Here is an 82,432-nt window from a genome sequence, read left to right on the forward strand (position 1 = left end):
AAAAAACGCCTGGATGGACAGTGCCATCATCCTGCAGCAAAATAGTCTGAAGCGGCAAATCAAGATGAAACGTGTCGGTTTTAGTGCTGTTAAAACCCAAGTATTCAAAAAATGTCGATCTCGTAACTGGTAATTTCACATTTCCTGCCCTTTCCTATTGATTAAAGGCTTCAACCAGGATTGCCATTCCTTGGCCGCCGCCAACACAAAGAGTGGCAATTCCGTATTTTTCACCACGGCGTTTCAATTCATAAATCAGAGTCGTCATAATCTTCGCACCCGTGGCACCAAGCGGATGGCCCAAAGCAATTGCACCGCCATTGACATTCACTCGGGACGAATCTAAGTTTAACTCACGAATAACAGCAAGTGATTGCGAAGCGAACGCTTCATTCAGTTCGATTAAACTAATTTCGCCAAGCGTTAAGCCTGTACGTTCAAGGAGTTTTTTCACTGCTGGAACCGGACCGATGCCCATAACTTCAGGTGATACACCAACAGCTGTCCAATCGACAATTCGCGCTATCGGTTTTAAGCCTAATTTCTCGGCATGGCTGCCTGATGTTAGTACAAGCGCAGCTGCCCCGTCATTCCGCCCGCAGGCATTACCAGCCGTAACCGTGCCATTTTGTTTAAACGCCGGCTTTAGACGGCTTAATGCCTCGATGGTTGTATCAGGTCTTGGATGTTCGTCCTCCGTAAACCAAACGGACCCTTTTTTCCCTTTAACTTCTACAGGGACAATTTCGTCCGCAAAGCGTTTCTCACTGATGGCAGCTGCTGCTCTACGCTGACTTTCTAGCGCAAATGTATCCTGGTCCTCGCGAGAAATCGAAAATCTTTCAGCGACATTTTCCGCCGTTATTCCCATTCCAAGCCCGCTGCCGTATGTTTCCTGAGGCTGTTGGCCAGCCTCGGCATTGGAATCAACCAGCTTTGGATTGTCACCGCCAAAGCGGGAGTTTCTTAGGTAAATAGGAGCATTACTGAGGCTTTCAGTTCCCCCAGCGACTACAATATCTGCTTGACCAAATGCGATTTGCTGCGCCCCTGAAGCAACTGCCTGCATTCCTGAGGCACACAAACGGTTAATCGTAAATGCCGGAGCTGTTTCCGGAACCCCAGCCCGAAGCGCAGCGACTCTTGCTACATTGGAGGATTCTGTCGTTTGTCTAACCTCTCCTAAAATCACTTCATCGACTTGCTCAGGCTTAATACCGGCGCGATCAATAGCCTCTTTAATCGCAACCGCTGCCAACTGCCCGGAATTAAGACTTTTTAATGTGCCGCCATATCTCCCTACTGGTGTTCTTACTGCACTTAAAATGACAATATCATTTTGCATATTAAATCACCTGTCCCTAGAATAATAGTTTAGCTGTATTCCTTCTCTAACTGCGCAGCAATAATGTTTTTCTGAATCTCTGAAGTTCCTTCATAGATTCTTGTGATCCGCGCATCACGATAAAAGCGTTCAATCGGATAGTCTGCAATATACCCAATTCCTCCATGGATCTGAACTGCCTTATCAGCAACACGATTGTATACCTCGGAACCGTATAGCTTCAGCATCGCTGCTTCTTTGATGACCTTCATTCCCTGATCAACCATCCAGGCAACGCGATACGTAAACGAACGCAGTGCTTCGATATCTACGGCCATCTCGGAAAGCATATGACTGACAGCCTGGTTCCTGATGATTGGTTTGCCAAATTGGATTCTCTCAAGCGCATATCGCGTTGACATGTCGAGAAGCTTTTGGCAGGAGCCCAAATTCCGGGAGGCCAAACCAGCACGTCCGTTGGCAAGAATTTTCAAGGCATTCATATAGCCCTGCCCTTCTTCACCAAGCACATTTTCCACTGGAACCTCGCAATCTTCAAAAATTAATTCTGCTGAATGAGAACCTCTTAAGCCCATTTTTTTCTCAACGGCCCCCACCCTGAAGCCGGGGAAATCCTTTTCAACAATGAACGAGGTGATGCCCTTGGCCCCTTTAGACGGGTCGGTCACAGCCATCACAGTGAAAACGCTGGCCTCAGTAGCATTGGTAATATAATGCTTCAATCCATTTAGGATATATTTATCACCCTTACGAACAGCCGTTGTTTTTAAGTTAGCAGCATTGGACCCCGCTTCAGGTTCGGTTAAGGCAAATGCGCCAATTTTTTCACCGCTTGCCATTTCCGGCAAATACTTACGCTTTTGCTGCTCATTTCCCATTTCAACAATCCCGACCGAACCAATGCCAGTATGAGCGCCAATTAACGTGGTATAGCCATTGTGTGTCTGGCCGATTTCCTCATATAGGGCACATTTGCCGACCATCCCAATTCCAAGCCCGCCATATTCCTCAGGAATACTTAAACCGAAAAGCCCCATCTCTTTTGACATATTGATAATTCTTTCCGGAATTTGGTTCTCCTCTTCAATTTGCATCGCAACCGCTTCGACTTCGGTTTGAATAAATTCTCTTACATTCTTTTTTAAAAAAAGAATATCCTCATCCAGTTCAAAGTTCATGACTAAATCCCTCCGTTATGCTTTAAGCCTTTTTTGCTTCTTCTTCTACAAGGATTCTTTTTAAGAGCTTTCCTACTGTGTTTCGAGGCAGGGATTCTCTTATTTCAAATTGTTTCGGTACTTTGTAGCGGGTCAGGTTTTGGTAGCAATGTTCCTTTAATTCTTGAATATCGATATCTTTGCCGGCTTTCGGAACAATATAGGCCTTGACGATTTCGCCGGCTTCCTTATCCGGAATCCCGACAACAGCTGCTTCTAATACAGCAGGATGTTCATATAAAACTCCTTCAACCTCCTGGGGATAAACATTAAAGCCACCGACAATCACCATTTCTTTTTTTCGTCCGACAATATAAAAGTAGCCCTCATCATCCATCGTTGCTAAGTCACCGGTATAGAGCCAGCCATCCTTTAGTGCTTGGGCGGTTTCTTCTGGTTTATTCCAGTATCCAAGCATGACCTGCGGCCCCTTAATTAAGATCTCGCCGACTGTCTTTTCCGGTACATCCACACCATTTTCGTCAACAATCCGGCAGTCTGTAGCTGGCAATGGAATCCCGATGCTGCCTATTTTGCTAACGCCATCAGGAGGATTGCGATGGGTAGTAGGAGAAGTTTCCGATAGTCCATAACCTTCCCCAATCGGCACTCCCGTCAGGTCCTTTAATTTTTTCATAATTTCAATCGGCAATGGAGCCGACCCGCTTGTACAGACCTTAAAGCAGGTTAAATCATATTGATCAATTTCCGGGTAATTGGCAAAAGCATTATACATTTTTGGAACACCCGGGAAGAACGTAGGCCTGTAAGTTTGAATGAGTCTTAGAACCTTCTCAAGCTCAAAACGGTTTACTAATAGAATGGCTGCCCCGAGATAAATCGGCAGATTCATGCCGCTCGTCATTCCGTAAACATGGTAAAGCGGGGTTGCGGTCAAAATGATTTCCTGTCCGTAAACCATTTTACTTCCATAAAGAACCTTGCTCTGCAACACATTCGCACTCAAGTTAAAATGCGTCAGCATGGCACCTTTCTTTTTACCGGTTGTTCCTCCGGTATATTGAATTACTGCAATATCCTTCTTTGCTGAAATTGAACATGTTTCCTTTAGAGGAACGGCACTTTCAATCAATTCCGAAATAGTTGGAATGTCATTGGTTTGCGAATCACCTGCAGAAAATATCTTCTTAAATGAATAAATTTCACAAATTTTCACAATTTTCTCGAGACCATCCGGCTCAGCTACCAAATAAGCGGTTTCAGAATCATTGAATATTTCAAGCAGTTCCCTTGGTGTATAATGCGGATTGATTTGCACGACAATCATCCCAAGCTTCAGGGCAGCATAATAGGATACAACATATATAGGGTGATTTCCGACCATCAACCCCAGACGATCTCCTTTTGCTGCGCCAAGCTCTTTCCAAGCCGCTGCCAGCCGGTCAACCTTATCCTTCAAGTCATGGTAGGTCAGCTTTTCATTTTCATAAATAATGGCCGTATTCTCAGGGTATTTTTCAGCTGTGTGATCCAAAAATGTGTAAAGGCTCATTTCCGGAAATTCAATGGAAGATACCGCAGTTTCAGGATAGTGGCCGAGCCAAGGACGTTTGTGTTGTATTTGCAATTCGAACACCTCTCTTAGCACATTGATTACTCAAACGTTCCTCGTTTGAAAGTTTAAAAGATGATAAATAGTATTGAGGACTGGGGTTTCTACCCCTAATTCTTTTCCTTTTTTCACAATATAACCGGCAATAGATTCCAGTTCCAGCGGTTTCCCTTTAAGCTTATCCTGCAGCATCGAGGTTTGGTGATCTTGGGCAAACTGCCCTTGCATCATCACTGTTTCATACTGTTCTTCCTCGATCTCAACCCCTGCTGCTCTTGCAACAGCAATAGCTTCCTGACAGATTTTTATCGCCGTTTCTTTTAATCCCTTGTCCTCATAAATAGCCCTAACCTTTGCTTCTATTAAGGCTGTCAAAGGGTTAAAGGTGACATTCCAAAGCAATTTTTTCCACTTGATTTTTAAAATGTCACGAGTTGAATAGGCTTCAATATTAGCAATGTTAAATAGCTCTTGAATGACACTGAGTCTTTCCCGTAAATCTTCCTCTAAAGCTCCAAATACCAGCTTTGGCGGGACACCGATTTGTTTTACAGTTCCTGATTCCGTCACACCTGCCTGAATATAAGCAGCAGCAGATAAGATCCGGCCGCTGCCAAATACGGAAGCGAGAAATTCTTCATTATCTACCCCATTTTGGAGAGTCATAATCATGCATGATTCCTTTAATACACGGGTAAACTTCTCAGCCATTTCCATTGTGCTTGTTGACTTAACACAAAACAACAGCAGGTCTACATCCATAAAGTCCTCATAACAATCGGTAAACGTTGCCTCCACTGTGAATGATTCGGAATCGCTTTCAATAGTCAGCCCATTTTCCCTCATTCTTTCGAGATTGTTTCCCCTCGCTAAAAAAATGACCTCATTACCCGCCCTTTTTAAAAGGCCGCCAAAATAACCACCGACCGCACCTGTACCGGCCACGCCAATTTTCATGCTGCTTCCCCCTGCTTATTCCATATGTATGGCTCTGAAAGGAATCGCTCCCTTCAGAGAACATGATTAATCTAGTAAATCCGGCTGTTCCTTGACAATCCGATTCCATAATGGCTGGAACTGGAACCATCCCGCACTGGAAGTACCGACAGTATTATAGGTATTGCTAGCACTTTCATTTTCAATAATTACCGGTTTACCAACTGCCTCAGCAAGAAGCTGTGCCTGACAGGAGCGCTCCATCGTAATAAACCACCAGGCTGCCTCATCAACGGACCTTCCGACCGTTAAAAGACCATGGTTTCTTAGGATACAGGCTTTCTTATCACCAAGCGCTTGGCCAATCCGTCTGCCTTCTTCAATTTCATGAACAACTCCAGTGAAATCATCAAACAAGGAATGATCCTGATAAAATGCACATGCATCCTGTGTGATTGGATCTAGAAGGCGTCCTAGCGAAGACCATGACTTCCCATAGACTGAATGGGCATGGGCAGCTGCGATAATGTCCGGCCTTGCAGCATGGACCTGCGAGTGAATAGCGAATGCGGCCCGGTTTACCGGATAATTTCCTTCGACAACTTCACCTTGATGATTGCAGAGAATTAAGTCAGAAGCGCTGATTTGGCTGAAATGCATGCCGAACGGGTTTACCCAGAAGTGATCCTTCAGTTCGGGGTCGCGTGCGGTAATATGTCCTGCGACACCTTCATCAAATCCAAATTTTGAAAATAAGCGGAAGGCAGCAGCCAGTTTTTGTTTTAAATGCTGGCGTTCCTCTTCGACTGAGGAAAATACCGGCGGCTTATAACTTAATTTTAATTTGACCGTCATATAATCATCCCTTTTTAAATTTAACTTTGATGTGATTTAAGCTCCAATCAACAACCGATAACAATAAACCCAGCATTCAGAGGGGAGTCCATCTTTCGTGCCGGGTTTATTCCTTCAATCTGCAATTCTGTCTCTTATGTTAGTAAAGCTGGTATACAACTTCTCCTTTTATTACATCCTTCCCTTGCTGGTTCACAGCCTGGACATCGAAGCGAAGCTGATTATCTTCCTTATCCTTTAAAGAAGCCTTTAATGTAATCACGTCATTTAAGAAAACCATGCCTTTAAAACGGATTGAGTAATCCTTGACAAAGCCCTCTTCATAATATTCCGTAAACAACTTGGCCAGATTTCCCATCGTCCACATTCCATGGGCAATGATTCCCGGCAGACTGGCTTTTGTTGCTTCTTCGTCAATTGTATGGATCGGATTAAAATCTCCGGAAGCACCTGCATATTTAATCAGGTCGATCCTGGAAACAGGTGATAACTGGATTTCCTTTAAGGAATCACCGGTTTGCAATTGAGTTAGTGAACTCATTTCGCCAACACCTTCCTTACAGCTTCAGATATGACTACAGTGGAACTAGAAGTGAAAATGACATTTCCTTCTGAATCCTCACCACAGTTTTCCATTACCAGGAAGCCCATTTCTCCAAAGTTCCCTTTTTTCTCAAAGTAATTTTTCACCTGAGAATAACAATAAATTTCCTCACCTACATATAATGGGCGCTCATAATGGAAAGACTGCTCCCCATGTATCAAGCCTTTATTAGGCAGGTACAGGTCTTCTATCACCCCATAATCAAATACCCTTGGGAAGGTTGGCGGGGCAATGTTCTTTTGATAACGTGAGAGTCTGCCGGCATCCTCATCAAAATAGATAGGATGCAAATCGCCAATGGCTTCAGCAAATTTTTTAACGGCTCCTCTTTCTACGGCATTTTTCACTTTATTAGATCGCTTGCCAATTTGATTTTTGAACAATTTAGCTCACCCCTAAATTAACATTTTGGTCCGCCGGCAACATAGATAACCTGGCCGTTAACAAACCCTGATTTCTCATCTGCAAAGAATGCAACAGCATTTGCGATATCAGCAGGTTTTCCGCTTCTGCCGACAGGAATATTGGCTACACTAGCCTGAATCATCTGGTCAAAGGAGATTCCAATTCTTTCAGCCGTTGCTTTTGTCATATCGGTTTCGATAAATCCAGGAGCAACCGAGTTCGCTGTGATTCCATAACGTCCTAGTTCAAGTGCAAGGGTTTTCGTAAAGCCCTGAAGTCCGGCTTTTGCTGCTGCATAGTTTGCCTGACCGCGGTTACCTAATGCAGAAGTTGAAGAGATATTGATGATCCGGCCATATTTTTGCTCAACCATGTATTTTTGAGCAGCACGGGCAGCATTAAAGGAACCTTTTAGGTGCACATCCATGACAGTTTGCCAGTCGGCATCAGTCATTTTGAACAATAAATTATCGCGGATTACCCCAGCATTGTTTACAAGAATATCAATGCGGCCAAAAGCATCATGAACCTCTTTAACTGCAGCCTCTACCTGCTCAGGGTCGACGACATTGGCTACCTTTGCATAGACTTGATATCCTTTTTCTTTCAGTTCGCTAGCTGTTTCGCTTAATGCCTCTTCATTTAAGTCGATAAGAGCAACACTAGCTCCTTCTTCTGCAAAATACTCGACAATCCCTTTGCCGATTCCACGGCTTCCGCCAGTGATAAACGCAACTCTTCCTTCAAATCTTCCTGCCATTATTGTTCCTCCTTACATCTGTATGTTTATTTTTTTAGACAACGCTTACAATAAGCTTATTAAATACCAAGTTTCACATGGCCCTTAAGCAGGTTACGAGAAATAATCAGGCGCTGAATTTCATCAGTTCCATCGTAAATTCTCCAAAGTCTGGCTTCACGGTACCAGCGCTCAATTGGCAATTCTCTTGTGTAACCCATACCGCCATGAATCTGCATAACTTTGTCAACTACACGGTTGCCCATATTGGCACCATAAAGTTTTGCCATGGATGCATAATGACGATTATCTTCGCCTTGGTCAAGTGTCCATGCTGCGTTTAACACAAGCCATCTTGCTGCTTCAATATCAACAGCACTATCGGCAATCATCCATTGAATTGCTTGTCTTTCTGCAATCGGTTTGCCGAAAGTCTCGCGTTCTTTTGCATAATCAATTGCCATTTGCAATAAGCGTTCTGCTGTACCAACAGCTCTAGCGCCAACAACCCATCTTGCAAAGCCAATCCACTCAAGTCCAAGATTGTAACCTTTATGCAGTTCGCCAAGAATATTTTCTTCCGGAACGCGGACATTATCAAATACCAAACCGGCTGGACCCCATTCTCCCATGGTATGTATAAATTCTGATTTCCAGCCCATATCGCGGTCAACGATGAAGCATGTTACACCTTCACGGCCTCTAGTTTTTTGGTGCAATTCTTTATCAGTAATCGCAATGGCCATAACGAAATCTGCTTCATTTCCGCCTGTAATGAATGTTTTTTCGCCATTTAGGACCCATTCATTGCCATCTTTAACAGCGGTCATTTTAATATTTGTTGTATCAGATCCAGCACCTGGCTCTGTCATAGCGAAACATGATTTCTTTTCACCGTTAATAGTTGGAATTAGGTATTTTTTCTTTTGTTCTTCATTACCATAGTAGAGGATGTTATCAGCAGAGCCGCCGAATGAGAATGGTACAAATGTTTTGGAAACCTCCATGTAAACAAGCGCCATCATCATTTGTCCAAGATCAGCACCGCCGTATTCTTCTGGAGTGTTAATTCCCCAGAATCCGGCTTCCTTAGCTTTTAGCCGCAATTCCTGCAGTTTGCCCTCCGGTAGGCTTGGCTTACCTTCCCGCTCTCTTCTTAGGACTTCATTTTCAAGCGGCATTAGTTCTTTTTCAACAAATTTTCGAATCGTTTGCTGAACCATTTTTTGTTCATCTGTTAGACGTAAATGCATGTCTTTCACTCCAATCTAGGATTCTAGTATTTTTTACTGCTATTAGTATTATGCCGGTTTAGTTTATCACATACCTACCGGTTGGTATGTTTAAGATTATTTTATTTCGAAATTTCAGAAAAAACAAGTTTAAAATTAAATTTATATTTAAAATTTTTTCAGATAGACTATTTTTCATTATCTTTACAAATGATAAAGATGATATTCCATTCGAATATCATCGTTTCAAAATCCTATTTTGAGGTGATTTGATGAGCTACAGAGAGCGTATGGATGCACACTCGGATATGTTTGTAAAAAATTCGACAAGGCATAAGCGTCAGAAATCTCAGGTGAATGGCGAAACGCAAATGTCGCAAAACAACATCATCTTAAGGAGTAATGCCAAAGCCCACCGTTGGTAGGGATTTGCCAATGAAACGAATCAGGGAAAACCTTTTTCCAGGATTGCATTCCCGGGAAAAGGTTTTTCTTTTTAATACTCGACCGGATATTGATTTTGCTTGATAGAAGGTTTACCATAAAATCTAGTTATTTATTCAAGTTATTGGGGTGTTAGGTCATGTTTGAAGAATTCATAATTAGAGATGCAGAAATAAAAGATTTAGAAGATATTGTTCACATATATAATACAACCATTCCAAGCAGAATGGTGACTGCTGATATAGAGCCTATCAATGTTGAAAACCGGACGCAATGGTTTCACGATCATTCACCTGAATTTCGGCCATTATGGGTAGTAGAACATGATGGGAATATTTGCGCATGGGTAAGCTTTCAATCCTTTTATGGGAGACCTGCCTATAATGGCACTGCTGAAATCAGCATTTACATTCATCCTGATTATCGAGGCAAGAAGCTTGGTAAATATCTGATCCAAAAAGCGATCGACTTCTGTCCAAATATCGGCATCAAGACCTTACTTGGCTTTATATTTGCCCATAATGAGCCAAGCGTTAAACTCTTTAACAGCTTTGGTTTTGAAAAATGGGCCCATCTTCCAAATGTAGCCGAATTAGACGGAATTGAAAGAGACTTGCTGATCCTCGGCAAAAGAATTTACTAGATAATTGCACTTTGCCTGTTTTTCCATGAATATGATGTTTCTAAATCATCCATTATCAAGTAATATAGATAAAAGATAAATATATAACCCAGTAGAGGGAATTGGAGATTTTCATGCAGAAAAAAAAGCTGATTATCATCTACTTTTTTACTAGTTTAATATGGATTTATGGTTCCAACTATTTAGTTGAACATTTTGTGCCAGCTTCTTATATGGAAATATTAGCAAGAATCAAAGAAATTTTTTATTTAATGGTCACAGGGGCATTCATTTATTTCTTTATGAATAAAGCAAATGAATTGAATGAGTCCAAGGAGGACCAGCAGCGCCTTTCTACCCTGATTAATTCGATGGTGGATTTTGTCAATTTTAAAGATGGGCAAGGCCGATGGATTGAGGCCAATGATTTCGGGTTACAATTATTCCAGCTTGAAAATGTTGATTACCGAGGTAAAAAAGATTCCGAGTTAGCCGAGCATACAGACTTTTATGCCGATGCTCTTAGAAATTGTGAGATTTCAGATGAAGAAACTTGGAAAAATAAAAAAATTACCCGTGTTGAAGAGGCCCTCCCCCTTCCAAATGGGTCAACAAAATTTTTTGACACGATAAAGGTCCCTCTATTTAATCCTGATGGTTCTAGACAAGGACTGGTTGTTATAGGTCGCGATATAACAGAAAAAAGGGACATGGTAAATAAACTTGAAGAACGGGAAGAGCGCCTGAGAAGGACCGAAAAGCTGTCAGTTGTAGGAGAACTGTCGGCGAGCGTTGCCCATGAAATACGTAATCCGCTTACCTCCCTTAAAGGCTTCGTACAGCTCCTTAAAGTCGAGGATGAAAGACACCAGTTTTATTATCAAATCATGCTTGATGAGCTAGACCGAATTAATCACATTGTAGGTGAACTTCTATTACTGGCGAAGCCTCAAGCCGTAAAATTCACAAAGGCGGATGTTAAAAAACTCTTAAAAGATGTCATTTCATTACTAAGTTCTGAAGCCAGTTACCATAATGTCCAGATTGAATCTCGTTTTCCAAACGTCGAAATGACGATTGAATGTGAGCCAAACCAATTGAAACAGTTGTTCATAAATATCATAAAAAATGCGATTGAAGCATCTGGGAATGGCGGCATGGTTACCATTTCTTTTAAAAAGATGGAGCCTGAAACGATTTCAATTGTTATCGAAGACAATGGCTGTGGTATTTCTGAGGAAAGGCTTGCCAAAATTGGCGAACCTTTTTATTCATCCAAAGAAAAAGGAACTGGTTTAGGATTAACTGTTAGCTTTAAAATTGTTGAATCACATCATGGCACCATTCATTTTGAGAGCAGGGAAAATCAAGGTACATCTGTTCATATTGTCCTCCCTATCCTACAGGCAAGCAGTGTCCCACCCCATCAAGATAACAAAAAACAGCCTTCACTGAGTTAAGGAAGGCTGTTTTTTTGCATTCTATGCTAAAAGAAATTATTACTGACTAGATTGTTGATTAGGCTGTTGGGTCGATTGCTGTTTCGGTTGCTTCTTTCTATTTCTAAAAAAAGCGATGACTAGTAAAAATAATGGAATAATAATTTGGAAGGGCCAATGTAAGTAGATGGTAACAACGTTTATCCCTTCCTCGATATGTTCTGCAAAATTTGAGGCAATCATTACTGATGACAGTAATATTAAAAAACCGATTGGAAAATTCAGCTTTTGATGGCTTTTAAACTTGAATAAATCGGCAGCTCCAATCACTGCTGCATAATAATAGATGGTTATTTTAAAAAAGCCGCCAATCACCAAATAAAGCATAAAAAACACATCCAGCCGTTCAATAAAATTTGCTAATTGAATTTTCCCAATTGTGGTTAATAACGGGAAATTGGATCGTACAAAAAGATCTGGTCCCAATACTGCTACGTTAACTAAAGCGGTAATAGCGATATTGATACCTGCTAAACTCATTCCCCCAATACAGGCGATTTTGACCTTTTTTGGATTGTTTAAATAAGGCAGAAGCATGGTAAAAACAATCATCTCCCCAAATGGGAAAACGAGGGTTTCTTTAATAAATGTGCGAAGTACAGGTTTAAATCCATTCTCCAGCATTGGTCTAAGATTTTCAAAGTGGATAAGTCCAGAACCTGTAACAAGGATCATTCCGATAATTGCCATGATGTAAATTAGGGCGAAGTACAACTCACCAATTCTGGCAATTACCTCAAAACCTTTATGAATCCCATAAATGATGGTCAAAATCATTAAAGAGTTGATGACAACTAGAGGGGTAGCTGTGTAAATAGTCGTTGTTAACAGCTCTCCGAAGTCCCGTAATACTCTTGTCGCAATATAAATAAAATAGACAATGTACAACAAGGCAAGTATTCTGCCAATCCATTTTCCCATTATTTTTTCCAGATAGCCTGTCAATGGAAGTTCCTGGTAATATATAAAAAGCCGGTAATAAACAAAAAAGATTAAAATTCCTCCCGCCAGCCCTAATAAAATGCTAATCCAAGCATCTTGCCTTGCACTTGCTCCAAGCCCAACAAGTAATGAGCTTCCCATTTCAAATAGGACCACGAGGACAAACATCTGCGATGCTTTTATTTTTGCGTTTTCCATCCCTATCCCCTCACTAAGGGTTTATTGATTGATATCAAACCAAAATGGCTTCGTCCGGATTCCTTCACGACGTGTATAGGAATCTACCTTAACATTTACTTCAAGGTCCGCAAATCGTTCGTTCCAATTCCCTTTTAATTCTTTCCAAAGCTTTGGATTTTCCCGGTGAATTCTTTCACCGAATCCAAAAATATCACTTTTCTTCTTTTGAACTTCAGTTATAGTCGACTTAATTTGTTTTTCTATTTCTTTTGCTACGGACTTATCAATTTTTTCGATTTCCTTCGGGTCTGTTAAATCCACCGTCGTATTTGCTTCACTTATCCACCCTTCAAATTCGATCGCTACATTTACAACAGGCTTCCCCTGTTTAATATTTACGCTAACTTTTGTTTTAGATCGGATCGGGGCCATCGTGATAGCATTTTTTTTTCCATTCCAATCAACATTAATAGAAGTGCTTTTAACTTTATTCATAAGCCATACCACGCCGCGGGCCTTTTCTCGGTCGATCCACCCTGAAAGCTTACCATTCTTAAAAATCGCCAATCCTGAAGAAGCAAGAACGGCCTCTGATTTTGTCTTCTTTAGATCATCTGATGATCCAGACATATTTTGGTTGCCGGAAATTTTATAACCATTTACGAACGGCTCTCTCCCATGACTTATAAGGGCGTTTATGAACTCATCAATATCTACGCTCATATTTTCACCTAACTGCATTTCGGTAGATTCTATTTCTTTTGTAACCTTATTGACAGGCAATTTATCAAGATTAGCCAGTGCTGAGACCAATTTTTCTGCACTGGTTTTTCTTGCTACGACTATCTCTGTTGTCGTTCTAAATTCCGGATCACGATCCAAGGCATCAAGAATATCAAGGAGTCCATCTTTCGCCACTTCCTCACTTACGGCAATTAAATTGGTATGGGCATAATAAAGACGCCGAGAAACTTTTTGGGTCGCTCTTCTGGCAGCTTCAGTAAGTGTATCGCCTGAACTTGTATAGACCGCAATGGGAAGGCCCTGTCCCCCGCCTCCGCCTCCTTGCCCGGAAGTTACATTTCCCGGATTAACAATTTGAAATGAAACTTGAAACCGCCGATTTTCTCCTTTATCAACACCGATAGCCATTACAAATGCTAAATCTGTCAGCTCCTTTTGATTCCAGCAGGCGCTGAGAATCGGCAGGAACAAACCGATGAGTAAAAAAATCACCATGGTTTTTTTCATCATGATTCACCTTTCGAATCTTGACTATCCTCCTGTTTAGGAGGCATTGGTTTCTGATTATCTCCAGCTCTTACCGTATTTCCCTTACTTATAAATTTAGGGCGGTATTTCATAGCCCAAATAGGATAACGGATAAATATATCCTGCTGATTTTGAACATTGAAAGGTGCAATCGGCATCATATAAGGAATCCCAAAAGAACGTAATGCACATAAATGGATGGACATAAACATTAGCCCTAATACAATTCCATATAAGCCAAGGAAAGTAGCCAATGCCATCATTGCAAAGCGAATTAATCGTGCAGCAATGGCCATCATAAAGGTTGGTGTCGAAAAATTGGCAATAGCTGTAATTGACACAACAATAACCATTATAGGGGAGACAATTCCCGCCTGAACAGCTGCCTGCCCAATAACTAATGCTCCTACAATGGAAACCGCCTGACCCACCGCCCTCGGCAGCCTTAAGCCTGCTTCCCGTAATATTTCAAACGTCACTTCCATGATTAAAGCCTCTACAAATGCAGGGAAAGGGACATTCTCTCTTTGAGCAGCAATGGCAATGGCCAATGTGGTAGGAATCATTTCCTGATGAAAGGTTGTCGCTGCAATATATAAAGCCGGACCCATCAGAGCAATTAAAAAGGCTAAAATTCGTAGTATGCGAAGACTTGTCGAAATATCAAAGCGGGCATAATAATCGTCAGGCGCTTGAAAAAATTGAGCAAAAATAGCCGGCACTGTAATAACAAAGGGTGTTCCATCCACTAAAATGGCAATTCTCCCCTCCAATAAATGAGACGATATCACATCCGGTCTTTCGGAATGATGGGTCGTCGGAAAGGGTGTCCAAGTTTGGTCCTCAAATAATTGCTCAATATAACCTTCCGCCATCACAGCATCAATGTTAATTTGATTAAGCCGTTCTTTCACTTCCCCAATAATTTTTTCATTAGCGATTCCCTTGATATACATAATGGCAATATCGGTTTGTGCAACGGTACCCAGCTTCATCGATTCCAGCCATAAATTTGGGCTTTTTATCCGCCGACGTATTAATGCGGTATTAGTTCGAATTGTTTCCGTAAAGGAATCCTTTGGACCACCGATAGATAATTGAGTACTTGGTTCGGAAATGGAACGTTTATCCCAGCCCTTTGTTTCCACATTGATTGCTTGATTATAGCCGTCTAAAAAAAAGAGTGTGTTTCCCGAAAGAAACGAATCAAAAACTTGATTCCAGTCAGTGGCAAACTGAAAATTTCCTAAACCCGCTGCTTTCTCAATTAAAAACTGAAACGGATCTTGAGTACCATTGAAACTTGAATTTAAAAGGGTCTCATTAAAAAAATCATTGATTAGTTGACCATTTGCCAGTCCATCCACATATACAATGGTTCCTTTAAGACCACCAATTTGATACTCACGGAACAACAAGTCCGTGCTGTTACCTAATTCTCCTTTAATTCGTGAAACATTGTCTTCAAAATTCCTATGGATAGGTTGTTCTTCAGGTTTTTGCGGATCATTGTGTTGTCTTACATTATCATTCTTTCGTCTTTTTTGTTTATTTTTCAACATGGTAGACCAAATCGACACAATTTCCCCCACCCTTTCAGAACAAAATGGATATATTAGGTAGATTGCCCAAAAATAAATGGGTTATCCTATATTTACATAGTATTAATTGGTTAAGCATAACTAACTGATAATAATAAAAGAATCATGATAATATTATTAGAAGGTGACCTATTTGAAAATATTACTCGCATCCGTTCTTATAACGCTAACCCTAGCAATGTTAATTATTTCAATAGATATGATAATGGGCACTAAATTTTCTGGAATTGTCACGAAAGAACTAAATCCTTTTAGGGTTATGGAACCTGCGGAAAATATAATCATCTTCTTGTTTATACTCTATTTTTTCATTAAATCGGTTGTATATTTTTTTAAGAAAAGAAAAGAAAATACAAAAAGCTCGCCTTAAAGCGAGCTTTTTTCATGATTATTTGGTTCTGTAGTTTCAGTATTTTTATGCTTCCGTCTAATCAGCATTACTAAAATGGGAAACCGATTCTTCCATATTTCTATTCTCTGAACATTTGGTCCGTAAACATATCGATTCCAAAAATAATAAGTCGTTTCCTCAATCACGAAAATCGACAAAATTACCATCACCATCCAGAACATTTACAGGACCCCTTTTTAAAAGGATTAATTAATCCTATTCAAAAAAAGTTTTTTCTTTCCTATTATTTATCAAATTTTACCTAACGGGAGATTTTTCGGCAATCAAAATCTGTTAAAATGATTCAGCTTTCACAGTCTTTGACTCCATAAACGTTTTGTTTCCTGCTGTGAAGAAAATAATGCTGGCTAGGGTTACTAACGAAATTATCAAAAACATGAACTGTCCTTGAAGGTGGCTTAGTAGATATCCACCGAGGATTGGACCGAAGAAATGACCAATCTTTCGAAACTGTCCGGCTCCGAAGTAGGTGCCGCGTAAATGTTCTGGGGCAAGTTTGTCCATCATCATGCTGTTGGCCGGGAAAATCAATATTTCACCAACCGTTAAAAGCACCATGGCAATAATTGCTGTTACCCAACCATTAATGAAGCTAAATCCGATTAATCCGGCTGTCATAAAGATAGCACCGAAAACCATTCCCTGCATCAAGCTCAGCTTCTCCGCGATATGGCTGATTGGCATTTGCAAAAACACCACCATGACAGCATTGATGGTAAGAAGCACAGAGAAAATCAGCACGCCATTCTCCAGCGAATTTTCCAGGTACTGCGGCAGGTTCGAGTCTATTTGGGAATATCCCATGTTTATCAAGATAATCCCAACTAATAAATATCTTAATGCCTTATCCGTCTTTATGATTTTAAATGCATCTGCCGCAGAAACTACTTTCTTCGCAGCAGCTTCATTTGAGATAACTAGTTTTTTCATTAGCCATAACAAGACTATGGCATACAATAGATAGGTACTGCCTGTAATGGCAAAGGAAACTTTTGCAGATGTATTGGCAAAATAGGCCCCAAGAAGCGGACCAACAGATGCCCCGATATTGATGGCTGTGTACCGTAACGAATAAACCTTCATGCGTTTCGTCTTGTCAGTTAAATCTGCCATAAGAGCTTGAGAGGTTGGTTCGAAAAAGGATGTACAAAGTCCATTAATAGCATTTAATAGAATGAACCAAATTTGCTCGTTAGCAATAGTAAAGCCGAAGTAAACAAGTGTCAGCGTAAATAAAGCAGTCAGCATGATTGGCTTACGGCCAAAACGGTCCGACAGATGCCCCCCGATAAATCCCCCCACCGTTCCCATTAACGGGCTCATCCCAACTGTAATCCCGATTACAATTGGAGAAAGCTCCAAATGTCTTGATAAATAGATAGACAAAAATGGCAGAGTCATAAAAGCGGAACCCCTGGTTAAAACGGTTCCTAATAACAAGACCCAAACGATAGGATGAAACTGTCCAATATACTGTTTTATTCTGGTCATATATGTTTCCTCGCAAATTTTCAGATACATATTAGTAAACTATTTTATTAGAAAAATGTAAAGAATTTTCTTGAAGATATTGGAATGTGTTTCATTATACGAATACTTGGCAATAAAAGAATGTAGTATGGGTTTTGATTGGAGCATTGGATTATGAAACTGGCTTACATAACAGCTGACCTGATTGTTGGCTTTATCCTTCTCGTTCTTTGGATAAAAATCATTGGTAGAAAAATTATTAAAAGGGCAACTCCCTTTACTTTTATTTCCTCCATTGTTCTAGGCGAAATAATTGGTAACGCCATCTATGATGATAAAATCAGTTTTTACTATATTATGTATTCCATGGTACTATGGGGGGCTCTTCTTATAACTGTCGAATATCTTGGACAGAAGTTTCTAGTCTTTCGCGGCATGGTCGAAGGAAAGCCCTCAGCACTGATTAGAAACGGTGTGGTGGACCGGCATGAATTGAAGAAAAACCGTATGAATATCAATCAGCTGCAAAGCCTGCTCCGGCAAAGTGAAACCTTTTCAATCCGTGAAGTCGCTTATTGCTATCTTGAGCCAAACGGGTCATTAAGTATTTTAAAAAAGACAAAATATCAAAAAACCACTCAAGAGGACTTTAATATGCCTCCCAAGCCGGTCTGTGTACCCGTAACAATTATACGGGATGGGGAGGTTTTATGGGATGAAATTACCGATTTAGGGTATGACGAAGCATGGCTGACAACTCAGCTAAATTCCCATAATATCACGGACTACAAGAATATTTTTATTGCTGAATGGCTGGAGGGGGAAGGTTTATTTGTACAAACCATTTCATAACACAGCGAAAAAGAGGCTGTCTTGCTTGACAGCCTCTTTTATGGTTAATTTGGATCTTTATAATTTAAGGCTCGGGTACTGTCGCCATACCCTTTGGTCGTCGGGTCTTGAACAATTCCAAGCAATGAAAGCAATACAAAAACAGCATTTGCCAAGGTAATTACCCAATCCTGAAGTGCATCCGAAAGCTGGAAATTAGTTATGCCCATGGAATTTAATCCGCCTAGAATCATTTGCGCGACAATAAATAGCTGCGAGATAAATGCAATCACCCAGTTCCGGTTCTTGAACCGAACTTTCCAGTTAATCATGACACCATCCCTTTCCATAAAAATGTTTTATCTTTCTACTAACATATGCTTACATTGGAATTGGTTGTCCACGATTGTCTTGGTATTAAAAGATTTCTATTCAAAGGTCTTTGTTGGTCTTTTTTAACTTGAATATTTATAATAGGAAGAAGCAAAAAATCACACGAAGGTTAGGAGATAATTATGGACAAGCTGCGCCCAATCTGGGAATTAGTCGTCCGTTTCTGGAAAAAGAAACATTTAACTCAAATTCTATTGTTGATTTGTCTAGTAGTCGTGCTTTCAACTATTTCATATTTTGGCTGGCTCGCCTCGAGAGCGAATGTACAGTCATTAAAGGAAGGCCTTAGCCAACCGACAGTTGTTTATGATAAAAATGGCAATGTTGCTTCAAATGTTGCAACAAACCGGACAAAAGGTGTCAAAATTGAAGAGCTGCCCAAATATGTTCCGAATGCAGTGGTAGCAATAGAGGACGAGCGATTTTATGAGCATAGCGGTTTCGATATTCAAGGGATCGCCCGTGCCTTCTTCGGTAACTTATTCGCCGGAAGGATTACTGGAGGAGGAAGCACCCTTACGCAGCAGCTCACCAAAAACGCGCTGCTTTCGCCAGAACGAACCTATAAACGGAAGGCTGAGGAATTATTTTTAGCGGTAAAAATTGAACAAGTTTATACTAAAGACGAAATTCTGCAAATGTATCTGAACCAAGTTTATTTCGGCAGCGGTGCCTGGGGAATTGGCAATGCCTCAAAGAAATATTTTAATAAGGATGCCAAGGACATGACCATTAGCGAGGCGGCAATGATTGCCGGTCTTCTGCATGCGCCGAATTATCTTGATCCTTATAGAAATTATAAGGGAGCAATGGACCGAAGAGATGTCGTGTTGGGTAAAATGAAAGAACTCGGGATGATAACCACAGCCCAGTACAGCCAGGCTAAAAAAGAAAAAATCCGCCTGCATGACGGTGGTGGCAGCTTCGTAGAGCGGAAATACCCTTATTATGTTGATGCTGTTTTAAACGAAGCCATTTCCCGATACGGCCTGACACAGGATGAAATTTTAACAAGAGGCTACAGAATTTATACGGAAATGGATCAAAATTTACAGGCGGGCCTAGAAAAGGTTTATGCTAATAAATCCTTGTTTCCTAGAGGGATGGGGGGAGAAACCGTCCAAAGCGGCTCTGTCTTGATGGACCCAGCATCAGGCGGTGTGCTTGCCCTCGTTGGCGGACGCGGTGAACAAGTGTTTCGCGGCTTTAACCGGGCGACGCAATTAAAGGCGCAGCCAGGTTCTTCAATCAAACCGTTGGCCGTCTATACAGCAGCTCTTGAGGAAGGTTATACTTATTCGTCTGAGCTGGTCGATGAGCCGCTTACATTTGGCAATTACAAGCCGGAAAATTTCACAAAAACATATCAGGGCAAGGTTCCTTTGTATAAGGCTTTGGAAGACTCCTTAAATGTTCCGGCCGTATGGCTGTTGGATCAGGTTGGTTTAAACAAGGGGCTTGATACCTTGAAACGTTTCGGAATTCCTGTAGAAAAAGAAGATAGAAACCTAGCAGTTGCACTTGGTGGGATGAGTAAAGGCGTTTCCCCTCTGCAGATGGCCAATGCTTACACTGTTTTTCCAAATGGCGGGAAGCGTCAGGACAGCCATTTGATTACAAAAATTGTCGGCCCAACAGATAATATTATTGCTGAGCGGGAAGCTAAAACAACCAAAGTGACCTCCAAAAAGGTGGCAAATGAAATGACCTCCATTCTTCTAAATGTGGTTGAATCTGGAACAGGTCAAAAAGCCCGCATCCCGGGAGTACAAATTGCCGGGAAAACCGGTTCAACTCAGCTTCCGTTTGCTGATATAAACGGCACGAAGGATCAGTGGATGGTCGGCTATACGCCAAATCTGGTAGGGGCCATTTGGATTGGTTTTGACCAAACGGACCGCCAGCACTACCTGCCGAGCTCAAGTTCTTCAAATGTCGTGCCTATTTTTAGAGAAATCATGAGAACATCAACAACCTCTCTTCCAAAAGAAAATTTTGATGTTGTGTCCATAAATGCTAAGCTAGCCGGGGAAACAAACCCTGCTGCAAACATACAAGACCAGGCAGAAGAAATTGGTAAAGAATTAAATGATAGTGCCAAAAAGATTGGGAACACGATAAAAGAACAAGCACCTGAATGGAAAAAGGGTTTGGAGGAAGTACTCTATAATGTTGGCGAAAAGGTCGACTCGTTGATTCAAAAACTGCAGAGTATGCAAAAATAGCACGCCGCTTGGCGTGCTATTTATCATCTGTTAACTCGATTGGGTTTTGATGAAATGTTTTTTCCTTATGCCTTTGTAAAAGCTTTAGCAGGACTGGACCAAGGGTTAAATAAAACAAAAAGTTGCCGGCCGCATGATATAAATCAAACGGGATCCCTCTTAGGTAGTAAACCCAAAAAGCAGCCGGGCCGCCAATGATGAAAACGTTTAAGGATACCATGAATCCAAAAAACAGCCCGGTAAAACCGGCGTATACCGATAAAAGCAGATGGGGAATTTTCTCATAAAACCTTCCAATTACGCCCGATACAACGGCAACTGCTCCCCATGCTATCAGCTGCATCACAACAAAAGGACCAAAGCCCAACACCAGGTTTGAACCCAAAACCGTCAGAACTGCAATAATCAGACCAAACCTTACTCCATAAATCAAGGCAGAGCAAATTATTATAACCGTTGATGGCTGGACGTTTGGAATCATCCCCATATAAATCCTGCCAACAATACTCAAGGTTGCTAAGCACGCCATCAAGGTCATGTTTCTTAACGTTAAAAGGTTCCGCACCCTGGGCCTAAATATGGAAAGAACGCTCTCCATCACTTGTCCTCCCTATAATCGACAACATAATTCCACTCTAATGTGTCGCCAGGATTAACATCCTTTACGCCGGATGAGCGGTCTCCTTTGACTCCATTTATTCTGTAGCTCCATCCGCTGTATGGCCCTTTGTCAAACTCACGCCAGCCGCCAATACCTTTTGTATATAGCGTGGCACCTGAACCAGTAGTTTCCAGCTTTATGCCGGCCTCCTGACAGACTAGTTTTAAAACATCGGCTGCTTTCGTTTGATCGTTTATTTCAACTGACCGCGGTGCAATTAAATAGCCATCAGGCGTCTTTACTGAAACAGTTACTGTGTCTTGCTTTTTTTCTTGGACCGGTGCAGATGCTGGTGCCGTACTGCCCGCTGGCTGCTGAGTTACCGTTGAAGTTTGTTTTACAGGCTGAGTAGTTATTACTTTTACGGCTGAATTCTTTCCAGCGGTATCAGATGACGTTGCTTCCGCATTGGAAACAATCCCTTCCACATTCTTTACAGTTTCCGCAGCAGTTTGCTGATCCTGCTGAACTTGTTTAACCTGAGGGGTGGTTGTTGTCGTTGTAATCGTTTTGCCCGGAGTATAGCCATATAAAGCATAGCCAATCCCGCCGATAACCAAAAGCCATGATGCAATATCACCGATGATTTTCTGCCAGCCTTTCATGGTTACACCCCCAAGAACTTTCTTCTAAGAATTAAAGCCAGTGCCCCAATAAATGCGGTAGTGCCTCCTACCTTAAGGTTATTGGAATTGATAGTACCACTTTCTTTTTCAACTTTTACCTCAACTTTGGGTTCACCAGCTGCTGTTTGAACCGCGGCAGGCTGCTGGACGACTATCACTTGCGGCTGTGAAGATGTATTTCCTGCAGCTCCAGCTGTCCCAGCATTATTGTTTGTAATGATTTCTCTAATTACCTCTTTCGTGGACTCTGAGACAGGCAATTTTGAAACGTCTGTTGTCGGCGTAACAGTCACATAATTATTGTTGTTTACTACTGTTGGTGTTGGAGCAGGTGTAGATGGTTGGGCTGGTGTTGATTCAACTGGCAGTGGTGCAGCGAAGTGAAAAAGTCTATCACCATTCTTAAATAGGTCATATGCTACTAGCGCTTGAAATGCCTGTTCAGTTGCCATTGAGTTTTCGGCTGTTTCACTTTTCAGCCATTTAAAACCATCTTCCCATGGCTGTGTCTTATATGACAGCAATGCTTTAACTGGATTAGTTGACCCCTTAACAAAATCACCTGCGGTCGGGTCAACTCCTACTGATGATAAACCAATAATTGCTTGAGAGGTAGAGTTGGCGTTATCACCACTGTAAGAATCTCCGAATTCCGCATTAGCACCTTCTGAAGTCTTTAAGAAATTTACAGCATTATCAATATCAGCCTTTACAACAGGATCTTCTTTGTGGGCAGATAACGCGGTAAGCGCCATACCTGTAGAATCAACGCTAGCCGTACCATCCCAGCCTGCCCATCCGCCTGTTGGCAGGTCAGAGGCTGTAATCTTATCAATCAGCTTCTGCTTAGTCCATAGTGCATCAGCTGGAATATTGTACACACCTGAATCTAAAGCGATTAAAGCGTAGATATAAGCTGTTGTAGAGGTTAATGTTGTATCACTATAAGCCTTCTTAATTAGGTTCTGACCTTTATAATTTTGCGGGTTTTCCCCTAGTGCACGAAGTGCTAATATAATCTTATGCAATTCAGTACCCTTCACATCTCCTGTTAAACGAACATCTAACTTATCAAGATAAGCTGTCTTATTAGATGCTGTCAGCTTACCTGCTCTACCGAGAGTTATTATATGCCAATCTGAGTCTAATACTGACGATTGAACATGCAGTGCTGTCTTGTGAATCTGGTCTGAAACATTCTCTTCGGCGTACACATTAATTGGCAGTGAAAGTGCCAGTGCACCAATTAACATGATTGATTTAATCTTGGTTAGTTTCAATTTCTTCTCTCCCTTTCTATCTTTACCCCAAAATTGGCATAAAAAAATCCTCCTATCAGTTAGGAGGAGGTGTTATATATGCTAAGTAACAAACGAGTGACGTTTCCTGCTTAACACTCTCCTATCCACGTAGGCATTTGTGTTTAAAAACAGGCAGGTTTCCTGGCTCATGGTCATTGCTTCCTATGTCTTCCCATCTATTAAGACAGTGACATCGTATAGGTTGCTCCCATTTACAGTGGCGGGACCGCGTTGGCTTTTAACCAACTTCCCTATTAAGCTAAGAGTCTTGTTTTAAGACTTTAGCACCTGTTTTTTAAAGATTATTTTTTTATGCTGTTTTTATTATAGTAAAAGTCTGGTTCATTTGTACATGTTTTTGTTTTTGCTTTCATTTTTTTACTGAATCAAACAAGCAGGGAGCAACCTTAAAAAAGGTGCCCCCTAGGCTTTCTATTATTCAAAATTTCTTGTTAGGTTTGCCATTTCGATGGCGCCAGAAGCAGCATCCCAGCCTTTGTTGCCTGCTTTTGTACCAGCCCGCTCGATTGCCTGCTCGATTGAATCTGTGGTTAATACCCCAAAAATAACCGGAATGCCAGTATCAAGCGTGATGCGGGATACTCCTTTAGCGACTTCATTACACACGAAATCAAAATGTGGTGTGGAACCGCGGATAACTGTACCTAGTGTGATAACTGCATCATATTTTTTGCTGTCAGCCATTTTTTTAGCGATTAATGGAATCTCAAATGCGCCTGGAACCCACGCGACATCCACATCAGATTCATTCACTCCATGGCGCTTTAAAGCATCCTGTGCCCCAGACAATAATTTGCTTGTAATAAATTCATTAAAACGTCCTACTACGATTCCGACTTTCAGTCCTGTACCAACTAAATTTCCTTCAAAAATATGTCCCATTTCTATTCCTCCGTATTTTTAATAATGAAGCAGATGGCCTAATTTATCATGTTTGGTTTTCAAATAGCTTTCATTTTCGGGTCTCATTTCCATTTGCAGCGGTACCCGCTCGACGACTTCCAGGTCGTAGCCCTTTAGGCCCTTAATTTTACGCGGATTATTCGTTAATAGCATCATTTTTCTGATACCAAGATCTCTTAAAATTTGTGCACCAATTCCATAATCCCTTAAATCAGGCTTAAAGCCGAGTTTTTCATTTGCCTCTACCGTATCATAGCCTTGTTCCTGAAGCTGATAGGCCTTCATTTTATTAAGGAGACCGATGCCTCTGCCTTCCTGGCGCATATACAACAGTACACCATTTCCGGCTTGTTCAATCTGCATCAGGGCGGCGTGGAGCTGCGGACCACAGTCACAGCGGTAAGACCCAAAAACATCACCCGTTAAGCATTCCGAATGAACCCTGACCAGAATTGGCTTCTCCGGGTCAATTTCACCTTTAATGAGAGCAACATGCTCTTTGTCGTCTACCATATTTGAATACCCGATTGCTTTAAAATCGCCATATTCAGTCGGCAACTTGATTTCCACTTCCCGCTTAACCAATTTATCCTTTTGATTTCGGTATTCAATTAGATCTTTGATCGTAATCATTTTCAGGCCTAGCTTATCGGCGATTTTTCTTAGCTGCGGTACCCGGGCCATCGTCCCGTCTTCATTCATGATTTCACAAATGACGCCAGCAGGCTTGGCTCCAGATAGGTTTGCAAGATCTACTGCTGCTTCTGTGTGACCTGTTCTTCTAAGGACGCCGCCTTTTTTAGCGATAAGCGGAAAAACATGGCCAGGACGTTTAAAATCGGCAGCTTTTGACTGAGGATCAATCAAATTCATGATTGTCGCAGACCGTTCAAAGGCCGAAATACCTGTTGTAGAATTTTTATGATCAATGCTGACTGTAAAAGCAGTCCCATGCGGGTCGGTATTGTTCGCTACCATCGGCATTAAATCCAGTTTTTTTGCTAATTCTTCCTCAATCGGAACACAGACAAGGCCTCTCCCATGCGTTACCATCAAATTGATAACCTCAGGAGTCGTTTTTTCGGCAAGCGCTATGAAATCTCCTTCATTTTCCCTGTCCTCATCGTCGCAAACAATGATAACCTTCCCTTGTTTCAATTCTTCGATTGCTTCTTCAATCCTGTCAAACATACCGTATCACTCCTTTGTTCAGTTTTTTCATGCAATTTTATAAAAATCCATTCGCTTCTAAAAATTGAGCCGTAATACCTGATTGGCCTTTAGGCTTCTGATTGTTCGAAAAATTATTCATAAAATGAGCGACATACTTTCCAATCATATCGCATTCCAAATTTACAATCTCACCCGGTCCTTTGTTACCGACCACAGTTTCCGACATCGTATGGGGAATTAACGATAAGGTAAACGAGTTTTCGGTTACTCCAAATACCGTTAAGCTTGTCCCATCCACTGTTATGGAGCCTTTATAAATGATGTATTTCAATATTTCCGGCTCGGTCTCAATTTCATAATAGACAGCATTTTCAAGCGCACTTTTACTTTTAATAACCCCGGTGCCATCGATATGCCCCGACACAATATGACCGCCAAACCTTCCTCCGGCCGCCATTGCTCTCTCAAGATTTACTTTTGAGCCGCGCTTTAACGAATTTAAACTAGAGGCTTTAACCGTTTCCGGCATGACGTCGACCGTAAATCGGTTTCCCGTAAAGGAGGTAACAGTTAAGCAAACCCCATTGACAGCAATACTGTCTCCAAGATGAACATCGGCGAGAATTTTTTTCGCTTCAATCGTCATCACAAATGAATTACCAGTCCGCTGTATAGCCGAAATAGTACCAATCTCTTCAATAATTCCGGTAAACATCCTTCTTTCTCCCTTCATTAGGGTTTCCAGGGATTAAAGATTCTTCTAAAAAGCAAAAAGACCCTGAGGTAAAAACCTTCAGGGCCTGTTTAAAGACAATAGAAAATTAAGGCTTAAAAAAGGCTAAATTTCGCCAATTTTAATCCTGCTTATTTCCCTTCTCCCATCCAGACTTTAACTGTCGGCTCCGGAATTTCACCAGATCCACCGTTTAACAAAATTGTTAACCGGGTCACGGACTAAGAAGCATGTGCTTCATCACCGCCGGTAAGGATTTTCACCTTGCCCCGAAGGAATTACTGTTAAATTATTTTAATATTATTATACAGAAGTGCATCTGTAAAGGAAACCGAACTGATTAATGAAAATAAACTTTATTTATACACCATTACTGGCAAATAAATTTCAAAATGAAGATCACCGCTGGCATTTTGCGCTTTGTGCTCTTCCTTATAAATCTCTAAACTTAATGCTTGATGATCTTGCTCATAGCCATATTCTTTCATCCAGGTAAATAAAAGGTTATATGTATTTTCTACCTCATCAGGTTTTCCTTTATGGGTTGTCACCACATAATTTTTACTTGGAATCGTAAAGCCAACCATTCCTTCCGGGATTTCTGTAATTTTTTCAACAGGTGCAGTGACGTAATAGGTAAACTCCGTCTCCCGGCTATGAAAAGGGGCAATAAGAAAAGGTTCCTCTGTCTTAAAGGAAATTTCCTCTAGGCGTTGTTCAAATTTTGTAAACAACTTGGGTATCTTGTTAGTTTCAGTATAACTTCCATTCCATGAAATTCCAACTACTCTCAATTCATTTTTTTCTACTACTTGGATATCCATGTTAAAACCCCCTTTTTTTCTATCTTATTTCTAATATTCTCACAATATCCTTAAATTCCTGCCAAAAAAATTCGACTTTTTCAAAAATTTATTATTTTAAAAAAATCAAAAATGCAGCCAAAATGGTGGCTGCACTTTATTTCTAAATGTTGGAATTAATTTCAAAAATATTCCACAAGAACTTCTTGAAATTTATCTCTTAGGTAGTTTGTTTAATAGAATCCTCTCCCATCGGCTCCATGGGATCAGATTTTTAATGAGGATGGCCATTTGTACACCCTTACCAATAGGAAAACGTAATGCTGGTTTTTGCATTTTGGCTATTACTGCGATTTTTTGGGCTACCTCCCGTGGATCGCCAAACTTTTCTTCTCCGGATAGAATGTAATTTTCCATACCTTCCATTAGTCGGTAGTACGGTGAGTCGGGTTGGGAGCGGGTAATTTGTTTTCCTGAAGACCAAATACTGGTCCTGTACGATCCAGGCTCTACCAGTACTACATCCACGCCAAATGGCTTCATTTCCAGGCGGAGGCATTCACTCCAGCCTTCTAGGGCGTGCTTTGATGCCACATATGGTGACATTCCTGGAAAGGCGACAACGCCGCTGATGCTGCTAAGATTAATGATTTTTCCATGACGCTGCTGTCGCATATATGGCAAGATGGCTTTGGTAACTGCCATCACACCAAAAACGTTTGTTTCAAATTGTTTGCGGTATTCCTCCATCGGGAGCTCCTCGACAAACCCGGCAGCGGCGTAGCCCGCGTTGTTGACGAGTACATCGATATGGCCTAGAGATTCCGTTAGTTTGGCGAGTTGGTTGATTGAGTCTTGCGAGGTAACGTCTAGTTGGTGGATGGTGAGTTTATCTTCGATGTTTTCTTTCTTGGCTTCTGAAAGGAGTCCGCCGCTTTTTTCAAGATTTCTCATCGTTGCTATAACATGAAAACCCGACCGAGCAAGCTCCAGAGTTGTTAAAAGGCCGAATCCGCTTGAGGATCCTGTTACAATGGCAATCGGTTCGTTTATGGTAATCTCCCCCTTTAATAAAATGTAACAAATTTTTGAGAAATTTCTACAAAATCCAGCAGGAAAGTTACCTTTTTTAAAAAAACCAACCAAAAAAGGCCGTTCGCACACCAAAACGCGAACGGCCCAATTTATTTTTACGAAAAAAACAGACCCTATAAAAGAGTCTGTTTAATTTTTAACAATTATTAAGCTTTACGGACATTAACCGCTTGCGGCCCACGCTGGCCGTTTTCGATATCAAACGTAACTTCTTGTCCTTCGTCTAAGGTTTTGAAACCCTCGATTTGAATTGCAGAGTAATGAACGAAAACGTCTTCTCCGCCATCTCTTTCGATAAATCCAAAACCTTTTTCACTGTTAAACCATTTTACCTTGCCATGTTCCATTTCTTTCGGTGCCTCCTAGCATAATCCCATAACTAAATTTTGCAAAATAATGCTTGCACATATATTTTTACCCGTATGCATTCCTCATATACCAATACCAAACAAAAAAATTTTATTTATCCAAAACCCATTTGCGAATAGCCTTCGCCACGCCATCTTCTTCATTGGAAGCTGTCACCCAGTCAGCCGTTTCCTTTACAATCTCCTGTGCATTTCCCATGGCTACGCCCATGCCAGCTTCTTTAATCATGGCCAAATCATTACGGGAGTCTCCAACAGCCATTACATTTTTCATCTCAATTCCGAGCCGCTCGCACACAAGCTTTAATCCTTGCGCTTTGTTAATACCTGAAGCGTTAACCTCTATGTTGAATGGTGTGGAATTTGATAGTTCAAATTCACCTCTAGTTTCTAGCTCTTTAATCACAATTTCGCGAACGGCATCATCATGAATATTGAAGCCAAATTTCATCCACTCGACCGAATGCAAATCCTCTGGCATTTCATTGTGCCAGTTTCGTTCCGTACTGATTGCCCAAAATGTCGCTTTGTGCTCATTGGCAAGCTTCAGCATCCATTCAATTTGTTCAGATTTTACAAGCGATCTTCTCACAAGTTCGCGTTTTTCATCCCAAATCTCACTCCCATTTACAGTCACCAAAAAGGACGAAAGATTTAGAGAATCGGCATGATTATGACTATTTAAAAAAGATCGTCCTGTACTTAGAACAACAAATACGCCCTTATCCTGGGCTTCTTTGATTGCCTCACGGTTTGCCACAGAAATTTCATGCTGATTATTTAATAAGGTCCCATCCATATCAAGGGCAATTAATTTAATATCTATATGATTATTCAATTCCTCTTGCTCCCTTCTGTTCTGCTCATTACATTAGATTACCATTTTTGAATACGTCTTTTCAAAGAAGGAGACTTTTTAATTTACATAATATTTTTATGGTAACTACAAAAAACTCCCTGCGATATTCCGCAGGGAGGGAGATGAAAATAAGAAACTGATAGTTGCTCCTGATGATTAATGATGATGGTGATGGCCGCCTCTGGATGGGTTGGTAATTACCCACTCTTCATTAGGTACTTGGAAAAATTGAATCCAAACACCATCCAACCATTCATTATCCTTTTCCAGAATAAAATCAATATCCTTATCGGATTTTACCACTTCATCCTTGTCGGTTGGTGTATCAAGCATCAGGTCATAATGGGCATGATCGCCGTGGATGTTGGAAACATAAACACGAAACAATTTACCCTCCGCTTCCTCTTGTCCAAGCATTTTTTTCAATTCCTTTGCAGCACTACGATTTACTTTTACCTTCATTTCTTCTAAGCCCTCTTTCTAAATTAATTAACGAGTATTTCGTTTTCTTTTCTCTCTAACCAGCTGGAACCAAATAAACGCGATGTATAACGGGATGGCTACATAGAGAAAGTACGGAAAACGATATTGTTCTTTTTTGAAAAATAAATAAATGGCGCAGCCTAAAAAAGCAGTGACAATAATTCCGTATTTGGGCAGGGGAACGTCCTTCAGGCTCGGGATTTTAACGGTGCTTACCATTAAGAAACAAATCACAAAAAAGGCGATAGGGAGAACAATTGATGGCATTTTGCCGTGAAACAGCGTTAACAGCGTTAACACCCCGCCCCCAGCCGTGATGGGTACACCTGTAAAATACTTTAATGAAGATTTCACCGCATTTATGTTGAAGCGGGCTAATCGATAAGCTCCGAATAATGGAAACAAACCTGAAATCGCCATGCCCACGATGCCATATGTAGAAAAGTAGGAGTAATAAGCCATCATCGCAGGCGCAACACCAAAGGTAACGATGTCAGCGAGTGAATCAAGCTCTTTCCCCAGCTCACTCTCCACACGCAGTATTCTGGCAATCCGTCCGTCCATGCTATCGAGCATCATCCCGATTAAGATCAGAATGGCCGCATTCTTATAATCACCCTGGGCCGAATACATGACCGACAAAAAGCCAAAAAATAAATTAAATAGCGTAAACAAATTTGGAATACTGTTTCTAATAATATGTATCACTCCAATTTAAACAATAAAAAGGATTAAATTAGTACCCTTTTATTCAAAATCATTCCTCTCTTAATAATATCTGTTAGGTTACGTTACTATGTCAATATTATATCATAACATATTTTAACAAAATTAATTTCAAAAACCTAGAAGAGGCTGTTTCGTAATGAAACAGCCCCCCTTTTATGATTTCATTATGATGCTTCTTTTTCTGACGTTTTTAATACTTTATCCTTTGAGAAGAGCCATCCGACTGTTGCAATTCCAACTAATACAACATAAAAACTTACCTTCCACTCGGTTGAGTGGGCAAAATCTTCATTTAATATTGCTAGTTCAGGATGGGAAAGTGTATAGACAGCCAGTTTTACCCCCACCCAGCCAACAATCGCAAACGCGGCAATCTCAAGGCCTGGGCGTCTTTCGAGAAGCTTAACAAACATATTAGCTGCAAAACGCATAATCACTAGACCAATAATTCCGCCGGCGAAGATGACCAAGAACTTTCCGCCATCTAATCCGCCTATATTCGGAAGCGACGTATTGGGAAGAACGACAGCCATGGCAACAGCTGCAAGAATAGAATCAACAGCAAAAGCAATATCCGCCAATTCCACCTTAAACACGGTGGTCCAAAATCCACTTTTTTTACTTATTTCCTTTTTCTCTTTTCCTTCAGCGTTTCTTTTCACTACTTTACGGAAAATGTGATTGCCGGCCATAAATAATAAATAAAGGGCACCAATGGCTTGAACCTGCCATACATCCACCAGGAAGGAAATGGCGAAAAGAGAAGCAAAACGGAAGATAAATGCACCAGCCAACCCGTAAAATAATGCCTTTTTTCGTTCTTCCTCTGGGAGATGTTTTACCATGATCGCCAATACCAAAGCATTATCCGCCGCTAGTAAACCTTCTAATGCCACCAAAATAATTAAAACCCAGCCGTACTCCAACAATAGAGATAAATCCACTATACAATTCCTCCTTTAAAAGGTTTTGGTTCATAAAATACCCTTTTGCCAAATAAAAAGGCCTTTACCGAATACAGTAAAGGCCTAAAAAAGCATATAAAAAGACCTTTACAGTAAAGTAAAGGTCTTGCTAACAACATCCAGGTTGCCAATAAAGCCGGAGAATAAATTCTCGGAATGACGACTTTATTGTAGCAGCTACTCCCCTTTAAAAAGGAAATATTCTATTACTTATACTATATTAAACTTTTAAAAAGATGTCAATGTAAGTTTCTAAGAATGCAAATATTTTACAGTTCATAAACTGCGGAGTATTTTTTCTCGAGGTATTGCACCAGGTAGTCAGCATTCAATTCTTCACCTGTTACCTTGACAATTAATTCATTCGGTGTATAAAGCTTCCCATATTGATGAATATTTTCCTTTAACCAGTCCTGAATCGCATCAAACCTGCCATTTTCAATAAGCTGATGAAATTCCGGCAAATCCTTTTGAATTTTCCTTAGAATTTGCGCCGAATAGAGGTTTCCTAACGAATAAGATGGGAAATAACCAATGCCGCCAAACGACCAGTGAACATCCTGCAACACTCCCACCGTATCAGAAGTCGGAGTAATTCCTAGGTAATCCTCGATCTTTTGATTCCAAATGCTTGGCAAATCCTTTGCTTCGATTTCACCAGCGATTAGGGCCTTTTCGATTTCATAGCGGACCATAATATGCAAATTATAGGTCAGTTCATCTGCTTCAACTCGGATGAACGATGGCTCAACTGTGTTAACCGCTCGATAAAACTCATCGACAGACACATTTGCAAGCTGCCCTGGGAATGTTTCCTTAAGCTTGGGATAAAAATAATTCCAAAATTCCTTGCTGCGGCCGACCATGTTTTCTAAAAATCTTGATTGAGATTCATGAATCCCAAACGAGGCACCGCTTTGAAGGACAGATTCCTCATATTCCGGATTAATATGCTGTTCGTAAATGCCATGACCCGCTTCGTGGATCGTGCCAAATAAGGCAGAGCGCACATTTTGTTTTAAATAACGCGTCGTCAAGCGGACATCCCCAATATTCACTGTTTGAGCAAACGGGTGAACAGTCTCATCCAATCTTCCAGCCTCCATATCAAAACCAATGATTGGCAGGATATAGCGATTAAATTGTTTCTGCTTTTCAACTTCAAAAGCCTGGTTGAAAATTTCCGACCTTGTTCCTTTACCATTCTTTTGAATCCGATTCAATAACCGTACACTGGATTCTCTTAGCTTTGCAAATAGCGGATCCAGTATTTTTACGGTTAAACCAGGTTCAAATTCATCTAGCAAAGCATCATATGGATGGTCCTCATAGCCATAGATTTCAGCGAACTTTCGCTTGTACTCTACAATCTTTTCCAGATACGGAAGGAAACGCCCAAAATCGTTATTTGCTCTTGCCTCCTCCCAGGCATCATTTGCCTGTCCTGTCAGCACCGAATAGTCCTGGAACATGTCAGCGGGAATGCTTTTGGATTTTTCATAAAAAGTCTTATATTCTCTTACCTTCGCTTTTGTTGCTTCATCTAAAACTGCAGAATTCGCAGAAAGTGTTAAAGTAGTAAGCAGTTCACCCATTTCCGGCGAAACCGATAATTTAAAGACCTCTGTCCTTAATGTGCCGGCTGCCTTTGCAAAAACGTGTCTCCCTTTTTTCGGTGCCATCACCTTCTGATCCCAGTCAGCCAAACCGATAATACTTGAGTAATGCGTTATTTTTTCATCTAATGCCTTAAATTTCTCCAATGCCTGTTGTAATTTCGGCTCCAATACCTTCTGTTCCATATTAGCCCCCTCCTGTTCTATTTTCCAATTGATGAAAAAACTGTTAGTTCATCCCCATTTATTATAAAGGAAAACTGGTCATTATGGAAAAAATTTGAAAGCCTTTTCAAAATGATTTTTATTTCTTTTCTCCCTCATTTTTATGTCTGTATAAATTTTACAAATGGGCGGAAAATACAAACATTGTTCAAAAGATTTCCGAATTTATTAATGGAATTTTATTTCCTTACTCCAAGGAGGGCAATAATATGCAGGAAAACATTTGGATGTCGGTCGGAAAGCCTGAGCATCGAATAGATGCTTTGGAAAAGGCTTCAGGCAACATCAAATACCTGGCCGATTATTCCGCGCCCGGACTTGCCCATGCGAAATTAGTTACAAGTACTCATGCCCATGCCAAAATTAACGCAGTAGATGTTACAGAAGCCTGGAAGGTATCTGGAGTTCGAGCGATTGTGACCGGCGACATGTTCCCATTTCATATTGGCCCGATACTCGCAGATCGCCCACCGCTTGCTTATGAAAAAGTACGCTATTATGGCGAACCTATCGCCATTGTAGTGGCTGATCATGAATATCAGGCAAAAAAAGCGGCAGGCCTTGTTAAGGTCGACTATGAACCACTGCCGATTGTTAATTCCGTTAAGGAAGCATTTCAGAGCGGCGCACCCCTAATCCATGAAAATTCAGGACAGTATATGAAAATTATCAGTAATGTTTATCCTGTTCAAGGAACAAATATCGGAAGCCATATCAAAATCCGCAAAGGTGATTTCATTACCGCTTGGGAAAACTGTGAAGTGAAAATAAAAGAAACCTATTCTTTTAACCTTTCAGACCATGCCGCTCTAGAACCACGCTGTACAAGAGTGGAAATTAGCCCAAACGGGAAGGTTATTGTCCATTCCACCACCCAGTCGCCCTATACGATAAAAAAGGTGTTAAATCAGTTTTTTAATATTGAGGTGGGTAATGTTGTCGTTCACGTCCCAATGCTTGGCGGTGCTTTTGGCGGTAAAGGAACCGTTCAATTAGAACCGCTTGCTTATCTGGCCTCAAAGGCGGTAGGCGGGAAAATGGTTAAACTTGAGTATGACCGGGAAGAAGATTTAATAACAGCCCCCTGCCATATTGGCTTAGAGGCTACGATTTCTCTTGGAGCTGATAAAGACGGCAGACTTATTGCAGGGCAATATAACTTTTTAATTGATTCAGGTGCCTATACTGATCAGGCTGCCGGGATTACTAGAGCCATGGCTCTTGATTGTACAGGTCCATACAACATACCAAACGTTTGGTGTGACTCCTATTGTATGTATACAAACCATCCTTTTGCGACATCCTTCAGAGGTTACGCACATCCAGAGCTGACTTTTGCTGTGGAGCGGACGATGGACCAGCTTGCCAAAAATTTAAATATCGATCCGATTGAGCTACGAAAAAGAAATATCATCAAGCCGGGCGATACGAGCCCTACACAGACTGTCATTACTGCGAGTAATATTGGCGATGCGGAAAAATGTATGGAAAGGGCGAAGGAACTCATTCAATGGGATCAAGGTCAGCGGCTTGAAACCAACAATGGCAAGGTGGTAACAAAGGGCATCAGTACCTTTTGGAAAACTTCGACAACCGCAACAAATGCGCAGTCAGGTGCCATCCTGACTTTTGAATCGGATGGCAGCGTTAATTTAAATTGTGCTGCGATTGAATTGGGACAGGGCACTAAAACAATCCTGGCACAAATGGCAGCGGAACGTTTAAAGATGGAACTAAATAAAGTCCACGTTACAATGGAGGTCAATACCCAAAATGATCCGCATCAGTGGCGAACAGTTGCTAGCAGTACCACATTTTTAGCAGGCCGGGCAGTTATAGCAGCTTGTGATGATGCTATTTCACAGCTCAAAAAAACAGCTTCAATCGCAATGGAATGTTCTGCCGAGGATTTAGAAGTCGGCGGCGGCCGGGTATATTTAAAACCAAACCCGGAATATGGCATAAAAATCGAAGATATTGCCCTTGGATATAAATATCCCAATGGCCATGCAGTTGAAGGACAAGTAGTCGGGCACGGGAGATATGTCCAAAGACATCTAACCCCGATGGATAAGGAAACAGGCTTCGGAAAGCCCGGCCCCTGGTGGTCAGTTGGAGCCCAGGCAGTTGAAGTGGAATGGGATTCCAAAGACTGTACGTACAAAATTTTAAAAGCAGTAACAGTGCTCGACGGCGGCAGAATCATTAACCCCGCAACGGCCACACAGCAAATGCGGGGCGGCATGTATTTAGGACTTAGTTTTGCCAGTCATGAAGCGTTTATTTTTGACGAAAAGGGAATAGTCCAAAATCCGCAATTACGAACCTATCAAATCATGAGGTTTGGCGATCAGCCAGTAGAATACCTTGTTGATTTCGTGGAAACACCTGCAATTGATGGCCCATTTGGGGCAAGGGGAATTGGCGAATATGGAGTAATTGGCATGGCTGGTGCCTTGGCAAATGCGCTTTCTTCTGCTGCAGAAGTGGATTTAAACCATTTGCCGTTAATCCCCGAACTGATCTGGAGGACCCGGGAGGAAAAGCTTAAATGATCCCATTTGAATTTGAATATTATAAGCCTGCTTCCATTCAAGAAGCTGTTCAGACCTTTAAATCCCTCCAGAATCAGGGAAAAACCGTTATATATTATAATGGGGGCACAGAATTCATTACTTTTTCCAGGATCAATAAGATGACAGCAGAAGCAGTTATTGACCTAAAAGGAATTCCGGATTGCAATGTAATAGAATTCCAGGGAGAGGAACTTGTCATCGGCTCTTCCCTCTCATTAAACAAAATTTCGGAAACAGACCTATATCCTTTGCTAAGTCAAACAATAAAACGGGTAGCTGACCATACTTCACGTAATAAAATTACACTTGGTGGAAATCTGAACAGCCGGCTTATCTATCGGGAATGCCTTTTACCCCTTTTAGTAGCGGATGCAAAGATAAAAATAGCTGGTGATGAGGGTGAGACAACCCTGCCGCTAAACGATATTTTCGATAAGGAAATAAAGCTAAATCCTCCAAGTCAATTCATCGTCCAGATACTGATTAACAAAACAAATGTCAATCTCCCATTTGTCAGCCTGAAAAAAACGAAAATTTCTAAAATAGGCTATCCAATTGTTTCGCTCGCGGCTGTTGAAAAGGACAAGCAGATCCTGGCGGCACTCAGCGGAGTTTGTGAATTCCCGTTCCGATCAAGCGAAATGGAGGCTGCTTTAAATGATACCTCCCTTTCAATTGATGAACGAATTGATAAAGCGCTCTCCCGTTTGCCTGCGCAGATTATCGAAGATATTCAAGCCTCAGCCGCATACCGTCAATTTGTACTAAAAAATACCCTTAGGGAAATGCTGGATAATTTGGAGGCTGCAAAGGCATGAACACAAATGGTACGGAAAAAACAATCGTAAAATTACATGTAAACGGTGATTCAAAAGATGTTATGGTTCGGTCCGCAGATACCTTGCTGGAAACACTGAGGGAAGAGCTTGGCTTAACCGGTGCTAAGCGTGCCTGTCAAAATGGGGACTGTGGGGCCTGCACGGTTTTAATTAATGGTGAACCACAGCACGCCTGCCTATCTCTAACGGTAGAAACAGTCAATCAACCGGTTACTACTATAGAAGCGCTGATGAATTCGCCGATTCAAAAGATATTTGTCGAAAAATGGGCCATTCAATGTGGATTTTGTACACCTGGCTTTATTTTAAACTGCCACGCCCTATCAGCTAAACATCCAGATGCAGATGATACAACCATCGAGGAATGGATGCAATCCAATCTCTGCCGTTGCACAGGATACCAGGAAATCCGCGATGCGGTCAAAACAGTACTGCAGAATAACAAAAATGATTTTGCCTCTTAAAAAATAAAACCCAGCTTAATGTGATCCATAAGCTGGGTTTTACTATCATTCATCCTTTTTTGAAGCTGTTATTGGTAGTATTCAGCGATTCAATCAAACTTAGGGTTTGCGAGGCCTGTTCAATCTGCTGCTGAACCTGCTCCAATTGCTGCTGCTGAGCTGTAGCAGCCTGGGTTACAGCTGTACCCTGCATCAAATCAAGCTGTTGGACGGCCTGCTGAAGCTTTTGTTGTGCTTGCTGCATGCTTTGTGGATTTGCCATTGAAACATTTTGCTGAATGGTTTGCGAAGCTTCCTGCATAGTTTGCAATGCCTGTTTCTTTTGTGCCTGAAATTGCTGCTCCATGGCAGGCTGGTTTTCCTGCAGCTGCTGAGTCGCTTGCTGCATTTTCTGCAGTTGATCCATTTGGGATTGCCTTTGCTGCTGTTTTTTCACAACCACTGCACCCTTTCTTAATAGTTGTCTATACGTAGTTTTCTAAATTTAACATGATAATATCCAAATGGATCATTTCACATTATGAAAATAATTTACCAATATATTCGTTATGCGCCTTTTTACAATAAGGCATAATAATTTTAACAATTCGTAGGAAAAAGGAAGTGAAAGCTAATTGGAGAAGGAAAAAAAGAAAAAATCCCACTTTCCCTTTCGTTTAAATTTCCTTTTTTTCAGTGTGTTTTTATTATTTTCCATCCTCATCCTAAGGCTTGGCTTTGTTCAGATTGTCTATGGAGAAAATTTCAAGAGGGATTTGGAACGAAAAGAAGGAATTACAGTAAGTAACCCTGTCCCAAGAGGGAAAATGCTTGACCGCAATTACCGAGTTATCGTGGATAATATCCCTAAGAGTGCCATTACCTTCAGCAACGAAGGATTTACGCTAACAGAAATGCTTGAAACAGCTGAGAAATTAGGAAAACTAATCGATAAAAATACAGATAAGCTAACTGACAAAAATAAAAAGGATTATTGGATTATAAAAAATCCAAAGCAAGCCGATGCGAAAATCACCAGAGAAGAAAAGGAATTGTTTGCTGCAAAAAAATTAACGGATCAGGATTTATATAAATTAAAACTGGAACGTATAACTGATGCGGACATGAATCTATCCAAAGAGGAACTAGAGGCAGCAGCCATATTCCGAGAATTTACAAGCGGGTATAAATTCACTTCACAGCTTGTAAAAAATGAAAATGTCAGTGATGGGGAATACGCAGTTGTCAGCGAAAATCTCGAGTCCCTTCCTGGCGTAGATACGACCACCGATTGGGAACGGTCCTACCCTTTTGATTACACACTGAGGTCTGTCCTTGGCAAGGTGACCAATTCGGATGAAGGACTCCCGGCCGATCAATTGGATTATTTTTTAGCAAGAGGATACAGCCGCAATGACCGGGTTGGCAAAAGCCAACTGGAACTGCAGTATGAGGAAGTATTAAGGGGATATAAAACAAAAGTTAAAAATGTAACCGATAAAGCCGGAAGGGTCATTGAATCGCGTCCTGTTTCAGACGGCCAAAAAGGGAAAGACCTTGTCTTAACCATTGACATGGACCTGCAAAAAGCGATTGACCAGATTATTGAAGAAGAACTCTGGGCTGCCAAAAAGATGCCAGGTACTGCCTTAACAGACAGGGCTTATGTTGTTTTAATGAATCCCTTTACAGGCGAAATATTGGCCATGTCCGGAAAAAAAATCGTCAAGGATTCCTCCGGGAGAAAAGCAATGGAGGATGATGCTCTTGGCACGTTTACAACTACATATAATGTCGGTTCTACGGTGAAAGGGGCAACTGTCTTAACCGGATATAAAACGGGAGCGATTACACCGGGAACAGTATTTGATGATGCCGGAATTAAAATTAAAGACACTCCGCTTAAAAAGTCTTATGCCTATTTAGGAAGATTAAATGAAATTCAGGCGTTAAAAAAGTCCTCGAACGTATATATGTTTCATACAGCGTTAAGAATTGGAAACGCGCATTATGAATACGATCAACCATTAAATCTAAAAAATCTGCAAGCGTTTGAAACCATCAGAAATTCCTTCGCTTCATTTGGCCTTGGGACAAGAACGGGTATTGATTTGCCAAATGAGCAAACTGGATTTAAAGGAATGAGCAGGCTTCCAGGGTATTTGCTCGATCTGGTCATCGGGCAGTATGATACCTATTCAGCTATGCAGCTTGCCCAATATGTTTCGACCATCGCCAATGGCGGCTATCGGATGCAGCCACATGTCGTGAAGGAAATCCGCAGGCCTGCTTCGGGAACGGAGGAGCTGGGTTCCGTGGCACAGGAAATTTCTCCTGTCGTTTTAAATACAATTGATGCCAAAAAGGAGTGGCTGAACCGAGTACAGACGGGCTTTCGCAAAGTCATGCAGGAACCGGGCGGTACGGCTTTTAAATTTTTCGAAGGTGCTGCATATGCACCTGCCGGAAAAACCGGTACTGCGGAAGCCTTTTATGATGGGCCATTAAGAAGCCGCTTTGGAGAGATTCCTCCATCAGTTATGAATCTAAGTCTTGTCAGCTACGCTCCAAGTACTAATCCTGAGGTGGCGATGGCTGTTTTAGTTCCATGGGCGTTTCAAGGAGATGAAGATAACAAGGCTAATTTAAAAATTGGCCGAAGGGTTTTGGATACCTACTTTCAATTGAAAAAGCAATAAGGATAAAGGGTGCTTAAGCACCCTCTTATTTTTTCTCCAATACACTTTTTACTGCCTTCTCAATTTCAGCATAACCGGTGCACCGACAAATATTTGATTCAAGCCATTCCTTGATCGTATCATCTCCCGCATCTGGATGCTGTTTAATCAGTGCATGGCAGTTCATGATAAAGCCTGGTGTACAATATCCGCATTGAAAGGCGAAATTTTCTACAAAGGCTTTTTGAATAGGTGTATCCTTTAACCCTTCAATTGTCGTTACCTCTTTTCCAATCGCCTCAACGGCCAGCATCAAGCATGATTTCATCGGCCAGCCATCCACATTTACCGAACATGCCCCGCAATCACCATTTAAACAGCCTGGTTTAGCGCCTGTCAGCCCGAGTCTTCCGCGCAGTACAAATAAAAGGGTGTCCGCAAATCTGGCGGTCACCATCCGCTTATCTCCATTAACATTCAATGGAAAAGTGTGCAGGCTCATTAAAAGCTCCCCCTTTTACACTGTCATTCCATCCAAAGCTCGAAGGATATCAATAAACAAATTCTTTAATACAAATAGGCGGTATTCAGCCGATCCTTCAATATCATTTAAAATCGGCCGAGGCAAAACAGTAAGTGCTCTTTCGACTCTTGCTTCTCCCGTCACTCCCTGTCTGTTTAATGCTTCCTCCACTTCCCTTGAACGGAATGGAAACGGGCAAAGTCCGCTAATGGCGACGCGAATTTCCCTATCGATTTTAAGAGCTGCAATGGTAATCAGCGGATAGCCTGTATCCCACTGTTGACGCCGTTTTATGCTGATAAAAGGTGCCTCGACAAACCTTCTTTCAGTGGCTAATTGAACGAGAAATTCTCCTTTTTCCAACTGAAGTTCCTTGTTAAAAACATCATGAATAAATGCGGTTTTCACACCTTTAGGGCCAATAAGAACTACCTGGCTATCTGCTAATAAAAACGGCAGTACAGCCTCCCGATAAAAAATTTGTCCGCATATATTCCCTCCCACTGTTATTTTTCCACGGGCGGTGTGATCGGCAATTTCACTTGAGGTCTTTGTTAAGAGCGGGAAAGGGTTTGCCTCTTCGATATTTGTTAAAGACAGGGTACTTCCTAAAACCAAGTAATCCCCTTCCATCTCCATAACTCTACCTTCTGCTATCCCCTTAATATCAATAACAGCATCGGCATGAGCCAAATCAATTCTTCCAAGTGTAATCAGCTCCGTTCCACCGGAAAAAAACATCGGCTTCTTTCCTTGCTGTGCCAAGTATTGGTATAATTCAACAGCTTCACTGAGCGATTGCGGCCTGTAATAATCAAAATCAAATGGAAGCATTTCTTGCTGCCTCCTTTGCCTTCCATACTAATTCTGGAATGAGCGGCAAGTGGTGCAGGGATACTCCCGCCGCTAGTGACAATGCATTTCCGAGTGCTCCAGGCATCCCCATGAGCCCATGCTCTCCGACACCGCGGGCACCGTATGCGGAATCAAGGGCAGGCGTTTCTACAAAGCCAACTAAAAACTCAGGGTTTTCGCCGTAGCGAAGGGGACGATACGTACGCAGCTGAGGATTTAGAACTCTGCCAAGCTCATCAAAATAAAAGGTTTCTCTGCCGGCAAAAGCGAGCCCCATGCTCATCGCTCCCATTACCTGGCCGAGGGCTGCTTTCTCATTCATTACTTTCCCGATATCGACAACCGTACAGGCCTTAACCAGTCGGTAGGTATAATCCCGGCGGTCAAATTCAATTTCAACACCATAAGCCGCAGGCGTCCATTCCGGCCCTGGTTTTCCGGCGCCAGTCTCAGGATCTAAATGGCTAAGATGCCTTAATACAATATTGCCCTTGCCAATAATTTGTCCGCCAATGGCGTTCCCATTTGGATACAGATAGCCGTAGCCAATATCTTTGAAATGCAGTCCGATCGCAGGATCATCGCGTAAATATACCCGGCTTCCGCCCACCTCTAAATCTTGGATCGGTGCCCTTAACACGCAGGCTGCAATCTCTTTTAACTGGCGAATAACATCTTCTGCCGCCTCGAGCACCGCCCGGCCGCCCATATAGGTACCGCGGCTGGCCACCGTTTTCCAATGTTCAGGTGTAGTCTGCGTATCCACCTCCATCCGCACATGTATCTTGTCAACATCCATTTTCAACCGTTCAGCAAGAATCTGTGCGAGAACTGTTTTCGTCCCAGTGCCAATTTCAATCACACCAGACATCAAATTGATGCTCCCGTCGCGGTTAAACGTCAAAATTACCCCTGAAGGTGCATCAGGATCGATCGTTGATGTTTTCCAGCTGCAGCTTATCCCTTTTACCCTTACATACCGCTCATTTATTTCTTTTACGGGGCCTTCATTCCAATTAAACAGTTCTCTTAATTTCTCAATACATTTTCGCAGGTCCCCGACATTGCTTCTGTTCAAAAGAACCCTTGTCGGCGTTGTATCCCCTGGCTGAATGGCGTTGATATACCTGAGCTCCAGCGGGTCCATGTTTAATTTCCCGGCAAGGATATCCATGGTCCGCTCGATTGCAAAGGAAAGCTCTGAATGGCTGAAGCCCCTGAATGGTGCAGCATACGGGTGGTTTGTATACATGCAATAGGAATCGCACCAGACATTATCAAGCTTATAGGGCCCGGTACAATCTGCCGCACCTGACCTTGTCAAATCAATCGCTTTATCGGAATAGGCGCCCCCATCCCATAAGTATTGAATCTCAGCAGCCCTTAGTTTCCCGTAGCGGTCAGCACCCAATTTTACGGTGGCATCCAGGCCGATATGGCACGGGGAGGTAAGTATATCTTCTTCTCTTGTATTTAAAAGCTTAACCGGTTTACCGCCGACTTCCTTTGAGGCAAGGTAGGCAAGCACCTCGAGCTGTACAGATGCCTTCCCGCCATAGGCACCGCCGACAAACGGGGTATGAACAATAATTTTTCCCATGTCCTCCCCAAAGTAATCGGCAATTAACCGTTTTGCCATAAAGGGCGCCTGTGAAGAGGTCATAATAATAATTTGTCCATCAGGCAAAATCTCTGCGGTCGAACACCTCGTTTCCATCGCTGCGTGATCGGACGGGGCAAATGAGAAACTGGCCTCCACCACAACCTCGCTTTCCGACCACCCCTTCTCCATATTCCCCTTTCTAATTTTGATATGAGTGGCAATATTGGTCCCCGGCACTGGATGGGAATCCTCTTCTTTTTTGTATTCACCCAACCGTTCATGGACCAAGGGGGCATCGCTTCTAAAAGCTTGGGTAGGCGAATTAACAACAGGCAATGGTTCATATTGAACATGAATCAAATCTGCAGCCGTTTTCGCCTGCCCAGGAGTATCTGCCACTACGAGGGCAACCGGTTCGCCGTGGTACCTTACCTTATCAACGGCAATTGGCGGCCGGTCGCGAATGGCCTCACCCGTCAACGGATAGCGTTTTCCCGCAATAATCGCCCTAACGCCCGGGACCTGCTGGGCCTTCGAGGTATCAATGCTGACAATTTTGGCATGGCCATATGGGCTGATGACCATTTTTGCTGACAGCATCCCGCTGGTTTGATAGTCATGTGTGTATCTGGCCCGGCCCGTCACTTTATCGAATGCTTCCTTGCGAATGACACTTTTACCGACAACCTCCAACTCGGGTCCCTCCCCCAACTCTATCTTTCTTTTTCTGAGTCCGGTAAATGCCGGCTAATCAGGTATGGTCCATAAGTGCTCTACTTTTTCACAGACTGGTTTTCGCCACGCTTCAATCATTTCCGCAATGATACTAATGGCAATTTCAACTGGCCCCTTCGCCCCAATTGACAATCCGACCGGTGAATGAACCCATTCCGGAATCTTTTCTCCATTTAGGAGTCTTGCAGTTCTCTCTCTAGGTCCAAGAACCCCTAAGTATCTAATATTCTCATCTAGCAGCGGCCAGAGAATTTCCTGATCCCTTTGAAAATGATGCGTCATAATCACGACAAAATCATAGGGTGAAAAAGAGACATTCTGTAAAAGCTCCCTGGGGAACCCTATTAAAAGCTCGTCTGCTGCAGGAAAGTTTTGCTCCTGACAAAGCACTTCCCGCCAATCGCACACCGTAACGGAAAAACCGGTTTCTGCCGCCAAAGAAACGAGCGATTTTGCATCCGGCCCAGCTCCAAAAACGATTAACCTTGGCTTTGGCAGATAAATGTGCTGAAAAATGACGCCATCTGTCATCAGCCCACTCTTAGAGGCAAAATTAATAATCGGAAATGAGCTTTCCCAACAGCCAAATGCTTCACCTTTTTCAGGAACAAAAACATACTCCCCCAAATGGCCCAAACTCTTTAACCCTGCCACCTTGATATTGTTATCGAGTAATTTTTTCACCAATTTCATATCTTCTTCTAACTTTCTGTTAATCGGCTCAAGCAAAATATCAATGGTTCCGTTGCAGCCCTTTCCCCAGCCGATGTCACCCTCCTCAGTCAAATCGTACCGGACAAGCTGGGGCTCTTCGCTTTCAAGCACTTTTTTTGCCCACTCCGCTAAATCAGCTTCCACACAGCCGGCACTTACCATCCCGACCTGGGTTCCGTCGTCCATAAAAATCATTGAAGATCCTTCTCTTTTATAGGCAGATCCCTTTACATCAACGATTGTTGCCAGCACTTTTTTTCTGGGATGGTTAAGTACATTGATAGTTTGAAAAAAATCCTCCATGACTCTCCCCCGCTTCAACACGTAAAGTCCTACCCTATTTATATGGCCGGGTAGGCTATTCCTAGAATGAAAATTCATTATTTAACGGCTAGAGACAGTGGGTTAAGGAAATGCTAAAACAAAAATACGGGAATGATTCGACTTGAAACAAACACGTGCGTTGTTTATAACTGGCGTTGCCTCGGGAACTATGCTGAATCCCCTAAATTCATCAATGATCGCCCTGGCCTTACATAGCATTCAGAAGGACTTCCAACTTTCCTTTTCAACCGTTTCCTGGTTAATTACCGCCTTCTATTTATCTAGTGCTGTAGCACAGCCGGTAACAGGAAAAATCGGAGATATTTTTGGGAGAAAAAACACCTTTTTGTTTGGACTAGTCCTTGTTGCCCTTTCCGCCATTGGCGCTCCCTTCTCTTCGACCTTCCTATTATTAGTGGTAATGAGATTAGTTCAATCGATTGGCAGCAGTGCGATTTATCCATCAGGGATGGCGTTAATCAGGGAGCATATTAAAGAGCGGCAAGCATCTGCACTCGCCGTTTTGTCTATTTTCGCCTCGGCAATGGTTGCGCTCGGACCGACGATCGGCGGCTTTTTAATTGTTTGGGGAGGCTGGCCGGCGATTTTTTGGGTGAACCTGCCTTTTGTTTTCCTTAGTTTCATGCTTGGCTGGCACATGTTTCCTAAGGATGTGAAAAAGGATAAGGAAACGGTTAAAAGGTTATTTTCCAACCTTGATTTTTGGGGAATGGGTTTTTTTGCTGCAGGAATGGTATTATTTTTATGGTTCTTGCTTTCCTTTGAAAAAAGTGTCCATTATTCAGCAGGGATTGGAGGCTTACTCTTTTTTGCTTTATTTGCATGGAGAGAATTGAAGGTTAAAGAACCATTTATTGATATTCGTATTTTTAAAACAAACCCTCAACTGACTTTGGTTTACGTGCAGTTTATTTTGTTAAATATCTTTTTTTATTGCTTATTTTTCGGTCTGCCTGCTTATTTTCAGGAGGCAATGGGACTGGGCGTAGAAAAAAGCGGCATTCTTATGCTGTTTATGTCGGGAGTCAGCATTATCATTTCAACGGTTGCAGGGAAATGGGCTGATAAATCCGGTGTGTATCAGCCCATTATGGCGGGGGCATTTTTATCAATTATCGGGGCCTGCGCCTTTACATTCTTTTTTGTTGGCGCCTCCTATATCGTGATTGGGATCCTGTTATCGATTATGGGGCTAAGCTATGGTATTGGCAATGTTGTGCTTCAAGTGGCGATGTTAAAGGAAAGTCCCAGAACCATAATCGGGACTACCTCCGGATTGTTTCAAACCTGCCGTTATCTAGGCTCGATTTTTTCCACCATCATTCTTGGCCTGATATTTGGCGCTGAAGCCTCACCTGAAAAAATGAAAATCGTTGGCGGTATCATGATTATTCTCGGAACGATCAGCTTTTTAATAAGTGTATGGTTTTCTAGACAATCATTACGATTCGGCAATTTTAAACAAGTCTGAAGAAAAGGAACAAGAGCTTCTTTTGGGCTTTGTTCCTTTATTTCTTGTCCATCAACTTCTTAATTTCTTCCCTTGGACTCCAGCAATTGAATTTATAGCTAGACTTTGTCTCATATCCCAAGCGTTTGCAAAAATAAAACATTCCTTCCGCTTTTTTCTCAGCTTTAAAATGCTGACAGGTGGCGCAGCAATGATAATCTTTCATCGAATTTTACTCCTCTTGAGAAGGTTTCTTAATCTATTAATTTTTCATTCATAATTTTTTCATATTTAACCATTATGATAGTAACAGGTTCGAAAATGAACCATTCTACCTCCGCCCCCTTTTTAATAGATATTTGTTTTTGCCCGGCCTTTCTTGGCCGGGTATTTTTTTATGTATAGTATAATGGCAAAATATATTTTCATAAACGATTACTTTCTAATTTTTTAGATAAAGAAAGACCTTTATCGAAGCGAAAAGGTCTTTTCTGTCTTTATTAAAACGCTGTTCGCGCACCAAGGTAGCGAGATTTCCAGTAGGTAAGGCTCATATCGCTGATGGTGACCCCTTTTGATCCTGCATTAATAAATTTATTGTCCCCAATGTAAATACCTACATGTGTTGGACCTGGTGCATATGTTTCATAAAACACTAAATCGCCGGGTTTAGGACTTGTGATTGGAGTTAATCCGGTCCACTGTGTCGCGGCTGTACGCGGAATGGATATTCCTACTTTACCAAACACGTATTTTGTAAAACCGCTGCAATCAAATCCGGCAGGCGTATTTCCACCCCATAAATATGGTGTTCCAATCAATTTTTTCGCCTCATCGACAACCAATTGTGCTTTTGAAACTGTTGGCGCAGGTGCTGGTGCCGGAGCTGGTGTAGGAGCTGCTGCAGATCCCGGAACCCAAAGCTTTAGGACTTGTCCCACATAAATAGTGTCAGAAGTTAAATTGTTGATAGATTTAAGCTGGGCAACTGATACATTGTTGTTGACGCCGATTCGGTAAAGAGTGTCACCCTTTTGAACTGTGTATTCATGAGAATGAGGAACAATTAATGATAGTTTTTGATTTACGTAGATGGTATCGCTTTTGAGGTTATTCCATGCTTTTAAGTCCGTAACTGAAAGATTGTTTGTGTGCGAGATTCTCCAAAGGGTATCGCCAGATTGAACCGTATAGGTCATTTCGTGGGCGCTTGCGGCTCCCGCATAAGAGGATAAGAAGATGCCGGCTGCCGTGACGGCTGTCAGTAGCTGTTTTTTCATTCTTGTTGCACTCCTTCAAGATATTTGTATTTACATGGTATCGAATAGTTTAGATGGATAAAATGCCAAAGATATGGTTTACATGGAAGTCTTCTACACAATTGGAAATAAACAGGCCAAATATAACAAATGATAACTACTCTAAATTAGATTCAATCCTTGATTTTTTTACAGTTTTGCTATTTTCATATCACGATTTGTGTCATCAATGTAACAAAATTGTAATAGTTAAAAGGCATTACTAGTAATGTAGAAATATTGTAACAAAGCACCCATGCACTAGAAGACTACAATTTTATAATGAACCTATAGAACGTTTTCAAGGTTACAAAAATATCTATGAAACATGGTGATGAAAATGCAAGGATTTAGTAAGGGACATCCTCAAGAAATGGGTCACCACCCGCAAGGTAGAGGAAAATCAATTGATTATGATCAAAATCCGTTTATTGTCATTTGGGAGGTTACTAGGGCCTGCCAACTAAAGTGTGTACATTGCCGGGCAGATGCACAGCTAACACCAGACCCGCGGGAGCTCACTCACGAAGAAGGAATCAATCTCATTGACCAAATCTATAAAATGGACAACCCGATGCTTGTGTTCACCGGTGGGGATTGTATGATGAGGGAAGATTTGTTTGAATTGGCTGACTATGCTATCAAAAAAGGCATGCGTGTTTCGATGACACCGAGTGCAACACCAAATGTCACCATCGAGAAAATGAAGCGCGCCAAAGATGTCGGACTTTCGCGCTGGGGGTTCAGTCTTGATGGGCCGACACCGGAAATTCACGACCATTTTAGGGGCACTCCCGGTTCCTTTGAATTAACTCTTGAGAAAATAAAATACTTAAATGAATTACATATGCCGCTGCAAATTAACACGGTTATCTCACGATATAATTACGACCATCTAGAGCGAATGGCCGAGCTTGTCGGAGAACTTGGTGCTGTCATGTGGTATATCTTCCTGCTTGTTCCTACCGGAAGAGGACAATTGGATGCCTGCATTTCACCTGTTGAGCACGAAAAGGTTTTCCGCTGGCTCTATGATTTGAGCAAAACAGCGCCATATGATATCAAAACAACGGCTGCCCAGCATTATCGCCGGGTTGTCCTCCAGCAGAAAACACGTGATCATTTGATTGAAAAAGGGGAAATTCGCTACGAGGATTCGATTACAACCGATTTCGCCTCGATGCATGATGGGCTGAAGCGGGCGCCAAAAGGCGTCAACGATGGAAATGGGTTTGTCTTCGTTTCTCATATTGGTGATGTGATGCCAAGCGGGCTTCTGCCGATTGTCGGCGGGAACATCCGAGAGGAGCCTTTGGCAAAGATTTATCGTGAGGCAAAAGTATTTAAAGAGCTTCGCCAGCCTGATAAATATAAAGGAAAATGCGGCATATGCGAATACAATAAAATCTGCGGTGGTTCCCGCTCAAGAACATATGCTGTCACCGGAGATTATTTAGAAAGTGAGCCATTCTGCGTTTATATCCCGCAAGCGATGCGTAATAAGGAAACAACACCTGTAATTTAATGGAGTATAAAAAGGGCCTTCCATGTGGGAAAGCCCTTTTTCATTCAATTAATCCTGTATCCGTAATTTTAACCTTCGTATCTACCTTAAAGATTATTTTGGGATAAATCTTCTGCCATTCTTCCCAATCATTTTCATTAAAATGGCGGGAACGATAACGCAATCCAAAGCCAATTGGGTCAAGGCCCGACTTCTGGATTTTTACTAAAACGTCTTTTACAAATTTGTTTGATTCCTTTTCTACCTCCTTTTCATATTTGGCTAATCTGGTATTGGGAATTTTTCTACTGGTCTCCTCCACTATCCCTTTTATTTTTATATCAAATTTTATATATGGCGGTTTACCTTTTGGCGTATAAATTTTATACTTCGACTTTATTTTCTGCGTATCTATAAAAAACCTGGTTTTGCCCTTTCTTGCCCATATCGCTGATTTTTCTTCCTTATTCAAAAGGAAGTTAAGGGCTTTTGTCTCCTCAGGAGTAAGGGTGAGTTCCATATGACTTTTATTAAAAAGACCGGTCGTATTTATTTCAACAAATTCCTTTTTAGCTTCAACAATCGGCAGCATCGGGTCCAACCCCCGTTCAATCAGCCTCATCTTAAAATCAAACAGGAAATCCGGCAGAATATAAGGTGTTTCCGAGCCGTCTTTTCCCATAGCGAGAAACAAAGAGTTCGACGGAATTTGTTCTGATTTTGGTTTGACCTTTAGCACCTCAAGTGCACCAGGCTTGGCAACCGCCACCCAGGCAATCATTTGAATATCTCTTCTTCTTGACAGCCAATAGTAAATCCCGGCATTACCCTTTTGTTTCGCCAGCTTCTCACCAATCAAAATCATCTTTGCGTGACTAAAATCGATTTCCTTATCCACTTTTGTTTTAATAATTCGGACTGCATCCGACATTGAGTCCGCTTGTTCCGATACTATCGTGAATTCGTTTGGCTGTTGTTTTGACCCACTTGGAATGGCAAATTTAAGGTGGACATCATATTTCTTCGAACTGTTTTTGGCAAGATCGACCCCAATACTGACAACAAACAATCGTTTATCGATATCCTTGAACCCACACCCAGTCAAAAGTAAAGAAACGATTACAACATGGAATGCAACAGACCATTTTACAATCCACTTCATGCTAACTTCCTCCTTGCCCATAGGCTAAAAGAAATAACAATAACTACTTCCAGACCTAATCGGGCAATCATCCAATAGACCGTAATTTGATTTAAAAGGATTGTTTCAAGGAACATGACCGCAATTACTGCGCACCCACAATAGGCTGAAAGAACAATCCATTTCATCTTTTTGTTTTCCTTTTTCCTAAATGTCCCTTTAAATAATTCAAATGCGTTATGCCAATGCATCGTGATACTCATAAGCGTGATACTCATATAAAACATTAAAAATATAAAAATGACTCTCTCTATCGGACTGTATACGAGGCGCAGGGAATCTGACGTCGATATCCAGGGGTATAGATATTCCTGGGCACCGTCCGATCCATGAAACCCGATTGGAATAAAAAAAGTAGTAAACAAATTGAAAAGGCTCATAAAGAAGATGATGATAAAGTTCCAAACTTTAAGTTTTTCTTTAATTACTCGATTAAAAATAACAAGATTGGCATAACCGCTAAAAACGTAAGAAGCTGCAGCAATGGCTTTTATGCTTGGCCGATCGAACAGATGAGTGCCAACCTCAAGAATCGAATCCCAGTTTAAATAATCACTGGTGAATGCTTTAAAAACGATAAAACCGATTAACGGTGTATTCATAAACAGGATAATTTCTAAAATATACATAACTCTTTCAGTAGGAAGCTGAATAATAAATATAATCGCGATTAGATAAATCGTCAGCAGTAATAACCTTGGCATTTCCGGATTGATAAAACGGGTTAAGATATCGATAAAACCAACCAGCGTAATGAGCCCAGCAGAAAACGCGGTAAGCTGAATGCTGCCAAAATGGAGAATTGTTAACCACCGGTGCTTAAAAAATTTATCAGCGATTTCAGGGAGTCCTTGCCCTGGGAATTTCGTGATTGCCTTGCTATATAGGCAGGCAAGGGTAAAACCAATCGGAATGGCAATCAACATTCCCATTACCGCCCCTTCATACCGGTATTCGATTAAGATTTTCGGTACAAAAATGATTACGTTAATTATCATATTGATTAATATTAAATAGAGAAAATATCGGTTCAATCCCCTCCCTCCTAACCTAAGTTATTTTTTATTTGGCTTTGATTGTATTAATGTAAGAAATGGCTGGCCAAAACTATCAAGTTTAACCATATACGCGATAAACAATAAAAAGCCGATGACCACACCAACCAGCCCAAACACAGTGGCCAGTCCCAAAACGATATATTTGACAACTCTTACCGAAAAGCTAAAGGCGTTAATGGGGACAACAAAGTTGGAGATGGCAACAGTAGATACAATGATAATCATAATATTACTGACAAGCCCAGCCTCCGTAGCTGCCTGTCCTAAAATTAAACCTCCTACAGTTGTGGCTGTCGGACCAATCGCTTTCGGCAGCCGAATGCTGGCCTCCGTCAACATCTCCATCATAAACAGCATCAACAATACTTCCACGAATGAAGGATACGGAACGAGATTTCGACTCCCGGCAATCGATAAAGCCAACTGCACGCGATATATCTCCGGGTTATAACTGGTGGTCGCCACATACAGACCTGGTAAAATTATACTGACAAGAAGTCCAATATAACGCATGGTTTGCAAGAATCTTCCGACCCAATAGGTTTGATAAATATCAGCCATCGAAGCCATAAAATCCTTCATTGAAGTTGGCAAAACAACGGCAAATGGCGAACCGTGGATTAATAAAATTATTTTTCCTGTTGACAAGTTTATGGCGACCCGGTCCGGTCTTTCTGTCACCAACATGACCGGAAATAGGGAACGATTACTTTTTTTGATACTGTCAAGCAGCTGTTCCCCTGTTTGAAACATATTAATCTTGACATTACCCAAAAATTCTTTGATACGGCCTAATGTGTCCATATCAGCAAATCTAGTGTCATAAAGGAGCATCACCTTCGTTTTAGAAATGGTTCCCACTTGTGAGGATTCAACTTTCAGTGTTGCTTCCGGATAACGGTGCCGGATCAGTCCCAGATTTGTCGGTAAGCTTTCACTAAAACCGGATTGAGGCCCTTGAATCGTCGTTTCCACCGTTGTATCCTGAACGGCATTATTATGGTCAACCTTGCAGTCAAATAAAAAAATATAGTCCTGATAAAAAAGGACTGCCTCCCCCCTAAGCACGCTTTCGACCGTTTGCTCCTCGGTTTTAAATGCTGTTATTTTTGGATGGGATTGAAGATAATCCAAAAATAACTCAGCGCCTTGTATTTCAAAAAAGGGTTTAAGTACATATTGGCCCAAAACCTGTTCATCACTTATTGATTTTATATAATAGGTTTCAAGATATTTTTCCTTGGTGAAGTTTTCTTTAAAAACTACATCTTCCGCCTTTTGAATTTTGTTCATTAGACTTTTTTTGATGGATTCCACTTTAGTAGTCGGCATATGTCTCCCTCTTTAACAACTGCTTTGTACGTTACTGTCCCACAATGGCTGGTATTTTATTCTAAAAAGAGAGGGTACTTATGGGTGATGCTTTATGGTTTTTCGTTGTAATTAGTGGTATTATCGTAATAGTTTTTAAACATTTGTGCGCTTTTTAAGGAGTCTTTATGATAAGAACCATTGCTATAAAAAACAATAAGGAAATCGTCAAAGACGTGGATATCATTCACTTGGTGAAGGGAAATTTTAAGTGGTACTGGATTGATTTTAATCAGCCGACTGAAGAGGAAATCGAATTCCTGAGGGACCCACTATCTTTTCATCCATTGGCGATTGAGGATTGTATTCATCATTTACAAAGGCCAAAATTAGATTATTATGACAACTATACTTTTTTTGTCACTCAATCCTTAAACCAGGAAACGATTTCAAAAGAAGAGGTGGATTTCTTTCTTAGCGGGAACTATATTGTTACATTTCATTACAGCCCCTCGATGGAAATTAATGAAGTATGGAACCGTTTAAGTCAATCTCCAAATATTCAAAAATGGGATCCCTCCCACGTCCTTTATAATATTATCGATAAAATGGTGGACAACTATTTTCCTCCAATTTATAAGATTGAAGACCGCTTAAGTGAGATTGATGAGAATTCAACAGGCAGATCAATGGAGGTGTTGTTGGAGGATTTGTTTGATACTCGGCATCAGCTTCTATCGTTACGACATACAATTACACCGATGCGCGACCTAATCTATCGAATGTTAAACTCGCAGCGGATGACGGAAATGCAAGGGAAAATGGTTTACTTTTCCGATATCCATGACCATTTATTAAAATTAACAGAAATGATTGAAGCAAACAGGGAGTTAACGACGGATATCCGGGACAGCTATATATCCATCAACTCCCACCAGACAAATCACGTAATGAAGGTCTTGACTGTCATTACAACCATTTTCATGCCACTGACTTTTATTGCCGGCCTCTATGGAATGAACTTTCATTATATGCCAGAGCTTAATTGGAAATATGGTTATTTTGCTGTCCTTTTTCTGATGTTCCTAGTCGGGCTTTGGATGTTCTTATGGTTTAAGAAAAAAGGATGGTTTAAGTAAATAAAGAGGTGTCCTTCATACTTTTGGGACACCCTCTTTAAATCTCCATATGATATCATTTAACTATCTTCTCCCGGATTGTAATAGTAAGGATCCCCCTTATGTTTCTTTATTACATCATTATCAATAAATAACTTCCCGTTTTCTAAATAAGTGGCTAATATGATGTTCTCCACTTTTTCACCTGTTTTTTCTACCTCGTTCATCAGCCAGCCTTGTTCTAGTTGGAGATATTTTAGATTATGATAAATAATTTGCCCGTCCATAATTAGTGGTATTGGGACATACTCCTTCTTCACCTTTAAATTTAAATCATTCGGCTGAATTGGCCGGTATTCTGATTTGGGTATCACACTAATGCTGCCCGTTTCCTCCATTACAGCAAGATCAATATTTTGCGTATCTGTATACCCTTGCACCCTTAAATGTGATAATAATTCGTTCATCGGCATACGCACCTTTTTCAGTCCTGTTCGATCAATATCACCATTACGAATTAACACGGTGGGACTTTCGTAGATGATCCATCTTAATTTATTATTTAGGGATAAACGGATCAAAATTTTATATAAAATAACTAAAATGGCTCCATAAATTATTGCTTTACCTAAATCATTTACTTCAACGGGAGTACTGATAATATTGGTCAGGACAAAGATATACAGTAAATCAAATGTATGCATTTGCGATACGGCCTTTTTACCTGTCATCCTCAAAAATACATATCCTGCTAAAAAAACAATAATTGTACGGTAGATTAATTCCAAAATATATCTCCCCTAGCAATAGTAAAACGACCATTTGACTCGATGTTAGTATTAGATTTTTTTTTGCATCTAAACCAGAAGCATTTTTATTAACATAGAAATTTAGATGTATAATAAAAAGGATCGCTATTATAGAGAGGAGAAAGTAATTGTGGCATATCCAAACACGGAAGATATAATGAAGGTATTAACAGAGTTAGTCTCCATTCCAAGCCCATCCGGCAATACGAATGAAGTGATTACCTTTGTTGAGAAATTCTTTGCTGAACTGCAGATTGAAACGAAGAGAAATCGTAAAGGCGGTCTTATTGCAACATTGGAAGGCAAAGACAAAAGCCAGCACAGGATGCTGACCGCGCATGTGGATACACTCGGTGCCATGGTAAAGGAAATAAAATCTAATGGCAGACTGAAAATTGACCTGATTGGCGGATTTAAGTACAACTCGGTCGAAGGTGAATACTGCCAAATTGAAACATCTAGCGGCAAGAAATTCACTGGGACCATCCTGATGCATCAAACATCCGTCCACGTTTACAAAGATGCCGGAAAAGCGGAACGGAATCAGGAGAATATGGAAATTCGAATTGATGAGAAAGTACATACAGCAGAAGAAGTCCGCTCGCTTGGAATTGAAGTAGGAGATTTTGTTTCCTTTGACCCGCGCGTTGAGGTGACACCGAGCGGATATATCAAGTCGCGCCACTTGGATGATAAAGCGAGCGTGGCTGTTCTCCTGCAATTAATTAAACAAATTAAAACGGAGAATATCATTTTACCTTACACCACACATTACCTCATTTCGAATAATGAAGAAATTGGCTATGGCGGTAATTCCAATATAACACCGGAAACGGTTGAATACTTAGCGGTTGATATGGGGGCAATGGGAGACGGACAGTCAACCGATGAATACACGGTTTCGATCTGTGTGAAGGATTCAAGCGGCCCATATCATTACGGCTTACGAAAACATTTAGTGCAGCTTGCAGAAGCTAACAATATCGGTTATAAGCTTGATATTTATCCGCACTATGGCTCAGATGCCTCCGCTGCCATCCGTTCCGGACACGATATTGTCCATGGATTAATCGGCCCCGGCATCGATTCATCACACGCGTTTGAACGAACCCACAAATCGTCGCTAGAAAATACAGCCAAGCTTTTGTATCATTACGTTCAATCGGAGCTAATTTTATAAAACCTTCTTAATAAAAAAGACCAATTGGTGCCCCGATTGGTCTTTTTGCCGCTTAGTTTCTTAATAAAATTTAATAATTTATTAAGTTTTTATTTATTGAGGCAGGACAAAAAGCTATTTATGATTAGTTAGTAGATTAAAAAAATGGTTCATTTTAACTACATCAAAACAACAATACTGGAGGATTCACCAATGTTTGCTAGGTTAAAAGTTTTCTTTGCCAATCAAAAGATAAAATGGTTTGGCAGATTTTTTTATTACTTGCTTATCCTCCTTCTATTATTCTTCATGTATGGCTTCAACGACGCAAGCGCAGGTGCTTATATTTATAACGATTTTTAACGGGAGGCATCCAAGATGAAAATGTTATCAACCATTCAGAGCTTTGCAATTTCAAATCCAAATACATTGGCATATATCTCTCCCACTGAAGAAATCACTTATGGTGAGTTATGGAGACAATCTGAACAAGTAGGAGCATATCTTCTTAACGAAATGAACGAAAGAAAAACTCCTGTGATTGTTTACGGCCATATGGATGCTTCCATGATTAGTTCCTTTTTGGGCTGCGTAAAAGCAGGATTAGCCTATATCCCTGTTGATACCTCCATTCCAATCGAAAGAATCATGACGATCATCAGCCGTTCCCATGCGGAATTCGTAATCAATACAACTGGGCTGGACCTTGATTTTGAAAATTTTCCTGTCACGACTGTTAATTTTGAAAAAATCATGGCTGAACAGATAACAACTGCCCCAATTCATGTTGAAAATTGGGTTGACGGTGACGAAAACTATTACATTATTTATACATCGGGCAGTACGGGCAATCCAAAAGGTGTGCAGATTTCTGCCAATAACCTGCAAAGCTTTGTCGATTGGATGTTGAACGACTTTCCAATCACAAGAAATCAGCGGTTTTTAAACCAGGCTCCCTACTCTTTTGATCTTTCTGTAATGGACCTATATCCAGCGCTAGCAAGCGGTGGGACCATTTTCGCGATTACAAAAGAGTTGATTGCCAAGCCAAAGCTGCTATTTGAAGCATTAGCAAAATCAAAAACAGAGGTCTGGACCTCGACACCATCTTTCGTGCAAATGTGCTTAATGGATCCATCCTTTAACCAAGAGCTTTTACCGGAACTGCAGATATTCTTATTTTGCGGTGAGATCTTGCCGGCAACGATTTGCCAGCAGTTAATGGAACGATTCCCTAAAGCTAGGATTTATAATACCTACGGGCCTACTGAAGCAACGGTTGCGGTCACTTCCGTTGAGGTAACTGCAGAATTGCTTGAAGCAAATCCCAATCTGCCAATCGGAAAACCTAAAGCAGATACCCAGATTTTCATTGTCGATGAAAACGGCACCCTCGTCTCACCGGGAGAAAAAGGTGAGATGATTATTATCGGTCCAAGTGTAAGTAAAGGCTATCTTGGAGAAAAAGAGCTGACTGAAAAAGCATTTCTTCGAATCGATGATAAACAGGCCTATCGAACAGGTGACGCTGCCTTTATCGACGAAAAAGGTTTTATTTTCTACAAAGGCAGAATGGATTTTCAAATCAAACTGCATGGCTATCGGATGGAATTAGAGGAAATTGAACATCATATTGCCAATTCCAAGTATGTGAAATCAGCTGCGGTAGTTCCTGTTTATCAAAATGACAAAATAGATTATTTACTCGCAGCCATCATTCCTAATGACCATGATTTTGAAAAAGAATTTCAGTTGACCAGTGCAATCAAAAAAGAACTCGGTGAGGTATTGCCAGCCTATATGATCCCAAGAAAGTTTTCTTATTTTGAAGAATTGCCAATGACAGCAAATGGAAAAATGGATCGCAAAAAATTTAAGGAATTGGTATTGCAATGACACCATATGGTTCTTTTACATTCTTTATCATCCTTGCTGTACTTTTAGCGCCGACTGCTGTTCTGGGACTTATGGGAAAAAGATTTCACACTTACAATATGGTTATAACGGTTGTTGCACTAGGGTTAATCTTTGCTTCATCCCTTAAGCAGGCTGCGGCCTTAAGTCTATTTACCGTTTGGCAGGTAATATTAATACAGTCATATATTTCGTACCGAAAAAACAGCAATAGCAATGGCGTCTTTTACGGGGCCGTGATCCTATCAATTTTACCGCTTGTTCTTTCCAAGCTGCTGCCCTATTTTTCGGATGTTAATTTCATCGGTTTTCTAGGTATTTCCTATTTAACGTTTAAGGGCACACAATTAGTGATGGAAACAAGGGATGGACTAATCAAGAAAAACCCTCCCCTTTCCCGCCTGCTCTATTTTATCTTGTTTTTCCCGACTATTTCATCAGGCCCGATTGACCGCTATCGTCGATTTGAAAAGGATATGGCTCTTGAAATGCCAGGGGAACAATATAAATTGTTACTATATGAAGGAATCAATAAAATTTTTCGTGGTTTCCTATATAAATACATTATCGGCTACTCTATTAATCACTATTTTATAGCCAATCTGAGATTTATTGCTCACAGTCATCTTGAGAATCATCTTTATTATATGTATGCCTACAGCCTTTACCTATTTTTTGATTTTGCCGGTTATAGTGCGTTTGCAGTTGGTGTCAGCTATATTATGGGGATTAAATCGCCGGAAAACTTTAATAAGCCATTTATCAGCCGTAATATAAAAGATTTCTGGAACCGCTGGCATATGAGCCTTTCTTTTTGGTTTAGGGACTATGTCTATATGAGATTTGTCTTTTGGATGACTAAGAAGAAGTGGACAAAAAACAGAAACCTGCTCTCAAATCTTGGCTACATTCTGCTGTTTTTATTAATGGGAGTCTGGCACGGCCTTGAGATGCAATATATCATTTATGGGATTTACCACGCTGTATTAATGGTAGCCTATAATTCATTTGAGCAGTTGAATAAAAAGCATAAATGGTGGCCGCAAAATAAATGGACAAATGCCATCTCAATTGTGATTACCTTCCATTTCATTTGCTTTGGTTTTTATATTTTCTCTGGACAATTATTTCATAAAGGAGCTTGATTAAGATGGAATTCAAAAATGAAGTGATTTCTTTGTTGGCAGAAATTTGTCAGGACGATATTGTGAAGGAAAATCCGGATATTGATTTATTTGATGCCGGTTTATTAGATTCATTCGGAACAGTCGAACTGCTTGTCCAAGCCGAGGAACGTTTCGGTATTACTGTTCCGATTACAGAATTTGATCGTGAAACATGGAATACACCAAATCAAATTGCCATTCAGCTGGCTGATTTAAAATGAAAAAAGCCTTATTTTCTCCCATCCTCATAGCCTTTCTTGGATTGGTTATGATCATTGGGATACCCAATAATTGGATTATCAATATGATTCCCAAAAACAGGGTAGCACAAGCTGCAACAGAATTAAACCCATTTATGTTTCAAGGTAAGTATATTCAAGATAAGATGCTTGAAGATCCTCGTTATTTACCTATTTATGGGTCTTCTGAGCTTGCAAGGCTGGACCGTTTCCATCCAAATAATTATTTTCAAGAAACCGGGGCAGATTTTACCCCTTTTCTTGTTGGCCGGGGAGGAATGGAATCATTAATCCATTTTCTTAATTTTTCAGAACATGCCCAGCAGCTGAAAGGCAAGAAGTTAGTTTTTGTTCTATCGCCACAATGGTTTCAGCCTGAAGGCACAGACGAAACCCATTTTGTTCCAAACTATTCCTCTTTACAGGGATATGATTTAGCCTTTAACAAAAATATCAATCCAGACCTTAAGAAAAAGGCAATGAAACGTCTTTTACAGTTCTCGCCTGTACAAAACGATCCGATTCTTTCTACTATGTACCGGGCGGAATTGACAAAAGATCCGTGGATTAAACGAGAAAGTTATCTGGTGCGTCCGATTGCGTTCACTTATCGGGAGTTATTGGAGAAGAAAGACCTTTATTATACGTTAGCGGGTGGGTTTTCAAGCAAACGGGACATTAGCCCATCGGTTAAAAATAAATCATGGACTGAATTAGCGGAACAGGCAGACCGATATGGTGAGAAAAGAGCAACGAATAATGCCTTCTATATTAGTAACTATCAGTATGATAAAATTCGAAAATTATTGCCTTCATTAAAAAACTCAAAAACAGGTGCTTCTTATGGCGAATCACCTGAATACGATGATTTTGAACTTGTTCTTGATCTTTTAAAGGATTCAGGAGCAGAACCATTATTTATATCTGTTCCGGTCAATGGTAAATGGTATGACTATACTGATTTCCCTCAAGAGGGTCGAACCGCCTACTACGATCGTATTAAGAAGCAAATTGAGGCGAACGACTTTCGGGTTGCCGATTTCTCCAATCATGAATACGACCCCTACTTTATGAAGGATACTATTCATATAGGCTGGAAAGGCTGGGTTTATGTTGATAAAGCCATAAAAGATTTCTATGATGGACATGAAAATACATCGGTAGCCTTGGAATAGACAGTGCTAGAATAATGGCGGATAAATCTGTATAATATATCTGAACAAATAATCATCGCTAGGAGATGAAGGAATGTTTTCCAACATTGGAGTACCCGGATTAATTTTGATCTTAATTGTTGCGTTAGTTATTTTTGGTCCAAATAAACTGCCGGAAATTGGCCGTGCCTTTGGTAAGTCCATCCGTGAATTTAAAAATGCCACCAGCGGAATTGCTGAAGATATTAAGGCGGAAATACATGAAGACATTAAAGAGGCGAAAAAAGTCGACATTACAAAATAATCCTAAAAACAAGGCTGTCTCAAAACACAAGGGCTTGACCCGTGTTGAGGCAGCCCTTTTTACTTTGTCATTATCTTCTTGATTTTGCCAGTCCCTGAAGTTGATTCATGAGTTTTTTACGGGACTTGTCATTCCGCATTAAATACGCTGCCCCTAATGCTACGGTTGTCATCATTAATTTTTTTCGATCCATACCCATACCTCCCTTTCATGTCTCCCTTTTAAAATTCCCCTTTGACAGTCTTTTAATAATGTAATTTTTATATTGTATAAACACCCAATAGAAAAAGCCAACTACAAATAATTGGCTTTTTCTTTAAGATTTTTTTATTCACCGAGTTTTTCTTTGAGCTTCGCATTATGTTCCTTAAATTGTAATAATAATTGATTAAGGGTTTCTGCTGCCTTTTTCGAATCGTTCTTCTCTACCGCAAGACTAAGGTCATGAAATGTTTTCCATTTCATCATATCTTTTTCACCATGAGCCTTTTTGATAAATTCTTCTTTGGTAATTTTCCCTTCATCTAATTGTTTCTTAAGCTCAGTCATTTTTTGCATTTTCTCTTTCTTCCATTGCTCCCGTTTTCCGGCATTTTCCGGACTCATCCATTTGGTGCGAAGAGCATTTCTCTCCTTCAGAACAGCCTCCCATTCTTTTTTCTTATCTGGAGTATACTTCTCTACCGATGATAAAAGCTGCTTCTGCCGTTCTGCCATTTCAGCCTGCCAGTCACGATGCATCCCATGTTCATGCTTAGTCTCTTCCGCTTCGCAGTCACATGGTTTTTCAAGCTGTTTCCCAGTGGTGTCAGGCACCATATTCGCGTTCCCAAGACCAGGTACCGCCAAGAACAGTCCTAATAATAAACAAACTATTTTACTTTTCATAAAAATCTCCTTTCAAAATCTTTTATATTGTTTCGAAACCAATAAATGTAATTTGGCACGAATTTATAATGCCCAATTTATGAAAAAAAATTTACCATTTTGACAAAATTTTAGTGATTATTAGCTTGTACTCTTTTACAAAATATCGTACTCTAAATACATAAATCACTTGTGAATATCTTCACATATAAAAAATAATAAAACAAGGTTTGCCTTATTTTTTAAAAATTACATGTGAAACATTTCACAAATCAGACATTTACTGGGAGCGGATGACATATGACAAAACCAAAAATTGTGATTCTCGGTGCTGGATACGGGGGCATTATTACAAGCAAACGACTGGAGAAGTTGTTAAAAGACGGGGAAGCAGACATAACCCTTATTAATAAACACGATTATCATTACATAACCACCCAGCTCCACAAAATTGGCGTTGGTACGGCGGCAGATCGGCAATTTGCCATTTCCATTCCGGATTTAGTTGACTCCAACAAAACCCGATTTATTAAAGGTGCAGTATCCACTGTCGATATCCAAAACCAGTTAGTTCACCTAGATGGCGGGGATACCATCGAATACGACTATTTAGTGACGGCATTGGGCTTTGAAGTAGAAACATTTGGGATTCCAGGCATTAAAGAAAATGCCTTGGCAATCCGCAGCTTTAGAAGCTCAAAAGCAATTTATCATCATATCACAAAGCAGTTGAACCTCTATAAAGAGGACCAAGACCCTTCTCGGTTAACCTTTGTGGTTGCTGGCGGAGGATTTACCGGGATTGAGATGCTAGGAGAATTAGCTGAGGGACTTCCAAATCTTTGCAGACAACACAATATTCCATTTGAAAAAGTAAAAATTATTGCCGTGGAAGCGGCTCAATCTGTTATTCCCTTCTTTCCAAAACAATCAATAAAGTATGCAACTGAAACATTAGAGAAATTTAATGTTGAATTAATGACTTCGAAGAAGATATTGGAATGCACTCCAGAAAAACTATTGTTAGAATCCGATTTGGAAATTCCTGCTCGAACTATCATATGGTCCTGTGGCGTAAAGGCAAATTCCATTGTCGAAAAATTTGGATTGCCGCTTGAAAAAGGAAAGATTCCTGTTGATTCGTACCTTAGGGTAAAAAATATCACAAACGTCTTCAGCGTTGGGGATTGCTCACTATTCATGAAGGATGAAAAAAGCTATTTACCCCCTACTGCGCAGGTTGCCCTCCAGCAAGCACCTGTTTGTGCACAGAACATTGTGTCTACACTCCGCGGCAATGAATTGAAGGTGTTTGAATACCATCATAAAGGGTCAGTTGCTTCCATTGGCAATTTTGCCGCAGTTGGCTTAGTCGGTCGCTTCCGCCTTTCCGGTTTATTTGGCGCCTTCATGAAACAAGTGATTGAAGCACGATATTTGTTCAATCTCGGCGGACCTGCATTAATCCTAAAGCAGCACTTTAGAATCGACCGCGATCCTGTCAAAATCACTGCAAAACAATAACCTTATGATTAAAGACGCAGCCAACTTACCTGTCTCGATTGATCAAAAAGACAGAATCTCATCAGATATAGAAAACAGCCCGCTTGTGACAGCGGGCTGTTTTTTATATCCATTCTAATAACTCAAGGCGGTTTCCGAATGGATCATGCAGGTGGATTCGGTTTGCACCAGGGAGATTGTCGTCTGTAGTAAAAGGTATATTGTTATTATTTAGATGCTCTTTTAAGGCATCGATGTTTTCCACAACAAGGGCAGGATGGGCTTTTTTAGCAGGGCTAAAGGGCTCCTCTACTCCAATATGAATTTGGAACGTACCAAACTCAAACCAAACGCCGCCGCGTTTCTTTAATTCCTCCGGTTTCTCCACCTCGGCTAACCCTAAAATATCTCCAAAAAATTTTCTCGCTTCGTCTTCACAGCCTTTTGGAGCAGCCAGTTGAACATGATCAATTTTTTTGACGACAAATGACATATTGATTCCCCCATTTTCTTCGTTTACACCTTTTATTTTATAAAATTTAAAAATTTCTATCAAATTTTAATTTAGTAAACATCCCTCTTTGTAAAGACCATAAACGATACCATTAATGCTACCGCCCACCACACTAACAGGGTGAGCAATGAAAACGACAGCGTCATACCTTCAATTGGCGGTGCGTTCCCCTTCATATAGTCTGTCAGTCTTAAATTCACCATAAAAAAGAATTTGGCTGATTTCCATGATGAAACCATATTATTTAATATCGCCCCGGAAATTAAGGCCGCCAGCATAACCCCCATCCCTGCCGCGGTACTGCGGATTAAAACCGATAACATAAACGACAAGGTGCCAACGACGATAGCTACGAACCAAACAAGTCCAAAATCCATTAATAAAAACTTCCACAGACTTAACAGCCTTACTTCAGATGTATTTAACCCGGTTTCGGTAACGCTGAATCCAGTCAGGATCGGTGCGCCCCACCCTTTGTATCCGAAAACAAGTCCGGAAATACCATATGAGAGAATTCCGGCAATGGCAATAATTAATGAAACGGCAAGGCATAGTGTTATGTATTTGCTTAAGAGGATTTTCCATCTTTTGACGGGCCGGGTTAAGAGCAGTTTGACAGTGCCAAGACTATGCTCAGAGGAAACCAAGTCACTGGCTATAACCATCACCATTAAAGGAATAAACAGGTCAATCGAATTTTCCAGAAAAATCCGCATAAAAGTAGGTGCCCCGGGTTCTGAGGGATTAATATCATGTTCAAGGTAATACTGCTGCTGCTGAAGCGAGATTTGCAGCTGTTTTTTCCATTCGTCTGAAATTCGGCTGCTCGATAAACGGTTGGTGGTGTCTACAATCTGCTGCTGAAGGATGGTCCGCCAATCACTGGTGCCCAATTTCTCCCGCTGTGTTTCAATCTGCTTATATTGAGCATAAGTAAACAACATGACAAGAACGCCAATGATGATGGCAATAACGATTAATCGTTTCTTGGCGATCAGCTTGAGCATTTCATTTTGAATCAATTTATGCAATTGTCTCACCCCCAGTAAGCTCAAGGAACAAATCTTCGAGCACAGGAAGCTTTCGATGGAATTCAATTACCGAAACCCCAGCTTCAACAAGCTGTTTATTCCACTCAGGCGTTCTTTGTTCGTCAAACTCTGTTAAAATGGTGCCGTCTTCTTTTTCCTCTATTACTGTCAACGCTGCTAATACTTGTTTTCCTTTGTCAATCGGCGCAAGCCGCCAGACGACTCTTTCACGATTTGATAACAACTTTTCAACTGTATCTATGCGTATGATGGCACCCTTTGAAATAATGGCAACCCGGTCACACAATAACTGAATTTCACTTAATAAATGGCTCGAGACAAGGACACTCAATCCTTCCTGTTCGGCCAAAAAGCGGATAAATTCCCGCATTTCACGAATTCCGGCGGGATCTAGTCCGTTAGTAGGCTCATCCAGAATCAGCACCTTCGGATTTCCTAATAGTGCTTGGGCAATTCCCAGGCGCTGCCGCATACCAAGTGAGTAAGTTTTTACTTTATCATGAATTCTTTCGGTCAAGCCAACAAGCTCCGTCACTTCCTTAATGCGTTCTTCGCCGATCCCATCAAGCATGCGAGCAAAATGAAGCAGGTTATTATAACCCGACAAATATGGGTATAATTCTGGATTTTCGACAATACAGCCCAAATTTTCCATTGCCTTTTGAAAATGCTCTCTAATGTTAAAACCACAAATGTGAATAGTTCCGGAGGTCGGTTTGATTAGACCGACTAGCATACGGATTGTCGTTGTTTTGCCTGCGCCATTTGGCCCGAGGAAGCCAAATACTTCTCCTTCCCGCAAATCAAAGCTCAATCCCCTGATAATCTCTCTACGCCCGATTACTTTTTTCAAATCCTTAACGGACAATGTTATTTTTTTCTCCATCGGTTTAACTCCTTACCATGTCATCAATGCAGCAACTCGTTCAGCTATTAACCGATACCCTTTTTGATTCGGATGGAACTTATCCGAATATAAATAATCATTTACCTTCAATTCAAATAAATCGAACGTCGGAACAAATACGATTTTAGGGAATAAGGCACTAATTTCAGCGCTATCGTAATTCCATTTCCGAACAACTTTTGACATTTCTTTTCCTTGATTTAATTCAATGAAAGGATTGTACAAACCAACAAAGAACACATTGGCAGTCTGATTGTGTTTGCGGATTTCTGTGAAAATAAAATTCAAATTATCCAGATATTTTTTCTCAATAGCGGTTATATCCTCCGCTTGAAAATCCATTAACCCCTGTCCGCCTCGAAACAAATCGTTACCGCCGATTGTCACTAGCACAACATCCGCTTTTTGGATTTGTCTTCCGACTTCCTCCTCCTGAACCTGGTTGCGAAGCTGGTCCGATCTTTGGCCATTAATGCCGAGGTTGGTCAGTTGGACAGACTTTTTGGTTTTTTCCTTGATTTCGTCGACTAGGACACCTACATAGCCTTTCCCCGTCTCATCACCAGTTCCTCGTGTTAAGGAATCCCCAAGAGCCACTACTGTTAATCCCTTTTTCTGATCAACTTTCTGCTCCGAAACGGATGGCTTAGAGATATTTTCCGATGTACCTGCATAATACTCCCCAACTGCCCAACCGAGTCCTCCCAGCCAGAGGAGACAAAGGAGGGCTGCCACGCCCGTTATCGCCCGAATTGAATTCTTACTCATATATTCATCCTTTCTGCCCTTCTTCTATCTTTAATTTAAACACTAATTGTTTGGGAAGCAAATTTGAGAATATGAATGTTAAGCGAAACTTAAAATATTTATTGACTCTACAATACGATTCTAGTATCTTTTATGTAGTTATGAAAACTACATGATTTGCTATTTTGAAATGTAAGCTATTACATCTATTGAATTACGCGGAAGGAAGAGGACTTATGAACAAGGCAAAGATCGCATGGATTACCGATACAACATCTTCTCTCTCTAAGGAATTTATTGAGAAGAATGACATACATGTTATCCCGCTGCATGTTGTTATTAACGACGAATTTTATAAGGAAACGATTGATATTACTCAGGAGGAATTTTACGAGCGAATGAAAAATGAGGATGGGAAATTCCAATCTTCCCAGCCGTCCATCAATGATTTCGTAGAGCTCTATGAGAAGTTGAAAGAGGAATATGATTTCGGGATTGCTGTCCATGCATCAAGTGTTCTAACCGGTACCTATCAAACTTCCGTTTTAGCCGCTAATATGGCTGGCTTTAAACTTTACGCTATTGATTCTCTTACAGGTTCTTATCCACTTTCCTTTATTGTTAAAAGAGGGATTGAGCTTGTTGAACAAGGACTGGAGATTGAAGAAGTTGTAAACCAGCTAAATGCTTTGCGTGACCATACGCGACTATTTTTAGTCCCTTCTAATCTCGATCAGCTGCACAAAAGCGGCCGCGTCTCAGGCGGACAAAAAATATTAGCATCGCTTCTAAATATTAAGCCGATATTAGCCATCGAGGAAGGTACGGCAAAAATTAAAGACAAGGTCCGTTCCGATAAAAAAGCCTTTGCTTGGCTAATAAAGACATTAAAAGAAGATTTGGAAACAAAAAAGGTTCAAAAAGCAGCTATTCTTCACGCAAACGATTCAAAAAAGGCTTCAGAACTGGAGAAATTACTTAACGAAACCTTCCCAAATTTAAAAACTGAGATTATGATGTTGATAACCGTTGCAGGAGTTCATACTGGGGTCGGGACAACAGGTCTTTCCTGGGTATGCGAATAAATGAAAACTCGCCGATTGGCGAGTCCGATAGGACGAAGACAGAGGCGTAGTTGAATTTATACTTTCCTATTAGCTAAAAATAAAACCCGAATTCCAATCTTGGAAATTCGGGTTTTTGTTTATTAAACTGTAACTAAATCCTCAGACCGTTCGGCAATAGCTGTATCCTTTTCGTTATTTTCTAAACTTCCCATTGGTCCAAAGAATTCAAAGTGGATTCTCTCTTCAGTTACCCCAAGTCCTTTTAAAGAGCCATTAATGGCCTTCATGAATGGAACCGGTCCGCAGAAATAGAATTCAGCATCTTCAATTGCTACATTCTCTTGCAGCCATTCACGTGTCACATAGCCTTCAACATCGAAACGATTGTTTTGGCGATCATCTTCTGTTGGGGAATCATAAAAAATGCAGCTATTTACATTGTCAAGCTGTGCAAGTTCTTCAACTTCTTCCCTAAGCGCATGGACATTACCATTTGCTGCCGCATGGACGAAGGTAACCTTTCTTTCCGGCTGAAGTTCTACCACTGTTTTTAACATGCTCATCATTGGCGTTAAACCTACACCGCCGCTAAGTAATACGACCGGATTCGTTTTTTCAGTATTTAACACAAAATCCCCTGCTGGCGCACTTACCTTTAAAATGTCTCCTTCTTTTACTTCATCATGAAGGTAATTAGATACGACTCCATCCGGATTTGGAGTACCAGCTTCGCGTTTCACGCTGATACGATAGTAATCTTTTCCTGGAGCATCTGAAAGGCTGTATTGACGGATATGGGTAAACTTTTCCCCTTTAATCTCTAATAAAATACTAATATATTGACCTGGTTCAAAGCCGGCAATCTCTTTTTGGTCTTCAGGCTTTAAATAGAAGGATGTAATGACATCACTTTCGATCACTTTGCGGTCAACGATAAAGTTGCGGAAACCGTCCCAGCCGCCAGTTTGATTAGCTGCTTGACCATACATTTCTGCTTCCACACCGATGAAGGCACCTGCGATTACTTCATAGGCTTGAGCCCAGGCATCGATGATTTCATCAGTTGCTGCATCTCCTAAAACATCCTTGATAGCAAGCAGCAAATGTTTTCCGACAATCGGATAATGCTCGGGTTTGATGCCGAGGCTTCTATGCTTGTGGGCAATTTGTTTGACCACAGGAATAATGGCTTCAAGATTGTCAATATACATTGCCGCAGCATAAACCGTTCCGGCTAGAGCTTTTTGTTGTCTTCCCTGTTTTTGGTTGGCGTGATTGAAAATGTTCAATAATTCAGGATGGTTCCCGAACATAAGCTGATAAAAGCGTGTCGTAATTTTTTCACCGTGTTGTTCTAAAACTGGAACTGTTGATTTAATAATCTCGATTGTTTTTTGGTCTAACATTACTGTCACTCCTCTTTGTGTTTCCACTATAAATGTAGTGAATTTATATATCCGTAGTGAATTATATGATAGAAATCACTGAGAAAAAGTGATGCAAATCACATATTGTTATTTTTGAATAATTCGGACTATGACTTTAGTCGCAAAATTTTCCAGTCAATTCATTTATAATGTAAAATAAAAAGGATTGGTAAATTGTTGAGGTGCGAATTCAATGAAAAGGAATCGAAAAAAAGTAGTTTTATTGTTTTGGATAATATTTGCGGCGGGGATCATTTATGCAGCCTTTTTACAATATAAGATATCCTTAAATTATGGTGTAGTTCCTGCTAAAAATGCGGATTACCTAATTGTTCTTGGCGCAAAAGTGAAAGGCACCGAACCATCGTTAACGTTAGCTAGCCGAATAGATGCAGCTTCCGTATATTTAAAGAAAAACCCAAGCACGATAGTCATTGCTTCAGGAGGGCAAGGTCCCGGAGAGGATATATCTGAAGCTGAATGTATTAAAAGAGAACTGCAGAAACTTGGGATTAACGAATCTCGGATTGTTTTAGAAGGTAAATCAACTGATACATATGAAAATATCCGTTTTTCAAAAAATCTCATTCCGAAATCTGCTAAAGATGGTGTTGTAGTAACGAACGACTTTCATCTCTATCGTGCCTTGTCACTTGCCGCTGACGCCAACCTTAAAGTACAAGGGCTTCCAGCGGATACACCGTTGATTGCTCTCCCAAAATCATATATTCGTGAATATTTGGCAATTACAAAATATTATTTAGTTACGTCCCTAGCTAATTTAAAAACTCGACTTTTGGTCGAGTTTTTTTGATACTTTATTTTATTTTGGCAAAAACACATGTATCTCTTGGTTCATTTCCAACAACAGAAATACTATCATTTTTTAAAATGCCTTCCAGGTCAAATCCCAGACGTTCTGGAATGGCCCGGCTTTTCACGTTTTTGGAATCGCAGCGGATTTCTACCCGCTTGGCGTTCAATTCTTGAAAAGCAAAATTGGTAATACCCTTAACCGCTTCCGTTATGTAACCCTTTCCGCTATGCCGCGTATCAATCCAGTAGCCAATTTCAAATTTGGGAACATCCCAGTTGATCCTATGCAATCCGGAAGATGCAATAAATTCACCGGTTTCTTTATGAAATATATGCAATCTTAGATCTTCTCTAGTGAGAAACTTCGCATGCGCTTCACGCATGTTGGCCTCTACCTCTTCTGGCGTTTGATCGCGGTGGGCCCAAGGCATCCACGGCTTCAGGTTGGTCAAGGAAGCCTGCATTGCCTCATAAACCGCTTTTCCGTCACCCGGCATCGGCTTACGAATAACTAATCTTTCTGTGTAAAATTCTTCTGGGAAATCCATTAAGATTGGTTTCATTTTGTGCACCTCCTAAAAATGGGCTCTTCCGTCTTGAAAGAGCCCCCCAAAAAGGTAATTTTTAATATGCTTTTGCCCAGTAAACCATCTGATCTGCATCTTTTCCGCAGCAAACGCATTTATCTGATACTTTTTCTTGTTCAAATGGAATACAACGTGACGTAGCACTGGTATCTTCTTTGATTTTTTCCTCGCAGGCTAACTCGCCGCACCACATTGCTTTGATAAATCCTGGCTTTGCTTCTAAAGATTCCTTTAATTCAGCAAGTGTAGTCGCAACCGATGTTCTTTCTTCACGATGCTTTAACGCTTTGTTGTACAGGTTCGACTGAATCTCCTCAAGCAGCGCTACAAGCTTCTCTTCTAGTTGATCCATTGAAACGACGATTTTTTCCAAAGTGTCCCGGCGTACCAAAACTACCTGCTTGTTTTCGATATCCTTTGGACCAACTTCCAAACGGACAGGAATACCTTTCATTTCATACTCATTGAACTTCCAGCCTGGCTTTTTGTCGCTGGCATCGATATCGACACGAGCCACTTTGCCAAGGGAATTTTTCAAGTCATATGCAAAGTCCAGTACGCCCTCTTTATGCTGTGCGATTGGCACAATCATAACTTGAGTTGGTGCTGCCTTTGGCGGAATCACAAGACCGCGGTCGTCGCCGTGCACCATGATTAAGGCGCCGATTACACGGGTTGTAAAGCCCCATGATGTTTGATGGACATATTGCAGCTTTCCGTCTTTGTCGGTGTATTGGATGCCAAATGCTTCTGCGAAGCCTGTGCCAAAGTGGTGGGAAGTACCGGATTGCAATGCTTTACCATCATGCATTAAGCTTTCAACCGTAAAGGTATGTTTTGCCCCAGCGAATTTTTCCTTTTCCGTTTTTTCCCCTTTTACAACAGGAATCGCTAGAGTGTTCTCAAGTACATCAGCATACACATTCAGCATTTTGATGGTTTCTTCCATCGCATCTTCATCGGTTGCGTGGGCAGTATGGCCTTCTTGCCATAAGAATTCTAATGTCCGTAAAAATGGACGGGTTGTTTTCTCCCAGCGGACGACGTTTGCCCATTGATTATAAAGCTTTGGTAAATCGCGATAGGAGTGAATAATATTTTTATAATGCTCACAGAACAGAACCTCAGAAGTTGGGCGGACAACTAATCTTTCTGCCAGCTCTTCAGATCCGCCATGGGTAACCCATGCAACTTCAGGAGCAAAACCCTCTACGTGGTCCTTTTCTTTTTGCAGCAGACTTTCAGGGATAAATAATGGCATATAAACATTTTCATGCCCTGTTTCTTTGATCCGACGGTCTACTTCATTTTTGATATTATCCCACAATGCAAACCCATATGGGCGGATAATCATCGAACCGCGAACACTTGAATAATCGATTAAATCTGCTTTAGTAACAACATCTGTATACCACTGCGCGAAATCCTCATCCATCGCAGTAATATCTTTTACAAATTCCTTAGCCATTTTGACACCTCATCATTTTCTGAAAAATATTTCCCGCTCCAGCGTCTTTTTTAGACGCATTTAGCTTTTTGCATATAAAAAGGCCCTGATCCTAAAAAAGGGACCAAGGCCTGGCGGTACCACCCTAAATTCATAAAGCAAATGCTTTAAACTCTTTGCATGATAACGGATTTGATCCGCATGTATCTTCAATCCATCCGATACAGAACTCGGGAGGCAGGTTCAAATGACCGTCTTAAGAAACCTCGCACCAATGGTTTCCTCTCTTGGTAAGACCTTTTCATTTTACTAATCCCCGTCATTGTTTCTAGTTATATTTTTGAAAAAATTATATATTTCCCTTAGCTAAAAGTCAATTCCTTCATAAGAATATTTTTCTCAGCATTAACCATTATTGGCTTTTTTAAATTTTTAATACTACTTTAATCGACGTTCCGAATCAGTTAAAATGCTATTAACAGCTAAATTGGGGTGATTTGCATGAAAAAGGATAAAAAGGATGAACTTGAGCTCGATGAGGAAGAAAAAGAAGCATTGCTTGAATACATGAGAATGCAAAATGAAGCCCTGAAACGTATTTTTAAAAATGCCGTTGATAAAGAAAAAAATGAAGGATGATTCCTCAATTTGTTTCATAAACCTCTTTTTTAAAATCTAGTATTATTTCCCCCGCCCTGAATATGATTAATAGAGAAATGATAGATTTTAGGGGGCATGCTAGTGGTAAAGAGAGAACTGGAGATTAAAAGTGGTCCTAGTACAACAAACAATAAAAATGATATTAAGGTGAATAACCAATTCAGTTTAACAATTAACTTAGGCGATTCATTAAATGTGCTGGCATTGATAGCCGGTATATATCTAATCAAAAGAATCACGAAAAAGAAAAAACTACAAAAGCATATGGAGCAATGGCCTTGATTGTTATTCAATCAGGGTCTTTTTCGCTGTTTGTTCCTAATTGACACAATATTTACTTTGTTATATAGTTTAACAGGTGAATAGTTCACTAAGTTAACTATTTTTCCAAAAAGTAATGGGGTGAAGGCAAAATGGATAACAACACAATCCAGGATTTAATTGACCGCTATGTAAACATTTCCTTTCAGGTACATAAAAAGGCGGAAGCCTTAATTAAAAATCAACTTGGAAACGAATTGACCAATGACCAGCACTACATCTTAAGGTATATCCACCAGACAGGAGAATGTACCTCAACAGAATTGGCCGAAGTGTTTCAGGTCAATAAAAGTGCAATAACAGCCATCATCACTCGAATGACGGATAGAGGCTTGATACAAAGAACTAGGGACGAAAAAGATCGCAGAGTGGTTTATTTAACACTAACAAAAGAAGGCATCGAACTGTTTCAAAGTGCCCAGGAAAAGGTCCATCAATTAGTTGAGTCTATCATTACCCAGTTCGATGAAACCGAAATCACAACTTTTATTAACACGTATGAAAAATTAGCACAAATTTTAGACAACAAGAAACAGGAAGAACTGGGGGAATAACAAGTGAGAGCCATCATTAAGGGGAAATGGTTTATCTTAATCGCTTGGATTGCAGTCATCGCTGCGCTTTTTATGGCTGCGCCAAATATGGAAAATCTCGTTCGAGAGAAAGGACAAATTTCCGTTCCAGAAGGCTCCCCCTCCACGCTTGCCGAAAAAATTCTCAAGGATGTTCAATCAAGTGAAAATAAGGGTAATTCCCTGCAAACGGCGCTTGTCTTCCATAGTGAAAAAAAATTAACGACGGACGACTTCGCTGATGCTGAAAAAGCTGTCAAAGAACTAGAAAGAAGTAAGGAGACGCTCGGAATCACTGAAATCCTCACCCATTTCACTCAAGAGGAACTGAAGGACCAGCTGGTTTCAAAGGACGGCAAAACAATCCTAGTTTCCATTAAAGTGACTTCGAATAATAGAGAAGCAAAGGAAATTGTCAAAGAATTAAATAAAGCGATTGATGATGTCAAACTTGATCATTACTATACAGGCGGCTGGGTGATTGGCGAGGACCTCGTCACAAACTCTCAGGAAGGACTGAAAAAAACCGAAGGCATAACGGTAGTTTTCATTTTAGCCGTGCTGCTGCTTGTCTTCAGATCAGCAGTGGCCCCTATTATTCCTTTGATAACGGTAGGGTTTAGCTATCTGACAGCTCAATCCATTGTTGCTATTTTAGTAGATAAATTGAACTTTCCATTATCAACCTTTACACAGATTTTCTTGGTTGCCGTCCTCTTCGGGATTGGAACGGATTATTGCATCCTGCTCTTAAGCCGCTTTAAAGAGGAATTGTCTTCGGATGAAAATGTAACAGAGGCCATCGTTAAAACATACAAAACAGCTGGAAAAACGGTCTTTTTTAGCGGTGTCGCTGTTTTAATCGGATTTGCTTCGATAGGTTTATCCACCTTTCAGCTATACAAATCCGCCGCAGCTGTGGCCGTTGGAGTAGCGATTTTATTAATCGCACTCATCACGGTGGTGCCATTTTTCATGGCAGTACTTGGAAAAAAATTGTTTTGGCCGGCAAAAGGCAAGCTTGAGCATGGCGATAGTAAGCTATGGGGTGTAATGGGGAACTTTGCCCTGAAACGTCCATTGATTGCGTTTATTCTTGTTGCCATTATCGCAATACCTTTCCTATTCACATATAAGGATCAATTATCATTTAATTCGCTTGAAGAAATCAGCGATGAATATCCATCTATTAAGGGTTTTAATTTAATTGCGGATTCATTCGGTCCTGGTGAATCTATGCCGACACAAATTGTCATTAAAAATGACGATAAAATGAACACTACGGAATATTTGTCAATTACCGAAAAAATCAGCCAAGAACTCAAAAAAGTAAATGATGTCAAAACCGTCCGTTCTGTCACCCGCCCGACCGGCAAACCAATTGACGATTTTTATATTTCCAAGCAGGTGGCAAGCCTTGAGGACGGACTTGGCAAAGGAAATGACGGGATTAAACAAATCAGCGGCGGGCTATCTGAAGCAAGCAGCCAGATGGCAGCTAATCAGCCAAAAATGGAGCAGGCAACAGCTGGAATCAGCCAATTAATCTCTGGCACGAATGAAATCAAAACGAATCTGGCCAAGGTTCAAAGCGGCCTTTCAGATATCGAAACAGGACTTAAACAAGGTTCTTTAGGTTCAACACAAATAAAAGAAGGCTTAACCCAAATCAAAATCAATTCTCAAAAAGCTTTAGATGGAAGCAAACAATTACTTGCGGGCTATCAACAAACAGAAACTGGGCTGGGCACCCTATTAAGCAATTATCAAAAAACGGCCGCTGGGTTGGAATTACTAAGCAGCAGCCTTAATTTGCAAGCTAATTTTAATCAGTTGGAAACAGATTATCCGATTGTCCAGAATAGTCAAGACTACCAAACTATTAAGGCGACAATTGAAGGCATTCCAGGTAAGCCGGATGTCCCTGGAGCCTATTCGGCAGCAGAGCAGCTAGCTGCAGGCTTGAATCAACTTAACGCAGGCCTTAAAGAAGCACAAAACGGTCTTAATACGGCCAATAGCGAATTTGCGAAACTGATTTCCGGACAAGAACAATTAATCAGGGGTATGGAACAGCTCCTTCCGGGAATTACGGCACTTGAGTCTGGTTTATATCAAATGGAAGACGGCCAGGGACAAATCGTCGAAAACATGCCGAAGTTTACAGGCGGTCTGGATGGTATCAATAATGGCCAGCAGGAACTGCTTTCCGGGTTTGAAAATATCGGCAGCCAAATTAACCAGCTTTCAGACGGGTTAAATCAAAGTGCTGATGGATTAAACCAAGTCTCAAATGGGCTGGTAAGTGCCCAAGACTATTTGGCCGATGTATCCAAGCAGCAGCAAAATGGTTTTTATATCCCCCAGGATGTTTTGGACAGCAATGATTTTTCGAAAGTGCTGAATGCCTATATGTCAAAGGATCGCAAGGTCATGACGATTGATGTTGTCTTTAATAAGAATCCATACTCTAATGAGGCGATAAACAGAATACCAGTCATAAAGGAAGCTGTAAAACGTGCTGTTAAAGACACCAAGCTTGAAAATGCAAAGGTTGCAATTGGCGGTGTTTCAAGCATGCATCATGATTTGGATACCATTTCCAAAGGCGACTATTCCAGAACCGTTATTTTAATGCTTGCAGGAATCGGAATCATCCTGATCATCCTGCTCCGTTCATTGATAATGCCAATTTACCTAATCGGCTCTTTGGTCTTAACCTACTATACATCAATGTCAATCTCTGAATATATTTTTGTAAACTGGCTAGGATACACAGGAATCAGCTGGGCTGTACCCTTCTTTGCCTTCGTTATTCTCGTTGCGCTTGGAATCGACTACAGTATTTTCTTAATGGATCGCTTTAACGAGTATCGTGATTTACCTGTTGAAAAAGCCATTCTTGAATCAATGAAGAAGATGGGGACAGTCATCGTTTCAGCAGCTGTCATCTTAGGCGGAACGTTCGCAGCGATGATGCCTTCCGGTGTTTTATCATTACTAGAGATTGCTACGATTCTATTAATTGGTCTTGCCTTATACGCCTTAGTGGTTCTTCCGCTGTTTGTACCAGTTATGGTGCGCACCTTTGGAGAAGCCAACTGGTGGCCATTTAGAAAATGACACCAATGTACTATCATACAAACGAAATAGCACGCTGAATCCAGCGTGCTTTCTTTATTATTTCATTTTATGAAGGCTGACATCGAAAACAAAAATTAAGAAGAAGCTGAAGATTACAGAAATAAATAATGCCAGCAGTGGTTTGGAGTAATGAATTCTCAGTACTAGGAACATGACAATAACAAATATGCCTGACCAAAATAAATTCCAATTATGATGATAAGTGATTGCCCCTATTTTTATTGACAGATATTCGAGCACGAGGAACATCACTACATAAAAACCGATATACATTGCTTGAATCGATAATTTTTTCCCAAAAGGGTATTTTGATAAAAAAATCCATGTAGACAAGGGCATTCCTATTAATATAAGTAACATCATCGGAATGATGGCTGCCGGCAATCCATTCGGTTCCATCTGCCAAAGCTGATATTTATAGCAAATAATTTCGTATAATGCATTCCCTAGTGAGGAAAATAAAATAGTGGGATAATATTGTTTCCATTCCCTATCTGCCAGTTTAAAGGCAGCAATTATCCAAAGAATCGAATAGATAATGGCAATCATAAAATCTCTCCTTCAGATTTTATAATCCCAGTAAATGTAAATTTTTATCCCCCCTCAAAATTTTTCTTCATGGTTTTCTTTATATTTCAAAATGAAACTTTTCTAGACTTGGTCCGTAAATATACTTATGATCTTATATTAGGAATTTCCCCACGATTAAAAAATAGAGATAAAAAGAGTGAAATAATAAGGAGTGAAATATGTGGGTGTTACATTAAGCAAAGGTCAAAAAGTGGATTTAACCAAATCTCACCCAGGCCTTCAAAAAGTTGTTGTGGGATTAGGTTGGAATATCAATCAAAACGGATCGAATTTTGATTTGGATGCATCCGCTTTTTTATTAGGTCCATCAGGAAAAGTACAAGGCGACCAGGATTTTGTTTTTTACAATAATCCATCCGGAGGGAATGGAGCCATTATTTATAGCGGCGATAATCGGATTGGCTCCGGCGTTAAGGACGACGAACAAATACGAATTGATTTAAACCGGGTACCGGCTCACATCCACCGTATCGCCTTTACCATTACAATTCATGATGCCCAGGCGAAGCGACAAAATTTCGGACAAGTATCGGATTCCTATGTTCGAATATTTAATGAGGAAAACAATGAAGAATTATTGAGATTTAGTCTAGGTAGGGATTTTACAGTTGAAACCGCGATTGTCGCAGCGGAAATATATCGTCATAACGGAGAATGGAAATTTAATGCCATTGGCAGCGGATTTCAGGGCGGATTAGCGGCCCTTTGTGGAAATTTTGGGGTAACAGTTGATGATGCCCCTGTCAATTCGTCCTTTTCTGCTCCAGTTCAGCAGTCTGACCGCCAGTCCGGGAATTCAGTTCAACCAGGCTCACCCAATCAGTTTGCGGGAAATCCTTATCAAAGTCAGAGCAATAATTCCTATCAAACGCAGTCCTTTCCCCCGCAGAACGGGAGCCAAAATTATAATAATTATGATCCGTACCGCCAAAGTCAAAATCAATATGATCCATACCCGCAAAGCCAAAATACATCCCAGCAGCCGATCCATCTTCAGCCGGATTCTGCACAGCGACAACCTGCTTTTGGCTTTCCGTCTCAAACATTCCCTTCTTCAACAAACTCGCGGTCTACATATGGGGGCGATGATATCGTTTGCCCACGTTGTCATTCTTCAAATGTACGTACCGGCAAAAAAGGGTTTGGTTTGGGCAAAGCGGCAATTGGTGGCTTAATTCTTGGTCCTGTCGGTTTGCTAGGCGGGTTTATTGGACATAACCAATTAAAATTCACCTGCAATAGCTGTGGTAGTAATTGGTCCCCTTCGCAAACAGACTACGCGGAATGGGCAAACACGCAAAAAAGACGAGCCCAGGAATTATTTAATCGCTACAAGAGTCAGGATGTATTAGATGCCGTCGTTGCCGCTTGTGCATTGGTAGCCATGGCAGATGGTTATTTAGATGCTTCTGAACGGCAAAAGATGGTCGATTTTGTTAATCAAAGTGAAGAATTGCGTGTATTTGATACCACCAAAGTCATTCAAAGATTCAACTTTTTCGTCTCCAGGATTGAAAATGACCGAATGCTTGGCCGTGCCGAAGCATTACGGGCACTTGGGAAAATTCGCACCAAACCGGAAATTGCCCGCCTGGTCGCCCGCTATTGCATTGCCATCGGCTATGCTGATGGGAACTTTGACCATAATGAAAAGCAGATGGTCGTTGATATCTGCCACGAACTCGGGTTAAACCCAGCTGAGTTTTTATCGTAAGAGTGAAAAAAAGCCTCTGCTTTGGGATTTGGCAGAGGCTTTTCTCTATTTATTTTTCCAAACTCGCTTATTCTCGACTCGTTTTGTAAAACCTTTTGCATCTAGCTTTTCCAAGAACGGAATCATGTACTTGCGTGAAAGGTCAAGGACCTCTTTCGCTTCACCCACTTCAAATTCGGGCCCTGTAGCATTTTGAAGTTTATGAACGGCTTCTTTAAAAACATCTCCATGATAAGCAAACTGATCATCGAGCAACACAATCAACTCTTGGTCTTCTAGGAATCTTCGTAAATCCCCTTCCAGAGAATCCGGAATGCCTGCATCCGATAAATAGTCTTTTAAATAGCGAACTTTTAACTCATCCTTTTTCAATTCAGCAAGCAGATTTTCCGTCCGTTTTGCCCAGTTTTTTGGAACATGCGGTGAAAACTCAGCCAGCGAGACAAACTGTTCCCTCCGGTTAAATACCTTTTTAGAAATAGCATTTTCTACTACATAATCAAGAAGAGATTTTGAGAATTTTTTTTGCATCGATTGTAGAATTTCAGCTTTATTGACACCTTGTTTCATTGGATTTATATGATGATAATCCTGCAGTTTGTCATAAATATCTTCCTCGATAGACTGGATTAACTGTTGTAATGTATATTCCTTTCCATTAAAAAGAACAAATTCATCATCCTGGAGATGCTCTGATAAGATTTCTTCGTCCAAGGCAGTCCGTTTGATTAATTCTGGTAATGAGAGGCTTTTCGCTTCCAGCAGAGCGGCTGTTATCCGTTCTTTAGGCGTGCCAACTTTTTTCTTCTCCAGTTCCCCTATCGTTTGCTCTCCAAAGCGATACTTATTTCCCCTAGGATCAATAACCCAGCCGCCGCCAATCGTTTCTGTCGGGCTTGGCCGTCTTAAGATGAAACGATCACCGCGTTTGGTCAGGATTTCTTCCTCAAGTCTCAGCTGGCAAAGGATTTCACCGTTCTCTTCTTTGATTTCATTTCGGTCAAAAAAGACAATCCGTCCCATTACTTCAGCAGTCCCAATATGCAGTTTAATCGGCATCCGCTGCTTGATTAAATGCTCCAATTCCTCTACAACACGAATGGCGACATCTATTATTCTGGTTACAATAAAATGCTCCGAGGAAACAAGAACTTCACCGCGTTCCAAATCCTCTTTTGAGACTCCTGACAGGTTAATTGCCGCACGTTGTCCGGCGTAAGCTCTCTGGGAAGGTTTGTGATGAACTTGAATCTGCCGGGCTCGGACCTCCAGCCCTTTAGGCATGATTTTTAAAGCCTGCCCCTCTTCCACCGTGCCTTCATAAACCGTGCCGCGGACAACTGTCCCCTGCCCTTTCACAGTAAACACCTGGTCAATCGGCAGGCGGAACGCTCCTTTGGCATCGCGCATCTCTTGTTCCTTGAGCTTTTTAATGATTAGCTGTTTTATTTCTTCAATTCCTTTTTTAGATAAACTGTCAATTAAAACAAATGGTGCATCCTCAAATACAGTGCCTTGCAGTTCTGCTAAAATATCATCCTGTACAAGTTCAATGAATTCTTCGTCTACCCGGTCTATTTTTGTTATGGCGATGATCCCGTTTTTGACACCGAGAAATTTTAAGATCTCAAGATGTTCTTTTGTTTGCGGCATGACACCTTCATCGGCTGCCACAACCAGTACAACCAGATCAATTCCGGCAACTCCGGCAATCATTTGGCGAATGAAGCGTTCGTGCCCGGGGACATCGATAACGGAAATCTGGATTTCCTCATCTTCATATAATGGAGCAAATCCGAGTTCAATCGAGATTTGCCGCTCTTTCTCTTCTTTTAATCGGTCTGTATCAACATTGGTAAGGGCCTTCGTTAAGGATGTTTTCCCATGGTCAATATGCCCCGCCATTCCAATCGTAAAATATCTCTTTTCCAAGCTTGCCACCTTCTTTAACGGTCTTCTTCTCTACTGTAGCCTTTATATGGGGATTGTTCAAGCGAACTTTATTAGACAAGTATTAATATGTCTTAAATTGAAAGTAATGCCCCAACCGCACCACAGTACTCCCCATTTTTTAAAAACGTTGGCTGCAATCCAAGCATCTTCATATAGGTCTCAAGAATCTCTGTCAAAAACGGATTTCCTATCAATGAACTCCCGATGAACACGATTTCTTTCACCATATGTTTGGCTGCAGCCTGCAGCGTTAATAACATGATCGTTTCCCCAATCATATTAGTCAAAGCAGCCATCCTGTCTGCATTGGTATGCTTAACATTCAAACCTTTCGCAAAATTAGCCGCAGTAAGGTCACCGTTAATTGGAGGCTTGTCGGACTCATATATATCCTTTACTAGCAAATCAAGATTTTCCTTCTGTCCCTTTGCCGCCAATGTGGTTAATTGCTGATAGTCCAACTCATTGGTAAGAATCGTGCCAAGCCCCATGAATGTTCCACCACCAACCCCACTGCCGAGTATACGTACATACCTTTCTCCATCTACCAAATGCCAGGAAGTTCCTGTCCCTACGTTAACAATGATATATGGCTCCGGCATTTTCTTTCCCTCTTCAAGTAAAAATAGCCTGACCCCTTCACAGGTTGCCTGAAACTCAGGAACTATCGTGCCGTTCGGGAAAAATTCCCCTTGCAAAATATGAGCCTTTCCTCCTGTTAACGCAGCCATTACATTCGGGGCGACCGCTTTTAACCAGGAAATAGCTGACTCTAATTCACCGATTGGATATTTTTTATAATGCATTACACCACGTTCTTGAAAAGCAATTTTTATTAAAGAACCGCCTGCATCGATTCCCACCTTTTGTACCGTCAATCCTATCACCCCTTCAAGAAATACAATTATTTAATTCATTTTAAAAGGATATCAACCCGCCATGTCAAATCCTATATGTATCAAGACTAGGAGGACCAAAAATGATTAAACTAGTGAAGGTTTTAAAGAAAGAAGAACAAATCCTGCATAATCTCATGCAATTTTATATTTACGAATTCAGCCAATTTATACCTGCTATCACTCTGGAGGAAAATGGCGCTTATAAGCCCTTTAATTTAACGCCATATTGGAACAGTCCTAGCCATCATCCCTTTTTTATAAAAAAAGATGAAGAATTCATAGGCTTTGCTTTAGTAGAAAGTGCCACAGAATCGGAACCAAATACCATTCTAGAATTCTTTATCATTCGCAAATATTCAGGGAACGGCTTTGGAAAATTAGCCGCAAATGATATTTTCACTCTTTTCCCTGGGAAGTGGCGAGTCACTCAAATCGAGAAGAACGAACCGGCCAAGGCTTTTTGGAGGAGTACCATTTCAAAATTCACTGGAGGTAGATTCAACGAAACTATTGATAAAAGAAGATGTACTATACAAGAGTTCGTAACAGTTTGATAAAGGGGTGCCTTTTAGACACCCCTCCTTAAATTCTTCTGTTATGGTCTTCTTTTTTCAAAATGACTAATGAAAAAGCCTGGTGCTACCTGCATATCCATCACCAATTTGAAGCCATTTTTTTGATATAAATTTTTGGCAGGTTGATTGTCTTTACCAGTGGAAACCTTAAATACCTGTATATTCTGATCGCTGTCCTCAACTGCATTTAAAAGTTTCTTGGCAATTCCCTTTCTGAAGTGTTTAGGGTCGACTACCATTCGGCAAATCGTCAGTTCTTTGCCTTCGATTTCATAAGAAACTGCTCCAGCAAGTTCCCCCATTTCAAAAAAGCCTAGAAAAAATTCACCGGAATTCAGAAATTCTTCAAAACTCTCCTTTAGAGGCGGGATATCATCAAAGCCTACTATTCTTGCTTCCACTAGATAAGCGGACCTTTGCAGGTTATATAAGTCCTTAGCTGTACTTAAATTTTTCACATCTATTATTTGTATCATAAAGTTAATTCCTTTTAGTAATTTTCTTTTTTAATTTCAGCATAAACTGGCGATCGCCTATTCATTATGAGAAAGATGTTCAACCCGATTATAAGCTTTAATGATCCAGCCATTTTCCTCAAAATGAATATCATTAAGACAAGCGTTATCAATCCTCGACTTTCCGTAGCCTAATTCCCCATCTGACAAATGGGCGAGAATGGCATTGATAACGGCGCCGTGGGCGACTAGCAAGACGT

83 protein-coding genes, 2 riboswitches and 1 other annotated feature are annotated in these 82,432 nt (G+C 40.9%); of the genes, 29 read left to right on the top strand and 54 right to left on the bottom strand.

Annotation, left to right across the window (positions count from 1 at the left end; all coding sequences use genetic code 11):
• Positions 1-154 precede the first annotated feature (154 nt).
• From KHB02_RS00470 to KHB02_RS00510, 9 genes are all read right to left on the bottom strand, one after another.
• Positions 155-1,345 (bottom strand): thiolase family protein, encoded by a 1,191-nt coding sequence (locus KHB02_RS00470; RefSeq protein ID WP_213140403.1) that lies wholly within the window; start codon positions 1,343-1,345, stop codon positions 155-157.
• Positions 1,346-1,374: 29 nt separating this feature from the next.
• Positions 1,375-2,523 (bottom strand): acyl-CoA dehydrogenase family protein, encoded by a 1,149-nt coding sequence (locus KHB02_RS00475; RefSeq protein WP_213140404.1) that lies wholly within the window; start codon positions 2,521-2,523, stop codon positions 1,375-1,377.
• A 22-nt stretch (positions 2,524-2,545) separates the two neighbouring features.
• Positions 2,546-4,159, bottom strand: coding sequence for a long-chain-fatty-acid--CoA ligase (locus KHB02_RS00480; protein ID WP_420848056.1), 1,614 nt, complete (start codon positions 4,157-4,159; stop codon positions 2,546-2,548).
• Between the two features lie 21 nt (positions 4,160-4,180).
• Complete coding sequence (locus KHB02_RS00485) at positions 4,181-5,092, bottom strand: ketopantoate reductase family protein (RefSeq protein WP_213140405.1); 912 nt, start codon at positions 5,090-5,092, stop codon at positions 4,181-4,183.
• 66 nt (positions 5,093-5,158) lie between these two features.
• Positions 5,159-5,926, bottom strand: a complete 768-nt coding sequence (locus tag KHB02_RS00490; RefSeq protein WP_213140406.1) for a class II aldolase/adducin family protein — start codon at positions 5,924-5,926, stop codon at positions 5,159-5,161.
• Positions 5,927-6,065: 139 nt separating this feature from the next.
• Positions 6,066-6,467, bottom strand: a complete 402-nt coding sequence (locus tag KHB02_RS00495) for a MaoC/PaaZ C-terminal domain-containing protein (RefSeq protein ID WP_213140407.1) — start codon at positions 6,465-6,467, stop codon at positions 6,066-6,068.
• The gene (locus KHB02_RS00500; protein ID WP_213140408.1) at positions 6,464-6,913 is read right to left on the bottom strand and encodes a MaoC family dehydratase N-terminal domain-containing protein; all 450 of its coding nucleotides are present in this window, start codon (positions 6,911-6,913) and stop codon (positions 6,464-6,466) included. Before KHB02_RS00500 ends, KHB02_RS00495 begins: the two co-directional genes overlap by 4 nt.
• Before the next feature lie 17 nt (positions 6,914-6,930).
• Positions 6,931-7,695, bottom strand: a complete 765-nt coding sequence (locus tag KHB02_RS00505; RefSeq protein ID WP_213140409.1) for a beta-ketoacyl-ACP reductase — start codon at positions 7,693-7,695, stop codon at positions 6,931-6,933.
• A 59-nt stretch (positions 7,696-7,754) separates the two neighbouring features.
• Entirely contained in the window at positions 7,755-8,927 is a 1,173-nt protein-coding gene (locus KHB02_RS00510) for an acyl-CoA dehydrogenase family protein (RefSeq protein ID WP_213140410.1), read from the bottom strand.
• Between the two features lie 251 nt (positions 8,928-9,178).
• Between KHB02_RS00510 and KHB02_RS00515 the strand changes: the two genes are divergently transcribed.
• From KHB02_RS00515 to KHB02_RS00525, 3 genes are all read left to right on the top strand, one after another.
• Entirely contained in the window at positions 9,179-9,331 is a 153-nt protein-coding gene (locus KHB02_RS00515) for a YpzG family protein (RefSeq protein ID WP_213140411.1), read from the top strand.
• Positions 9,332-9,489: 158 nt separating this feature from the next.
• Positions 9,490-9,993 carry a GNAT family N-acetyltransferase gene (locus KHB02_RS00520; protein ID WP_213140412.1) on the top strand — a complete coding sequence of 168 codons (504 nt, stop codon included), beginning with the start codon at positions 9,490-9,492 and terminating at the stop codon, positions 9,991-9,993.
• Positions 9,994-10,106: 113 nt separating this feature from the next.
• On the top strand, positions 10,107-11,432 hold the full coding sequence (locus KHB02_RS00525; RefSeq protein WP_213140413.1) for an ATP-binding protein: 1,326 nt from the start codon (positions 10,107-10,109) through the stop codon (positions 11,430-11,432).
• A gap of 39 nt (positions 11,433-11,471) precedes the next feature.
• On the opposite strand, the gene KHB02_RS00530 is transcribed toward KHB02_RS00525, so the two are convergent.
• From KHB02_RS00530 to KHB02_RS00540, 3 genes are read right to left on the bottom strand one after another with little or no spacing between them, the layout of a single operon-like run.
• Positions 11,472-12,611, bottom strand: coding sequence for a GerAB/ArcD/ProY family transporter (locus KHB02_RS00530; RefSeq protein ID WP_213140414.1), 1,140 nt, complete (start codon positions 12,609-12,611; stop codon positions 11,472-11,474).
• A 21-nt stretch (positions 12,612-12,632) separates the two neighbouring features.
• Positions 12,633-13,847 carry a Ger(x)C family spore germination protein gene (locus tag KHB02_RS00535; RefSeq protein WP_213140415.1) on the bottom strand — a complete coding sequence of 405 codons (1,215 nt, stop codon included), beginning with the start codon at positions 13,845-13,847 and terminating at the stop codon, positions 12,633-12,635.
• Entirely contained in the window at positions 13,844-15,427 is a 1,584-nt protein-coding gene (locus tag KHB02_RS00540; RefSeq protein ID WP_213141269.1) for a spore germination protein, read from the bottom strand. Before KHB02_RS00540 ends, KHB02_RS00535 begins: the two co-directional genes overlap by 4 nt.
• A gap of 163 nt (positions 15,428-15,590) precedes the next feature.
• Between KHB02_RS00540 and KHB02_RS30115 the strand changes: the two genes are divergently transcribed.
• On the top strand, positions 15,591-15,836 hold the full coding sequence (locus KHB02_RS30115) for a YczF family membrane protein (RefSeq protein ID WP_476739045.1): 246 nt from the start codon (positions 15,591-15,593) through the stop codon (positions 15,834-15,836).
• On the opposite strand, the gene KHB02_RS00545 is transcribed toward KHB02_RS30115, so the two are convergent.
• Together KHB02_RS00545 and KHB02_RS00550 are read right to left on the bottom strand one after the other, a co-directional pair.
• On the bottom strand, positions 15,833-16,039 hold the full coding sequence (locus KHB02_RS00545) for a hypothetical protein (RefSeq protein WP_241113637.1): 207 nt from the start codon (positions 16,037-16,039) through the stop codon (positions 15,833-15,835). The genes KHB02_RS30115 and KHB02_RS00545 overlap by 4 nt on opposite strands.
• A 112-nt stretch (positions 16,040-16,151) precedes the next feature.
• A complete protein-coding gene (locus KHB02_RS00550; protein WP_213140416.1) occupies positions 16,152-17,369 on the bottom strand; it encodes an MDR family MFS transporter in 1,218 nt (405 codons plus the stop codon).
• Between the two features lie 153 nt (positions 17,370-17,522).
• Here KHB02_RS00550 and KHB02_RS00555 point away from each other — a divergent pair, with 153 nt between their 5' ends.
• Entirely contained in the window at positions 17,523-18,200 is a 678-nt protein-coding gene (locus KHB02_RS00555; protein WP_213140417.1) for a DUF421 domain-containing protein, read from the top strand.
• A gap of 44 nt (positions 18,201-18,244) precedes the next feature.
• Here the strand turns inward: KHB02_RS00555 and KHB02_RS00560 are convergent, their stop codons facing one another.
• Positions 18,245-18,511 carry a phage holin gene (locus KHB02_RS00560; RefSeq protein WP_213140418.1) on the bottom strand — a complete coding sequence of 89 codons (267 nt, stop codon included), beginning with the start codon at positions 18,509-18,511 and terminating at the stop codon, positions 18,245-18,247.
• A gap of 183 nt (positions 18,512-18,694) precedes the next feature.
• On the opposite strand from KHB02_RS00560, the gene KHB02_RS00565 reads away from it, so the two are divergent.
• The gene (locus KHB02_RS00565) at positions 18,695-20,797 is read left to right on the top strand and encodes a transglycosylase domain-containing protein (RefSeq protein ID WP_213140419.1); all 2,103 of its coding nucleotides are present in this window, start codon (positions 18,695-18,697) and stop codon (positions 20,795-20,797) included.
• Between the two features lie 16 nt (positions 20,798-20,813).
• On the opposite strand, the gene KHB02_RS00570 is transcribed toward KHB02_RS00565, so the two are convergent.
• From KHB02_RS00570 to KHB02_RS00635, 14 genes are all read right to left on the bottom strand, one after another.
• Positions 20,814-21,395 (bottom strand): ECF transporter S component, encoded by a 582-nt coding sequence (locus tag KHB02_RS00570; RefSeq protein WP_213140420.1) that lies wholly within the window; start codon positions 21,393-21,395, stop codon positions 20,814-20,816.
• Positions 21,395-22,063, bottom strand: a complete 669-nt coding sequence (locus KHB02_RS00575; RefSeq protein WP_213140421.1) for a DUF4430 domain-containing protein — start codon at positions 22,061-22,063, stop codon at positions 21,395-21,397. Before KHB02_RS00575 ends, KHB02_RS00570 begins: the two co-directional genes overlap by 1 nt.
• Positions 22,064-22,065: 2 nt before the next feature.
• Positions 22,066-23,364, bottom strand: a complete 1,299-nt coding sequence (locus KHB02_RS00580) for a prenyltransferase/squalene oxidase repeat-containing protein (protein ID WP_213140422.1) — start codon at positions 23,362-23,364, stop codon at positions 22,066-22,068.
• A gap of 135 nt (positions 23,365-23,499) precedes the next feature.
• A riboswitch (cobalamin riboswitch) is annotated at positions 23,500-23,692 on the bottom strand.
• A gap of 128 nt (positions 23,693-23,820) precedes the next feature.
• Positions 23,821-24,288 (bottom strand): 6,7-dimethyl-8-ribityllumazine synthase, encoded by a 468-nt coding sequence (gene ribH, locus KHB02_RS00585; protein ID WP_213140423.1) that lies wholly within the window; start codon positions 24,286-24,288, stop codon positions 23,821-23,823.
• 18 nt (positions 24,289-24,306) lie between these two features.
• Positions 24,307-25,500 carry a bifunctional 3,4-dihydroxy-2-butanone-4-phosphate synthase/GTP cyclohydrolase II gene (locus KHB02_RS00590; protein ID WP_213140424.1) on the bottom strand — a complete coding sequence of 398 codons (1,194 nt, stop codon included), beginning with the start codon at positions 25,498-25,500 and terminating at the stop codon, positions 24,307-24,309.
• 37 nt (positions 25,501-25,537) lie between these two features.
• Positions 25,538-26,197, bottom strand: coding sequence for a riboflavin synthase (ribE, locus tag KHB02_RS00595; protein ID WP_213140425.1), 660 nt, complete (start codon positions 26,195-26,197; stop codon positions 25,538-25,540).
• A gap of 151 nt (positions 26,198-26,348) precedes the next feature.
• Positions 26,349-26,496, bottom strand: a riboswitch (FMN riboswitch).
• Between the two features lie 75 nt (positions 26,497-26,571).
• Positions 26,572-27,039: a GyrI-like domain-containing protein gene (locus tag KHB02_RS00600; protein WP_213140426.1), complete on the bottom strand. Its 468-nt coding sequence runs from the start codon at positions 27,037-27,039 to the stop codon at positions 26,572-26,574.
• Positions 27,040-27,231: 192 nt separating this feature from the next.
• Positions 27,232-28,071 carry an oxidoreductase gene (locus KHB02_RS00605; protein WP_213141270.1) on the bottom strand — a complete coding sequence of 280 codons (840 nt, stop codon included), beginning with the start codon at positions 28,069-28,071 and terminating at the stop codon, positions 27,232-27,234.
• Positions 28,072-28,259: 188 nt separating this feature from the next.
• Complete coding sequence (locus tag KHB02_RS00610) at positions 28,260-28,460, bottom strand: cold-shock protein (RefSeq protein ID WP_213140427.1); 201 nt, start codon at positions 28,458-28,460, stop codon at positions 28,260-28,262.
• Positions 28,461-28,572: 112 nt separating this feature from the next.
• Positions 28,573-29,319: a Cof-type HAD-IIB family hydrolase gene (locus KHB02_RS00615; protein WP_277398127.1), complete on the bottom strand. Its 747-nt coding sequence runs from the start codon at positions 29,317-29,319 to the stop codon at positions 28,573-28,575.
• 177 nt (positions 29,320-29,496) lie between these two features.
• Entirely contained in the window at positions 29,497-29,802 is a 306-nt protein-coding gene (locus tag KHB02_RS00620) for an iron-sulfur cluster assembly accessory protein (protein ID WP_213140428.1), read from the bottom strand.
• 27 nt (positions 29,803-29,829) lie between these two features.
• Positions 29,830-30,498 carry a CDP-diacylglycerol--serine O-phosphatidyltransferase gene (gene pssA / locus KHB02_RS00625; protein ID WP_249366408.1) on the bottom strand — a complete coding sequence of 223 codons (669 nt, stop codon included), beginning with the start codon at positions 30,496-30,498 and terminating at the stop codon, positions 29,830-29,832.
• Positions 30,499-30,716: 218 nt separating this feature from the next.
• Complete coding sequence (locus KHB02_RS00630) at positions 30,717-31,496, bottom strand: TerC family protein (RefSeq protein WP_213140429.1); 780 nt, start codon at positions 31,494-31,496, stop codon at positions 30,717-30,719.
• A 290-nt stretch (positions 31,497-31,786) separates the two neighbouring features.
• Positions 31,787-33,319 carry a carboxypeptidase M32 gene (locus KHB02_RS00635; RefSeq protein WP_213140430.1) on the bottom strand — a complete coding sequence of 511 codons (1,533 nt, stop codon included), beginning with the start codon at positions 33,317-33,319 and terminating at the stop codon, positions 31,787-31,789.
• A 248-nt stretch (positions 33,320-33,567) separates the two neighbouring features.
• On the opposite strand from KHB02_RS00635, the gene KHB02_RS00640 reads away from it, so the two are divergent.
• From KHB02_RS00640 to KHB02_RS00650, 3 genes are read left to right on the top strand one after another with little or no spacing between them, the layout of a single operon-like run.
• Positions 33,568-35,913 carry a xanthine dehydrogenase family protein molybdopterin-binding subunit gene (locus KHB02_RS00640; protein WP_213140431.1) on the top strand — a complete coding sequence of 782 codons (2,346 nt, stop codon included), beginning with the start codon at positions 33,568-33,570 and terminating at the stop codon, positions 35,911-35,913.
• On the top strand, positions 35,910-36,752 hold the full coding sequence (locus tag KHB02_RS00645) for an FAD binding domain-containing protein (RefSeq protein ID WP_213140432.1): 843 nt from the start codon (positions 35,910-35,912) through the stop codon (positions 36,750-36,752). The genes KHB02_RS00640 and KHB02_RS00645 overlap by 4 nt, the downstream gene beginning before the upstream one ends.
• The gene (locus tag KHB02_RS00650) at positions 36,749-37,237 is read left to right on the top strand and encodes a (2Fe-2S)-binding protein (RefSeq protein ID WP_213140433.1); all 489 of its coding nucleotides are present in this window, start codon (positions 36,749-36,751) and stop codon (positions 37,235-37,237) included. The genes KHB02_RS00645 and KHB02_RS00650 overlap by 4 nt, the downstream gene beginning before the upstream one ends.
• A gap of 49 nt (positions 37,238-37,286) precedes the next feature.
• Here the strand turns inward: KHB02_RS00650 and KHB02_RS00655 are convergent, their stop codons facing one another.
• Positions 37,287-37,673, bottom strand: coding sequence for a hypothetical protein (locus tag KHB02_RS00655; protein ID WP_213140434.1), 387 nt, complete (start codon positions 37,671-37,673; stop codon positions 37,287-37,289).
• 178 nt (positions 37,674-37,851) lie between these two features.
• Between KHB02_RS00655 and KHB02_RS00660 the strand changes: the two genes are divergently transcribed.
• A complete protein-coding gene (locus KHB02_RS00660) occupies positions 37,852-39,915 on the top strand; it encodes a peptidoglycan D,D-transpeptidase FtsI family protein (protein ID WP_213140435.1) in 2,064 nt (687 codons plus the stop codon).
• A 25-nt stretch (positions 39,916-39,940) separates the two neighbouring features.
• On the opposite strand, the gene KHB02_RS00665 is transcribed toward KHB02_RS00660, so the two are convergent.
• The 4 genes from KHB02_RS00665 to KHB02_RS00680 are packed head-to-tail and all read right to left on the bottom strand — an operon-like array spanning position 39,941 to position 44,627.
• Positions 39,941-40,396 (bottom strand): (2Fe-2S)-binding protein, encoded by a 456-nt coding sequence (locus KHB02_RS00665; protein ID WP_213115979.1) that lies wholly within the window; start codon positions 40,394-40,396, stop codon positions 39,941-39,943.
• Between the two features lie 15 nt (positions 40,397-40,411).
• A complete protein-coding gene (locus KHB02_RS00670; RefSeq protein ID WP_213140436.1) occupies positions 40,412-41,251 on the bottom strand; it encodes an FAD binding domain-containing protein in 840 nt (279 codons plus the stop codon).
• The gene (locus KHB02_RS00675; RefSeq protein WP_213140437.1) at positions 41,238-43,568 is read right to left on the bottom strand and encodes a xanthine dehydrogenase family protein molybdopterin-binding subunit; all 2,331 of its coding nucleotides are present in this window, start codon (positions 43,566-43,568) and stop codon (positions 41,238-41,240) included. The genes KHB02_RS00670 and KHB02_RS00675 overlap by 14 nt, the downstream gene beginning before the upstream one ends.
• 54 nt (positions 43,569-43,622) lie before the next feature.
• Positions 43,623-44,627, bottom strand: coding sequence for an XdhC family protein (locus KHB02_RS00680; protein ID WP_213140438.1), 1,005 nt, complete (start codon positions 44,625-44,627; stop codon positions 43,623-43,625).
• Between the two features lie 190 nt (positions 44,628-44,817).
• Here KHB02_RS00680 and KHB02_RS00685 point away from each other — a divergent pair, with 190 nt between their 5' ends.
• Positions 44,818-46,140 carry an MFS transporter gene (locus tag KHB02_RS00685; protein WP_213141272.1) on the top strand — a complete coding sequence of 441 codons (1,323 nt, stop codon included), beginning with the start codon at positions 44,818-44,820 and terminating at the stop codon, positions 46,138-46,140.
• A 37-nt stretch (positions 46,141-46,177) separates the two neighbouring features.
• Here KHB02_RS00685 and KHB02_RS00690 read toward each other — a convergent pair whose 3' ends face one another.
• Positions 46,178-46,345, bottom strand: coding sequence for a hypothetical protein (locus KHB02_RS00690; RefSeq protein ID WP_213140439.1), 168 nt, complete (start codon positions 46,343-46,345; stop codon positions 46,178-46,180).
• A 274-nt stretch (positions 46,346-46,619) separates the two neighbouring features.
• A complete protein-coding gene (locus KHB02_RS00695; protein WP_213140440.1) occupies positions 46,620-47,399 on the bottom strand; it encodes a C40 family peptidase in 780 nt (259 codons plus the stop codon).
• A 358-nt stretch (positions 47,400-47,757) separates the two neighbouring features.
• Between KHB02_RS00695 and KHB02_RS00700 the strand changes: the two genes are divergently transcribed.
• Complete coding sequence (locus KHB02_RS00700) at positions 47,758-48,942, top strand: TIGR04053 family radical SAM/SPASM domain-containing protein (RefSeq protein WP_213140441.1); 1,185 nt, start codon at positions 47,758-47,760, stop codon at positions 48,940-48,942.
• 40 nt (positions 48,943-48,982) lie between these two features.
• Here the strand turns inward: KHB02_RS00700 and KHB02_RS00705 are convergent, their stop codons facing one another.
• The 3 genes from KHB02_RS00705 to KHB02_RS00715 are packed head-to-tail and all read right to left on the bottom strand — an operon-like array spanning position 48,983 to position 52,512.
• Complete coding sequence (locus KHB02_RS00705; RefSeq protein WP_213140442.1) at positions 48,983-50,083, bottom strand: Ger(x)C family spore germination protein; 1,101 nt, start codon at positions 50,081-50,083, stop codon at positions 48,983-48,985.
• Positions 50,080-51,156: a GerAB/ArcD/ProY family transporter gene (locus tag KHB02_RS00710; protein ID WP_213140443.1), complete on the bottom strand. Its 1,077-nt coding sequence runs from the start codon at positions 51,154-51,156 to the stop codon at positions 50,080-50,082. The genes KHB02_RS00705 and KHB02_RS00710 overlap by 4 nt, the downstream gene beginning before the upstream one ends.
• 21 nt (positions 51,157-51,177) lie before the next feature.
• Positions 51,178-52,512 (bottom strand): spore germination protein, encoded by a 1,335-nt coding sequence (locus KHB02_RS00715; protein ID WP_213140444.1) that lies wholly within the window; start codon positions 52,510-52,512, stop codon positions 51,178-51,180.
• Between the two features lie 167 nt (positions 52,513-52,679).
• On the opposite strand from KHB02_RS00715, the gene corA reads away from it, so the two are divergent.
• Complete coding sequence (gene corA, locus KHB02_RS00720) at positions 52,680-53,630, top strand: magnesium/cobalt transporter CorA (protein WP_213140445.1); 951 nt, start codon at positions 52,680-52,682, stop codon at positions 53,628-53,630.
• A gap of 59 nt (positions 53,631-53,689) precedes the next feature.
• On the opposite strand, the gene KHB02_RS00725 is transcribed toward corA, so the two are convergent.
• A complete protein-coding gene (locus KHB02_RS00725; protein ID WP_213140446.1) occupies positions 53,690-54,397 on the bottom strand; it encodes a DUF421 domain-containing protein in 708 nt (235 codons plus the stop codon).
• Positions 54,398-54,575: 178 nt separating this feature from the next.
• Between KHB02_RS00725 and KHB02_RS00730 the strand changes: the two genes are divergently transcribed.
• The 7 genes from KHB02_RS00730 to KHB02_RS00760 all read left to right on the top strand — a co-directional run bounded on the left by KHB02_RS00730 (position 54,576) and on the right by KHB02_RS00760 (position 60,354).
• Positions 54,576-55,598 (top strand): M42 family metallopeptidase, encoded by a 1,023-nt coding sequence (locus KHB02_RS00730; protein ID WP_213141273.1) that lies wholly within the window; start codon positions 54,576-54,578, stop codon positions 55,596-55,598.
• A gap of 192 nt (positions 55,599-55,790) precedes the next feature.
• Positions 55,791-55,940, top strand: a complete 150-nt coding sequence (gene dltX, locus KHB02_RS00735) for a teichoic acid D-Ala incorporation-associated protein DltX (RefSeq protein WP_213140447.1) — start codon at positions 55,791-55,793, stop codon at positions 55,938-55,940.
• Positions 55,941-55,955: 15 nt separating this feature from the next.
• Positions 55,956-57,473, top strand: coding sequence for a D-alanine--poly(phosphoribitol) ligase subunit DltA (gene dltA / locus KHB02_RS00740; RefSeq protein ID WP_213140448.1), 1,518 nt, complete (start codon positions 55,956-55,958; stop codon positions 57,471-57,473).
• Positions 57,470-58,636, top strand: coding sequence for a D-alanyl-lipoteichoic acid biosynthesis protein DltB (gene dltB / locus KHB02_RS00745; RefSeq protein ID WP_213140449.1), 1,167 nt, complete (start codon positions 57,470-57,472; stop codon positions 58,634-58,636). Before dltA ends, dltB begins: the two co-directional genes overlap by 4 nt.
• Positions 58,637-58,641: 5 nt before the next feature.
• On the top strand, positions 58,642-58,878 hold the full coding sequence (dltC, locus tag KHB02_RS00750) for a D-alanine--poly(phosphoribitol) ligase subunit DltC (protein ID WP_213115992.1): 237 nt from the start codon (positions 58,642-58,644) through the stop codon (positions 58,876-58,878).
• Positions 58,875-60,071, top strand: a complete 1,197-nt coding sequence (gene dltD, locus KHB02_RS00755) for a D-alanyl-lipoteichoic acid biosynthesis protein DltD (protein WP_213140450.1) — start codon at positions 58,875-58,877, stop codon at positions 60,069-60,071. The genes dltC and dltD overlap by 4 nt, the downstream gene beginning before the upstream one ends.
• A gap of 73 nt (positions 60,072-60,144) precedes the next feature.
• Positions 60,145-60,354: a twin-arginine translocase TatA/TatE family subunit gene (locus tag KHB02_RS00760; protein WP_213140451.1), complete on the top strand. Its 210-nt coding sequence runs from the start codon at positions 60,145-60,147 to the stop codon at positions 60,352-60,354.
• 70 nt (positions 60,355-60,424) lie between these two features.
• Here KHB02_RS00760 and KHB02_RS29690 read toward each other — a convergent pair whose 3' ends face one another.
• Complete coding sequence (locus KHB02_RS29690) at positions 60,425-60,547, bottom strand: hypothetical protein (RefSeq protein ID WP_277398128.1); 123 nt, start codon at positions 60,545-60,547, stop codon at positions 60,425-60,427.
• Between the two features lie 134 nt (positions 60,548-60,681).
• Complete coding sequence (locus KHB02_RS00765; RefSeq protein WP_213140452.1) at positions 60,682-61,242, bottom strand: hypothetical protein; 561 nt, start codon at positions 61,240-61,242, stop codon at positions 60,682-60,684.
• 279 nt (positions 61,243-61,521) lie between these two features.
• Between KHB02_RS00765 and KHB02_RS00770 the strand changes: the two genes are divergently transcribed.
• Positions 61,522-62,745 (top strand): NAD(P)/FAD-dependent oxidoreductase, encoded by a 1,224-nt coding sequence (locus KHB02_RS00770; protein WP_213140453.1) that lies wholly within the window; start codon positions 61,522-61,524, stop codon positions 62,743-62,745.
• 103 nt (positions 62,746-62,848) lie between these two features.
• Here KHB02_RS00770 and KHB02_RS00775 read toward each other — a convergent pair whose 3' ends face one another.
• The 4 genes from KHB02_RS00775 to KHB02_RS00790 all read right to left on the bottom strand — a co-directional run bounded on the left by KHB02_RS00775 (position 62,849) and on the right by KHB02_RS00790 (position 65,965).
• A complete protein-coding gene (locus tag KHB02_RS00775) occupies positions 62,849-63,217 on the bottom strand; it encodes a VOC family protein (protein ID WP_213140454.1) in 369 nt (122 codons plus the stop codon).
• A gap of 71 nt (positions 63,218-63,288) precedes the next feature.
• A complete protein-coding gene (locus KHB02_RS00780; protein ID WP_213140455.1) occupies positions 63,289-64,269 on the bottom strand; it encodes an ABC transporter permease in 981 nt (326 codons plus the stop codon).
• Positions 64,262-65,176, bottom strand: a complete 915-nt coding sequence (locus KHB02_RS00785; protein WP_213140456.1) for an ABC transporter ATP-binding protein — start codon at positions 65,174-65,176, stop codon at positions 64,262-64,264. The genes KHB02_RS00780 and KHB02_RS00785 overlap by 8 nt, the downstream gene beginning before the upstream one ends.
• Positions 65,177-65,188: 12 nt before the next feature.
• The gene (locus KHB02_RS00790; RefSeq protein ID WP_213140457.1) at positions 65,189-65,965 is read right to left on the bottom strand and encodes an SGNH/GDSL hydrolase family protein; all 777 of its coding nucleotides are present in this window, start codon (positions 65,963-65,965) and stop codon (positions 65,189-65,191) included.
• A gap of 215 nt (positions 65,966-66,180) precedes the next feature.
• On the opposite strand from KHB02_RS00790, the gene KHB02_RS00795 reads away from it, so the two are divergent.
• Entirely contained in the window at positions 66,181-67,029 is an 849-nt protein-coding gene (locus tag KHB02_RS00795; RefSeq protein WP_213140458.1) for a DegV family protein, read from the top strand.
• Positions 67,030-67,151: 122 nt separating this feature from the next.
• Here KHB02_RS00795 and hmpA read toward each other — a convergent pair whose 3' ends face one another.
• Positions 67,152-68,417, bottom strand: coding sequence for an NO-inducible flavohemoprotein (gene hmpA / locus KHB02_RS00800; protein WP_213140459.1), 1,266 nt, complete (start codon positions 68,415-68,417; stop codon positions 67,152-67,154).
• A 214-nt stretch (positions 68,418-68,631) separates the two neighbouring features.
• Between hmpA and KHB02_RS00805 the strand changes: the two genes are divergently transcribed.
• On the top strand, positions 68,632-69,252 hold the full coding sequence (locus tag KHB02_RS00805) for a YdcF family protein (protein WP_213140460.1): 621 nt from the start codon (positions 68,632-68,634) through the stop codon (positions 69,250-69,252).
• 4 nt (positions 69,253-69,256) lie between these two features.
• Here the strand turns inward: KHB02_RS00805 and KHB02_RS00810 are convergent, their stop codons facing one another.
• The gene (locus tag KHB02_RS00810) at positions 69,257-69,817 is read right to left on the bottom strand and encodes a GNAT family N-acetyltransferase (protein WP_213140461.1); all 561 of its coding nucleotides are present in this window, start codon (positions 69,815-69,817) and stop codon (positions 69,257-69,259) included.
• 61 nt (positions 69,818-69,878) lie between these two features.
• Positions 69,879-71,309: a proline--tRNA ligase gene (gene proS / locus KHB02_RS00815; protein WP_213140462.1), complete on the bottom strand. Its 1,431-nt coding sequence runs from the start codon at positions 71,307-71,309 to the stop codon at positions 69,879-69,881.
• Between the two features lie 95 nt (positions 71,310-71,404).
• Positions 71,405-71,620 (bottom strand) — a binding site (T-box leader).
• Between the two features lie 169 nt (positions 71,621-71,789).
• Between proS and KHB02_RS00820 the strand changes: the two genes are divergently transcribed.
• From KHB02_RS00820 to KHB02_RS00835, 4 genes are all read left to right on the top strand, one after another.
• The gene (locus KHB02_RS00820) at positions 71,790-71,927 is read left to right on the top strand and encodes a hypothetical protein (RefSeq protein WP_213140463.1); all 138 of its coding nucleotides are present in this window, start codon (positions 71,790-71,792) and stop codon (positions 71,925-71,927) included.
• A gap of 102 nt (positions 71,928-72,029) precedes the next feature.
• Positions 72,030-72,230 carry a hypothetical protein gene (locus tag KHB02_RS00825; RefSeq protein ID WP_213140464.1) on the top strand — a complete coding sequence of 67 codons (201 nt, stop codon included), beginning with the start codon at positions 72,030-72,032 and terminating at the stop codon, positions 72,228-72,230.
• A 131-nt stretch (positions 72,231-72,361) separates the two neighbouring features.
• A complete protein-coding gene (locus tag KHB02_RS00830) occupies positions 72,362-72,823 on the top strand; it encodes a MarR family winged helix-turn-helix transcriptional regulator (RefSeq protein WP_213140465.1) in 462 nt (153 codons plus the stop codon).
• A 3-nt stretch (positions 72,824-72,826) separates the two neighbouring features.
• Complete coding sequence (locus tag KHB02_RS00835) at positions 72,827-75,964, top strand: MMPL family transporter (protein WP_213140466.1); 3,138 nt, start codon at positions 72,827-72,829, stop codon at positions 75,962-75,964.
• Positions 75,965-76,021: 57 nt separating this feature from the next.
• Here the strand turns inward: KHB02_RS00835 and KHB02_RS00840 are convergent, their stop codons facing one another.
• Positions 76,022-76,534, bottom strand: coding sequence for a CBO0543 family protein (locus KHB02_RS00840; RefSeq protein WP_213140467.1), 513 nt, complete (start codon positions 76,532-76,534; stop codon positions 76,022-76,024).
• 202 nt (positions 76,535-76,736) lie between these two features.
• Between KHB02_RS00840 and KHB02_RS29885 the strand changes: the two genes are divergently transcribed.
• Positions 76,737-78,290: a TerD family protein gene (locus KHB02_RS29885; protein WP_213140468.1), complete on the top strand. Its 1,554-nt coding sequence runs from the start codon at positions 76,737-76,739 to the stop codon at positions 78,288-78,290.
• 45 nt (positions 78,291-78,335) lie between these two features.
• On the opposite strand, the gene selB is transcribed toward KHB02_RS29885, so the two are convergent.
• Positions 78,336-80,222 (bottom strand): selenocysteine-specific translation elongation factor, encoded by a 1,887-nt coding sequence (selB, locus tag KHB02_RS00855; protein WP_213140469.1) that lies wholly within the window; start codon positions 80,220-80,222, stop codon positions 78,336-78,338.
• Positions 80,223-80,314: 92 nt separating this feature from the next.
• On the bottom strand, positions 80,315-81,121 hold the full coding sequence (gene coaW, locus KHB02_RS00860) for a type II pantothenate kinase (RefSeq protein WP_213140470.1): 807 nt from the start codon (positions 81,119-81,121) through the stop codon (positions 80,315-80,317).
• Positions 81,122-81,222: 101 nt separating this feature from the next.
• On the opposite strand from coaW, the gene KHB02_RS00865 reads away from it, so the two are divergent.
• Positions 81,223-81,696, top strand: coding sequence for a GNAT family N-acetyltransferase (locus KHB02_RS00865; protein ID WP_213140471.1), 474 nt, complete (start codon positions 81,223-81,225; stop codon positions 81,694-81,696).
• A 41-nt stretch (positions 81,697-81,737) separates the two neighbouring features.
• Here the strand turns inward: KHB02_RS00865 and KHB02_RS00870 are convergent, their stop codons facing one another.
• Both KHB02_RS00870 and KHB02_RS00875 read right to left on the bottom strand, forming a co-directional pair.
• Complete coding sequence (locus KHB02_RS00870) at positions 81,738-82,193, bottom strand: GNAT family N-acetyltransferase (RefSeq protein WP_213140472.1); 456 nt, start codon at positions 82,191-82,193, stop codon at positions 81,738-81,740.
• A 57-nt stretch (positions 82,194-82,250) separates the two neighbouring features.
• A partial coding sequence (locus KHB02_RS00875) for a histidine phosphatase family protein (protein WP_241113638.1) occupies positions 82,251-82,432 on the bottom strand: 182 nt, incomplete at its 5' end.

Source organism: Neobacillus citreus (assembly GCF_018343545.2).
GTDB lineage: Bacteria > Bacillota > Bacilli > Bacillales > Cytobacillaceae > Neobacillus > Neobacillus citreus.

What these genes read in the sequence shown, in the direction of transcription:
- KHB02_RS00765 (WP_213140452.1), bottom strand. Translation starts at nt 61,242, where the DNA reads ATGAAAAGTAAAATAGTTTGTTTATTATTAGGACTGTTCTTGGCGGTA.
- KHB02_RS00515 (WP_213140411.1), top strand. Translation starts at nt 9,179, where the DNA reads ATGAGCTACAGAGAGCGTATGGATGCACACTCGGATATGTTTGTAAAA.
- KHB02_RS00805 (WP_213140460.1), top strand. Translation starts at nt 68,632, where the DNA reads ATGAAAAGGAATCGAAAAAAAGTAGTTTTATTGTTTTGGATAATATTT.
- KHB02_RS00830 (WP_213140465.1), top strand. Translation starts at nt 72,362, where the DNA reads ATGGATAACAACACAATCCAGGATTTAATTGACCGCTATGTAAACATT.
- KHB02_RS00620 (WP_213140428.1), bottom strand. Translation starts at nt 29,802, where the DNA reads ATGAAGGTAAAAGTAAATCGTAGTGCTGCAAAGGAATTGAAAAAAATG.
- KHB02_RS00575 (WP_213140421.1), bottom strand. Translation starts at nt 22,063, where the DNA reads ATGAAAGGCTGGCAGAAAATCATCGGTGATATTGCATCATGGCTTTTG.
- KHB02_RS00690 (WP_213140439.1), bottom strand. Translation starts at nt 46,345, where the DNA reads ATGAAAGATTATCATTGCTGCGCCACCTGTCAGCATTTTAAAGCTGAG.
- KHB02_RS00760 (WP_213140451.1), top strand. Translation starts at nt 60,145, where the DNA reads ATGTTTTCCAACATTGGAGTACCCGGATTAATTTTGATCTTAATTGTT.
- dltC (WP_213115992.1), top strand. Translation starts at nt 58,642, where the DNA reads ATGGAATTCAAAAATGAAGTGATTTCTTTGTTGGCAGAAATTTGTCAG.
- KHB02_RS00790 (WP_213140457.1), bottom strand. Translation starts at nt 65,965, where the DNA reads ATGAGTAAGAATTCAATTCGGGCGATAACGGGCGTGGCAGCCCTCCTT.
- KHB02_RS00535 (WP_213140415.1), bottom strand. Translation starts at nt 13,847, where the DNA reads ATGATGAAAAAAACCATGGTGATTTTTTTACTCATCGGTTTGTTCCTG.
- KHB02_RS00590 (WP_213140424.1), bottom strand. Translation starts at nt 25,500, where the DNA reads ATGTTTGACAGGATTGAAGAAGCAATCGAAGAATTGAAACAAGGGAAG.
- KHB02_RS00490 (WP_213140406.1), bottom strand. Translation starts at nt 5,926, where the DNA reads ATGACGGTCAAATTAAAATTAAGTTATAAGCCGCCGGTATTTTCCTCA.
- KHB02_RS00600 (WP_213140426.1), bottom strand. Translation starts at nt 27,039, where the DNA reads ATGGATATCCAAGTAGTAGAAAAAAATGAATTGAGAGTAGTTGGAATT.
- corA (WP_213140445.1), top strand. Translation starts at nt 52,680, where the DNA reads ATGATAAGAACCATTGCTATAAAAAACAATAAGGAAATCGTCAAAGAC.
- KHB02_RS00795 (WP_213140458.1), top strand. Translation starts at nt 66,181, where the DNA reads ATGAACAAGGCAAAGATCGCATGGATTACCGATACAACATCTTCTCTC.
- KHB02_RS00560 (WP_213140418.1), bottom strand. Translation starts at nt 18,511, where the DNA reads ATGATTAACTGGAAAGTTCGGTTCAAGAACCGGAACTGGGTGATTGCA.
- KHB02_RS00470 (WP_213140403.1), bottom strand. Translation starts at nt 1,345, where the DNA reads ATGCAAAATGATATTGTCATTTTAAGTGCAGTAAGAACACCAGTAGGG.
- KHB02_RS00770 (WP_213140453.1), top strand. Translation starts at nt 61,522, where the DNA reads ATGACAAAACCAAAAATTGTGATTCTCGGTGCTGGATACGGGGGCATT.
- KHB02_RS00550 (WP_213140416.1), bottom strand. Translation starts at nt 17,369, where the DNA reads ATGACCAGAATAAAACAGTATATTGGACAGTTTCATCCTATCGTTTGG.
- KHB02_RS00840 (WP_213140467.1), bottom strand. Translation starts at nt 76,534, where the DNA reads ATGATTGCCATTATCTATTCGATTCTTTGGATAATTGCTGCCTTTAAA.
- KHB02_RS00555 (WP_213140417.1), top strand. Translation starts at nt 17,523, where the DNA reads ATGAAACTGGCTTACATAACAGCTGACCTGATTGTTGGCTTTATCCTT.
- ribE (WP_213140425.1), bottom strand. Translation starts at nt 26,197, where the DNA reads ATGTTTACCGGAATTATTGAAGAGATTGGTACTATTTCGGCTATACAG.
- KHB02_RS00520 (WP_213140412.1), top strand. Translation starts at nt 9,490, where the DNA reads ATGTTTGAAGAATTCATAATTAGAGATGCAGAAATAAAAGATTTAGAA.
- KHB02_RS00485 (WP_213140405.1), bottom strand. Translation starts at nt 5,092, where the DNA reads ATGAAAATTGGCGTGGCCGGTACAGGTGCGGTCGGTGGTTATTTTGGC.
- KHB02_RS00570 (WP_213140420.1), bottom strand. Translation starts at nt 21,395, where the DNA reads ATGGAGAGCGTTCTTTCCATATTTAGGCCCAGGGTGCGGAACCTTTTA.
- KHB02_RS00475 (WP_213140404.1), bottom strand. Translation starts at nt 2,523, where the DNA reads ATGAACTTTGAACTGGATGAGGATATTCTTTTTTTAAAAAAGAATGTA.
- KHB02_RS00505 (WP_213140409.1), bottom strand. Translation starts at nt 7,695, where the DNA reads ATGGCAGGAAGATTTGAAGGAAGAGTTGCGTTTATCACTGGCGGAAGC.
- KHB02_RS00545 (WP_241113637.1), bottom strand. Translation starts at nt 16,039, where the DNA reads ATGTTCTGGATGGTGATGGTAATTTTGTCGATTTTCGTGATTGAGGAA.
- KHB02_RS00510 (WP_213140410.1), bottom strand. Translation starts at nt 8,927, where the DNA reads ATGCATTTACGTCTAACAGATGAACAAAAAATGGTTCAGCAAACGATT.
- ribH (WP_213140423.1), bottom strand. Translation starts at nt 24,288, where the DNA reads ATGGGACATATTTTTGAAGGAAATTTAGTTGGTACAGGACTGAAAGTC.
- KHB02_RS00870 (WP_213140472.1), bottom strand. Translation starts at nt 82,193, where the DNA reads ATGATACAAATAATAGATGTGAAAAATTTAAGTACAGCTAAGGACTTA.
- KHB02_RS00525 (WP_213140413.1), top strand. Translation starts at nt 10,107, where the DNA reads ATGCAGAAAAAAAAGCTGATTATCATCTACTTTTTTACTAGTTTAATA.
- KHB02_RS00810 (WP_213140461.1), bottom strand. Translation starts at nt 69,817, where the DNA reads ATGAAACCAATCTTAATGGATTTCCCAGAAGAATTTTACACAGAAAGA.
- KHB02_RS00820 (WP_213140463.1), top strand. Translation starts at nt 71,790, where the DNA reads ATGAAAAAGGATAAAAAGGATGAACTTGAGCTCGATGAGGAAGAAAAA.
- KHB02_RS00495 (WP_213140407.1), bottom strand. Translation starts at nt 6,467, where the DNA reads ATGAGTTCACTAACTCAATTGCAAACCGGTGATTCCTTAAAGGAAATC.
- KHB02_RS00865 (WP_213140471.1), top strand. Translation starts at nt 81,223, where the DNA reads ATGATTAAACTAGTGAAGGTTTTAAAGAAAGAAGAACAAATCCTGCAT.
- KHB02_RS00705 (WP_213140442.1), bottom strand. Translation starts at nt 50,083, where the DNA reads ATGAAGTGGATTGTAAAATGGTCTGTTGCATTCCATGTTGTAATCGTT.
- KHB02_RS00665 (WP_213115979.1), bottom strand. Translation starts at nt 40,396, where the DNA reads ATGAGCCTGCACACTTTTCCATTGAATGTTAATGGAGATAAGCGGATG.
- KHB02_RS29690 (WP_277398128.1), bottom strand. Translation starts at nt 60,547, where the DNA reads ATGGATCGAAAAAAATTAATGATGACAACCGTAGCATTAGGGGCAGCG.
- dltB (WP_213140449.1), top strand. Translation starts at nt 57,470, where the DNA reads ATGACACCATATGGTTCTTTTACATTCTTTATCATCCTTGCTGTACTT.
- KHB02_RS00650 (WP_213140433.1), top strand. Translation starts at nt 36,749, where the DNA reads ATGAACACAAATGGTACGGAAAAAACAATCGTAAAATTACATGTAAAC.
- dltX (WP_213140447.1), top strand. Translation starts at nt 55,791, where the DNA reads ATGTTTGCTAGGTTAAAAGTTTTCTTTGCCAATCAAAAGATAAAATGG.
- KHB02_RS00775 (WP_213140454.1), bottom strand. Translation starts at nt 63,217, where the DNA reads ATGTCATTTGTCGTCAAAAAAATTGATCATGTTCAACTGGCTGCTCCA.
- KHB02_RS00645 (WP_213140432.1), top strand. Translation starts at nt 35,910, where the DNA reads ATGATCCCATTTGAATTTGAATATTATAAGCCTGCTTCCATTCAAGAA.
- dltA (WP_213140448.1), top strand. Translation starts at nt 55,956, where the DNA reads ATGAAAATGTTATCAACCATTCAGAGCTTTGCAATTTCAAATCCAAAT.
- KHB02_RS00715 (WP_213140444.1), bottom strand. Translation starts at nt 52,512, where the DNA reads ATGCCGACTACTAAAGTGGAATCCATCAAAAAAAGTCTAATGAACAAA.
- KHB02_RS00695 (WP_213140440.1), bottom strand. Translation starts at nt 47,399, where the DNA reads ATGAAAAAACAGCTACTGACAGCCGTCACGGCAGCCGGCATCTTCTTA.
- KHB02_RS00700 (WP_213140441.1), top strand. Translation starts at nt 47,758, where the DNA reads ATGCAAGGATTTAGTAAGGGACATCCTCAAGAAATGGGTCACCACCCG.
- hmpA (WP_213140459.1), bottom strand. Translation starts at nt 68,417, where the DNA reads ATGTTAGACCAAAAAACAATCGAGATTATTAAATCAACAGTTCCAGTT.
- KHB02_RS00610 (WP_213140427.1), bottom strand. Translation starts at nt 28,460, where the DNA reads ATGGAACATGGCAAGGTAAAATGGTTTAACAGTGAAAAAGGTTTTGGA.
- KHB02_RS00640 (WP_213140431.1), top strand. Translation starts at nt 33,568, where the DNA reads ATGCAGGAAAACATTTGGATGTCGGTCGGAAAGCCTGAGCATCGAATA.
- proS (WP_213140462.1), bottom strand. Translation starts at nt 71,309, where the DNA reads ATGGCTAAGGAATTTGTAAAAGATATTACTGCGATGGATGAGGATTTC.
- KHB02_RS00540 (WP_213141269.1), bottom strand. Translation starts at nt 15,427, where the DNA reads ATGTTGAAAAATAAACAAAAAAGACGAAAGAATGATAATGTAAGACAA.
- KHB02_RS00635 (WP_213140430.1), bottom strand. Translation starts at nt 33,319, where the DNA reads ATGGAACAGAAGGTATTGGAGCCGAAATTACAACAGGCATTGGAGAAA.
- KHB02_RS00565 (WP_213140419.1), top strand. Translation starts at nt 18,695, where the DNA reads ATGGACAAGCTGCGCCCAATCTGGGAATTAGTCGTCCGTTTCTGGAAA.
- dltD (WP_213140450.1), top strand. Translation starts at nt 58,875, where the DNA reads ATGAAAAAAGCCTTATTTTCTCCCATCCTCATAGCCTTTCTTGGATTG.
- KHB02_RS00685 (WP_213141272.1), top strand. Translation starts at nt 44,818, where the DNA reads ATGCTGAATCCCCTAAATTCATCAATGATCGCCCTGGCCTTACATAGC.
- KHB02_RS00530 (WP_213140414.1), bottom strand. Translation starts at nt 12,611, where the DNA reads ATGGAAAACGCAAAAATAAAAGCATCGCAGATGTTTGTCCTCGTGGTC.
- KHB02_RS00730 (WP_213141273.1), top strand. Translation starts at nt 54,576, where the DNA reads ATGAAGGTATTAACAGAGTTAGTCTCCATTCCAAGCCCATCCGGCAAT.
- KHB02_RS00680 (WP_213140438.1), bottom strand. Translation starts at nt 44,627, where the DNA reads ATGGAGGATTTTTTTCAAACTATCAATGTACTTAACCATCCCAGAAAA.
- KHB02_RS00785 (WP_213140456.1), bottom strand. Translation starts at nt 65,176, where the DNA reads ATGGAGAAAAAAATAACATTGTCCGTTAAGGATTTGAAAAAAGTAATC.
- KHB02_RS00670 (WP_213140436.1), bottom strand. Translation starts at nt 41,251, where the DNA reads ATGCTTCCATTTGATTTTGATTATTACAGGCCGCAATCGCTCAGTGAA.